The following is a 115343-nucleotide window of genomic DNA, read 5'->3' as shown; positions in this document are numbered from 1 at the left end:
GGTTGCTGGAGAAGCGCTTGGTCCCCGCACTGGCTCAATTCGAGCTGGACTACCGGGAGAGTCCCATCGTGGGCAGTGGGGGCGGGCGCCGCGGACTCGGGCGCGCGGTACCGAACGTCGAGGTGACCGGGCCGGACGGCGCGGTGGTTGCGCTGCGCTCGCTGCTCGACGCGCCAGGACACACCCTGCTGGTCGTGCTCGGTGCGCAGCCCAGTGCGCCCGACGTCCGGCTGTTGAGGCAGATTCCGGCTCGAATAGCCGCATACCGCATCGCGATACAGGTCCTGGTTCTCGCCGCCGGTGAGACCGGCCTGGAGCAGGTACTCCCCGAGGTCTACCACGTCCCACCCGGCTTCGCGCTGCGTGCGGAGCTCGCGGGCTGCGCGCTGGTGCTGATTCGCCCGGATGGCTATGTCGCCGACGCCACCTCGTCGTTGGACGTCGACGCGTTGCTGAACGGATTGCCAGGGGTGCTGAGCCCCGAGGAGAGCGGCGATCTCCTGACCCGGTGACCCACGGCAAACCACCGGAATGTCCGTGGGCGGCCGAGGCGTGACTCGGTGCGAGGGCGCCGTCACGTCTCGGCCTTTCCCACGATCGGCGTGCGGCCGGCGCCGTCGTCGGCGCACCGCTAACACGCAGGTCACCGCGTCGCAGCACCCGCCGACTACTCCCTACGACACATAGACAGCCGAGACAAGCCGCTGAGATGGTGAGCAAGCGCGCGTATCCCCGCGGGGGTACCGGTTTGTGCTCATCTACCGACTCGACCCCGAAGGGGATCACTCCATGATTGCCACATTGGTCACTCGATATCCGCGAAAGGTCCTGGTCGGCGCGTTCATCGTGTTCCTTCTGTTCGGCGTCGTCGCCGCGGGGGCGATGGACGCGTTGACGCAGAGCCGCTTCGAGTCGGCTACCGCGGAGTCCGCGGACGCGGAGCGGATGCTGGCCGAGCAGTTCGGCACCGGCACGCCCAATATCGCGGTGCTCGTCACGCCGGAGGCGGGCCGGTCGGTCGATGATGTCGATATCGCCCGTGCCGGAAGGGATTTCACCGAACTGCTGCGGGCTGAACCAGGCGTCGAGGACGTCACGTCGTTCTGGGACGCGGGATCCTCGCCCACGCTGGCGAGCGAGAACCGCGGCGAGGCATTGATCCTCGCGTGGGCGCCCGGCAGCGCCAACCACGTACGCAATGAGCTGCTGCCGGAACTCGAGAGCCGTCTTGTCGCGGCCGACGAGGCGGCCACCCAGGTCTCGGTGACCCTCGCGGGCAGCGACCAGGTGTTCCGCGCGGCGGCCGTGCAATCGCGTCAGGACTTCCTGCGCGCCGAAATGCTGATCCTGCCTTTGGTTCTCGGCCTGTTGTGGCTGGTCTTCCGACGTGTTGTGCTCGCCCTCGTCACGATCGGCATCGGCCTCTTCTCGGTCGTCGGCACGTTGGCGATCCTGCGCATCATCGCCGGCTTCACCGACGTCTCGCCGTTCGCGGCGAATATCGCGCTGACGATGGGTATCGCGCTCGGCGTCGATTACGGTCTGTTCCTGACCTACCGCTTCCGTGAAGAACTGGCCGCAGGCCGTGAGGTCGCGGACGCGGTGCGCTCGGCGTTGCGCGCCGCGGGTCACACGATCATCTTCAGCGCCGCCACCGTCGCGGCGGGACTGGCCGCGTTGTTCGTGTTTCAGTTCCCCTTCCTGTCCTCGTTCGCCTACGCGGGCATCGCCGTGGTCGCCACCGCGTTGATCGGCGTCGGAGTGATCCTGCCCGCCACCCTCACCCTGCTCGGTACCCGTGCGCTGCCGCGTAACCCGCAGCGTGCCGGTTCCACGGCGACGGGGCTGTGGGTGCGGGTGACCAGTGCGGTGATCCGCAGGCCTGCTCTCGGTGGCGCGGTCGGCCTGATCGCGCTGCTGGTGCTCGGTGCGCCCGCGCTCGGCGCTCAGTTCGGCGCACCGGACGACCGGGTCCTGCAACCGTCGCAGCCGGTCCGCACGGTCTACGACACGATCCGAGCCGAGTTCCTCACCGAGGACGCCGACGCCGTCGCCGTCGTCGCACCCGATGCGAGTCCCGATTCGATCGGCGAGTACGCGGCGCGACTGTCGCTGGTGCCGGGTGTCCTCCGCGTCGACAGCGCGCTCGGCACCTATGTGCAGGGCACGGCCACCGTCCCGGGTGACCCGACCACTCGCGCACGATTTACCGCGGAGGACGGTACGGGAACCTGGCTCTCGGTCCTGCCGACCCGAGCTCAGCTCGATGAGGGCGTCAATCACTTCGTTCGTGACATTCGAGCCACAGCAGCGCCCTCGGCGGTGATCGTGGGTGGCTCGCCCGCGATGATGGAGGACTACATCGACGGTGTCGTCGATCGCTTCCCGCTCGTCGGCCTGCTCATCGCGTTGGTGACCTTCCTGATCCTGTTCGTGATGACGGGGTCGGTGATCGCTCCGCTCAAGGCGACCGTGTTGAACATGCTCTCGCTCTCGGTCATGTTCGGTGTGCTGGTGTGGGGCTTCCAGGACGGGAATCTCGCGGGCATCCTCGACTTCACCCCGACCGGCCTGATCGAGCCGAGTATCCCGATCCTCATGTTCTGCATCGCCTACGGCCTGTCTATGGACTACGAGGTATTCCTGCTCTCCCGGATCAAGGAGGAGTACGACCGCACCGGTGATGCGAATCAATCAGTGGTGCAGGGCATTTCCCGCTCGGCTCCGTTGGTCACGGCGGCGGCGCTGATCCTGGCGATCTCCTTCGCCGTCTACGCGACCAGCGGTGTCACCTTCCTGCAACAGCTGGGCCTCGGCATGGCGTTGACCGTTCTCGTCGACGCGACGATCGTCCGAGGCATCCTGGTGCCGGCCTTCATGCGACTGGCCGGGCCGTGGAACTGGTGGGCGCCTGCGCCGCTGCGACGCCTGCACGCCCGTATCCCCGTCAGCGAACCGCTGTCGGTGACCAAGGCCGTCGACGTACAGCCGGTGGCCCGTTCTTGAGCGTCCGATAGTCACTGTCACCCGCCGTCGCCGGACGGCAATCCCAGTGCGCTGAATGTTTGCCGGCGCCCTGTCACAGGAGTCAGTAGTGAGTGCTGCAATGAGTCGTGTCCGAAAACTCGTCCTAGGCATCGCGGTGGTCGTCTCCGCCGCCGCCGTGATCACCGCGCCCGTTACCTCCGCGCAACCAGGTGCTCCCGCCGTCCCCGCGGGTGTGGTGGATATTCCTGTCGAGTTCCGGGTGGTCAACGTCAACCAGACGCAGGTCCCGTGCAGTGGCGACGGCGGGACATACACGATCGCCGGACACTTGACCGCTCCGCGCGACCAGCTCGACGGCGATGGTGCGATCACCCTGTACGAGCACGGCATCGCCGGCGGTGAATGGTACTGGCGGCTACCGGTCGCGGGGTATCACCATTCCTACGAGATGGCCGCGCGCGGCCACGCCTCGTTGACCATCGACCGCCTCGGCTACGACCGTAGTGATGCTCCGGCAGGCACGGGTATCTGCATGGGTTCGCAGGCCACCATGGCGCATCAGATCGTGCAGGCCCTGCGCAGTGGCGACTATGTCCGGGGCGACGGCGCCGTGGCGCCCAGATTCGACAAGGTGTTCCTCGCCGGGCAGTCCAACGGCGGGCAGCTCGCCGAAATCGAGGCGTACAGCTTCCACGACGTCGATTCGATCATCCTGATGGCGTGGGTCGACCGCGGATTGACCCCCGAGGTCTATCCACGATTCTTCGTGGCGGCAGGCCAGTGCGCGGCCGGCGGTTCCGCGCACGAGAAGGATCCGGGCAAGCGCGGCTACGTGTACTTCGATCAGGGGCGCGAGGAGTTCGAAACCGGAAACTTCGACGGGATAGATCCCGCCGTTCTGGCCACCGCCTTGCCCCTGCAGAACCAGCATCCGTGCGGCGACATGATGAGCCAGGGCCAGGGTCTTGCCCTCAATCTCGCCAAGGCGGGAGAAATCACCGTGCCGGTGCTCGGCATGTACGGCGAACGTGACCGCCGGGTGACGGCGGGCATGGAGGCGGGCGCCTACTTCACCTCCGCACCGGAGACCAAGGCCGTCGTCATCGCGGGCGCCGGGCACTACATCGGCCAATCCGTCGATCCCAGTAGGGTTTTCGACCCCTTGGCCGACTGGCTCGACAAGTACTCGGGCTGATGTCGAACAGTCTCGAAGCCCGAACGTCAAGGGGAGGTCCGCAGTGGTGATCCGGAAGGCCGGCGCTGCCGGGGTGGGTGTGCATCGGTGGTGGACACTGGCCACGGTCTGTGCCGCAACGTTCATGTTGATGCTCGACCTCACCGTGGTGAACGTCGCGATGCCCGCCATCCAGGTGGATCTCGACGCGACCTTCGGTGACATGCAATGGGTCATCGATGCCTACGCGCTGGGGTTGGCCGCGTTTCTCCTGTCGGCGGGGTCACTGGCAGACCGCGTAGGTCGGCGCAAACTGTTCGCGCTGGGTCTGGTCGTGTTCACCCTGGCCTCGGTGGCCTGTGGTCTGGCTACCGAACCGTCGTTGCTGATCGTTGCCCGCGGGGTCCAGGGAATCGGCGCCTCGATCCTGTACGCCGTGGGGCCGGCGCTGATCGCCGCCGAGTTCCACGGCAGGGAACGCGGTAGCGCCTTCGGAATCTTCGGCGCCATCGCCGGCGTCGCCGTTGCCGCCGGTCCCCTGATCGGTGGGGCGCTCACCGAACTCGATTGGCGCTGGGTGTTCTACATCAACCTGCCGGTGGGGCTGCTCGCGCTGCTGATCGTCCTGACCATGGTGCCCGAGAGTGCCGGGCGCGGTGACCGTCCCACCGACTACGCGGGCCTCGCCTTGCTGTCGGCGGGATTGTTCACCCTGGTCTTCGCGATCATCCGGGCACCGATCGTCGGATGGATCTCGCCGACGACGGGTGTCGCCCTGGCCGCATCGGTCGCGCTGCTGATCGGGTTCGTCGTCGTGCAGTCACGGATCAGCTACCCGATGCTGGACCTGGCGCTGCTACGCAACCGTACGTTCGACGCGCTGTCGGCCGCGACATTCACGATCAACTTCGCCGTACTGCCGGTGATCCTGTTCGGAGTGCTGTGGATGCAGGGTGTACTGGGACTGTCGGCGATCGAAACGGGCATCCGGTTCCTGCCGTTGACAGTGATGCTGCTCCTCGCGGCTACCGTCGGCGGTGTCCTCAGCGCGCGGGTGCCGACGAATCTGCTGATCGGTGCGGCCCTGGTGCTCACCGGGGCGGGTTTCCTGCTCCTGCTCGGAGTCGATGCGAACGACAGCTGGACGGCGGCGTTGGTTCCCTTCCTCGTCGCCGGCCTCGGCATGGGGCTGTTCAATCCGCCGCGGGCCAACGCATCGGTGGCCCTGGTCTCCGCCGACGACTCCGGCATGGGCTCGGGAGCCAACGAGACCTTTCAGCAGGTCGGTGCCGCTCTGGGCATCGCGGTGCTCGGTGCGGTCGCGCACGCATCGATCAACACGGCACTGTCCGAGGACCTCGGCTTGTCGGATACCGCGTTGGAGACAGCCTCGGACGCGGTGGCGGCCGGCGCGATCGGACCGTTCGTGGCCACGGTGCCGCCGGATCGCGCCGACGCTGTCGGCGCGGCCGCGGCCGAGGCGTTCCTCGGAGCGTTCGCCGATGTCGCGATGATCGGCGGAATCGCCTGCGTCGTGGTCGGCGCGGCGGCATTCGTCCTGATTCGCCGACGCGACTTCGTCCTCGACCCCACTGCTCCCGACCTCGAATCGCGGCCGAGCCAGGAAGCGCAGGAGACGCCGGTGCCTTGATCCGCCGACGAGTTGTCGCGTGACCTGGAATTCCAGGTCACGCGACATACGTCCGATGACGGTGGACAAATGCCGCCGCACCTCGCTTCGGCGCTGCCGGTGGCGAGGGCAGTGGTCGACAGCAAACTGCGAGACAACCAGATGTGCGGAGAGGCGCTCCGGCGGGCCCGTAGCCGTCGATGAACAGCAGACGGCTGCCCGCGTCGTGCGGTGCGGTCGGCGCTGGAAATGCGTAGGGTGACGAGCAACCGGGCCCGGCGGTAATGCGACGAATTCACGTCCACTCCTGGCCGGTTGCGGCGCGCCGGGCTGTTACCTGGAATAGTTGGTGCCGCACGCACAGGACCAAAGCGAAAGCGGGGATGTTGGTGACTTCGACGGAAGGTGTGAGCGGGCCGAAGCTGGCGAAGGACGCCGGTACGGCAACGCCGAGCACCCTGGAGCGTGACGTCCAGACTCTCGAGAAGGCGATCTACGAGGTCAAACGGGTCATCGTCGGTCAGGATCGGCTCGTGGAGCGGTTGCTCGTCGGCGTGCTGGCGCGTGGTCACGTGCTGCTCGAGGGTGTGCCCGGCGTCGCGAAGACCCTCGCCGTCGAGACGTTCGCCAAGGTCGTCGGCGGCTCGTTCTCCCGGGTGCAGTTCACCCCGGACCTGGTGCCCACCGACCTCATCGGTACCCGGATCTATCGCCAGGGCCGCGAGGAGTTCGACACCGAGCTCGGTCCGGTCGTCGCCAACTTCGTGCTCGCGGACGAGATCAACCGCGCGCCGGCCAAGGTGCAGTCGGCACTGCTCGAGGTGATGGCCGAGCGCAAGCTGTCGATCGGTGGCAAGACCTACCCGATGCCCGATCCGTTCCTGGTCATGGCGACCCAGAACCCGATCGAGAGCGAGGGCGTCTACCCGCTGCCCGAGGCCCAGCGTGACCGCTTCCTGTTCAAGGTCGTCGTCGACTACCCCTCGGTCGAGGAAGAGCGCGAGATCATCTACCGGATGGGCGTGACCCCGCCGGAGCCCAAGCAGATCCTGGCGCCCGAGGACATCATCCGGCTGCAGAAGCTGGCCGCCAACGTCTTCGTGCACCACGCTCTGGTCGACTACGTCGTCCGTGTGATCACCGCGACCCGCACGCCCGCCGACTTCGGCATGGCCGATGTCGCCAGCTGGATCGCCTACGGCGCCTCCCCGCGTGCCAGCCTCGGCATCATCGCCGCCGCGCGCTCGGTCGCGCTGATCCGCGGCCGTGACTACGTGGTGCCGCAGGACGTCGTCGAGGTGATCCCGGACGTGCTGCGCCACCGTTTGGTGCTGTCCTACGACGCGCTCGCCGACGAGGTCACCCCGGAGGATGTCATCAAGCGGGTCCTGCAGACCGTCGGTCTGCCGCAGGTCGCGCCGCAGGCCGTCGGCGGCCAGGCCGCCCCGCAGCAGCCCGCGGTGCCGCAGCCGCCCGCCCAGCAACAGCCCGTCCCGCAGCCGGTGAACGGGCAGCAGTCCCAGCCCGCCGGCCACGTCGCGCCCCAGTGAGTGCGCCGGAACCCGTTGTCCGCGTGCCCCTGTCGTCGCACGCGCCGCCGTCGTTCCGTGCCGGTGAACTGACCGACCCGAAGCTGTCGGCCGCGCTCAAGACGCTCGAACTGACGGTGCGGCGCCGCCTCGACGGCGTCCTGCACGGCGACCATCAGGGACTCATCCCCGGACCGGGCTCGGAACCGGGCGAGGCACGCCTGTACCAGCCGGGTGACGATGTGCGGCAGATGGATTGGTCGGTCACCGCCCGCACCACCCATCCGCACGTGCGGCAGATGATCGCCGACCGCGAACTCGAGACCTGGCTCGTCGTCGACCTGTCGTCGAGCCTGGACTTCGGTACCGGCCGGGTGCAGAAGCGCGATCTCGCCATCGCTGCGGCCGCGGCCATCACCCACCTCACCTCCGGTGGCGGCAACCGCATCGGCGCCGTGGTCGCGACGGGTCAGGATCTGGTTCGCATCCCCGCCCGCAGTGGTCGCCTGCACGCGCAGACCATGCTGCGCGGCATCGCGACCACCCCGCACGCCCGCGACGGCGTCCGCGGTGACCTGAAGGCCGGGATCGAATCGCTGCGCCGTCCGCAGCGCAAACGCGGTCTGGCCGTGGTGATCAGCGACTACCTCGGTGACGTCGACTGGCAGCGTTCCCTGCGCGCGATCTCGGCACGCCACGACCTGCTCGCGGTGGAGGTGCTCGACCCGCTCGACGTCGCCCTGCCCGACGGCGGTGACGTGGTGCTGCACGATCCGGAATCCGGACGCACCCGCGAGTTCAGCGTGACCCCCACGCTGCGTGCCGATTTCGCGGCCGCGGCCATGGCCCAGCGTGAACAGGTGCACCTGGCACTGCGCAACTGCGGCGCGCCGGTGCTGTCCTTGCAGACCGATCGGGACTGGATCGCCGACGTGGTCCGGTTCGTGTCCACCCGGCGCCACAGCTTCGGCGCCCCGAGCGGGCGGGTGCCTCGCCAGTGAGTATTTCGCATTTCACGGCCGTCGTCTGGCTCGGTTTCCTGGCGGTCGTCGCCCTGCTGGTGCTCGGCTACGTGCTGGTGCAGCGCGCCAGGCACAAGCGGATGTTGCAGTTCGGCAACATGTCCGTGCTCGAGCGGGTCGCCCCGTCGCGGCCGAGCCCGATGCGGCACGTGCCGATCGCGCTGATCCTGGTCGGCCTCGTGCTGCTGACCATCGCCGCCGCCGGTCCCACCGCCGTGCAGAAGGTGCCGCGCAACCGGGCCACCGTCGTGCTGGTGATGGACGTGTCGCTGTCGATGGAGGCCACCGATGTCGAACCGAACCGGCTGCAGGTCGCGCAGCGGGCCGGCAAGGAATTCGTCGACGGCCTGACCCCCGGCATCAACCTCGGTTTCGTCACCTTCGCGGGCACCGCGTCGGTGATGGTGTCGCCGACGACCAACCGCGAGGCCGTCAAGCACGCGATCGACAACATCAAGCTGGCCGAGCGCACCGCGACCGGCGAGGGCATTCTGACCGCCCTGCAGTCGATCGACACCCTGGCCGCCGTGCTCGGTGGCGCGGAGACCCCGCCGCCCGCGCGCGTGGTGCTGATGTCGGACGGCAAGCAGACCGTGCCCGACGACAAGGACGTGGACAACCCCCGCCACGGCTTCACCGCGGCCCGGCTGGCCAAGAACAAGAACATCCCGGTCTCGACCATCTCCTTCGGCACCGAATGGGGCACGGTCGAGATCCCGGATTCCGACGGCAAGGGTTCGCAGCGGGTGAAGGTGCCCGTCGACAACGCCTCGCTGCAGGAGATCGCCAAACTGTCCGGCGGTGAGTTCTACACCGCGTCCTCGCTGGCCGAACTGCGCGCCGTCTACGACACGCTCGAGGAACAGATCGGCTACGAGACCACCCGTGGCGACGCGAGCAGGCCGTGGCTGTTGCTCGGCATGCTGTTCATCGCCGCGGGCGTCGTGGTCAGTTTGCTCTATCGTCAACGCCTGCCCTAGCACCCCCGGCCCCGCATTTGTGAGTCGTCGCAGTGGCGCGACCCTGACGCGGGGCACACGAACCGGAACAGATAGGTTGGACCCTATGTCGAACGTCACACCCCGCTCGGTCCTGGTGACCGGTGGTAACCGCGGTATCGGTCTCGCGGTCGCCCAGCGCCTGCTCGCCGACGGCCACAAGGTCGCCGTCACGCACCGCGGATCGGGGGTGCCCGACGGCCTGTTCGGTGTGAAGTGCGATGTCACCGACAGCGAGTCGGTCGACCGTGCGTTCACCGAGGTCGAGGAGCACCAGGGCCCGGTCGAGGTGCTGGTCGCGAACGCGGGCATCACCGACGACACCCTGTTGATGCGCATGACCGAGGAGCAGTTCGAGCGCGTCATCGACGCCAACCTCACCGGCGCCTTCCGCTGTGCCAAGCGCGCCAACCGCGCCATGCTTCGCGCGCGGTGGGGCCGGATGATCTTCCTCGGCTCCGTCGTCGGTCTCGGCGGTGGCCCCGGTCAGATCAACTACGCCTCCTCCAAGGCAGGCGTGATCGGCATGGCGCGCTCCATCACTCGCGAACTGGGCTCGCGTTCGATCACCGCCAACGTGGTCGCTCCCGGTTTCATCGAGACCGACATGACCTCCGAGCTGCCCGAGGATCTGAAGGAAACCGCCAAGAAGTTCATTCCGCTGGGTCGCCTGGGCCAGGCCGAGGACGTCGCCGCGGTGGTCAGCTTCCTGGCGTCGGAAGACTCGCGCTACGTCACCGGCGCCGTCATTCCGGTCGACGGCGGCATGGGCATGGGTCACTGATCCGCTAACGGATTGCCCCGCGCCACCGACAAGGTGGCGGCAACCATACTGATTTCAGGGAGAACCGAAAACTCATGGGCGGACTGCTCGAAGGCAAGACCATCCTGGTCACCGGCATCATCACCGATTCGTCGATCGCGTTCAGCGCGGCGGCGGTCGCGCAGGAGCAGGGCGCGAAGGTGATCATCACCGGCATCCCGGAACGGCTGCGGCTGATCGACCGCATCGCCAAGCGCTTGCCGCAGGAGGTGCCGCCGGCGATCCCGCTGGACGTCACCAACGAGGAGAACCTGGGCGCGCTGGCGGACGCCCTGCGCGAGCTGGCGCCCGAGGGCATCGATGGTGTGCTGCACTCGATCGCCTTCGCGCCCAAGACCCTGATGGGTCCGGAGGCGGTGCCGTTCCTGGAGGGCCCCGGCCCCGATGTGGCGAAGTCGTTCGAGATCTCCGCGTGGAGCTACGCCTCGCTGGCCCGCGCCGTGCTGCCCGTGATGAACGAGGGCGGCTCCATCGTCGGCATGGACTTCGATCCGCGCGTGGCGATGCCGTACTACAACTGGATGGGCGTCTCCAAGGCCGCGCTGGAGTCGGTGAACCGGTACGTGGCCCGGGAAGTGGGCTACGCCAAGAAGATCCGCTCCAACCTGATCGCCGCGGGTCCGGTGAAGACCCTCGCGGCCAAGGCCATCGCCGGTACCGCCACCGACGACGCCAAGCAACTGCGTCAGCTGGACGAGTACTGGGACGGCGCGTCGCCGATCGGCTGGGACGGCGCCGACGCGCGCGCCGTCGGCAAGTCGATCGTCGCGCTGCTTTCGGACTGGCTGCCCGCCACGACCGGCTCGATCATCTACGTCGACGGCGGCGCCAGCCACAACATGTGGTTCCCCGAGGGCTTCACCGCCAACTGATGACCGACGGCCTGCTGCTGCTGTCCTTCGGCGGTCCCGAGGGCCCCGAGGACGTGATCCCCTTTCTGGAGAACGTCACTCGGGGCCGCGGGATCCCGCGCGCCCGGCTCGACGAGGTCGCTCAGCACTACCTGCATTTCGGTGGTGTCTCGCCGATCAACGCGCTGAACCGGCAGATCATCGCCGCGGTCGAGGCCGAACTGGACGCCGCCGGGCTCGACCTGCCGGTGTACTTCGGTAACCGCAACTGGCATCCGATGGTGGAGGACACCGTCGCCACGATGACCGCCGACGGTGTGCGTTCCGCCCTGGTCTTCCCGACCTCGGCGTGGGGCGGCTACTCCGGCTGTCGCCAGTACGACGAGGACATCACCCGCGCCCGCGCCGCGGTCGGGGCAGGCGCGCCCGAACTGGTGAAGCTGCGCCAGTACTTCGACCACCCACTGCTGATCGAGTCCTTCGCCGACGCGATCACCGCGGCGGTACAACAGATTCCGGCCGACCGGCGCGCGGGCGTGCGCCTGGTGTTCACCGCGCACTCCATCCCGGTCTCGGCCGACATCGCCGCGGGCCCGCCCGCCGACGGTGGCCGCCTCTACAGCAGGCAAGTCGCCGAAGCGGCCCGATTGTGTGCCGCGGCAACCGGTTTCACCGACTACGACGTGGTGTGGCAGTCCCGATCCGGCCCGCCGCAGGTGCCGTGGCTGGAACCCGACATCGTCGACCATCTGGATGTGCTGCACGGCAAGGGAATCGACGCCGTGGTGGTCTGCCCGGTCGGCTTCGTCTCCGATCATCTCGAGGTGATCTGGGACCTCGACAACGAGGCATCGGCCAGGGCCGCCGAACTCGGCATGGCCTTCGCCCGCGCCGCCACCCCCGGCACCGACCCGCGCTTCGCCCGCATGATCGTCGAGCTGATCCAGGAACGCCTCGGCGGGGGAGCAGTGCGCGAACTCGGCGAGGTCCCCGGCTACGGATGCACCGTCGACGGCGCCCTGTGCGCGCCCGGCTGCTGCGCGCCACCGTCGCGCCCGGCCCGGCCATGAACACAACCGGATAAACATTCGCCGGGCTACCGGGGTGCCGGGAGTAGGCTTTTGCGGGACTGTGCTCGACAGATCGGAGGATTCCGATGCGTTCGACGATGTCCCGCCGCGGACGGACGGCGGGTGTTCTCCTGGTCCTGACCGCGACGTCGCTGGGACTGAGCGGCTGCGGCGGCGACTCCGGCTACGAGACCGTCGGCCCGGCCCCCACCGAACCCACCATCTCGCAGGCGTCGGTGGACGAACTCTGCGGCATCCTCGACGGCCAGAAGGGCACCTGGAAGGCACTCGGCCCACCGGTCGCCCGGGTGGCGTTCACCGGCGCGATGAAACTGTGGACGGTGCAGGACCCGGCCGCGAACGCCGCGATCTCCTGGAACCGCCACATCGTCGACACCGTCACCACCCGCACATGCCCCGAAGTCCGCACCGCCACACTGAAAGTCCTCGACCAGCCCGACTTGAAGACCGCGATCGGCGGATTCTGAACCGGCGCTTGTCACTTCGGACGCCTGCTGCGCTAGCATCGCCCGCAGACCTTCGACGGAAGGTGGAGATTCGCGACGGGGGAGGCCCGATGAACCATGCCGAAATACCGGTCAGCACACTAGTGCTCGCGTCCGCGACGGACGCTGTCGACGCTCGCCGCGGGGGCGGTGGTGACGGGGTGAGTATCGGTATCGGCCTGCCCGATTGGGTCTGGATCACCATTCTCACGGTGATCGCGGTGATCATCCTGATCGTGGTCATCCGCAAGTTCAGCGGCGGCTCGAACAACGGTGCGCCCCAGCAGATGCCGCCGCAGCAGTACCAGCAGCCGCGCCCGCACCAGCCGTACCCGCCGCAGTACCAGCAGTCCCACGGATACCCGCAGCAGCCACACGGCCAGTATCCGCCGCAGTACCAGCAGGCGCCCTACCCTCAGCCGTACCCGCCGCAGCAGCCGATGCCGTATCCGCAGCCGGGGCCGTACCAGGGCCAGCCGCAGTACCAGCAGCCCTACCGGCGCTGACGGACCGGCGAGGCTAGCGGGCGGGCCCGGCGGCGGCATGCACTGCCACCAGCCGGGCTTCGCGGATCGTGTTCCACAGCGGACGCAGCAACGACTCGTGCGCACCGATCGCGGTGGCCGAGGTCGGCGAGGACGCCGGTTCGTGCTGGGCGACGGTGAGAATCGCCGCCACGTGGTCGGCGGTGTCGAGAATGCGCTTGGCGCGCAACGGAATCGAGTCGGGATAGGCGTGCCGGGAGTACGCCGCCAGCTGCGCTTCGATCTGCTCGCGCGGGTCGGCGTCGGTGTTGCCGACGGAGGTGGTGTGCAGCTGCATGAGCGCGTCGGCGGCGTCGCGGACGGCCTCGCGCATCGTGTACTCGGCCTCACCGAGGGACATGTCGGGACCGGTGACGCGCGGAATGTCGACGCTGTAGACGGTCCACTGCAGGTTCTCGTCGTCGTCCCACTGCGGGATCAGACCGGTGCCTTCCTCGCCGGGAACACCGAGCAGCAGGCCTTCCTCGGCCTCGATCGCGTCGGCCGCGAACGCGGTGCCGACCGGCAGTCCGCGCACGTCACCGGGCGCGGGCAGCACCAGGCGCAGCTGCGCGCCCGGCGGCGCCATCGCCTCCCGGATCACCTTCAGCAGCGGCATGACCCCGGTGCCGGCGCCCTCGTCGCGTGAGGTCCACGGCAGGTCGCTGCGCCCGCCGGTGACCGGATCGCCGGCGGCCAGTGTGTGCCGCGCCGCCCAGGCGTGCAGTGCCTCCAGGAGGTCGTCGGGCGCGCTGGTACCGGCCAGCCAGGAGCCGGCCCACAGCGTCAGCGTGGCACTGGGAGAGCACATAATCAACGAGCATAAAGGTTTGCCCGGCTTCGTGTGCGGGCACTGAGGACCTGTCTGACCTGCGGGTCGACTACTCGGGTTCGGTGACGAAGTCGATGAGCCGTTCGACGGCGCCGATCAGCGGCGCCTCCAGATCGCGGAACGAGCCGACCGCGTTGTAGACCCGCCGCCAGCCTTCCTGCGGCGTTCCCCAGCCCAGGCGCGCGCAGATGCCGGTCTTCCAGTCCTCGCCGCGCGGCACCGTCGGCCAGGCCTCGATGCCGACCGCGGCGGGCCGCACCGCCTGCCACACATCGATGAACGGATGTCCGGTCACCAGTACGTGCGGGCCGAGGCCGGTGGTCAGCTGGGTCTCCTTGGAACCGGTCACCAGGTGATCGACCAGCACGCCGACCCTGGCGCCGGGACCGGGCCCGAATTCGGTGAGCCGGACGCCGAGATTGTCCAGGCCCTCGAGATGCTCGACGACGACGCCCTCCACCCGCAGATCGTGCCCCCAGACCCGCTCGACGAGCGCCGCGTCGTGCACGCCCTCCACCCAGATCCGGCTGGTCCTGGCGACCCGGGCCCGCAGACCCTCGACCCGGGTGGACCCCGACGCCGACCGGGCCGGCTGCTTGGCCGCCTGCGCGGTCGGGCGCACCAGCGTGACGGGTTTGCCGTCGATGAGGAACGCCGCTTCGCGCAGCGCGAACAGCCGGACCGCGCCGCGCCCGTCCTCGAGTTTCACGAAGTCGCCGTCGTAGCTGCGGTCGAAACCGACTACCGCGCCGCAGAATCCGCTCGCCGCGTCCTCCACCACCAGGTCCCGCTCGGCAGTCACTTTCGGTACCGGTGTCTTCTTGGTCCGCTGGTGTCCGGAATAGATGTCGCCGCCGTACATGTCACGCCCACTCACCCGGCCGAGCTTAGAGGCGTGGACGCCGCACCGGCGGTAGCGGCGCGCGAAAACGGTTGGACGCCAAGATCGCGCTCGTGGGCGGCGAGCCCGCCCAGAAACCCGCATTCGGGGCTAGTCTGGGGTCGTGGCCGCAATAATCTGGCTGATCGCGGGCATCGTCCTGGCGGCGGCGGAAATGCTCACCGGGGATCTCACGCTGCTCATGCTCGGTGTCGCCGCACTCGGCACCGCGGCCGTGAGCGCTGCGGCAGGCCTACCGCTGTGGGGCGATGCGCTGGTGTTCGGCGCGGTCGCTGGGGTGCTGTTCCTGGGTGTGCGGCCGGTGCTGCGCCGCAAGTTCGGTTCCCCGCCCCCCATTCCGACGAATGTCGATGCGCTGCCGGGGAAGTCGGCGCTCGTGCTCGAACAGGTCGCCGAACATTCGGGTCAGGTCAAGCTCGGTGGTGAAGTGTGGACCGCGCGGCCGCTGGACCCGAACGATGTCTATGACGCCGGCGTGACCGTCTACGTGATGAAGATCGACGGCGCGACCGCCGTCGTCTGGAAGGGTCCTTAGCAATGGTTGCCTTGATCGTGGCCGCCGTCCTCGTCCTGCTGGTCGTGGTGGTGGTCTTCAAATCGATCGCCCTGGTCCCGCAAGCCGAGGCGGCGGTGATCGAACGGCTCGGGCGGTATTCGCGCACCGTGTCCGGTCAGCTGACATTCCTCGTCCCGTTCGCCGACCGCATCCGCGCGAAGGTGGACCTGCGTGAGCGGGTCGTGTCCTTCCCGCCGCAGCCGGTGATCACCCAGGACAACCTCACCCTGCAGATCGACTCGGTGGTGTATTTCCAGGTCACCAGCCCGCAGGCCGCCGTCTACGAGATCAGCAACTACATCGCCGCCGTCGAGCAGCTCACCGTCACCACCTTGCGCAACGTGGTCGGCGGCATGACCCTCGAGGAGACGCTGACCTCCCGCGATCAGATCAACAACCAGCTGCGCGGCGTCCTCGACGAGGCGACCGGCCGCTGGGGCCTGCGCGTGGCCCGCGTCGAGCTCAAGTCCATCGATCCGCCGCCGTCGATCCAGGAATCGATGGAGAAGCAGATGAAGGCCGACCGCGAGAAGCGGGCGATGATCCTGACCGCGGAGGGCACCCGCGAATCGCAGATCAAGACGGCCGAGGGTGCCAAGCAGGCCCAGATCCTGGCCGCCGAGGGCGGCAAGCAGTCCGCGATCCTCTCGGCCGAAGGTGAGCGCCAGAGCCGCATCCTGCGCGCCCAGGGTGAACGCGCCGCCTCGTACCTGCAGGCGCAGGGCCAGGCCAAGGCCATCGAGAAGGTGTTCGCCGCCATCAAGAACGGCAAGCCGACGCCGGAACTGCTTGCCTACCAATACATGCAGACGCTGCCGATGGTGGCCCGCGGCGACGCCAACAAGGTGTGGCTGGTGCCCAGCGACTTCGGCAAGGCACTCGAGGGCTTCGCCCAGAACTTCGCCACCAAGGGCGAGGACGGCGTCTTCCGGTACGAACCGTCCACCGAGGAGCATCCGCCGGTGAAGATCGAGGACGACTCCGACGTCGCCGACTGGTTCGAGACGGCATCCGACCCGAAGATCGAGCAGGCCGTGCGCGCCGCGGAAGCGACCGCCCGGACCCCCGTCGAGGGTTTCGAGCCGCCGCGACCGAAAACCGTTGCGCCGGTGGAGCACCCGACGCTGCCGACGCCACCGCCGATCGCCCCCGAGCAGCAGCCGCCCGCGCCCCGTCCGGACGACCCGTACGGTCGCCCCTGGCAGCCGCCGCAGCACGGCTGAGCCGAGCGGGGCGGTCGGGCCGACCGCCCCGCGAGTGTGCCGAAAGCCGCCGCCGAGGTCGGTGTGCGTGCGACAGTAGGCGGCGTGGGCAGGCGTGTGTCAGGGAACCTCCCGGCGGAAGTGACCAGCTTTGTCGGCCGCGACGACGATGTCGCGGCGGCCAGGAAACTGCTCGGCGGTACCCGGTTGCTCACGCTGACCGGGGTGGGCGGCGTCGGCAAGACCCGGTTGAGCAGGCGGGTCGGCGAGGCCGTGCAGCGGGTGTTTCCCGACGGTGTGTGGCTGGTGGAATTGGCGCACGTCAGCGATCCGAACCTGGTCACGGCGACCGTGGCACGCGAGCTCGGCCTGCGCGACGACACCAGCGCGCCGCTGGCCGTCCTCACCGACTTCCTGGCCGACCGGGACCTGCTGCTGATCCTGGACAACTGTGAGCACGTGATCGACGCGTGCGCGGCGCTCGCGGACCGGATCATCCCAGCGACGACCGGTCTGCGGATTCTCGCGACCAGCCGCGAACCGCTCGGCGTGCCGGGCGAACAGGTCCTGCCGGTCGCGCCGCTGTCGGTACCGGATCCGGCCTCCGGCGACCTCGACAGCCCCGCGGCCCGGCTGCTCGTCGACCGCGCGACCGCCGCGGACCCGGCCTTCCGCAAGACCCCGGCCAACGCGGCGACCCTGGCCGCGATCTGCCGCAGGCTCGACGGCATTCCGCTCGCGCTGGAATTGGCGGCCCTGCGGATGCGGATGTTCACCCCCGACCAGGTCCTCACCCGCCTCGACGACGCGATGGGCCTGCTCACCACCGGCCCGCGGACCGCACCGCACCGTCAGCAGACCCTGGCCTCGGCGATCCGCTGGAGCTATGACCTGTGCACGCCCGACGAGCAGCGGCTCTGGGAGCAGCTGTCGGTCTTCGCGGGCGGCTTCGACCTCGACGCCGCGGAAGCGGTCTGCCTGGTCGGTTCGCCGTCCGCGCTGCTGGCCGCGCTGACCGGGCTGGTGGAGAAGTCGGTGCTGGCCTACGGACCCGGCGCCGACGGTGCCGGACGGTACTCGATGCTCGAGCCGTTGCGTCAGTTCGCCCGCGACCTGTTGCGGGCGCGCGGCGACGAAGACGCGGTCCGCGTCGGCCATCGCGAGTACTACTACCGTTTGGCCCGACGCGGGCGCACCGACTACTGGAGTGCCACCGACGTCGACTGGTTTCGCGATGTCGCCCGCGAGCACGCCAATTTCCGTGCGGCACTGCAATTCTCACTCGCCGATCCGGCCGGCGCCCGGCGTGCGCTGGAGATCGCGACCGAGCTGTGGCCGTTCTGGGAGCACTGTCACTTTCTGCTGGAGGGCTACCGCTGGTTGTCCGAGGCACTGGCGGAAGACACCGAGCGCAGCGTCGACCGGGCCAGGGCGCTGGCGGCGAGCTCGGTGATCGCGGCAATGCTGTCCGATACCGAGACCGCGACGGATTTCGTCCGTGCCAGCGCGGAGATCGCCGCCGAATCCGGGTCGGCGCAGGTGCTGGTCGAAGCCGAGATGGCGCGGGCGGTGCTCGCCTTCGGGGCGGGCGACCTGCGCGCCGCACTCGACATCGCCGTGGCGTCGTCGGTGAGCGCGCGCGACTGCGCCCATCCGCGGGTGGAGATGGAGAGCCTGGCCTTCGCCGCCGTCTGCGCGCTGGCCCTCGACGACCCGGTCGCCGGCGCCATGGCCGAAGGCCTGCTGGCACTGACCACCGAGCACGACTCCCACCTGCTCGGTGGTCTCGCGTACTGGGCCGTCGGCACCCAGCGGTGGCGCGACGGTGATCAGGAGGGCGCGGTCGCGGCGCTGCGCCGGTCGATCGAACTGTTCCAGCTCTTCGATCGGTGCGCCTGGCTCGCCACCAGTGTGGACGGCCTGGCCTGGGCGGCGGCCGCCGACGGCGACCTGGTGCGCGCCGCCCGCCTGATGGGGGCGGCTTCGACTGTGCGCCAGGGCAGTTCGCAGCGGCTGGCGCACGCGATGACCCAGCTCATCGGTCAGCGGGTCCGCGATCGCGTCCAGGCCGCGCTGGGGGAGCAGGAGTTCGGCGCCTGTTTCGACGCGGGCGCCTCGCTCACCCTCGACGACGCCGTCGACTACGCGATGGACAGCTCGCCGCCCCCGATCGCCGCCGTCGAACCGGTCGGGCCGGGCGTGCTGACCCGCCGGGAACGCGATGTCGCCCGCCTGATCGGCCTGGGCTACGGTAACCGCCGGATCGGGCAGGAGCTGGTGATCTCGATCCGCACCGCCGAGAGCCATGTCGACCACATCCTCACCAAACTCGGCTTCACCTCCCGCACCCAGATCGCCGCCTGGGTCAACCGGAACACCCTCTGACACTGCCATTTCCGCGCGAAGGAGGGGGCGGCGATCCCGGTGGGCGGAGTCGGCCAGCCGCTGAGTGGGACCGGACAAGATCCGTAGTCGCCGCGTGATCTCCGTAGTTTCCTGGATTCCCGCACGCGGGCGGGACGGCACTGTGATGGGGGACAGCAGTGCGAAGTAGATGAGGTGAGCCATGACGGTCGACGTGCTCGTCCAGGCCGGGTCCGCGCAGCGCGGCGGTCCGGCGCCGGTATCGATGATCGAGCGGATGACGCTGATCCTGGACGCGTTCGACGGGGCAAGCCCGGTCCGCACCTTGATCGATGTCGCAGAACACACCGGGCTGCCACGCTCTAGCGTGCACCGCATCATCGATCAGATGGTCCGGCTGCGCTGGCTCGCGCACGTACCCGGTGGCTACCGACTCGGTACGCGGGCGCTCGAACTCGGCGGACTCGCCGTCGAGCACAACGAGATCCGGGACGTGGTGAGCCCGCTGCTGCACGAGGTCTGTCAGCGGACCGGCATGGTCGGGCACCTCGGCGTGCTCGACGGCCCCGAAGTGCTGTACCTGGACAAGGCGGTCGGCCGCTCCTGCGACAGCATCCCCACCCGCCTCGGTGGCCGGATGCCCGCCCACTGCACCGCTGTCGGTAAGGCGTTGCTCGCCACCCTGGAACCGAGCATCGTCGAGCTGGCCTTCCGGGAGCGGCTGCCGCAGCTGACGCCGCGCACGATCGGCCACCGTGCCGAACTGCATCGCGAACTGGACCGCGTCCGTAGTCACCAGGGGGTCGCCGTCGATCGGGAGGAGTCGGTCGCCGGAGTCGTGTGCGTGGCGGTGCCGATCCGGGGCCGCGCGCCCGGTGCGGTCGCCGCGCTGTCGCTGTCGGGCAGGCTCGGCGGTGTGCGCGCCCCCGGCACGAGCAGTCTGGCCCGGGTCCTCGTGGAAGTCGCCGACGAGGCCGCGCGGGCGGTCTTTCCCCGGTACGCGCGATGGCAGTAGCGCGGCTCAGTGGGGGAGCGGGAGCAGTTCGACGAGGGTGCCGCGGCCGGTGCCGGGTGGGAGGACGGCCAGTGCCTGGCAGCCGATGAGGCCGGCCAGGTGTGGCGTGTGCGCGGGGCCGGTGCTGCGCCAGACACCGCCGGTCTGCTGCTGCACCGGGACGATCCGCGTCGCCTCACCGGCCGCCACCCCGGCGTCGGAGAGCCTGCCCCACATGGTCGGGCCGGGCGTGCGCAGGGTGAGCGCGTCGATGACGGCGGGGCCGATGGCCAGCAGGGCCGCGACCGCGGCGAACGGATTGCCGGGCAGGCCGAGCAGGACGCGGCCGTCGGGCAGCTGTGCCACCAGCGTGGAGCCGCCCGGACGGATCGCCACCCGTTCGATCACGATGCGCGCGCCCAGATCGGCCAGCAGCGTGCGCAGGTGGTCGGCGGCGCCGCGGCCGGTCGCCCCGACCATCACCACCAGGTCGGCATGCGATTTCAGTGTCAGCCAGGAGCGCAGCAGGTCATGACTGTCGGCGAGGTGCCACAGTCCGGTGCTCTCGATATCGCAGCAGCGCAGGAACTCCGGCAGTACCGGTCCCAGCGAGTCCCTGGTCTCCCCTGGCCCGAGCGGGCCGACCGCGCGGATCTCGTCGCCGGTCATCACCACATCGGCCCGTAACGGCCCGCGCACAGTGACCGTCTCGGCTTCGGCGCTCAGGGCCGCCGAGGCCAGCGCGGCCGACACCCGGGTGCCAGCGCCCGCCAGCTCGACACCGGTGTCCCAGTGCTCGCCCTGCCGCCGGGTGTCGTCGCGCACCGGCGCGCCGGGCGCCCGCATCACCACCGGCTTGCCCGACACCGTCGTCGTCACCACGTGCTCGTCGCGCAGGGTGGCGGTGGTCCCCAGCGGCGTGGCCGCGCCGGTGGCGATGCGCACCGCCTCACCGGGCGCCAGCACCACCGAACAGCTGCGTCCGGCATACCTGACCTGCTGATGCAGACGCCACCACGGACCGGGACCAGACACCGCGTAACCGTCCATCGCCGCGCTGTCGGCACGGGGGAGCGGGGAGCCGGTGGTCAGGGCGACGGCCAGCGTGGCGCCGACCGCATCGGCCACCGGCAGCTCCCGCACGCCGATCGGCAGCAGGCGTTCGGCAATCTGGGCGCGCACCCTGGCCAGGCCGCATTCCACGGCCGGAACAACCACGCCCGCTCGTGCGCTCACCACCACGTCCAGCCTCCGACCACAGTTCACCGACAATCCTGCACATCGTCCGCATGGGCCGTTGCCTGCGATTTTCTGGGCAGTTGCCCCACGGTGACGTTGTGCTCACCAGGACGGACCGAATCCGGTGCGCATTCGGACACATCGCCGTCGCGGCGGTGATCGGAGGCGGGCACCCGGTGATCCTGGGCCGAATCCCGACTGGTCGAGGCCGGTGCGAGAACGCACGGTTCAGGGGCGGATGCCCCTGGCGTCGAGGAGCATGCCGAGGTAGCCGAGTTCCTGGCTCTGGGACTGGGCCATGGCGCGGGCAGCCTGCTTCACCGGTCCCGAGGTGATCTGAACGTCGGCGGCGCGGGCCATGGTGACGCCGCCCGAGTGGTGGCGGTACATCAATTGCAGGAACAGCGTTTCGGCCTCGGCGCCCCGCGCGGCGGCCAGGGCGTCGAGGTCGGCGGTGGTCGCCATGCCCGGCATCGCTGTCGGCGAATCATGGTGGTGCCCTGCGGATGCCGCCATCCAGACCATCGGTTGAGCGGCGGTCGGCGGCGCGTCCGCGAGCTGTGTCCAGCCGAGGAGTGTGCCGATCTCCACCCGCTGGGTGTCGGCGATCTGATCGGCCAGCCTGCGCACGGTCGGATCGGCAGCGGGGTCGAGGCGTTCGGTGAGAATCAGCGCCTGCTGATGGTGGGCGGTCATGTCCTGGGCGAAGCCGAGCTCGACAGCGGTGAGTACCGGTGCGGGCATGGTGGTTTCGGGAATCAGCAGCGGACGCAGTGCCGCGCCGAGCACCAGCAGGAACATGGCGGCGGCGCACAGCGCGGTTACGCGGATCGCACGGCTCATACTCACGACCCGACGGTGGACTGCTGATCCGCCGGCGGCGTATACACCTCGTTGTCGAGTTGCAGCACCATGAACCCGTTGTCGGAACAGGCGACGTAGAGCTGATCACCACGCCACTCCGGCGGCGAGAAACACCAGTCGGTCGACATATCACCGAACGCGATATCGCCTGCGCGGGAGGTCAATGCCTGCGCCGGATCGAACCGGCCCTCCGCCATCGCGCGCAGCGCGGCGGGCGCGCTCATGAACGGAACGCCGATGATCGAGATCAGCGCGTGCGGTGAGTTCCAGACCTCCAGATTGCGCCCGGTCCGCGCCGGCGGATTGAAGTAGGCGATCTCGCGGATGGCGTCCGGATCGCGCACGTCGAACACCCGGATCCCGGACGAGATCCAGCCGCACGCCAGCGCCGTCGGATTGTCGGGGCGATCGGCCGCGCAATAGTGCGATTCGTAGGAGAACGCCGAACCACCCATCGACGACCCGACATTGGCGTCGATATTGTCCGGCAGATTGATCTCGAGTTTGATCTTCGCGGCGATCCGCGGCGCGCTGTCGTCGGAGACATCGATGAGTTTCACACCGCCGGAACCGCCTTCGTCGACCGTGAAGAGGTGCGGCACGCCGTCGTAGGTGACCGGCACGCTGTGCTGGGTGGCCCACCCGTCGGTCCAGAACGTCCGGCCAAGGTGCGGCACCTGCGGATTCGGGTCGCGTCGCTGCACCGCGCTCACATCGAGCACGGTGAAACCGCCGAGCGCGGAGAGGTAGAGCCGGTTCCCGTCCGGGCTCACGCCGAGCCCGTGCGCCTCGATCCCGGTCAGCCCCTGCCAGACGACACGCGGCTGCGCCGGATCGGTGAGGTCGACGGCACTGAGGAAGCCGGGCACCAGTCCCGAAGCCCAGTACGTGCGGCCGTCGGGGGAGAAGCCGCCCTCGTGGGTCGTGATCGGCAGCGGCATCAGCAGATTCGACCCGGTGCCCGGGTTGAGCAGCCGCGGATGCGCGCACTCGGAGATGTCGTACACCGACAGATATCCCGCGCCGAGAGCGGCCGGGACGCCCGTTCCCACGAGCAGTTTGCGAGTGGTGTTGACCTTCAACGTCTCCCAGGTCCCCGCCAGCATCGCGGGCTCGACGAGCGTCGCCGTCAGCCGGGGGTTCGCGGGATCGGACACGTCGAGTACCTGCACGCCCTGCTGTTCGCTGAGCATGTTGCCAGGAAAGAATGTGCCGACATAGGCGCAGTGCTCGAAACTCGTGGACGTGATGCCCGCACCGCGGCCCTGATAGTTGCCCACCATCGACATATTGCAGCGGTAGCCCTGCGTGCTGCGGCCACTGTCTCGGTCACCGGCGGGTACATCGCCCTGCATTCCGGTTTCCGGCAGCGATCCCGGCCCGCAGTCCGCCCGTGGCACCGCGGTCCGCCCGACCTCGAGGAATTCCTGCACCGCACCGCTGAGCTCGGCGAACGGATCCGCCGCTGACCCGGCAGGCAACCCGATGCAGACCAGTGCGGTGACGGCCGCCAGCGCCGCATACCGCAAGACCGCCCTACCCGAACGTCCGCGCATCCGTTGCCTCCCGACCATTACCCAGCCCCCACTGACCCAGACAGCTGTCCGTTGCTGTGGATGGTAAATCGAGTGGTGTGTCCGCGCGGGTAGTTTCGCCGAACCGGCCGCTCGCCCGGCGGGTCGAATCCCCCACCCCGGTGACGGAACGCTGTACGGTTGCCTGAGTTACGACAGGTGCAGCTGGCGGGACTGTTCCGCGACCGGAAAGGACTCGGATTCCATGTCGAACCATGTCGCAGGCGGTTCCGAGGGCGCGGACACGACCGAGAAGATAGTAGCGGGTCGATCGCCGGGAAAGCCCCGGCTGGACCGATTCGTCTTCAGCGCCACCGCGATCGGCGCACTGGCCTTCGTCGCCTGGGGCGTCCTCGACGACGAGAGCCTCGCCTCGGCCGCCGGATCCGCGCAGAAGTGGGTCATCACCAACACCGGCTGGCTGTTCGTTCTGGTGGCGACGGCGTTCGTTGTCTACGTGATCTGGCTGGCGGTCAGCAGATACGGGCGGATCCCGCTCGGCGCCGACGACGAGAAACCCGAATTCCGCACCGTCTCCTGGATCGCGATGATGTTCAGCGCGGGCATGGGCATCGGGCTGATGTTCTGGGGTGTCGCGGAACCGTTGTCGCACTACGTGAGTCCGCCGCCGCACACCGCCGAGCCCGGCACCCCCGCCGCCGCCGAGGTGGCGATGGCGACCACGCTGTTCCACTGGACCCTGCACCCGTGGGCGATCTACGCCGTCGCCGGTCTGGCCATCGCGTACGGCACTTTCCGAAAAGGCCGCTCGCAGTTGATCTCCGCGGTGTTCCAGCCCCTGCTGGGCCGGCACGCCGAGGGCATCGGTGGCCGCGCCATCGACATGATGGCGATCTTCGCGACGCTGTTCGGTTCGGCCGCCTCCCTCGGCCTCGGCGCCCTGCAGATCGGCGCGGGAATGGAGTTCAACGGCTGGATCGACGGCATCGGCAAAATCGGCCTGGTGGCCATCATCTCGGGCCTGACGGTCGCCTTCGTGCTGTCGGCGGTGTCGGGGGTGGAGCGTGGCATCCAGTGGTTGTCGAACATCAATATGGTGCTGGCACTGGCGATCGCGGCGTTCGTCTTCGTCGCAGGGCCGACCCTGTTCGTGCTCAATATGGTCCCGACCTCGATCGGCGACTACGTGGAGTTGCTGCCGACGATGGCCTCGCGCACCGGCGCCGGTGACGAGGCGATGCAGGGGTGGCTGTCGAGCTGGACGATCTTCTACTGGGCCTGGTGGATCTCGTGGACGCCGTTCGTCGGCATGTTCATCGCCCGGATCAGCCGTGGCCGCACCATCCGCCAGTTCGTCACCGGCGTGCTGCTGGTGCCCAGCGCGGTGAGCCTGCTGTGGTTCGCGGTCTTCGGCGGGGCGGGCATCGCCGAGCAGGCCGAAGACGGCGCGCTCACCGAGGCCGACGGCTCCGTCGACTCGAACTTCGCCCTGTTCCACCTGCTCGACCAGTACCCGATCACCTCGGTCACCACGGTGGTGGTGATGATCCTGGTCGGCATCTTCTTCGTCTCCGGCGCCGACGCGGCCTCCATCGTGATGGGCACCCTGTCCGAACGCGGCAGCATCGAACCGTCCCGGCTGATCGTCATCTTCTGGGGCGCGGCCACCGGTGCGGTCGCCGCGATCATGCTGGTGATCGCCGACTCCGACGATCTCGGCGGCGCGCTGACCGGCCTGCAGGCGCTGACGACGGTGGTGTCGCTGCCGTTCCTGGTGGTGATGGCGGCCATGTGTGTCTCGCTGTACAAGGATCTGCGCGAGGATCCGCTCATCCTGCGTGCCGACCGCGGCATCGAGCTCGTCGAGATCGCCGTCGACAAGGGCACCGAACGCCATGAAGGCGACTTCGCGCTGGTCACCGAACCCGCCGACGACGACGTCGAGAAACAGTCCGACCCCGGCTAGCCCGCTACGACCCGCTCCAGCACCGCCGAGAGGTCGGCACAGGCCTGCCGCAGACGACCCCGCAGCGCGTCGGCCGACTCGGCGATCGCGGCCTGAGCGCGCACGTAATCGGCTCGCCCACTGGGTGTTTCGATGCGAACCGGCTCATAGCCGAACTCGCGCAGATCGTAGGGACTGGCCCGCATATCGAGTTCGCGTGCGGTGCAGGCGAGTTCGAAGCAGTCGAGCAGCAGATCCGACGAGATCAGCGGCGCGAGCTTGAACCCCCACTTGTAGAGATCCATATTGGCGTGCAGACACCCCGGCTGTTCCCGCAGCACCTGATCGGCCCGAGTCAGCGGTTCGGCATTACGGCCGACCGCCTCGGGAGCGAAGAACCGAAACGCGTCGAAGTGCGTGCAACGCAACGACATCGACTCCACCACCGCATCGGTCCCCGCATGCCCGAGCCGCAACGGCACCTGCTGATGCCGGACGTCCTCGGTGCGATAAACCATCGCCCATTCATGCAGCCCGAAACACGACAACTGCGCCGGGCGCCGCGCCGTCGCGCCCAGCAGCCGGCCCACGAACTCGATGGTGTCCCGCCGTTTCACCAGATACGCCGGATCGGCGGTGAACACCTCACCCTCCACCCGGTGATACCCGCGCGCACCGTCGTAGTCCCCCGCATCACCCAACCCGATCCCGAACCCGGGATGCCAGCGCCGCAACTGCGACGGCTTGTTGCCGTAGTAGGTGAACAGAAAGTCGATCACCGGATGCGTGGTACCCGCCGCCCGCCGCTCCAGATACGGCCCGACCAGCCGATCGAGCCGCTCCCGATGCAGCTGCGCACGCGCCTGCCACTCGACCGCGGGCAAGACCCGCAGGTCGACAGCAGGGTCCAGGTCGTAGTACGCGCTCACCAGGCCATTCTCCCGTACCGGCCCGCGGAGACCGATCCAGGGCCGGACGTTGCTTTCATGCATCGGCCACTCTGCGAGCTATTTCGCACCGGTCAGGCCGGAGGTAGATTCAATGTGCGGCGCAGGTCGAGGTGCTCGTGTAGGCCATAGCCGCTACGGCAGAAATCGCCGTCGGGAAGGGCGCCGGAGCGTATTCCGTGTGCTCATGAAATCACGTCCATACTCTCGACTTCGCTGTCCGCGAAGCGAACAGCAGCCGCGAAAATCCACACTGCGAGGTGTAATCCGATGACACCGGATGAACTCATGGAAGAGGCTTGCAGACTGGCGATAGAGTCGGTCGACAATGATTGGGGTGGACCGTTCGGCGCCGTCATCGCGAAGGACGGTGTGATCGTCGCGCGGGGGCAGAATCGGGTGCTACTCACCGGCGATGCCACCGCGCACGCCGAGATCGAATGCATCCGCAAGGCGACGCAGGTAGTCAATGCCGAAGCGCCGAGCATTGCCAAAGAACACCAGAACGAGTCGACGCTCGAATTGGTCCCGCGGCCTGCGGGATCGGCCGACAAGCTGCCGGAGCGGGCGAAAATGTTGATGGGGATGGAGATCTTCATCAGTGGCGCTCCCTGTCCCATGTGTATGAGCGCGATCTATTGGTCTCGTCTGGATGCCGTGCATTTCGCGAGCGATCTGGCGGACACCAGCGAAATCGGCTTCGACGACGCGTTTCAATACGAGGACTTTACGAGACCGCTGTCGGAGCGGCGGGTGAAAATCGAACAGTTCCGCAGGGATCTGGGCGCCGAGGCGTACAAGACCTGGGCCGAAAAACCCGATAAGCACCCGTACTGACATGTCGGCTGCGAAGGCTGGAGCGCCGAGGCCTGCCCCGGCGACGGTGGTCATCACCCAGCAGCTTCGAGCAGGCCGCGAGGCCGGGTTCCGGCGGTGGCAGACGGCGGTGAACGATGCCGCGGCGGAATTCCCGGGGTTTCTCGGTGCCGACGTCACACCCCCGGGTGACGCTCAGTCCGAGTGGTCGGTCGTGTACCGGTTCGATGACATCGTCAACCTGAAGCGCTGGCTCGGCAGCGAGACGCGGGCCGAGCTGCTCGCGAGCGGAACCGAGTTCTTCGAACGGCCCTCGACGCAGCATGTGCTGGTCGACGAGCCGGACGACGCGGGAGTGACCGTCGTCGTGTCACATCCGGTGGCGGCCGATCGGGAAACGGAGTTCATCGCCTGGCAAGACCGCATGACCGAGGTCGAGCGGACGTTCAGGGGCTTTCGCGGATCCGAGCTGCATCGGCCGGTTCCGGGTGTTCAGAACGAGTGGACGATCATCTATTCCTTCTCGTCGGCCGAGAACCTCAACCGATGGCTCGAATCGCCCCAGCGCAAGGCGCTGCTCGCGGAAGCCCCGGACTTCCGGGACTTCGAGGTGCACCGCATCGCCAACCCCTACGGGTCGTGGTTTCCGCCGAGCAAGACCGGCGAGGAAGACGGTCCCGCGTCGTGGAAGACGGCAATGTCGGTCCTGGTGGGGCTGTATCCGACGGTGGTGATCCTGACCCTGATCATCACCGAGATCTGGCCGGGCGGACAGCTGTGGATCAGCTTGCTGATCGGGAACATCCTGTCGGTCAGCCTGCTGACCTGGGTGGTGATGCCGGTCGTCACCCGCGCGCTGGGGTTCTGGATGCGATCGGGCCGCGATACTCGCACCGACTTGATCGGCCTCGCCTGGTCGGTGGGTTTTCTGACGCTCGCCGCGGTGTTCTTCTACCTGGTAACTCGGGTGTTCTGGACACTTCCGTGACGCTCGACTCCGTCAGCCGCGGTCAGGGCGTATCCAGCACACTCGCCGGAACCCCGTACGGCAGAAAACGCACCCGACGCCGATCGTCGGTGTTGTCACGATGCGCGCGCAAAGCCTCGAGCTCGTTCGGAAAGACCTGATCGACCCTGGCCTGGCCGTCGTCCTCGATGGTGTAGATCGCCCACACCCCGCTGCCGGTCTCCCCGGCCGTCGCCGGCTCGGGTTCCGGTTGACGCTGCTGTTGGACAAGCTGCCCGAGCAGCGACGTCAGGGACCCGACTCCGACCTGATCTACGCGCTCCAGGTATCCGCCGGCCTTCCCGACAAGGCCGCGGAGCTCGTTTCCCGCCTCCCGTAGTGCGCGTTCGAAATCTTCCGGATCGATGCCGAAAGGCCCGTTGGTTGCCATCGCATGTCCTCCTGAGGACGAGGTGGGGGCTACGCCCTCAGTGTCCTCGCGAAACGACGCCTTCGCCACGATGCCCTCGCCTCGACGAGCGTTGGACGGGTCATTCGGCGAAGGGAGTCTGTCCGGTGGTGCACGTGGTGTCCGGTTCGGGGATCCGCAGGTCGATGAGGTAGCGCTCCCGGAGTGTGGTGGCGCACTCGCCGGTCGGCTCGTGGCCGTAGCCGTCGGTGACCACCACCAGGCGTGCCGTGCCCATCGCCTGCGCTGCGCGGCGCGCGGAGGTCAGCGGCGTCGCCGGGTCGAAACGGTTGTTGAGCAGCAGCGCGGGTACCGGCGACTGCTGGGTCCAGGGGCCGGTGAATCGCTGTGGGTAGCCGGTCTCGGGTGCCGGCCACGCGGCGCAGGGCTGGCGCAGGTAGAGCCAGAACGGTCCGTACACGGGGGATCGCTCGGCGCTTTCCTGCGCGAATTCCGGCCATCGGTGTGATTGTCGGGTGAAGGTGTTGTCCGCACAGGAGATCGCTACGAAGGAGGCCAGGAAGTCTCCGGTCATTCCGACGGCGGCCAGGATTTCGCGCACCACGTCGGGGTGGCCTGCCGAACCGAGCTCGAGTTCGGTCAGCAAAGTGGCCAGTGCAGGCCACCCTCGGGCCGGGCTGTACAGCAGCATGGCGTGCGCTTGGACGATCTCGTTGTAGGTCACCGACACCGACTCGCTGCCTTGCCCGACCTGAATCGGCGCCACCTTCGACTGGTCGAGCACAGCGGTGTCGCGCGCCCGAAGATCCGTGGCACTCGACTTCGGCGAGCCGGCGAATGCGCAGTGTCGCGGTCCGGCGGTTGCGCACAGCCGGAGGAGTTCGGTGAGTACCTCTTCGGTGCCCTGTGCCGTATCGGCGATGTGGGAACGGGTGTCGGTCGTGTAGGCGTCGGGATCGACGATCGAGGAAAGCTGCAGGGCGCGAACACGATCGGGGAACAGTGTGCCGTAGACGATGCCCAAGTAGCTGGCGTAGGAGCTGCCTCCATAGGTCAGCTTTTCGTCACCGACCGCGCGTCGAAGCAGATCGAGATCCCGGGCAGCGTCGACGGTTGTCAGGTGGGAGATCAGTTCGCCGCTCTCGGCCGCGCAGCCGGCTGCCAATTGTCGACTGGCGTTCTCGGTGCCGTGTTGTTGCCGGTCGTCGATCGGCGGGATGGCGATATTGCGCCAGAATTCGTTCTGGACAGCCGAATTCGGGAAGCAGCGGACGGGGGCGCTTCGCCCGACTCCACGCTGGTCGAAGGTGATCACGTCGAACTGCCGACTCAGCTCGCCGGGGAACAGTTCGCCGTCGGCGGCCCAATCGATTCCGGAACCACCCGGTCCACCCGCCGCGGTGAACAAGGTACCGATCCGGCGCGTCGGGTCTGATGCGCGTTGCCGGAGAATCGCGAGTGCGATGGTCGGTCCGTCGGGGCGGGCGTAGTCCAATGGCACAGGCACGCTTGCGCATTCGTATCGCCGCAGGGCTTCCTCCGCACATGGCGTCCACGAGACTCGAGGTGTGGGCACGGCATCGGCCTGCGCGACCAGTTCCGCGACGCTCTTGCCCGCGCCGGCCGCAACCTGGTCGATCGAGGTGCAGCCGCCGGCGACGAGAGTCAGCGCGGCGATGACACCGCAGACGATCGATGTCGGAGTTGGCATGCGAACAATGGTCATGCCGGGCGCGCCGGGTGTCGTCCCCCATTCGGGGGACAGCAACCCTGAGATCGCGTGGCCGCCCAGTGGCACAGGGCACGTCGTTGTCCTGTCACAAGAGCGCGGGCACCGGCGTCTTGTGTGCGTCGACCACATCCACCCAGCAGGGAGAGCGAGACATGAACGCACACAAGAAGGTTGCACTGGTTTCCGGGGCGAACAAGGGAATCGGCCGTGCGGCCGCCGAACAACTGGCAGCTCTGGGCATCACGGTGCTGGTCGGCGCTCGGGATTCGCGGTCAGGGCGGTATTCGAGACCAACGTCTTCGGCGTGATCGCGGTGACCGATGCGATGCTGCCGCTACTGCGCCGCTCCTACCGCCGGATTCTTCGGTGAAGACGGTCCGCTGCCCTGGTAACCGGCCGCGCTCGACGAACGCAACTGCTGTCAGGATTCGCGGGCGGCGATCGCGGCTTGGATTCGGCGTAGGGTGCGCAGGCCCTTCTTCGCGGCGACGCTCACCATGCCGTCGAAGACTGTCGAGCCGCGGTCGCCGGCCATCAGCCGTTCCAGCGTCGGCACGGCACGATCGTCGCCGGTCGAACCGAGAGCGACTGCCGCCCAGTATCGCCGGTCCGGGTCGTCGCTGGTGGCCGCTTCGCACAGCCTCGGGATGATGTCCGGGGTGAAGGTGGCCAGCGCGCTGGCGATATAGCCGATGCGGTAGTACCGGCGGTTCTCGAATTCGTCCCAGAGTGCGGCCAGGGCGGCGTCGCCACCGATGCGGCCGAGGGCCTCGGCGGCACGTTCGCGCAGACCGGTGATCGGGTCGCGCAGCAGGGGCGTGAGCGCCGGGACGGCCGATTCGTCGCCGAGGATGCCGAGTGCGATCACCGTTTGCTCGCGGGCCATCTGTTGTGGGTGGTCGAGCAGGGCGATCAAGCCGGGAACCGCGTCGCGGAAGCCGAGCGCCGCGCAGCCCATCGCGGCCCAGGCTTGGCAGTTGTACCGGGTGTCGGCCAGTGACGCGAGCAGCGGTGCCCGCAGGCTGTCGTCGCCGAAGACCGCGACCCGGTTCAGCGCCCGGCTGTACAGCGAGCGGTGGTAGTCGGGATAGTCGCGGACGAGCGCGCACAGCGCTTCCTTGGCCGATGCGTCGCCGTCGGTAGCCCGCGCGAGCAGGAGTCGCAGATTTTCCTCGCGGGTCTCGAGGTCACCGTCTTCGAGGAGTCGCGCGTCAGCTGGGTTCACCGCGCAACGGTACCTGGGGCTATGCGCTCGTCTCCGGCGGCCACGTCCGGCGCAGCGTCAGCGGCTCGAGACTCGTGCCACCGCTCTGACCGGAGCTCCGTCCGCCCCGCTGAGCCGGAGCGGGAACAAGGAAACCTCGATCGACGCGCCTGCTGACTGGGCGACCAGCAGTTGGTCGAGGTTGATGAGGTTCTCGGCGATCACCGCGTGCGCCCCGCACAGGATCCGGTGCGCGGGCAGGTCGAGATCATCGGCGTCGGACGGGTCGATGCTGGGCGCATCGATGCCGATGGTCCGAATCCCCGCGTCCACCACCATCTGTGCGGCATCCGCGCCAAGGTATGGGTGGGCGAGATAGTCGTCGGTACCCCAGCGGGCGGACCATCCGGTGGCGATCAGCACGACCGAACCCGGGACGAGATCGATGTCGAACATGTCGACCCCGATCACACCGCGCGCCGCGACCGCCCGCGCGTCCACGACCTGCGCGGGCCCGGTGAAGCGCTCGAGGGGTAGCTCGTCGAGTGTCGGCAGACTGTCGTCGAGATGGGCGGGTGCGTCGACATGGGTCCCTGTCTGCGATCCGAGGTGAAGGCCGAGCACGTTCACCCCGTCGGTCGCGACGCGAAGTGCCGGTTCCAGCCGGACTTCCGGATCGCCCGGGAACACCGGCATACCGGTGTGGATCGGCAGGGTCAGGTCGATCAGGGTCATGTGGCGGGCTCGGGCGACGGTGGGGTCGCCACGGCCTCGCCACTGTCCGGCTCGTCTACCTCCGGGGGCGGTCCGGTGGCCGCGTCGATCTGCTCGCCGATATAGCGGATGACCACCGCGATCATCGCGACGACCGGCACCGCGAGGAACGCGCCGGTGATGCCGTAGAGCGAGCCGCCCGCGGTGACGGCGAGCAGCACGATGACGGCGTGCAGTTCCATGCTGCGGCTCTGCAGGACCGGTTGCAGCACATTGCCTTCCAGCTGCTGCACCGCGATGACGACGCCGAGCACGATCAGCGCCGTGGTGAAGCCGTTGCCGACCAGCGCGACGAGGACGGCGAGCGCACCGGCGACGAAAGCGCCGACCATCGGGATGAATCCACCGATGAAGGTGATCACCGTCAGCACCAGCGCCAGCGGAACATCGAGGATGAACAGCGCCGCGCCGATGCAGACGGCGTCGACCAGGCTGACGATCGCCTGGGTGCGGATGAATCCGCCCAGGGTCGCCCAGACCCGTTCCAGGACGGCCTCGACGTGGCGGCCGCTGCGGGTGCCGAACACCGTGTGCATCCAGGGCAGCAGACGGGTGCCGTCCTTGAGGAAGAAGAACACCAGCACCACCACCAGGAACACGGTGATCAGGACCGATGTCGCGGTACTCACACCGGTGAACACGCCGCTGGCGATCTGCGCGCCACTGGACTGCAGCCGCGCGACGATCGCCTCGACCGCGGAGTCGAGTTGCTCGTCGCGGAGGCGCAAGGGCGGTCCCTGGATCCAGTCGCGGACCTGGTTGACGCCCGCGGTGGCCTTGTCGGCGAGTTCGGGTGCCTGATCGGCCACCGACGGCACGATCAGCGCGATGACCCCGGACAGCAGCGCGAGGAATCCCACCAGGGTGATCGTCGCGGCCAGCGCGGGCGCCAGCTTGTGCTGGGTCAGCCAGCGGGTAGGCGGCCACAGGATCGTGGTCACCACGATCGCCAGCGCGACCGGCAGCAGCACCACCCACAGCCGGGCGGTGACCGAACCGAGTACCCAGGCGCCCGCCGCGATCGCGACGATGCACAGTGACCATTTGGCCACCCACAGGATCCCGCTTCCGATCACGTCCCCGCGATCACGCCACGACTTTCCGTTCGGTTGTGCCCCACTGGGTTCTTTCACCGGCCCGCTCACGCAGCCAGTCTGGCACGCTTCCCGGAAATGTCGCGCGACGTCGGCTAGTCGCGGTCGGTACCGGCGGTCGAACTGTGCACGGTGTCACCGCCGACCATGTCGTCGTTCAGGTCCACCTTCGCGAAGGGTTCACGGAGGTGACGCAGGACGCGCAGGCAGGTGTCGATATCGGCCGCGGTGAGGTCGCCACGGACATCGCGGAGCCTGGCGTGTTCGCGGGCGCTCGTCGTTGCCATCGCCGCTCGCCCCTGTTCCGTCAAGGTGATCAGCGGTGAACGTCGATGCCGGGGGTTGCTGAGGGTGGCGACGAGGTCGGCGGCCATGGCGTCGTTGACCATCCGCTGGACGAACCGCTACACCGGAGGTCCGGGCGCCCCGCTGGTGCTGCTCCATGCCGCCTTTCTCGGCTCGGCGATGTTCGATGCTCAGCTGTTTGGTCCGCGCCGAGGGCATCGTGTGATCGCTCCCGACGCGCGGGGACACGGCGAACCCGCCAACGCGACAATGCCTTTCCGGCACACCGACGATCTGGCGGCCTTGCTGCGGCATATCGATGCGGGTCCCGCGGTGCCGGTGGGCGTGTCGATGGGAGCCATGAGACGGAGCAGCTGGAGACCTACAACAGGCTCGTCGAGGAGTTCGTTCGCGAGCTCGGCTGATCCGGGGACCGGACCTGCCTACTGGTCGTCGGCGGCGATGCGTTCGACGCGGCGCGCGGTGGCGAGCAGTTCGTCGATGTAGCGCCGGCGCGCCTCGGCGGTGACTTCGGTACGGAGCGGGCCGATCTGGACTTCGAAGAGGGCGCGGCCGTCGGCGGCGAGGACCGGGGCGCTCAGATAGCCGAGCGACAGCGACGCCGAAGAGTTCAGGTCGGCTTCGGTATGGGCGCTGCCGGTGATGTCGCCGAGCAGACTCAGGACACGCCCCCGAAGTTCGTCGGCGGCGGGTCGGCCGGACAGCAGATCGACCACATCGGCGAGGACACGCAGCGCGGTGAGTGCGCCGGGGCGCAGGCTCCAGGCGCAGCAGCCGGTGGTGCGAATCGTCGCCAGGACCTCACGGAACTCGGTGCGGCGTGCGGGATCACCGCGATCGAGCCAACTGTTCTGGGTGGCGACCGGAGCGTGGGCGATGAGGGTCGCGCCCGCGGGCGGGAGCAGCGGGATACGGGTTCCGTTCTCGATGCCGGCGGGGATGAGGCCGTGTCCGCCGACGACCGTCACGAAGACGAGGTCGTCCCCGCTCAGCGCGGTGAGGGCGGCGCCGCAGCCGACCCGGGTGGCCAGCTGCTCGAGTTCCGCACCGATCGCTTCACTCTCGGTGACCGCCGCGGGCGCGAGGAGCCCGACCCGGGCGAGGCCGGGACCCAGCTGGTAGGTCAGGTCGGTGTGTCGCCGGACCCACCCGTGCCGGTCGAGGGTGGACAGGATGGCTCCCACCGTCGACCGGCTCAGTGCGAGTGATTGCGCGATCTCGGCCGCCGAGAGCGCGGTGCCGCGGGCCGCGAGCAGCTCGACCACGGCGACGACCCGGCTGGTCGGCGGTGAATCATCCTGGGGGCGAGACGAATCGGATCGCATGCGTCGCTCAGCGCGGTGCGATGCGGAACAGCCCGCTCATCGTGCCCTGATAGAGGGTGCGGTCGGGGGAGATGGTGCCGACCATCTGGAGTGTGTTGTGCAGTGCGGTGGCCCCGATCAGCTTCTCCGCTTCGATGCGCCCGGAGACGGCATCGATCACGGTGTAGCGGAAGTTGTCGGTCAATCCGACGCTGCCGGTGGGGATGACGGTGTGCCGGGTGACGGTGTAGATCTTGCCGTCGGCCACCGACAGGCGTGGCACCGCCGCGGACAGCGCCTTGTTCGTCCAGACCACCCGGCATCCGGCGCCGGTGACGTCGACCCGCACCATGCCGCCGGTGAACTGGGCGTTCGCCGGTTCGCTCGGTCCCGCGCCCTCGGGAACGGCGGGGTACGGGTATCCGTAGGTGCCTGCGACGAACAGGCTGTTGCCCGCGCCGATGGGGGAGTTCTCGGTGCCGTCGACCGTCGGCACCGAACAGATCCGGTTGCCGGTCGCGGTGTCGAAGACCAGCAGATTCTCCTTCGGCACCGCGTTGTCGGTGATCGCCAGATATTCGGTGCCGCTGCCGGGTCCGAAGAAGGTGGGGGTGGCGCCGGTGCCCCAGGACAGCTGACCGGGTTTGCGCGCCGGGCCGCGATCGTAGGCCTGGCGCCACACCACGCGCGGGTTGCCGGAGCTGTCGACGTCGACCAGGTACAACGCGTGCGTGGTGGCGACGGCGACGCCTTCCGGCGCGGTGGAGATGCTGTTGGCGACCTTCTCGCCGGGACCGAGCACGATCGAGCGGGCCACGCCGATCGCCGGGTCGGAGAAGCCGGCCACGGCATTGTCGGTCGCGAACCACACCCGGCCGTCGAAATCGGGCATGACCGAGCTGACGGCGTCGCAGTCCCCGCCGCCGCAGTGGCCGGTGACCGCCTGGGCGATATCGGTGGCCGAGTCGATGAAGACGGTCCAGTCGCCACCGTCTCGGCGGTGACCGATGCGCAGCAGTTTGCCGCTGCCGTCGACGGTGACCATGCGGTCGCTGCTGTCGAGGTAGGCGTACACGCCACCGAGGAGGCTGCCCTTGCTCAAATCGAGGGAGGCGAGCGGCTGACCGTTGGCGGGATCGAGCAGGAACACCGTCGGCGCGCGGTCGATGATCTTCGTGCACAGGGCCTGCGGCATCCCGTCGGCGCCCTGGAGAATGGTCGGGCAGGCCGCCGCGAGCTCGCGGAAGTCGCTGTCGACACTCCCCGTGCCTGGCCCGGCGAACGGTGTGGCGTCGGAGGATTCGGCGTCACCGTGCATGGTCGCGGTCCCCGGCGGGCCGAGATGGGGATTCGCGGGTGGTAGCGAACCAAAGCCTGCCGTGGCGGTGCCGGTGCTGAAGATCAGCAACGCGGTCATGCTGAGTGCGGCGGTCGCGGCGGCGCGACCCATTCTCTCGAACACGGGCGACTCCCTGGGATGTAGTGCAGGCGTGGCACCCAACCCGGGAACTCCACCTACCAACGAATATTCGAAAGCCAATATTCGAATATTCGTATGGCGGTACAGGCTAGGAGATCGTCACTACCTTGGCAAGACCCTGTGGGCCGGCCGAGGAGAAACAGTCAACGGCCGAAGTCGATTCCGCACCGCGCGCGAAGTCCGGGCCCGGCGGTGTGACGCAGGAAATCGCAATCGGCCAGCCGATCGGCGGACCCGAGATCGATGGTCAGGCTGACGGATTCGGCGATCCGGTAGGGGCGACTCGCCAGAACGGAACCGAGCACGCGCCGCAGACGCGAAACCTCCGCCCGCACCGCGACCGCGTGATCCGGGTCGCCGTAGAGCGCCTCGCTCATCTGGCCGACTGTCATGCCGCGACGACCCGACAGGTGCAGCAGCAGCAAGATCTCGGCGTGGCGAGCCGACAGCGCACTGCACCAACCGGATTCGCCGCCGAGAGCTCGCAGAGTCGGTGGGCCGGACAGGTCGAGTTCGACACGGGTGACGCGCGAACGCGTGTCCGGCCGGAGAAGCCAGCCGTCGGCGAGCTGCTCGGTGGTACACATGCCGAGCCCTGCCACGCTGATCGCTCGACCGGCGGAGGGCACGGCGACCCGGCGACCGGCGGCCACACCCATCGCGTGCGCGACCCAGCCGTGCTCGTCGACGACCACAGCCGGACCGGTCAGCGTCGCGAGCGCGGGCCCGGCCGCCGAACGAAGTCGTTCGAGCCGGTTCTCGTGATGACGCCACAGTTGCGATTCCGCGAGCCGGACTCCGGTGGCCACCAGTGCGGTGATGGCGGGGTGCAGCGCCAGTGCGGGACCGCTGATGTCGACGATTCCCAGCAGGTCACCGGTGCGTGGGTCGTGGATCGGCGCCGCGGTGCAGAACCAGGGATGCTGGAACTGCTCGAAGTGCTCGCCGGAGAACAGCTGGACCGGGCTGGCTTCGGTCAGCGCGGTGCCGATCGCGTTCGTGCCGACCGCGTCCTCGGTCCAGCGCGCGCCCTCGCGGAAGCCGAGCGAATCCGCCCGGTGCCGGACCTTCGCCGCACCGTATCGCCAGAGGACGACGCCCTCGGCATCGGCGATCACGAGCATCAGCGGGGAGGCGGTGTCGGTGAGACCGGAGACCGCCTGGGTCAGGTCCTCGATCACCGCGCTGAGCGAGGATTCGCGGCGCCGGCGTTCGACATCGTCGACGGCGAGCATCGATCGCGCCCTCGGCTGGTCCGGGACCAACCCCGCTGCCATCACCCGTGACCACGACCGGGCAACGAGCGGCCGCGGACGCAGCGGCGAACGGCCACCGGCGATCACGGCATCGTGCATGCGAATCAGCTGACGTGCGTAGCCGGAGAGGTCGGTGCCGGGTTCGATCGCGCTGAAATCGCCCACCATCCGCCCTTCATCCGTTGTGTCCCTGGCGCGGCGCGCGTTGCAACGCACTGCAACGATTGTGCCACCCCTGGTCCGTGGCGTGTGCTCTAGGTCACAGATTGTGGAGGAGGATTCGATGACCCAGACACTCGATCCCGTCGTGGACGGATCGGACGCGGTCGGACCGCAGCAGCGCGTGGACGCCTGGCTGACGGCATTCGAAGCGGCGCTGGCCGCCCGCGACGTCGACACCGCGGCGAGCATGTTCGCCACCGACAGCTTCTGGCGCGACCTGATCGCGTTCACCTGGAACATCAAGACCGTCGAAGGCAGGGCCGGCGTGGCCGACATGCTCCGGGCCCAGCTGGCAGCCGCCGACCCGTCGGGATTCCACACCACCGAGCCGCCGACCGAGGCCGACGGCGTCATCAGCGCGTGGATCGGCTTCGAGACCGGCGCGGGCCGCGGCACCGGGCACCTGCGGCTCACCGAGGACGGCGCGTGGACATTGCTGACCGCGATGCAGGAACTCAAAGGCTTCGAGGAGAGCAAAGGCGTTCGGCGGCCCCAGGGTTCGCGCCACGGCGCCGACCGTGCTCGGGTGACCTGGTCCGAGCAGCGTGAACGCGAGCAGAGTGAGCTCGGTTACGCCCGCCAGCCGTATGTGCTCATCGTGGGTGGGGGACAGGGCGGCATCGCTCTCGGTGCGCGGATGCGGCAGCTCGGTGTGCCCGCGCTCGTCGTCGACAAGCACGACCGGCCCGGTGACCAGTGGCGCAAGCGGTACAAGTCGCTGTGTCTGCACGACCCGGTCTGGTACGACCACCTGCCGTATCTGCCGTTCCCGGACAACTGGCCGGTGTTCGCGCCCAAGGACAAGATCGGCGACTGGCTCGAGATGTACACGAAGGTGATGGAGGTGCCGTACTGGTCCAAGACCACCTGCACCTCGGCGAGCTTCGACGAGGGCAGCGGCGCCTGGACCGTCGAGGTCGAACGCGACGGTGAGCCGGTGGTGCTGCGGCCGGAGCACCTGGTGCTCGCGACCGGCATGTCCGGCAAACCGAATGTCCCGAATTTCCCTGGCATGGACCGTTTCCGGGGCGATCAGCATCACTCCAGCCAGCACCCGGGACCGGACCGGTACGCGGGCAAACGCGCGGTGGTGATCGGGGCGAACAACTCCGCCCACGACATCTGCGCGGCACTGTGGGAAGCGGGCGCGCAGGTGACCATGGTGCAGCGGTCCTCCACACACATCGTCAAATCGGATTCGCTGATGGAACTCGGACTCGGTGACCTGTACTCCGAGCGGGCCCTGGCGGCCGGAATGACCACGCAGAAGGCCGATCTCACCTTCGCCTCCCTGCCGTACCGGATCATGCACGAGTTCCAGATCCCGGTCTACGACGCCATTCGCGCACGCGACGCCGACTTCTACGCGCGCCTCGAGCGTGCCGGATTCGACCTCGACTGGGGCGACGACGGATCCGGACTGTTCATGAAGTACCTGCGCCGCGGCTCCGGCTACTACATCGATGTCGGCGCCGCCGAACTCGTCGCCGACGGTGACATCGCGCTGGCCCACGGGCAGGTGCGCGAACTCACCGAGGACAGCGTGATTCTCGCCGACGGGACCGAGCTGCCCGCCGACCTCGTCGTCTACGCGACCGGATACGGCTCGATGAACGGCTGGGCCGCCGACCTCATCGGCCAGGATGTCGCCGACACCGTGGGCAAATGCTGGGGTTACGGCTCCGGCACCACCAAAGATCCCGGACCGTGGGAGGGCGAGCTGCGCAATATGTGGAAGCCGACCCAGCAGCGGGGACTGTGGTTCCACGGCGGCAACCTGCACCAATCCCGCCACTATTCGCTGTATCTGGCACTGCAGCTGAAGGCCCGCTTCGAGGGGATCCCGACCCCGGTCTACGGGAAACAGGAGGTGCACCACCTGAGCTGACCTCAGGCCACGCGGTCCGGGAAGGCGACGCCCCTTCGATCGGGTCGAAGGGGCGTCGCCCGACTCCGTGCAGGTCTCGTTACTCGGCAGCGTCCCGCAACAGCTGGCGCGAGATGGCGTACTTGTGCACTTCGGTCGGCCCGTCGTAGAGCCTGAACGCGCGCATGTCGGTGAAGATCGCCGCGACCGGCGTCTCGTCGCTGATCCCGATGCCGCCGAGGACCTGCACGCATCGGTCGGCCACCTTGAACAGCTCCTCGGAGACCATCGCCTTGACCATCGATGACTCGTGTCGCGCCTTGGCGCCCTTGTCCAGGTGCCAGCACGCCCACCAGATCATCAGCCGGCATTGCTGCAGCGCGATCTCGTTCTCGGCCAGCAGGAAGCCGACGCCCTGATGCCGGCCGATCGGCTTGCCGAACGACGTCCGGGTTTTCGCATGCTCGATGGCGATCGACTGGGCGCGGGATGCGGCGCCGAGCCAGCGCATGCAGTGGGTGAGGCGCGCCGGCGCCAGTCGCAGCTGCGCATAGCGGAAGGCCTGGCCGACCGAGCCGAGGACCGACGATTCCGGCAGGGTCAGGTCTTCGAACCGGACGACGCAGTGTCCCTCGACGTAGTTGCGGTCCATCGTGTTCATGACCCGTTCGATGACGATGCCGGGCGTGTCCCCGTGACAGAGGAACAGCGTCGCGCCTTCGCCGGGAACATCGGCCATGATGATCCACGTGTCGGCGCCGACGGCGCCGGTGATCAGCCACTTGCGTCCGTTGATCACGAAGGTGCCGCCGTCGCGAACCGCGGTCGTCGACAACTGGCTGGGATCGGAACCCGCGCCGTCGGGCTCGGTCATGGCGAACACCGAACGCGTGGTGCCCGCTACGACAGGGTCCAGGTACTCGGCGGCCTGATCGGCGTCGGCGACCTTCGACAGCAGGAACATGTTGCCCTCGTCCGGCGCGGCGCAGTTCATGGCGACCGGACCCAGCGTCGACCAACCGGCGGCTTCGAAGATCACTGCCTGCTCGAGGTGCGACATGCCCTCGGGTCGCTGCTGGACCGACAGCAGGCCTGCCGCTTTCGCCTTCGCTATCAGCTCGCGGCGAAGTTCGTCGGTCGGGCCGTGCGCGGTGACGCGGGAGTCCTTCTCGTACGGCACGATTTCCGTGTCGACGAACTTTCGTACCCGGTCACGCAGTTCGGCAACATCGGCAGGGATCTCGAAGTCGATCATCACTCTCCACTCATCAGGGTTTGCGCGCGTTCGAACAGGCGCAGCGTCGTGTGGTGTAGTCGCTCACCGATACTCATCGGCGCGTTGCCCGCGAGTGCCCGCGCGTAGCTCCCCTCGAGCACGATGCCGAGTTTGAAGCAGGCCAGGACGGTGTACCAATCGATCGCCGAGACATCGCGATTCGACTGCTCGGCATAGCGGGCTACCAGCTCGCGGGAGGTGAGCAGCCCGCCGGCCCGGGTCAATCGGCCCGCGAACTCGTGGGGCGATCCCGGCAACTGCCAGGTCGCCAGCAGCCAGCCGAGGTCGAGCAGTGGGTCACCGATCGTGCACATCTCCCAGTCGACGACGGCCACCACATCGGGCGTCGAGTAGGAGAACATCACGTTGGACGCGTGGTAGTCGCCGTGCATCACTCCCGGGGAAAACGAGGTGGGGCGGTGTTCGTCGAGCCATCGCGCGACCTCGGTGACCGGGCCGATCGCGGGGCCCGGATACGCGGGGAAGGCAGCGTAGGAGTCGAGTTCGCTCAGCCATCGGGGCACCTGACGTTCGAGGAACCCGTCCGGCCGGCCGAGATCCCCGAGCCCTACCGCGGTGTGGTCGACGGCGCCGAGCCGGGCCAGTGCGTCGATCAGGCTGTGGCACATGTCTTGTCGGACGGCGACGTCGCGCTCGTGGAGTGCGGGAAGTTCGACGCCGGCGTTGAAACCGGCTATCGGTTCCATGAGATAGAAGACCGCGCCGCCCAGCACCGATTCGTCGCCGCACGCGGCGATGAGGTCGGCGTGCGGCACATCCGAGGTCGCGAGGGCGTTCAGGATCTTGAATTCGCGCCGGATGACGTCGTTGCTCCGCGGACGGAGATGGCGCGGACCACGACGCAGAATGTAGTCGCGCCCTGCACGTTCGAAGCGGACCATGACGTTCTGGGTTCCGCCGGTCACCGGTTCGACAGACAGCAACGGGCCCGAACCGAGACCGTGGGCATCCATCCAGGTCGCCAGCGCTGTCAGATCTGCTGGTGAGAGAACGGCATCGGCGTCGATCTCGTCTGTCTCGGACATGCTCTCCTCGAACTGGGGTCAGGCCTCGCTGTTTCCGTCCGTTCAGCGACAGGCGAGAATGAGCGTTAACATAGCCGTGCTGTTGACAGTCTGTCAACGACTCCTGAGAGGCGATTGAGCTCTGTGTCTGTTCCTATTTTCAGGCACTGCCGTGGCGGCGAGGAGGCAGATCAAACTTTCACTTCCCTGGTGAATCGGATCGCCTCGGCGAGGATGGCGGTGTCGGACGACCGGGTCAGGCGGACCTGTTCACCACGGCGAGGGCGAGCTCGGTGCAGAGCGTGGCCACTTCGGTGGTCGACTGGCCGGGATCGCGCAGCCAGGTATCGACGAGCTGGTTGACCCCGCCGACGACGAAAAGCGCTTCCCTGCGCCGGATCTCCGGATTCGCCGGGTCGTCGAGGAACTCCGCGCTGTACTGCACCACGAGATCGGTGACGATGCCGACGGCGCGGGCGCGGAGTTCCTCGAGTCCGGCGACACCGTGCGCGTCGCTGGTGAGGATGCGGTGGACGCTCGGGTCGTCGGCGATCGCGTCGAGGTAGGTCGTCAGTGCCCGCAGCAGCTTGCGCCTGAGTCCACCCGGCTCGGCCTGACTGGCCTCGACCATGGTCGTGAACAGCTCCTCGTGCACCTGCTCGGCGACAGCGAGGATCAGCGCGTCCCTGGTGGCGAAGTGCTCGTAGAAGTAGCGCGGCGTCAAGCTCGACGCGGCGCACACGCGGCGCACGGTGACGTCGGACAGGCCTGCCTCGCCCCAGATCCGCCGACCCGCGGCGAGGAGCTTGTCGCGGCGTTCGTCGCGTCGATTCGCCGCGCTGATTCCCCGGTAGGACCGGACCACCTCTGCGCGCGCCATTGACAGGACTTTAGCAGCCGACCTACTTTGGATATCATTCGTTATCCAGTTTGCGTCGCTCAACGAGGAGTGTCGATGGCCACCGTTCCCACCCGTCATCCCGATCGGCCCCACCGCGCCCCGGCAGTCGTCGGCGGCTTCGCGGCGATGCTGGGGGTCGGGGCCCCCGACCCGGTGCAATGGCAGCGGCTCGGCGAGGGCCTGCTCGCCGGCGACGACCCGATGGACCGGCTGGTCGACTGGATGGTCACCGCGGGCACGAAGCGGATGCGCCCGCTGTTCGATCGAGCGCTCACCCACGGCATCGCCGAGGTTCCGGAGGCGCCCGAACCGCTGCGCGAGTTCTTCGCCGCGGTCGAGACCGTTCCGGCCTGGGTCGATCACGACAAACTCGTGCGCGGGGCCAAGGTCATGCTCACCGCCGGATCCGACGGCATGTACATCGCGCGCGATGTCGCCATGCTGGGCGGCTACCAGTTCTCCGGCTTCAACAAGACGCTGTTGCGCACGGGAGCACTGGAAAAGGGCTCCAATCAGCGATGGGCCGAGACGATGCAGTGGGCGATGGACGTCCTGTCCGAGGATGGCTTGTCCCCGCTGGGTCTGGGGTACCAGTCCACGATCCGGGTGCGGCTCATCCACGCCTTCGTCCGCAGGCACGTGGCGGCCATGCCGGACTGGCAGGCCGACGACTGGGGCCTGCCCATCAACCAGACCGACATGGCGGCCACCCTGGTCGGCGCCTTCATCGCACCGGCGATCGGCGGGATGGGGCTCGGCCTGCTGCTCACCCCCGCCGAAACCGACGCGATCGCGCACCTGGTCCGCTACGTCGGCTGGCTGCTCGGTGTCGAGGACCAGTGGCTGCCGCGCTCCTTCCGTGACGGCGTGCGCGTGCTGGTGCACACGCTGTCCGCCCTGGCCGACCCCGACGAGTCGACCCGTCAACTCGCGGTGCCGATGTCACGAGATCCGTTGTCGTGGAACTACGACCGGCTGCCCACGATCCGGCGTCGCCTCGCCTACGCCCAGCATCTGTCGGTGACGGGGACCTTCCTCGGCCGCCACACCATGCGTGCGCTCGGGCTGCCGACGGTGATCGTGCCGTGGTACCCGGCGCTGCGGATCCCCACCAACGTGGTGCGCTCGGCCACCCGCCTGCTTCCCGGCGGGCTCGACCGCGCGGCGACTCGCGGTGCGCGCGAACAGGATCGGTTCATGCGCACGCTGGTCAGCGCCGGACCGACCGTCGGCGCGGCCGCCGCGCGACTCACCCACGCGGCCTAGGTCGGTCCCTGGGGGGCTATCTCCAGGCGGTCAGTGGGTGATGACCGGTACGAGGTAGGCGCGGGCGAAGGCGTCGAGTTCTTCGTCGGTGTGGAGCGGGAGCAGGCCGGACGGCGCCAGGATCATCGAGTGCACGATGCGGCACAGGACTTCGGCGCGGGCCAGCAGGTCCGGTGGCTCGGCCAGCATTCCGGCGGCGATCGCTTCGCGGAGCATGGACTCGGTGGTCAGGATCGACGTGGCGATGGTCGGCGCGCTGTCGGTGGTGAGGTGCGGCATCACGCGGTCGGGCTCGAGCACCAGGAGGCGCTGGACGAGCGGGTGCGCGCGCCACCGGCCGACGACGGTCACGAGGATGTCCGCGACGAGGTCGTCGAGGTTGTCGTGCTTGCTCGGCAGGCTCTGCAGGTCGGTCAGTACCCGGGCGATTTCGCGGGCGAACACGGCGGTGACCACGTCGTCGCGGGAGCCGACCCGGCGATACACGGTGGCCCGGTCGACGCCGGCCTGACGGGCGATGTCTTCGATCGTCGTCTTCTTGACGCCCACCTGCTCGAACTGGATCAGCGCCGCATCGAGGATGCGCGCCGCCGCGGAATCGTCGGTTTCCGGTGTGTTCGTCGAGGTGACGGGCGGGGCGGTCATGTGGACCACGGTATCAACCACCGGGCCGATGCAACAGATCTGCACAATTTGTCGCTGCAACATTGCAATCATTTGTGTTGCATCGTACGGTTGAGGCATGGCTCACTCCTCTGACGCAACGAGGCGTCATCACCGCGAGGAAGCGCACGCGATCCATGCGAGGGACGTGCACTTCGACTTCGGTGATGTGCCGATGCACTACATCCCCGGCGAGGTCTTCGCGACCCACGTCATCAATGTCATGCACCTGGTGCTGCCGGAAGGCGAGCGCGCGATGGCACAGGCGCTCGCCGAGGCGCTGCCCTATATCGACGACCAGCGGCTGCGCGAGGAGGTGCAGGGTTTCGTCGGTCAGGAGACGATGCACGCCAGCAGTCACGCCGGTGCGCGCGATCATCTGCAGTCCATCGGCCTCGACGTCGATTCGATGATCAAGACCTTCGCCTGGTTCGTCGATCGCATCCTCGGTGACCACGGCCTGACCGGCCGGGCCAAGGAGGAATGGCTCAAGGAGCGGCTGGCGCTGTTCGCCGGGATGGAGCACTACACCGCCGTCATCGGCGAGTGGCTGCTCGAGAACGACAAGTTCGAAGACCTGGGCATGGATCCGACCATGCTCGATCTGATCCGCTGGCACGGCGCCGAGGAAGTCGAGCACCGCAGCGTGGTCTACGACGCCTACATGTATGTCGACGGCAGCTATGCGCGCAAAGCGCGCACGGCGGTGGCCGCCAGTGCGACGCTGCTGGCCACCTTCCTGGTGTCGTCGGCCTACCTGTACGCCAAAGACCCTGCCCCGCGGAAGGGTCCGTTCTGGCCGGTGCAGCTGGCTCGGGCGACCGCCCGTGGCATCGTGCCGAACTTCGGCTTGTTCATCAGCGAGATCCCGCGCTACCTGCGGCCTGGCTTCCATCCCTCACAGCTGGGGCCGATGGATCGCGCGTTGCGCTACCTCGCGCATTCGCCCGCGGCACGTGCGGCCGAGCAGTGACGGCGGCGATGGTGGAGCAATACACCCCGCCGGCCGCGCTGCGTGCGCTGGGCGCCGTGGCCGACGGCTACCGGCACCTGTTCGTGGAGGGTCGCGCCGCCGGCTTGATCTCGCGGCCGAATCCGGTGCGGCACAGCGGTTTCGAGATTCCGCTGACGATCACCCGGATCGATCCGGTCGCAGTGGATGTTGTTGCTCTGACGCTGACCTCGCCGACCCGTGCACCCCTGCCACCGTGGCGGCCCGGCTCGCACCTCGACATCGTGCTGCCCTCCGGCAAACAGCGCCAGTACTCGCTGTGCGGTGACCCTGAGGACCGCCGCCGCTACCGGATCGCGGTCCGCCGCATCGCCGACGGTGAGGGCGGATCGCTCGAAGTCCACGACCGGTTGGCAGTGGGCGACGACCTTCGAATTCGCGGACCGCGCAACGCATTCGACTTCATCGCCGCGCCGTCGTATCTGTTCATCGCGGCCGGGATCGGGATCACGCCGATCCTGCCCATGGTCCGGGCCGCAGTCCGCGCGCAGGCGCGCTGGAAATTGATCTACCTGGGCCGCTCGCGGGAAACCATGCCGTTCCTCGACGAACTGGTCACCCTCGGCGGCGGCTGGGTCGACCTTCGCCCGGACGACGAGTTCGGTACCCCCGATGTGGGCGCACTGCTCGGCAGAGCCGAACCGGGTGCGGCGATCTATGTCTGCGGTCCGCCGCCTGTGCTCGACGCCGCGCAACGCCATGCTTTCGCCGTGAACCCGACGGGTTCGCTGCACACCGAGCGCTTCTCGGCGCCGCCGGTGGTCGACGGCAGGGAGTTCGATGTGACCCTGGCCCGTTCGGGGACCACGGTTCGCGTCGGGGCGGACGAAACCGCGCTGGCCGCCATCACCCGGGTGCAGCCGGACGTCGTGTACTCGTGCCGACAGGGCTTCTGCGGCACCTGCAAGGTCGGGGTCCTGGCCGGTCGAGTGGATCACCGCGACCGCAAGCTCCTCGATGCCGAGCGTGGCAGCCACATGCTGACCTGCGTGTCGCGCGCAGCAGGCGAATCCCTCGTACTCGATCTCTGAGTAGGGCACGAACGAGAAAGGTCGTCCATGGGACGCACAACAATTCCTTCGGCACCTGTGCACACGCGGACCGAGTCGACATTCGACGTCATCTCGCCGGCGACCGGCGCCGTGGTCGGCAGCTATCCGGTCTTCGCCGCGGCCGAGGTCGAGGCATCCGTCGCCGACGCGCGCCGGGCAGCGGACTGGTGGGCGGGGCTGGGATTCACCGAGCGGGCCCGGCGGCTGGATGCCTGGCGGGGCGAAATCGTCAGCGGGCGAGCCGAGCTCGCCCGGATCATTCATCAAGAGATGGGCAAGCCGCTCTCGGACGCCCGGCTCGAAATCGCCATGGCGCTCGAACATCTGGCCTGGGCGGCCGACAACGCGCGGCAGGTACTCGGCCCGCGTTCGGTCCGGCCCGGGTTGCTCGCCGTGAACCAGGAATGCACGCTCGAATACCGCCCGTTCGGAGTGGTCGGCGTGATCGGACCGTGGAACTACCCGGTGTTCACGCCGCTGGGTTCGGTGTCGTTCGCCCTGGCCGCGGGCAACGCCGTGGTGTTCAAACCGAGCGAGTTCACGCCGGGCGTAGGGCTGTGGCTGGCGCAGCGGTTCGCCGAGGTCGTTCCGGAACAGCCGGTGTTCCAGGTGATCACGGGTCCGGGGGAGACCGGGGCCGCCCTGTGCCGGTCCGGTGTCGGCAAGATCGGGTTCACCGGGTCCACCGCCACCGGCAAGCGGGTCATGGCCGCGTGCGCGGAGACGCTGACGCCGGTGCTGATGGAACTCGGCGGCAAAGATGCGTTGATCGTCGATGCCGACGCGGACCTGGACGCGGCCGCCGATGCCGCGGTGTGGGGCGGGATGTCGAACGCGGGCCAGACCTGCCTCGGCGTGGAGCGGGTGTACGTCCACACCGACGTCTACGACGAGTTCCTGACGAAACTCGTCGCCCATGCGCGGAATCTGCGTGCGGGTACCGGCGCGGCCAAGATCGGGCCGATCACCATGCCCAAGCAGATCGCGATCATCCGCCACCACATCGAGGACGCGCTCGCGCGCGGCGCGCGGGCACTGCTTGGCGGTGCCGACGCGATCGACGGACAGTTCGTGCAGCCCACCATCCTGGTCGATGTCCCCGAGGAAGCCGCCGCCGTCACCGAGGAGACCTTCGGCCCGACCCTCACCGTCGCCCGGGTGCGGGACATGGACGAGGCGATCGAGCGGGTGAACGCCGGGTCCTACGGTCTGGGCAGCACCGTCTTCTCGCGCCACAACGGCAGGCAGATCGCCGACCGGATCCGCGCGGGCGGCACGTCCATCAATGCCTATGTCGCCCATGCCACCATCACGAGCCTGCCGCTGGGCGGGGTCGGTGACTCCGGCTTCGGCCGTGTCCACGGTGCGGACGGTCTCAAGGAATTCACCTACGCCAAGGCGACCACGCGCCAGCGCTTTTCGCTGCCACTGGCGCTGACCACGTTCACTCGCAGCAAGACCACCGACGCCCTCGTGGATCGCCTGGTCACACAGCTGCACGGAAGGAACCGGTAACCATGACCGAACACCGTCACATCGTCGTGATCGGTGCCGGATTCGGCGGCATCGGACTCGCGATCAAATTGCGCGAGGCCGGTTTCGACGATCTCGTCATCCTCGAACGCGCCGCGGATCTGGGCGGGACCTGGCAGGCCAACACGTACCCGGGGTGCGCGTGCGACGTGCCCTCGCAGCTCTACAGCTACTCGTTCGCGCCCAATCCGGAGTGGTCACGGACTTACGGCAAGCAGTCCGAGATCCTGGCCTATATCCGTTCGGTGGCGACGAAATTCGATGTCGTCCGGCATATCCGGCTGAATACGGAATTGCTCGAGGCCCGCTGGGACGAGCGACGCTCGCTGTGGCACATCGAGACCTCGCAGGGTGCGCTCACCGCGGACTACCTGATCTCGGCCGCCGGAGTCTTCGCCGAAGCGAAGTACCCCACACTGCCCGGCCTTGACACGTTCGCGGGCAAGACATTCCACTCCCTGCACTGGGACCACGAACACGATCTCACCGGTGAACGGGTGGCGGTGATCGGCACCGGAGCCTCGGCGGTGCAGTTCGTGCCGGAGATCCAGCCGAAGGTGGCCGCGCTCACCGTCTTCCAGCGTTCCGCGCCGTGGATCATCCCGCGCATGGATCGGCCGACACTGGGGGCGGAGCGTTTGCTGTTGCGCAAGCTTCCCTTGGCGGGCAAGGCTGTTCGCGGCGCGTGGTACGCGGCGATCGAGGGTTTCGGCCTGGTCGGGTTCGTCGACAACCGCTTCCGGCACCCCTACGAGCTGCTGGGACGCTGGCAGCTGCGCCGCCAGGTGCGCGATCCCGAGCTGCGCAGGACGCTGACGCCGGACTACATGATCGGCTGCAAACGGGCGATCTTCTCCGACGCCTACCTGCCCGCCCTCGACCAGGACAACGTCGAGGTGGTGACCGACGGCATCGCCGAGGTTCGCCCGCATTCCGTCGTCACCCGAGCCGGAGCCGAGATCCCGGTCGACACGATCATCTACGGCACCGGGTTCGACCCGGCGCCGTCGGTCTACGACCGCATCGTCGGCAGCGAGGCGTCCGTGGGCGACCTCATGCGCAAGCACCGCCGGACCTACCTGGGCACCGCGGTGGCCGGGTTCCCCAACTTCTTCCTCACCCTGGGGCCGTTCGGCGCGGCAGGCAACCAGTCGGCGGTCTTCATGATCGAATCCCAGGTCGCCTACATCGTCGACGCGCTGAAGACCCTGCGCGACAAGGGCGCTCACCGGGTGGAGGTCCGGCAGCAGACCCAGGACGAGTTCATCGAGGAGATGCACCGGCGCAGCGCGTCCACGGTGTGGCTCACCGGTGGTTGCGAGAGTTACTACACGACGCCGGACGGGCAGAACGCCGGTCTCTATCCGAACTGGAGTTTCGAGTACCGGAAGCGCACCAGTGCGTTCGACGCCGAGTCCTACGAGGTGAGTGCCTGATGGACCTCACCTCGCTCAATCCTGTCGGCCTGTTCGCCCGGCGGTCCTACGACGTGCGCGACAAGGTGGTCCTGATCACCGGCGCAGGACAGGGGATCGGGCGCGAGCTGGCCGGGATTCTCTATTCCCGTGGCGCTTTCGTGGTCGTCGTCGACGTCGACGCGATCGCCGCGGAAGCCGCCGCCGCGGGTCTCGGGTCACGTGCGCTGGCGATCGCGGCCGACGTCCGGGACCGCGCGGCGATGGTGGCCGCCACCGATCTCGCCATGGACACTTTCGGTCACCTCGACGTCGTGGTCGCCAATGCCGGGGTCACGCCGAAACCCGCGACCGTGCGCACGATGGACCCGCGCGATTTCGACCGGGTGATGGCGATCAACCTCGACGGTTGTTTCAACACCGTGCATCCGGCTCTGGACCACATCGTCGCGGCGCGTGGTCACGTGGTGGTCGTGTCGTCGTGCGCGTCGTTCGCGCCGGGTATGGCCGGGTCGCCGTACATGATGAGCAAGGCCGCCGTCGAGCAGTTCGGGCGCGCGCTGCGCGTGGAACTCGCCGCGGCGGGGGCGAGCGCGGGGGTGGCCTACTTCGGTGTCGTCGAGACCGAGATGACCCACGCCATGCTCGACCAGGACGACCTCGGCCGGGAACTGGACCAGATGCTGCCCTGGCCGCTGAACGTCCGGATCACCGCCGCGCACGCCGCGACCGTGATCGCCGACGGCATCGGGCGGCGCGCGGCCCGGACCATCGCCCCCAGCGGGTGGGAGCCGTACGCGCTGCTGCGCGGCGCGGTCAACGTGGTCCTGGACGCACAGCTCGCCGGCAGCGCGAAGGTCAAGGACCTGCTCGAGCGGGTCGAGCAACGGACCCTCGGGTGACGCCGAGCGCGCGGGGTTCGTTGCGGACCAGGGCCGCCCGGCTGGTGGCGGAGCGGACGGTGCGGCCGTTGGCGGCCGCGATCCCGGTCAACACCACGACACTGTCGATGGCCCGCCTTGCCATCGATGCCGCGATGCGGGTCGTCGGGCCGAGCTTGATCGGGACGGTGGTGGATCGAGTCGACGACGGCACGGTCCACGGTGAGTTCGTCACCGGCCCCAAAGCCACCCGTGCCGATGCGGTGATCCTGTACGTGCACGGCGGCGGGTTCGTCGCCGGGTCGGTCGCGGCGTATCGCGGTGTGGCATCCCGGCTTTCGACGACGACCCGCACCAGCGTGTTCGTCGTCGACTATCGCCTGGCGCCGGAACATCCGAGCCCGTGCGCCCAGCTGGACGTGGCGCGCGCGTACCGGTGGCTGCTGCGGCGCGGATACTCGCCGGACCGGATCGTGGTCGCGGGCGATTCGGCCGGTGGATTCCTCGCCGCCGACCTCGCTTTCGCCAACGCCCGCATGCGAATTCCCGGGCCGGGCGGGCTGGTGCTGTTCTCGCCGATGGCCGACCTCGGGCTGCGGATCGCCCACACCGGGAACCGAAACCGCGACGGGGTGATCTCCTACACGCTCTCGGCCAAAGCAGTCGCCCACTTCACGAGCGAACACCTCGAACTCCGGCCGGAGCACGGCACGGAGTTGCCGCCCACCCTGATCCAGACCGGTAGCGCGGAGTATTTCGCCGCCGACGCTGTCGAACTGGCGCAACGCCTGCGCCAGGCGGGCGCGGTGTGCGAACTGCAGGTGTGGCCGGATCAGATGCACGTATTCCAGGTCATGCCCGCGCTCGCGCCCGAGGCCCGGTTCGCCTTCGGCGCCGCGGGCCGATTCATCACTTCTCTCCTCGATACCGAAGCCGCCACCGCGGTCTGAACACGGAAGACACACCACACTATGTCGACGCCTCGCTTCGAAACCCTTTGTGCCGCATTCCAGTACAATGCCTCCATCGATCCCGACGCGGTCGCACTGCGCACCCCGGGTGACGCCCACACCCTGACCTGGCGCGAATACGCCGCCGGCGTGCGAGACGCCGCGGCCGGACTCGCGGCACTCGGCGTGCGCCGCGGCGACACCGTCGCGTTGATGATGAGCAACCGCGTCGAGTTCTACCCCCTCGAAGTGGGTGCCCAGCATGTCGGCGCGACGTCGTTCTCCGTCTACAACACTCTCTCCGCCGAACAGCTCGCGCACGTCCTGGGCAATGCCGGTGCGCGCGTGGTGATCTGCGAGGCGCAGTATGTACCGCGGCTGCGCGACAGCGGAGTGCCGCTGGATCACATCGTCTGTATCGACGACACCGTCGAGGGCACGGTGCCGGTGGCCGAGATGATCGCCGGTGGCGCACCCGATTTCGATTTCGACGCCTCCTGGCGTGCGGTCGAGCCGGGCGATGTGGCGACCCTGATCTACACCTCGGGCACCACCGGAAACCCCAAGGGCGTCGAGACGACGCATGCGAACCTGATGTTCCAGGCCTATGGCCTCGGCGATGTGCTCGGCTTCGAGTTCGGCGATTCGATCACCTCGTTCATGCCGAGTGCGCACATCGCCGACCGGCTCACCGCGCTCTACCTGCAGGAAGTGTTCGGCACGCAGGTCACCGCGGTGCCGGACCCGAAGCTGATCGCCGCCGCGCTGGCGGACCTGCGCCCGACCATCTGGGGCGCGGTGCCGCGGGTGTGGGAAAAGCTGAAGGCCGCCATCGAATTCGTCGTCGCGAACGAACCCGACGACACGCGCAGGCAGGGCATGCAGTGGGCGTTGTCGGTGGGCGCCAAGCGCAGCGAATACCAGCTGGCCGGTCAGCCGATCCCCGACGACGTGGCCGCCGAATGGGCCAAGGCCGACGAACTGGTGCTGTCGACACTGCGGGCCAAGCTCGGCTTCGATCGCCTGCGCTTCGCGCTGTCGGGCGCCGCGCCGATCCCGCCGCAGACGCTCGGTTTCTTCGCCGGGCTCGGCGTGCCGATCTCCGAGATCTGGGGCATGTCGGAACTGTCGTGCATCTGTAGCGTCAGCCATCCGAACGACACCCGGCTCGGCACGGTCGGGCGACTGCTGGCCGGCATGGAGTCGCGGATCGCCGAGGACGGTGAACTGCTGGTCAGGGGCCCGCTGGTGATGAAGGGCTACCGCGGCGAGCCGGAGAAGACCGCCGAAGCCGTCGACGCCGACGGCTGGTTGAGCACCGGCGACGTGGTGACCGTCGACGACGACGGCTACCTGCGAGTGGTCGACCGCAAGAAAGAACTCATCATCAACGCGGCGGGCAAGAACATGTCGCCGACGACGATCGAGCACGCCATCAAGGCGGCGACCCCGCTGATCGGTGCCATGGCCACGATCGGCGACGCACTGCCCTACAACACCGCCCTGATCGTGCTCGACGCCGAAAGCGCCGAACCGTATGCGGCACAGCACAATCTCCCCGATGCCTCGGCCGCCGCGCTGGCCACGAATCCCGAGGTGCTCGAGCAGATCGCCGCGGGCATCGCCGCGGGCAACGCGAAACTCTCGCGGGTCGAACAGGTCAAGCGATTCCGGATCCTGCCGGTGTTCTGGGAAGCCGGCGGCGACGAGGTGACGCTGACCATGAAGCTCAAGCGAAAGGTGATCGCCGAGAAGTACGCGGCCGAGATCGCCGAACTGTACGCCGAGAACCCTGCCGACTACGTCCAGGAACCCGCGTGATCGGAGTGGTGGCGAGCTAGTCGTCGGCAGAAGGCGACTGGGTGGTCGAGGCGATGCTGGACGCGGTCGCTACGCGTTCCAGCGCTGCGAGATCCTCCTTGATGATGCCGAACAACAAGTAGGCGACTACGAAACAGATGATGCCGCCGACGCACAGTATGCGGACCGCCCAGACAATGGAATCGATCGCGGTCCCGGGCAGGAAGGTGATACCGGTGACGCCCACCAGTGGTATCGCGGCCGCGACCGTGAGGTAGAAGCCGGTGCGCGCGGCGAGCCGGCGCAGGTGTTCGACATCGGCGGCGTCGGATCGTCCGTGCACCAGGAAAACGGGGTACAGGTTCCGCACCACATACCAGGTGATCGCGAAGTTGGGATACGCCACGGCGATCGCGCCGCACACGACCACCGACAGAAGGAAATGGGCATAGGTGCCACCTGGAACCCCGCCGGCAATCAGATTGAGCAGCAACGGAAAAATGACGCCACCCAGAGCCCAGAACGCGAAAGCTATCCCGGCCACCCGGTTGCCGAGGCGTAGCGCATCGATCCGTGCTCGAGTGAGAGTCTCATCGGAGAATTTGCGTCCGAGACGTAAACCCAGGAGTACCAGAATGAGGCGGCGCGCCACGTAGAGAATCATCACTGTGGCCACCGCAATGGCGAGTGGATACAGAATCGCGGCGACATAGTTGAACGAATACTGGGCCTCGGTCGTGAGCGTACTGACGATGAGCGTTTTGTTGTAGTAGTAGTTGTACCCGGCCGCCACGATATTCGGCACTCCGATCGCGATCACCAGGATCGGGATCGGCCACAGTGGACCGGTCGGTCGGTGGCTGCGCTGTGGCGGGTCGACCAGATCCCGGGCACGCGGGTCGAGGCACAGCTCGAATTGCTGAGCCAGCTCCGCGCCATGGGCCCACCGATCCTCCCGTTTCGGCGACATACATGTCAGCAGTACTCGGCGCAGCGAGGCCGGGCAGTCGGCGGGGAGGTCGTCCAGGAATTCTTGCGCGATCGGACGGCGACGCAGTTCCAGGAGCTGTTCGACGGCTGCCTGCGAATCTTTCGCGTCGATCTGGGGAAAGGGTCGCCGCCCGGTCAGCAGTTCCCACAACATGACGCCGAGGGCGTAGATGTCGCTACGCGTATCCAGGTCGTCGACCGTGCCGGGCAGCGCCGGGTGGCTCGCCTCGAGGTGCTCCGGAGACATGTAGGCGAGGGATCCGCCGAAGTACGCCACCGGATTGCTGCCCGCGAGGTGATCGCTGAAGCTGATGTTGAAATCGGCCAGCTTCGGCACACCGTCGGCGGAGAGCAGCACATTGGCCGGTTTGATGTCGCGGTGCAGCACACCCCGGCGCTCGGCATAGTCCACCGCCTCGGCGAGTCGGCGGCCCAGCCAGGCCACCGTCTCCGGCCACGACAGGGCGGCGATCTCCTCACGCACCCGGGCGCCCGAGGTACGGATCTCGCCCTTGTCCGCCAGCGCGTCGTCGACGGTGTCGAGCAGTAGTTGTCCGCCGCGTTGTTCCGGGGCGGTCTCGCGGACCCGGTCCAGCACCGACGCCAGCGTTCCGCCCGGCAGGTACTGCATGTACAGCAGCTTCATCGCGTGGTCGGGGAGCAGACGCTGGTCATAGACCCGAACGATGTACTCGTGTTCCAACCGGGCGAGGGTCTGGGGTTCGGTGCCGTGGTCGGCGGAGATCTTCACCGCGACCAGTCGCTGCATCGAGCGTTGCCGCGCCAGGAATACCCTGGCGAACGCGCCGTGGCCCAGCTCGAGCAGCAAGTCGAAGTCGTCGATCCGGTCTCCGGTTTCGAGCTCCTCACCGGCGACCGACGCGATCGACCGCGGATCGACAGCAGCCGTGGCATCCTCTGCCGGTTCGGTCATCGCACACCCCTCCGAGGCGAACTCCGAGGCATGATCAATCTTATCGCGGCGTACGCCGACACAGCGGTGGCCCCCCACCGCCGGAGTGTCGAGATCCAGGGTCAGAATCCGGCGTCGGGGCGCGGGATGTCGCCGCGCCAGGCGCCGGTTTCGAGGCCCTCGCTCTCGATGAAGTGCTTGAACCGGTTCATGTCACCGTTCACGCGGTGCTTCAGCACGCCGAGCTTGTCGGCGGCGGTTTCGATGAACCCTTCCGGGTCGACCTCCATCTGCGCGGTGATCCGGGTGTGGGTGTCGTCGAGGCGGTGAAAGGTGATGACTCCGGCGTGCTCGGGTCCACTGTCGGATTTCCACGCGACGCGCTCGTCCGGGTGCTGCTCGGTGATGGTGGCGTCGAACTCCCGCGTCGACGGGCCGACGTGGATGCGCCAGTGCGTGTGCCGGTCGTCGAGCTGGCGAACCTGCTCGACTCCCTCCATGAACTGCGGAAACGTCTCGAACTGGGTCCACTGGTTGTAGGCCGTCCGGATCGGGACATCCACATCGACAGTTGCGGCTACCGTGCTCACTGGTACTCCTTCCCCAGCCCGACTGCGTCGCCGCCACGGGCTGGATTCGGTTTCTCGTACAGTGCGGCCCATACCCGGCGCCGCACAGCGCAAACGAGAGCGCGGTACTCACTCGGCGGGACCGTGCATTGGTAGCGTGGCGGACGGGCGTGTGAGCACAAGGATGGACAGAAACTGGTAGCGGGCCGAAAAGCTCAGCTGCATTGGTCGATGTGGAATCGGTGTCCCCCGGCGAGAGGCATCTTCGATGCGCGCGCAGATCAGTTTGACCATCGACGGACAGAACCGGACGGTCACCGTCGACACCCGAGCCACGCTGCTGGACGTCCTGCGCGAGCAGCTGGGCGTGACGACCCCGAAGAAGGGGTGTGATCACGGGCAGTGCGGGTCGTGCACGGTCCTGCTGGACGGGCGCCGGGCCACCCTCTGCCTGGCGCTGGCCGTGGCCAACGACGGGGCGACGATCGTCACCGCCGACGGGCTCACCGACGGTGACGAGCTACATCCGATCCAACAGGCGTTTCTCGCCCACGACGGCTTCCAGTGCGGGTACTGCACGCCGGGCCAGATCTGCTCGGCGGTCGGCATGCTCGACGAGATGAAGTCGGGCGCACCGAGTCTGGTGACCGCCGATGCGACCGCCGGGATCGAACTGAGTACCGAGGAGATCCGGGAGCGGATGAGCGGAAACCTGTGCCGCTGCGGGGCCTATCCGAACATCGTCGCGGCGATCCTGGAGGCCGGGCGATGAGGGAGTTCGCCTACGAGCGCGCCGACGACGCGGCCGGGGCCGTCGCCGCGGTTCTCGCCCAGCCCGATGCGGTATTCCTCGGTGCGGGAACCAATCTCGTGGATCATCTCAAGCTCGGGATCATCGCTCCCGGCCGGCTGGTCGACGTCAGCAGGCTGCCGTTCGACGAGGTGACCGAGCGTCCGGAAGGCGGCGTGCGCATCGGCGCGGCCGTGCGCAATGCCGATCTGGCCGCCCACCCGATCATCCGGGCGCGCTATCCGATGCTGTCGTCGGCACTGCTGGCCGGCGCGTCGGCACAGCTGCGCAACCTGGCCACCACCGGCGGCAATCTGCTGCAACGCACCCGGTGTCCCTACTTCCAGGATCCGTCGACGCCGTGCAACAAACGGGAACCGGGCAGCGGTTGCTCGGCGATCGGCGGCTTCGATCGCGACCATGCCATCTTCGGCGCGTCCAGCGCGTGCATCGCCACCCATCCGTCGGACATGGCGGTGGCGCTGGTCGCGTTGGACGCGGTGGTGCGGGTGCTCGGCGCGAACGGCGAACGCGAAATCCCCGTCGTCGACCTGCATCGGCTGCCCGGTGACGAACCCGAGCGCGACACCGTGCTCGAACACGGCGACCTGATCACCGCTGTCGATGTGCCGGCGCTGGACTGGGCCACCAGGTCCACCTACCGCAAGGTGCGCGATCGCGCGTCCTTCGCGTTCGCACTGGTGTCGGTGGCGGCGGCGCTCGATATCGCCGACGGTGTCGTGCGCGACGCGCGGATCGCCTTCGGCGGTGTCGCGCACAAACCGTGGCGGGCCCGCGCCGCCGAGGACGCGCTGCGCGGCACCGCCGCCACGGAGCAGAACTTCGCCGCCGCCGCGGACACCGAGCTCGCCGCCGCACGACCGCAGCGCCAGAACGCGTTCAAGATCCCGTTGGCGCGCACTGTCCTCGTCGCGACACTGCGCGAACTGACCGAGCAGGAGGCGCGATGAGCTTCTCGATCAGCCCACGGGCGATGGGCACTTCGCCTACCCGGATCGACGGCCCGGCGAAGCTGCGCGGTCGCGCGCCCTACGCGATGGAACACCCACAGCAGGACCCGCTGCACGGCTATCCGATCCAGGCGACCATCATCCGTGGCCGCGTACGGGAGATCGATACGAGCGCGGCCGAGCGGATCGACGGCGTCGTCGCCGTGCTCACCCGGCACAATGCCGCGCGGTTGGCCAGCGACGACGACAACGAACTGTTCATCCTGCAGAACGACGACGTGGCCTTCCGGGGTCAGCTGATCGGCGCGGTCGTCGCGACCAGCCCCGAGGTGGCCCGTGCAGCGGCAGCTCAGGTCAGGGTGACCTATGACGAGAGCCCCGCCGATGTCACCCTGACCGCGGACCGGGACGACCTCTACGCGCCCGACGACGTCAGCGGCGGCTTCGCCACCGACACGTCCATCGGTGATGTGGACAGCGCGCTCGCCATCGCACCGGTGACGATCGACCACACCTATACGACCTCGATGGTCCACAACAATGCGATGGAGCCACACGCCACCGTCGCGCAGTGGACCGGCGACACGCTGGTCCTGTTCGACTCCACCCAGGGCCCGCATGTGGTTCGGTCCACGATCGCGTCGTTGTTCGGGCTGGCCCCCGAGCAGGTCCAGGTCATCGCGCCCTACGTCGGCGGCGGCTTCGGGTCCAAGGGCGAACCGCACGCCAATATCGTGCTCGCGGCGATGGCGGCGAAACTGGCCGACGGCCGTCCGGTGAAACTGCCGTTGACCAGACAACAGTTGTTCTCGCTCACGGGCTACCGCACGCCTACCATCCAGCGGGTGCGGCTCGGTGCGCATCGGGACGGCACCCTGACCGCGATCGCCCACGATGTCATCGAACAGACCTCCACGGTCAAAGAATTCGCCGAGCAGTCCGCCGTCGCCTCCCGGATGATGTATTCGGCCACCAACCGTTCGACCTCCCATCGCCTCGCGGCATTGGACGTGCCCGTCACGTCGTGGATGCGCGCGCCGGGACACTGTCCGGGCATGTATGCCGCCGAGACGGCGATCGACGAGCTCGCGGTCGCCCTCGGCATGGACCCGATCGCGTTGCGCGTCCACAACGAACCCGAGGTCGACCCGGAGTCGGGGCGGCCGTTCTCCAGCCGCGGTCTGGTCGAGTGCCTCCGCACGGGGGCCGAGCGCTTCGGCTGGGCGGATCGCGATCCGGCGCCGCGATCGCGGCGCGCGGGTCGATGGTTGGTCGGGTCCGGGGTTGCGGCGGCGACCTATCCGGCCGATGTGGCCGGAGGCAACAGTGCCCGGGTGCGATGGACCGGCGAGCGGTACGAAGTCGCCATCGACGCCGTGGACATCGGCACCGGTACCTGGACGACCCTCGGTCAGATCGCCGCCGATGCCCTCGGTGTCGACCAGCACCGGATCGATCTGCGTATCGGCGATTCCCGCCTGCCCGCAGGCACGGTCGCGGGTGGCTCGAGCGGCATGGCATCCTGGGGTTCTGCCGTGGTGGCGGCAGCGAAAGCCTTCCGGGATCGACACGGGACCGACCCTGCCGACGGTGCCGAGATCACCGTGGAGGCTCCCAAAGATCCTGCGCGCAAGGACTATTCGACGCACGCCTTCGGCGCGCACTTCGTCGAGGTCCGGGTGGACATCGACACCGCCGAGATCCGGGTGCCGCGCGTGGTCAGTGTGTTCGCGGCAGGCCGCATCATCAATCCACTGACGGCGCGTTCGCAATTCGTCGGCGGCGTCACCATGGGCGTGTCGATGGCACTGCTCGAAGAGAGCCAATTCGACGAGCGGTTCGGTCAGGTGGTCAACCACGACCTCGCCGGGTACCACATCCCGGTCAACGCCGACATCGGCGACATCGACGTCAGCTGGATCGACGAACACGATCCCCACGTCAACCCCATGGGCTCCAAGGGAATAGGCGAGATCGGCATCGTCGGCTCGGCCGCGGCGGTGGGCAACGCGATCTACCACGCCACCGGCGTGCGCATCCGTGACCTGCCGATCCGTCTCGAAGACCTGCTCGGGGTGATGTGACACGGCGGCCCTGATCAGGCGCCGGGCCCGGCCTGTTCGGCTATCTTGAGTCCGATGTGCACGCCCGAGATCGTTCGTCTCGCCCACGACGGTGCGCCACGACCCAGCCGGCGAGCCCTGCTGGGCCTGGCGGGGCTCACCGCACTGGCCGCGGTGGCGCCCGCACCTGCCGTCGCCGCGCCCCGCTCGGGTGGCGTCGTCGATCTCACGCACACGTTGACACCCGAGCTGCCGGTCTGGCCGGGTAATCCGCCGATGGTCAAGGTCCCGGTGGCCTGGCACGCCTCGGGCGGGTTCGGCCAGTTCGCGCTCGGGTACTGGGAACACACCGGCACCCACGTCGACGCTCCGGCACACCGAATCCCCGGCGCCACCACCACCGATGCCCTCGCAGTCGACGACCTCGTCGCATCGCTCGTCGTCATCGACATCAGTGCCAAGGCCGCCATCGACACCGACGCGATGGTGACTGTCGCCGACATCGACAGGTGGCGCTCGCAGCACGGGGATATCCCGGAGCGCGCCTTCGTCGCGATGTATTCCGGCTGGGAAGACCGCATCCCCCGACCGTCGACCTTCCTCAATCTCGACGAGCGAGGGAGGCCGCACGCGCCGGGCTTCTCAGCCGAAGCCGCGGAATACCTTGTCACGCACTGCGGAATCGTCGGCGTGGGCGTCGACACACTCAGCTTGGATTCCGGTGCCGACCCCGAATTCGGCGCGCACACAGCCATCCTCGGCGCCGGTCACTACGGCGTGGAAATGCTCGCCAACCTCGCCGCCGTACCGGTGACGGGTGCGACCGTCGTCGTCGGCGCTCCGAAACACGCGGGCGGTACCGGCGGGCCATGCCGGGTACTCGCCCTCACCTGATCACCGATCGAAGCCGCGGAAAACACCGTCGTCGTCGACACTGCCGGCGTAGTCCTCGAAGTCCATGTTGGAGAGGAAGAAGTTGACCTCGACCTCGGCCATCGCGATCGGCGCGATGCGGAACACCCTGTCGCCGTCGCCTCGGACATCCTCGTCGCTGGTATCGACCGCCAGCAGTGGGTGCTCGGGGTCGGTCATCGTGGTGGTGTCGGCGAGGAACACATAGGTCTGGCCATCGACCAGATCAGCCAGGTCGGCGGGGGTCAGCCCGTCGAAGGTCACATCGTCGACGGGTGTCAGCCCGGTCATCATGTCTTCGTCGTAGGACGCGATGACCTCGGAGAGAACGTGGGCCCAGGCCGTGTCGTCGGTGAAGTCCGTACGCACCAGAAGCGATTCGCCCTCGGGCAGAGTTCGTGCCATACGCCCGATTGTGCACTACGGGTGACTGTCACCAGTCCGGTCGGCCGATCGAAAGGCTGTGCTGGAAGACATTTCTGGGGTCAGCGGCCTGTTTGATCCGGAGTAGTCGCGGGTAGTTGTCGCCGTAATAGAAGGCGTGCCACGGGAGGCCGGAGGTGTTCCAGGCGGCATCGGCCAGATCGGGGTCGGGGTAGTTGATGTAACTGCCGCCATAGGTTTCGTTCGGTACCGGAACGCCGCCGGTGTCGGCGTGGACGTCGCGGTACATCTCGCGGGACCAGCGCAGGTACCGGTCGTCGTCGAAGGGGAAGCGCCAGGACGCGTGGATCAGCATCTTCATGAACGAATTTCGCGCGGGCATGGCTGTCGCGTCGGCCGCGACGGCATTGATCGCGCCGCCGAACGGGAGGAATTCGAGCTGGGATTCGCCGAGGAAGCGGAGGTCGGTGACGTAGCGGTAGAAGATTCGGAGTTGGTCGGGGGAGTAGGACTTGCGCAGGTAGGCGGCCTTGACTTTGACTCGCGTGGTGTTCACGCCCTTCGCGTAGTACACCTGGTTCACGGTGTCCGGGTAGGACAGTTGGGTGACCGGGGTGAGGAAGGGCGGGGGAAATACGCCGTCGCTCACGGTGGCGACGAAATCGTCGAAATGGCTTCGCGCATCGGGCTTTTCGGAATCGAACAGGATCAGCATCTCGGCCGCGCCGGTGCCGGTCGTCCTGATCATCAGTGGCGCGTAGAGACCGGCGAATGCATTGCCGGGTGCGCTGTGGCGTTCGAAGAAGCCGAGGTAGTTGCCGAGGAAGCGGACGAACGAATCCTCCGTCGTGATGGGCAGGATCAGCCGCGCGTTCAGCATGGCGCCCGGCGGTTTCGGCAGCGCGTTCGCCGGGTCGGAGCCGTCGGACTCGGGGGAGCGGAGCAGGAACCGGGTCACCACACCGAAATTTCCGCCACCTCCGCCCGTATGCGCCCACCACAGGTCGCGGCCGGGTCCATTCTTGGTCGCGGCAACGACTTTCGCGCCACCGTCGTCGTCGACCGTGACGACCTCCACCCCGGCCAGATGGTCGGCGACGAGCCCGAATCGGCGTGACAGCGGACCGTAGCCACCACCGCAGAGATGACCGCCCATACCGACCCCGAGGCAGATCCCGCCCGGCACCGTGACGCCCCACCGGTGCAGGGCGTCGTACACCGTGCCGATATCGGCGCCCGCGTCGACCGAGAAGGCGCGGTGGTGCTCGTCCCAATACACCGCGTTCAGCCGGCCGAGGTCGATGATCGATCGGGTCTGCGCGTTGTCGACGAAGTCGTCGAAGCAGTGTCCGCCCGAACGGGCCGCGATCCTCGAATCCTCGGCGACCGACCTGGCGACAGCGCTGCGCACCTCCTCGGCAGTGGTGGGTACGTAGATTTTTGCCGGTTGGGCCTGGAATCGCCGGTTGTAGCCGCGCGCGGCGAGCGACGCGAACTCGCCCGCACCGAGAACAGGAGCTTGCGCGTGGCCGACCGGCATTCCGAGCGCGGCCAGCGAACCGCCTACCGCGGCCGCGGTGATCAACTGTCGACGCGAGAGCGACATCGGATTCCTTCCGACCGGCGCCATTCGAGGCGATCTGCTCGGACACTAGCGGAACCGCCGCCCAGCGGCGAGAAACACCGTCGACGCGTGTCCGCGACCTGCGCGCGTGACGGTCGCGGGACGATTGACCGCACCGGTCGAGCTGTCGCTGGACTCGGGGGACCGGCTGGTGATCAGCGGCGCCAACGGGACGGGCGAATCACCCTGCTGAGCGGGTCAGGCGGCGGGGATTGCTGCCGTCGCTGTTCATCACCCAGATCTCGGAGCGCAATCCGTTCGGGGCGTCCTCGGTGAACCGGGTGACCAGCAGTTGGGTGCCGTCGGCGGAGAACTCGGGGTCCCACCCGTCGTCGGTGAGTGTCACGGCGCCGGTGCCGTCGGGGTCGACCAGCTGGAGTGGCATGCCGCCGACCGCGACTCGCAAGGACACGCCCTGCGTGCGGGACGCGGGTCGGCGTTTCGTGGGTCGTAGGCTTGTCCCATGGCATCCGATACCGACCCGTCGATCGACATCAAGCCGCGCTCCCGCGATGTCACGGACGGACTCGAGAAAACCGCTGCCCGTGGCATGCTGCGCGCTGTCGGCATGGGCGACGAGGACTGGGCCAAACCGCAGATCGGTGTCGCGTCCAGCTGGAACGAGATCACCCCCTGCAACCTCTCGCTCGACCGCCTGGCCGACGCGGTGAAGGAGGGCGTCCACACGGCGGGTGGTTATCCGCTCGAGTTCGGCACGATCTCGGTGTCCGACGGCATCTCGATGGGCCACGAGGGCATGCACTTCTCGCTGGTCAGTCGCGAGATCATCGCCGACTCCGTCGAGACCGTCATGATGGCCGAGCGCCTCGACGGGTCGGTGCTGCTCGCCGGGTGCGACAAGAGCCTGCCCGGCATGCTGATGGCGGCCGCACGGCTGGACCTGGCCAGCGTCTTCCTCTATGCGGGCTCGACGCTGCCGGGCAATGTCGACGGCAAGGACGTCACCATCATCGACGCGTTCGAGGCTGTCGGTGCCTGCATCAAGGGTCTGATCACCCGGGACGAGGTCGACCGCATCGAGCGGGCGATCTGTCCCGGCGAAGGCGCCTGTGGCGGGATGTACACGGCCAACACCATGGCCTCGGCCGCCGAGGCGCTCGGCATGAGCCTGCCGGGATCGGCCGCCCCGCCCGCGCCCGACCGGCGCCGCGACGACTACGCCCGCAAGTCCGGTGAGGCCGTCGTCGAGTTGCTGCGCCGGGGCATCACCGCGCGCGACATCCTGACCTTGGAGGCGTTCGAAAACGCCATCACGGTCGTCATGGCACTGGGTGGGTCCACCAATGCCGTGCTGCATCTGCTGGCCATCGCCCGCGAGGCCGGGGTCGACCTCACCCTCGCCGACTTCAACCGGGTCGGCGACAAGGTGCCGCACCTGGGCGACCTCAAACCGTTCGGCCGCTACGTCATGAACGACGTCGACCGGGTCGGTGGCATTGCCGTGGTGATGAAGGCACTGCTCGACGCGGGCCTCATGCACGGCGACGTCATGACCGTCACCGGCAAGACCATGGCCGAGAACCTCGCGCACCTCGAGCTGGGCCTTGACGGCGAGGTCATCCGGCGGCTCGATCGCCCGATCCACAAATCGGGCGGGCTCACCATCCTGCATGGCTCACTGGCACCCGAAGGCGCGGTGGTGAAGAGCGCGGGGTTCGACTCCGACGTCTTCCGCGGGACGGCGCGGGTGTTCGACGGGGAGCGCGCCGCGATGGACGCGCTCGAGAACGGCACGATCGTCGCCGGTGACGTGGTCGTCATCCGCAACGAGGGACCCAAGGGCGGCCCCGGCATGCGCGAGATGCTCGCCATCACCGGCGCGATCAAGGGGGCAGGCCTCGGCAAGGATGTCCTGCTGCTCACCGACGGCCGATTCTCCGGCGGCACAACCGGATTGTGCGTCGGCCATGTCGCACCCGAAGCCGTGGACGGCGGCCCGATCGCCTTCGTCCGAGACGGGGATCCGATCGTCCTCGACGTCGCCAACCGCATCCTCGACGTCGAGATCGACGAGAACGAACTCGCCGGACGCAAGGTCGGCTGGGAGCCGCTGCCGCCCAGGTACACCTCCGGGGTGCTGGCCAAGTACCGCAAGCTCGTCAGCTCGGCCGCGCACGGAGCGGTCACCGGGTAACACCTCGGCGACCGCCGCGCAGCGCTTACTCGGTGAGGCGATGGGTTCCGTCGCGCACGGTGCCGACGAACTCCTCGATCAGGTCCTCCATCGCCACCACACCGACGGTGTTGCCCCGGCTGTCCACCACCCGGCCCAGATGACTGTTGGTGCGGCGCAGCCGGGCGAGTGCCTCGTAGAGGGTGGTGCCCGTGCTCACCGTCGGCAGCGGCCGGATATCGGTGCGCGGGATCTGCGTCTCCGGGCCCGCCGTGTCGTCGGCGACCTTGTCCAGGACGTCCTTGACGTGCAGGTAGCCGACCAGCGACCCGTCGGTGGCGCGCACCGGATACCGGGAGAAGCCGGTCTCGCCGACCGCGGCCTCGATGTCGCCGAGCGTTGTTCCGTTGCCGCGCAACGGCACCGAGCGCGCCTGCGCCAACGGCACCATCACATCGCCGACGATCCGCTCCGAGGTGCCGAGCGCCTGGGTGAGCCTGCGGTGTTCCTCCTCGTCGAGCAGTCCCTCCGAGCGTGACTCGCCGATCATCTCGGCCAGTTCCACCGTCGACACCGTCGCGTCGAGCTCGTCCTTCGGCTCGACCCGCATCGCCCGCAGCGAGACGTTGGCGAGGAAGTTGTAGAGCGCGATGAGCGGGCGCGCGATCCGCAACCAGACCAGATGGATCGGCACCAGCAGCAGTGCCGAGCGTTCCGGACCGGCCAGCGCGATGTTCTTCGGCACCATCTCGCCGAGCAGGATGTGCAGGATCACCACGATCGTGAGCGCGAGGGTGAACGCCACCGGATGCAGCAGCTGATCGGGCAGGCCCGCGAGTTCGAACGGCCGCTCGAGCAGATGCGCCACCGCGGGCTCGCCGACCCGGCCGAGCAGGATCGAGCAGATGGTGATGCCCAGCTGGGCCGCCGCCAGCATGATCGACAGGTTCTCGCCCGCCTCGATGACGGTTTGCGCCTTCTTCTTGCCTTGGGCGACAAGGGCTTCCAGCCGGTCGCGGCGGGCGGAGATCAGCGCGAACTCGGCGGCCACGAAGAACGCGTTGCCCGCCAGCAGCACGAAGGTCAGCACGATGCCGAACAGGTCACCCATGATTGTGCTCCCGTGCCGCCAGGTACGCCGCGTCGACGGGGATCAACCGCACCCGGTCGATGCGCCGCCCGTCCATCCGTTCCACCCTGGCGATCCAGCCGCCGCCGGAACCGCGGGACTCGGGCAGCACCACCTCGTCGCCGGTGGCCGGAATCCGGCCGAGCTGGGTCAGCACCAAACCGCCCAATGTCTCGTATTCACCTTCCGGCGCTTCGTATCCGGTCGCCCGCGACACCTCGTCGATGCGCATCAGACCCGAGCAGTCCCAGCCGTCGGAGACCCGGCGCACATCGCGTTCCTCCTCGTCGTGCTCGTCGCGCACGTCGCCGAGGATCTCCTCGATGAGGTCCTCCATGGTCACCAGGCCCGCGGTGCCGCCGTACTCGTCGACGACGAGCGCCACCTGCATGCCGTCGGCGCGGACCCGCTCCATGACATCGTCGCCGTCGAGGCTCGCCGGCACGATCGGCACGGCGACGGCCAGCCTGCTCAACGGGATCTTCTTGCGCAGGTGCACCGGATGGACGAACGCCTGCTTGACGTGCACGACGCCGAGCGTGTTGTCGAGATCGCCGTCGATGACCGGGAACCGGGAGTATCCGGTGCGGGCAGAGGCGGCGATCAGGTCGGCGATGGTGTCGTCGCGATCGAGCGACTCGACCTTCACGCGCGGTGTCATCAGATCCTCGGCACTGCGCTCACCGAACTCCAGCGAGCGGTCCATCACCAGCGCGGTGCGCTGATCCATGGCGCCGCGCAGGGCCGAGGTGCGCACCAGCGAACCGAGCTCCTGCGGTGAGCGGGCCGAGCGCAGTTCCTCGGCGGGCTCGATGCCCAGCCTGCGGACGATCCAGTTGGCGGAGCCGTTGAGGAAACGGATCAGCCACTTGAACATGACCGAGAACCCGATCATCGGGCCCGCGGTGAGCCGGGCCGTCGCCATCGGCTTGGCGATGGCGATGTTCTTGGGCACCAGCTCGCCGTAGATCATCGACAGCGAGGTCGCCAGCACCAGGGCCAGGACGAGGGCGACACCGTGCGCGGCGCTCGGGCTCAGCCCGGCCGCGTCCAGCAGCGGGTCGAGCAGCCGGGCCAGCACGGGTTCGGCGATGAAGCCGGTGACGAGCGTGGTGATGGTGATGCCGAGCTGGGCGCCCGAGAGCTGGAACGACAGGGTGTGATGGGCCTGCTTGACCAGCCGGGACCGGACGTCACCGGCGCGGGCAGCCGCTTCGACGGTGCTGCGCTCCAGCGCGGTGAGGGAGAATTCGGCCGCGACGAACAGTGCGGTGCCGAGCGTGAGTGCCACGAAGCCGATCAGGCTGAGCACGGTCAGAACGGTGGACATCCTCAGCACCACCCGGGCGGTGCGGTGGGGAAATCGAGAGATCGAACGGACGCTGCGAAAAGGAGGACGCCGGGTTGGTCACCCGGCTCCGTAGAGGAACCCTCCTGTGTGGCGCCCTTGGACGCGGGTGACAACTGGATCCTTTCGCGGTGGGGAAGAAAGCGCTGCCGAGATCGGCAACTCCATAGTAATCGGTCCCCTCCGATGATGCGTCAGCGGCGCGGTCAGCTCACCTGCGCTCGCCCGCGTGCGCGTCGAGCACGATCAGACCGGTCCGCGTCCGGCGGCCACGCGACCCGCCACCGGGCGGACGTCGCGGTGGGCGATGAGCCACTCGCCTTCGTACTGTTCGAACTCGTCGCGGACGAGGCCGATGACGGTCCAGTCGGCGGGGCGATGGTGGTCGGTCGCCGAGGACCAGTGCCACACGGTCGCGTAGGCGGTGAGCAGCGGTCGGGCGCCGGTCCATTCGATGGAACTCTGCCCGATGACGTGGGCGACCAGGCTCCGCCGCGCCTTCGGCACCCGGCACATGTGCGCGGTGAACGCGTCGCGGCCGTCGAAGCGCTGGACCGGGCCGGGCATGATCCGGTATTCGATCAGCGCGTCCGGGGTGAAGCACTCGACGAACCGCTCGTGCTCGTTGGTGTCGGCGACCCGGAAGAAGTGGTGGAAGGTGCGGTAGATCGCTCGCTCGGCTTCGATGGTCGCGAGCAGGCCGTCGGGTGCAGTCATGTCGTGTGCCGCCACTCCTGCACGGTAAGGAAACTCCGGGACAAATCAACGGGTAAACCTCAGCGTGAACGAATTCCGGTCGAGGAGGCCCGAAAACGACTGTGGCCGACCGGAACACGAGTTCCGGTCGGCCACAGTCAGGCGGCGATCACCAACCGCTGGGCAGGGGACGGCCCTCGGCGAAACCGGCCGCGGACTGCACACCCAGGATGGCGCGCTCGTGGAATTCCGGCAGCGTGCGGGCGCCCGCGTAGGTGCAGGAGCTGCGCACACCCGAGCAGATGTGGTCGATGAGGTCTTCGACGCCGGGGCGCTCGGGGTCCAGACGCATGCGCGAGCTGGAGATGCCCTCCTCGAACAGGGCCTTGCGCGCCCGGTCGAAGCCGCTGTCGGCGGCGGTGCGCGCGGCGACGGCGCGCTTGGAGGCCATGCCGAAGCTTTCCTTGTACGCGTTGCCGTCGCGGTCGACGCGCAGGTCGCCGGGGGATTCGTAGGTGCCTGCGAACCACGAGCCGATCATCACGTTCGACGCGCCCGCCGCGAGCGCCAGAGCGACGTCGCGCGGGTGCCGCACGCCGCCGTCGGCCCAGACATGCACGCCGAGTTCCCTGGCCGCCGTGGCACATTCGGCCACCGCGGAGAACTGCGGGCGGCCGACGCCGGTCATCATGCGGGTGGTGCACATGGCGCCGGGGCCGACACCGACCTTGATGATCGTGGCGCCGGCCTCGGCCAGATCGCGGGTGCCTTCGGCCGAGACCACATTGCCCGCGACCAGCGGCAGCCCGAGGCCGAGATCAGCGACGGTACGCAATGATTCGAGCATTTTGGTCTGGTGGCCGTGCGCCGTGTCGAGGACGAGCACGTCGGCGCCCGCCTCGGCCAGCGCCTTCGCCTTGGCGGCCACGTCACCGTTGATGCCGACGGCGGCGGCGACGCGCAGCTGACCCTTGGCGTCGACCGCGGGGGTGTAGATGCCCGCGCGGATCGCGCCGGTGCGGGTCATCACGCCGGCCAGGGTGCCGTCGGTGTTGGTCAGCACGGCGAGCTGGGCGTGCGCCTCGGCGAGCCGGTCGAAGATCTCGCGTGGGGACAGATCGACGGCGGCCTGGACGAAATCGGTGACCGCGACCTCGCGTAGTCGGGCGAACCGGTCGACATCGGCGCAGGCGGCCTCGGTGACCACACCGACCGGCTTGCCGTCCTCGACGACGACCACAGCGCCGTGCGCGCGCTTGTGCATCAGCGCCATCGCGTCGGACACCGACCGGTCGGGGTCGAGGGTGACGGGGGTGTCGGCGGTGAGCGAGCGGCTCTTCACGAACGCGATGGTGTCGGCGGCCGCCGGGATCGGCAGATCCTGGGGCAGGACGACGATGCCGCCGCGGCGGGCGACGGTCTCGGCCATCCGCTTGCCCGCGACGGCGGTCATGTTCGCGACCACGAGGGGGATGGTGGTGCCGGACCCGTCGACGCTGGCCAGGTCCACATCGAACCGGGACGCGACATCCGTCCGGTTCGGGACGAGGAAGATGTCGTCGTAGGTCAGGTCATACGGCGGCTGGGGTCCCGGAAGAAATCGCACTTGGCCGATGATAGCCCCGTGAGGGTCGCCGTGGGCAAGACCTCAGCGCGCGGGCTCACGGGCATCAGGCAGCGGCGCCGTCTGTGTCCGGCACAGCGCGACCGTGGCCACACACATCACCACGACACTGGCGGCGACCACGATCAGACCGGCGCCGTCGGTGCGTAGGTGCTCGTCTAAGGCGGTGAGACCGAGGAACGCGGCGGCCAGCGGTTCGGCGACGGCCGCGGCGGGCAGCGATGCGGCCAGCGGTCCGGCTTGGTAGGCCCGTTGTTGCAGGTAGAAGCCGAGCAGGCCGGCCGCTACCAGCGCCCAGGTCTGCCAGCCGGTGAGCACGGCGCCCAGTCCGTCGCCGAACAGGGTGACGACGCGGTCGGTGAGCGCGGCGGCCAGGCCGAACAGCGCGCCACCGGCGAGACCGAGGGCCAGCGCCCGCCCCGACGGGTTGGGGACGAGGAACCCGGCCAGGGTCGCGAGGGCGACGATGCTCAGCAGAATCGCCAAGGGCACCAGCCACTCTCGTAGCGGCGCGGTCTCCTCGCCGGCGGTCGGGTCACCGACGATCAGGAACGTCACCAGGGCGGCGACGAGGACCAAGGCCGTCGCGGCGGCTCGCCCGGTGATCCGCTGATGGTTCAACCGCGCCGACAGCGGCAGCGCGAAGACCAGCGAGCTCACCAGAATCGGCTGCACGACCAGCACCGCGCCGAAGCTGAGGGCGAGCACCTGCATGCCGTACCCGCCGACGTCACCGACGATCGCGGCCCACCACCGCTTGCTCCGGAGCAGGGACCGCATCAGCGCCGATCCCTCCGGGACGGCCGCTGCTGCCCGTTGCTGCGCTACCGACGCCACCGCGAACAGGAGCGCGGCGACGAGGGCGCACACGATCGCGGCGATCGGACGGTTCGTCACGAGGTCAGTGTGGCGGATCTGTGGGCGGTGGGAACCCTCCGGCGTCGGTGAGTCGCCGTCGGTGTCCGCTCAGGAACGCTGAACTGCGCCGCAATGCCCTGATCGATCGGACCGAGCGACCCGGGCCACCTGCGTGGCGGCCGCTCGTCGACGGGCGCGCACGGTCCCCGATCAGCCGTCCAGGAAAGAGGGGCGTGGCCGAACCGTAATCGGTTCGGCCACGCGCTGATTCAGTTTGCCGAGCGGTTGCGGCGGGCTGCCGGAGCCGCCGGACGCGCGGCGCGACGACGCGAATTCGTCGGCGTGTCGCCGCTGCGGGCGTGTCCGCCCGCGCCCGCGGGCTTGCGGCTCCGCGACTCACCGGCCGGACGCTCCCGGCGCGGTGCGCCCGCGCCACGGCTGTGGCCCTGGGCGGCCTCGGAAGCCGGTGCGCCACCGGACCTGCCACGCCTGGGACGGCCACCGTTCGCCGACTTCGGCGCGTTGACCTGGGTCGGGGCAGGGGCGGCCAGCGCGATTCCGCTCGGCTTGCGGGCGCCGGTGATCTCCACCAGCTTCCGGTCGCCGGGGCGGACCTCGACGCCGTCGGTCTGCACGCCCGCCTTGCGGGTCATCGCGGCGACGTCCTTGCGCTCCTCGTCGGTGACGAGGGTGACGACGACACCGTCCTCACCGGCGCGGGCGGTGCGGCCCGCGCGGTGCAGGTAGGCCTTGTGCTCGGCGGGCGGGTCGAAGTGCACGACCAGCGAGACACCGTCGATGTGGATACCGCGCGCGGCGACATCGGTGGTGACCAGCACCGGCACCGACCCGTCGGCGAAGGCGGCCAGGGTGCGCACGCGGTTGTTCTGCGCCTTGCCACCGTGCAGCGAACCGGCGTCGACACCGGCGCCGCGCAGCTGCTTGGCCAGGCGGTCGGCGCCGTGCTTGGTGCGCACGAACATGATGGTCAGGCCGTCGCGGGCGGCGATCTCGGTGGCCACGGTGCGCTTGATGTTCTTGTCGCGCACGTAGAGCAGGTGGTGGGTCATGGTGGTCACCGAGGCCTCGGCGGGCGCCGTCGAGTGGGTGACCGGGTTGTTCAGGTAGCGCTTGACCAGCTTGTCGACGTCACCGTCGAGGGTGGCCGAGAACAGCAGGCGCTGACCGTCTTTCGGGGTGCGGTCGAGCAGGCGGGTGACCTGGGGCAGGAAGCCCATGTCGGCCATGTGGTCGGCCTCGTCGAGCGCGGTGATCATCACGTCGGACAGATCCGCGGCCCGCTGCTTGATCAGGTCGTCGAGGCGGCCGGGGGTGGCGATGAGCAGGTCGACGCCGCGCGCGAGCCGGTCGGCCTGGCGCTTGATCGGCGCACCGCCGACTACGGAGGCCACGCGCAGGCCCAGCGAGAGCGCGGCCTCGTCGAGGGCGCGTTCGATCTGGGTCGCGAGTTCACGGGTGGGGACGAGCACCAGGCCACGCGGGCGGCCGGGCTTGGCGGACGCGCCGGTGAGGCGGGTCAGCATCGGCAGGCCGAAGGCGAGGGTCTTGCCGGAGCCGGTCGGGCCGCGGCCGAGCACGTCACGCCCGGCGAGCGCGTCGCCGATGGTGGCGGCCTGGATGGGGAAGGGCTTCTCGATGCCGGCATTGCGCAGGGTCTGCACCAGTGCGACGGGCAGACCGAGTTCTGCGAAGGTGGCGTCGGGACGCGGAGAGGTAGACAAAATGGCCTTTCGTTGGGCTGCGCATCGCGCTGGAAGATGACCGGCGCCGATGACCCGGATACGCACGTGGCGTGCACGGGGTGCGGCCCAGCAGGAAGGACCGATCTCCCAGGATAGGCGGGATTGCGGTCGCGTGGGTAAACATGCTGGTCAGACGACCGTTTGTACTGGTGATTGTGCGACCGCAGACACTGAGTCGAGCAGTGCTGCGGCGGAACGGCTACCCGGTCGGAGAAAAGGTGGCGAATCGCCAGGTCAGCCGTGGAAGAGCCGGTTCAGCTCCTGCAGCCACGGCACCGCGACGGCCAGCGTCGGCACGACCAGGATCGCGGCCGAGCCGAGGTAGGCGGCGGTGGCGACTCTCACGTCGCCGGAGTGTCCGGCCAGCCGCTGGATGCGGATCAGCGTGCTCGGACCGCCCGCGGCGAGCGCGCCCTGCGGCGCGGTCGACTTCGCGCAGGCGACCAGCGCGCGGGCCAGCGGCTTGGGGCCGGTGACCTTCACCGCGGAGTCGTCGGCGAGCAGTTCGATGAGCAGCTTCACCGAGCCGAGCGCGGCCTTGCTGCGGACCACCCGCGGGAAGGCCTCGTGCACGGCGGTGAACGCCTCGAGCACCAGGTCGTGGCGGGCCCGCAGATGCGAGCGCTCGTGGCTGACGATGGCGGTGACCTCGGCGTCGTCGAGGCTGGTCAGGGTGCCTTCGCTGAGCACGACGCGCTGGCGCAGCCCGGGCAGGCAGTAGGCGATGGGCTCGGTCGAGGCGAGCACGCGGATGTCGGCGGCGCGCCGGACCGGGCCGCTCTGATCGAGCAGATCGACCAGCATGCGATGCCGGGACCTGCGGCGGCGGGTGTGCACGCCGACGCGCACGATGGAGAACATGAGCCGGGCGCCGATCATCAGGGTCAGCGCGAACACGGTGACATACACCGTCCACAGCGGCAGACCGAGCGCGTCGATCTCCTTGGTGGGGGAGGTGGTCGGCCTACCGTCGGGGCCGGGGACGAGCAGCAGGCTGGCGATGGCCAGCCCGGATCCGAAGGCGCTGAGCACGGCGGCCAGCGCGATCGCCTGCCACAACACCAGTGCCGCGCGCGGGGACCGATGCACCCAGGTCGCGCGACTGAGCAGCGCTGGTACCGGCCCTGCGAGAAGCAAGGCGAGACCGGCGAAGACTGCCGCGGTTGCGTTCATCGACTCTGCTCACTGCGTTGTGGGACCAGGGGCGCTCACGTCGTTGTGAGAGCCGCCAGGGAGTCTAGCTGCTCTTCTCGTCGGATTCGAGCTTGGCGAGTGCCTCCCGCAGCGCATCGGCCTCGTCCTTGCCCACCTGTTCGACGAAGTGCACGAGGGCGGCGGCGCGGCTGCCCGCCGCGTCTGCCTGCTGCAATGCGTCGAACATCAGGCTCGCGACCAGCTCGTCGCGGCTGTGCACGGGCGCGTATCGGTGCGCGCGATCGTCGCGTCGCTGCACCACCAGATTCTTCTTCGCCAGCCGCTGCAGCACCGTCATCACTGTCGTGTACGCGAGCTCACGCCGCGCGGCCAGTGCTTCGTGGACCTGCCGCACCGTCTGCGGTTCGTCGGCCGACCACAACTGGTCCATGACCGCTTTTTCGAGTTCGCCGAGTCCTGCCATCCCACAATTTTACGGAATCAACGACAAAGATGCGTACTACAGAATGTCGTAACGGGGTGTTTGCTGGTGTGTTATTCGTCATACCCGGCGGCGCCGCGCACGTGCCTGGTGCCGATCGGGACGATCATCGGCCGCCCCGAGACCGGATCGGTGAGCACGGTGGCCTCGAGCCCGAACACCTCGGCGAGCAGCTCGGCGGTGACGATCTCGGCCGGCTTGCCCTGCGCCACGATCCGGCCAGCGCACATCACCACGAGCTCGTCGCTGTAGCGGATGGCGAGGTTGAGATCGTGCAGGACCATCACCACGGTCCGCCCGAATTCGGCGTGCAGCCGGTCGACGAGGTCGAGGACCTCGAGCGAGTGCGCGAGGTCGAGATAGGTGGTCGGCTCGTCGAGCAGCAGGATGTCGGTGCCCTGGGCCAGGGCCATGGAGATCCAGGCGCGCTGGCGCTGGCCGCCGGAGAGTTCGTCGAGGGTGCGCTCGGCCAGGTCGGCGATGCCGGTCTGGGCCAGGGCGGCGGCGACCTCGGTCTCGTCGTCGGCCGACCACTGCCGCAGCCAGGACTGGTGCGGGTGCCGTCCGCGGGCGACGAGGTCGGCGACGGTGAGGCCCTCGGGAGCGACCGGGGTCTGCGGCAGCATGCCGATCACCCTGGCGACGTCCTTGGTCTTCATCGACGAGATCGCCTTGCCGTCGAGCACCACCTGCCCGTCGCGCGGGCGCAGCAGCCTGCCCAGCGATTTGAGCAGCGTCGACTTGCCGCAGCCGTTGGGCCCGATGACGGTGGTGACCACGCCGGGGGCGATGTCGAGGCTCAGCTCGTCGACGATCACCCGCTCGCCGTAGCCGAGGGAGACGCTGTCGGCGGCGAGGCGACGGTCGGGGCTGGTCATGAGAGCGTGGCCTTCCGATTCATGCGGACGAGCAGGTAGAGCAGGAACGGTCCGCCGAGCGCGGCGGTCACGATGCCGACGGGCAGGTCGACGGGAAGCAGTGTGCGCGAGACGATATCGGCCCCGGCGACCAGCCCGGCGCCGGTGAGCGCGGAGGCGATCAGCGGTTCACCGGGCGTGCGCAGCGCCATCCTGGCGATCTGCGGCGCCGCGAGCGCGACGAAGCCGACCGGCCCGACGGCCGCGGTCGCCACCGAGGCCGCCACCACCGAGGCTCCGATGAGCAGCGCCTGCTGCGCCTGGATCCGCACGCCGAGCACCCGCGTCGACTCCTCGCCAAGGCGCAGCGCGGCCAGTGTCCGCGCCGACACCAGCGACACCACCGTGACCACGGCCAGCGCGATCGCGGCGGGCACGACCCTGGCCATGTCGGCGGCGTTGAGCGACCCGTTGAGCCAGATCTGCGCCCTGGCGGCGTCGGTCAGGCTGGCGCGGGTGAGCAGCCAGCTGATCACCGACATCAGCACCGCGTTGACGCCGATGCCGATGAGCACGAGCCGGAACCCGGTGACCCCGCGTTCCCCGGCCCTGCCGCGTCCCCAGGCGAGCAGATAGATGACGACAGCGGTGAGCAGCCCGCCGGTCAGGGCGGCCAGCGGCGCGCCGATCGTGGCGATCAGGCCGGTGGTCGCGCCACCGCTGCCGACCAGCACCGCGACCGCGCCGACACTGGCGCCGGTGGTGATACCGAGAACATCCGGCCCGGCCAGGGGGTTGTGCAGGATCGACTGCATCAATGCGCCGGCCAGCCCGAGCGCCGCCCCGACCACCACGGCGGTGATGGCCCGCGGCAGCCGCGATTCGATGATGATGAACCGCTGCGATCTGGTGCCGCCGCCACCGAGCACATCGAGTACCCGGCCCAGCGGAATGGTGGTGTCGCCGACGGCGATGTCGAGGCAGAACAGCGCGAAGACCGCTACCGCCAGCGCGAGGACGACGCCGAGCATCACCGGTCGCAGCACCAGCGACACCGGCCCGACGCGCAGCGCCGGACGCACCTTCCGCAGCTCGGCGCCGACCTGGTCGTCCTGCTTGTCGGTCTCGATCGTGCTCACAGCGTCACCAGCTTCTTGCGGCGCACCAGCGCGATGAAGAACGGCGCGCCGATCGCCGCCAGCATCACCCCGACCTGGAGTTCGCCCGGCCGGGCGACCACCCGTCCGGCGATATCGGCGACGACCAGCAGCAGGCCGCCGAGCAGTCCGGAGTAGGGGATCAGCCAGCGGTTGTCCGGTCCGGTGATGGTGCGCGCGATATGCGGCACCACCAGCCCGAGGAACGCGATCGGCCCGACCGCCGCGGTCGCCGCGCCGCTGAGCAGCACCACCGCGAACAACCCGAAGGCCCGCGCCCGGCCGACATCGACACCGAGCCCGCGCGCCACATCGTCGCCGAGGCTCAGCAGATTCAGCCCGGGCGCCGCCGCGACGGCCATCGCCATGCCGATGACGAGGAACGGCAGCACCTGCCAGAACACTCCGGCCTCGCGCCCGTTCACGGTGCCGACCACCCAGAATCGGTAGGTGTCCAGGGCGGCGTTGTCCAGCACGACGACCGCGTTGGTCATCGCCTGCAGGAACGCGGTGACCGCCGCGCCGGCCAGGACCAGGCTCAACGGACTGGCCTTGCCGCCGCCGATCGAGGACACTCCGAACACGATCACGCCCGCGATCGCCGAGCCGGCGAAGGCGAACCAGATGTATTGGCTCGGCGCGGTGAAGCCGAACAGGAAGATACTGAGCGCGGCCAGAAACCCCGCTCCCGCATTGAGTCCCAACAAACCGGCATCAGCGAGCGGATTCCGGGTATACCCCTGGATGAGCGCGCCCGCGATCCCCAGCGCCATCCCGGCGACCAGGGCCAACGCGGTGCGCGGCAGACGCAGCTCACGCACGATTTCCTCGGCGGTGGAGCGGGCCGGGCATCGGAACGGGCCGCCCTCGCAGCCGAGAGCGTGTGTGACGGCGTCGAACACCGTGGCCGGTGCGAGCGAGCGGGTGCCGATGGCAATGCTCGCCACCACCGCGACGGTGAGCAGCAAGACGAGCAGCAGAAGCCCGGTCAGACGACGACGTCTGACGGTGCCAGGGTGGATCACGGCGACGAACTTCTCCTGCCTCGAAACCGGACACAACTTGTGAAGTCTGGTAAGCCTAACCTATGTTCCGAGACATCATCGTCACGGGAACCAACGTTCGAGGAGGTTCGATGTCCGAGCCCGTCACCACCGCCCCGTCCCGCACCACCGCCGCGTTCGACCGCGCCTGCGCCCGGTTGCAATCGCTGCAACCCGAACATCCGCGGGTCTATGCCGTGGCGGCGATGGCCGGTCAGGGCAAACGGCGATGGTGGCACGTGCCGAACGGGCTGTCCGAGGGTCGCGTCGAGCTGATGTACCGCCGCCACGCCGCCGAGATGATCAATGACGACATCGCCGCCGAGGTGGTGGCGACCGCGCTCATCCACGCCGTGGTCGGCCGGGTCACCGCGCTGTTCGTGATGTCGGCCCAGGCGTGGGATCCGGGCCGGGACAACCTGTGGATCCATCACGACAACGACGGCGGCATCGACTGGGCGGGCCTGTCCGACACCACGATTCGCATCGTCGACGGTGATCCCGAGGTCGACGAGCGCGACGCGGTCGCGCTGCCGTGTGAGGCCGCGATGGCGGTCTGGCTCGCCCAGCGCTGCGCGTCCTCGCTGATTCCGCTGCAGTCGGTCCTCACCCGCTGCTCCGGCCTGCCCGCGCGCCGATTCTGGTCCCTGGTCGGTGAATCCGTCGTCGGCGCCGCCACCTACGTACCGGATCTGGCCCGCGCCGACAGCGCCGCGGGTGCGCGCCGTGGTCAGCTGCTGCTCGGTGCGCTCGAGGACCGTGGCCTGCCGGTGCGGCGCACCAGCTGCCTGCAGCGTTAGTGCTCAGCCGGAATATCCTGGGCGAGTAGCGCGGTGGCGAGTTCGCGGAACGAGCGCAGCAGCAGCTCGCCGTAGTGCTCGGGGTCCGGCATCATCGCGGCATTCGTCGTGACCGCGATGACGATCTCGTCGCCCTGCGAGGTGATCAGGTGACGCAGGCCGTCGCCGTCGAGAATCGGCAGCGAGCCGACCGCGCGGCGAATCGGCCTGCCGCAGAAGGCGAGTGAGTCGGCGACCGGCGGCACATTGCTGATCGTGGTGTTGCACAACGGCACCGTCGCCGAGTCGTCGAAACGTCGTTGCGCGCGTGCCCATCCCGCCGCGCGGAGCAGGAGCGCGGGCGCGGTCTCGACCCTGCGGTCGCCGCGCAGCACCACCGGGTCGGCGTGGCGCTGTTTGGCTCGGCTCGCCGAGTGCTCGACCGCGGCCAGCCGGTCGAGCGGATCGGCGATGTCGGTGTGCAGGTCGACGACCATCTGGGTGAGCTGATTCGCCGAATCCCATTCGGCGACACCGCGCATCGACATGGGCACCATCGCGGCCAGTGACCCCGCGGGCACCTCGTCGTGCTCGGCGAGGTAGGCGGCCAGCGCACCGGAAATCGTGGTCAGCATGAGGTCGTTGACCGTGACCCGCTGTGGGGCGGCGGCTTTGGCCGCGAGGACTTCCGGCAGCGGAATCGGCAGCAGGTGAAAGGTCAGCTCCGCGTGGATGTCCCGATTGAATCGGGTCGCCGGTCGCAGCGCGACAGGTTCGTGCACTGTGCCCGCCTCGACGAGGGCACGCAACTCCTCCTGCGCCGCGCGCGACCGCCGCAGTCCGGCGACGAAGCGCGCGGGCTGGGTGACGAGCGCGGCCGCCGTGCGCACCGCGGCCGGTAGTGTCCGAGGCTCGTCGAGCCGGACGGCCGGCGCGGGTGCGCCACCGAACAACCGGTGCTCCAGCGCGCGGGTCGCCACACCGTCGCCGACGCTGTGGTGGAACTTCAGCACCACGATCGTGGTTTCGCCGCCCATCGCCGGGACGCCTTCGACGCGATCCAGCACGTGGATCTCCCACGGCGGCCGGGTCAGATCCATTCGGGTGGAGGTGATCTCGGCGATGCGCGCGCGTGCGTCGTCCCAGGTTCCTGGGCGGTCCAGCACCACATGCTCACGCACCGACAGTGCTGGATCGGGCACCCAGTACGGCAGGTCGAGATCCATCGGCACGCGCTGCAGCCGCCGGTGGAACAGCGCCGCGTGCCCGATGCCTGCCCGCACCCAGTCCAGCACCTGCTCGCGCGTGAGCGGCGGGTGCCCCGGCGCGTCGGCGAAATACACCGCGACGATGTTCGACAGGTGCCGGTCGGTCTCGTCGTAGACGAAGACCGCGTCGCGCGGGCGCAGCTGTTCGGTGCCCACCCGGAATTCGGCGCTCACAGGCCGAGCGCCGTCGCCATCATCGGCCAGGACGTGTGCAGGTCGTCTTCCCAGTAGCCCCAGGAGTGGGTCCCGGTCGGGCGGACGTTGACGGTGACGTTCGTGCGGCCCAGTTCGCGTGCGCGCTGGCCCATGCTCGCGGTGCAGTACGCGGCCGCGGCTTCGATGCCGCCGCCGACGAGCATCTGATTCATCAGGATCGAGTGGGGGTTCTTGCCGTTGATGTGCACCCGCGGATTGGTGAGCGTGTCGTGCGCGCCCGGCAATCCGGTGCCGCTGGAGATGTAGATGGGGATGTCGGGCAGCCGGTGCGCCTGCACATACGGGTCGTGCTCGCGCCAGGCCGCGTCGGTGGCCGGCCCCCACATGTTCTCCACGTTGCCGCCGCCCATCCGCACGACGAGCGAGACGAACGCCCGCCCGATCGGGTCGCTGGTCATCGCGCAGCCGCTGTAGGAGGCGACGCTGCGATACAGGTCCGGTGCCTGGATGGCCAGGTCGAGCACCGATGTCCCCGCCATCGAGATGCCTGCCAGCGCGTTGACCCCGGTGGTGGCGAAGGCGGCGTCGATCACCGGCGGGAGCTCCCGGGTGAGGAACGTCGTCCACATGTTGTGGCCGTTGTTCTCGAGGTTCTTGGCCAAGCCCGCGTCGGGCTGTTGCCAGTCGGTGTAATAGCTGAACGCGCCCTCCATCGGGATGACGACGTTGACGTGCTTGCCCGCGAAGAACCCGGCCGCGTCCGTCTGCCCTGGCCAGTTCGCCGAATCCTCGCCGCCGCCTGCGCCGTTCAGCAGGTACAGCGTCGGCGCGGGAACGGTCGTGTCCGCCGGACGCAGCACCCGCAGCGCGATCGTGCGGTCCATCGACGGCGAGTAGACGCTGATGTCGGTGACCTGCCCCGACCGGGTCTGGCTCACCAGTCGCGCACCGGGTTCGGCTCCCGCGTGCGCGCCCTCGGCGAAGACGGGCGTCGTGGCCACTGCCGCGGCGCAGACGGCCACCATGATTGCGCGGAGGAGGTGATTGTTCATCGTGATACGAGCCTGCTGACTTCTCTCGGGGGCGAAATGGGAATGGGGGCGGGCCGTTGAACGGCCCGCCCCTTCTTCGTCGGCGACGAGTTACTTACCCGGTGTGGGAGTTCCGCCGCTCACCGTGATCAGTGCCTGAATGAACGGCAGGGCGGCCTCGCTGAGGCTACCGGCACCGGTCTGCAACAATTCGTAGAGAGAACCCATTGTTTTACTCCTGGATATGCTGGTGAATCAGCCCGACGAATCGGGCGTTGTGGGAGAGTGCGCGATTTACGGGAAGAACGCTTCCACCGATCCGAGGAAGACGGCGAGGAGGCCGTCGCCCTCGGCCGCAGAACCGAGGCCCGCGATCGCCGCCTGGATAATCTCGGTCAGTGAACCCATGGTCGATCTCCTGTCCTGATGTGATGCCGGTAACGTAGCGCCACTTTCATTGTGTGGCAACCCGGTGTTTCACATGCTGCGATTCGTTCGTTTTTTCTTTCCTGATGGAAGCTGCTCGCCGATTGCCATGGCACGCAGCCGCACTGCGGGTGACCTGTGGCTATCGCTACTGTCTGGGACGACACGGCGATGACCTGCGGTGAACCTGTTCGTTGCCGGCTGGTGCGACAGACCCTGGTTTTGGGGGGGTCGCGACGACTCGACCGCCCTCCTTCTTTGGGCCTGGCGGTGTTCCTATATCATGTTGCATAGCTATCAATGATGCGCAACAACCGCTCGGCTAGCCTGTGGAAATAGGTCCGGTGGCGGACCGTGAATGTGCCTCTTCCTTTACGGGAAGAAAGCCTCGACCGAGCCCAGGAATACGGCGAGTAGGCCATCGCCCTCGGCTGCGGAACCTATTCCCGCAATGGCGGCCATCATCAACTCGGTCAATGAACCCATGGTGAATCTCCTTGCATGATTGGTAAGCATCCCGCCGGAAAAGAGGGGAACCCGCGGCCGGGATGTGGGTAACGTAGCTCCGCTCATTTCCTCCGGCAAGGAAATCGCCCGATTCGCCGAATTCGACAACAGATCCTTCCCGGTGGAAGTACCGGCCGGTGTTGGTACCCGTCACAGCGGATCGCGCCGTGACCTGTACGGACGTCCAGTCCTGTCAGATCCACCAGTGAACGACCGCGTTCGCCGTAGGCGCTGTCAATCCCCCTGGAGCGGGTCACGCCAGATGCGCGCCGGAATTCCACCGATCAGATCGCGGCGCCGCAGCACCTGGATGCGCCACGGAGACAGGCGGAGGACCTGGAAGGCGGGATCGTCCGGGCCCCGCCAGAACTGGCCGGGGTCGTAGCCCGCGCCGGGCGGGCTACCGTGCCGGTACAGGTTCCACACGTGCGCGCGTTCGTCCGGTTCGTCGGTCCACTCGGCCACGGTGTCGACGGCGACGGTGTTCTGCGCCGGACTCCAATAGGAGAACGTCACATGCGGATTGCCCGCGATATGGGCGGCTTTCACCGGGGTGCGGTAGGTCCCGAGCCAGCCGATCGGCTGCTCGGTGTCGGTCTCCCAGACCGGAATCAGCACACGCGACCTGGGCCGTCCCTTGGCGTCGACGGTGGTCATGGTGGCGTAGTTGATCGAGCCGACGATGGTGTCGAAGTCGGGCTTGATGTCGGCGAAGGTGTGGACCTGGGCGCGGGTTCGGTTGCTCACTGCTGCTCCTCGATGGTGATGACGAGGTTGGTGGTGCCGCCTTCGAGGTAGCCGTCGCGGCCGTCGGTGGCGAGGTAGCGGCGGATGTGGTCGGTCACGGTGTAATTCATGGGTCCACCGTGACCGGGTGGACTTCGGATGGACTCAGGGTCGACTCGAGGCCGCCGGTCGGCTCGGCGCCTGCGCCGGATGTGGGCCGCGGGCTGCGCCGGGTTCAGGGTCGAGTCGAAGCCTTGGCGTCGTGCAGCGTGTGGGGGTCGGCACCGCAACCGTCGGCGAAACCGGCCGCGAACGGTCCGGCGCCGATGTCGCCGACGATGCGCGCCTCGATGCGTGCGACATCCCCGCGTTCGGCGTCGGGCAGCGGTGCGCCCGCCGACCGGCGCAGTGTGTCGGCGGCACCGAGCAACCGGGCGGCGGACGCGGAATCCCCGGCGAGCGACCGTGATCCGGCGAGACCTTCGAGCGCGAGTGCGTGGGCGCGTGGATCGCCGGTGCGCAGCGCGGAGTCCAGCCCGCGCAGCTGCAGCCGTTCGGCTTCGTCCGCGTCACCGGCCAGCTCGGCGGTGAAGCCCAGTTCGACGAGGATCAGCGCGGCGCCGAAATGCGATCCGGCGCGCAGGTGCCAGTCCAGCCACGCGCCGAGGTGCTCACGGGCCGCGCGCAGATCGCCGCGGCGCCGGGCGACGAGGCCGAGCCCGAGTACGGCGGATTCCTCCCCGACGAGATGCCCCTGGTCCACCGCGACCTGACGGGCCCGTTCGTGCAATTCGGCGCTGTGCTCGAACTCGCCGCGCAGCAACGCGATCCGGCCCAGTGAGGTGAGCCGCTCACCGACCTCGGTCCACAGCCCGAGCTCCTCGGCGGTCGTCAGTGCCGCCCGATGGTGTTCGCGGGCGGTGCCGTGATCCCCGGTGACCTCGGCGTGGCTGCCGAGCAGGTAGCCGGCGATGCCCAGCCCCCAGCGATCGCCGATCCTGGCGAACAGTGCGCGGCTGTGCTCGGCGTGTTCGCGCAGGCCGGTCAGGTCGCCGCGTCCGAAGGCGTCACGGGCCAGCGAGGCCGAGGCAGCGGCGACACCCCACTCGTCGCCCGCATCGGCGAAGGCGGTGCGCAGGTCGGCGGCGCTGTCCATGCGATGGTGTGCGGAGAATCCGGTGTGCGCGTGCGCGAGATACCAGCGGGCGCGCAGTTCGTCCGGCGTCGGCCTGGCGCCGACGGCGGGCAGTGACTCGACGGCCTGGCCGCGACCCAGCTCGAGCGCGCTGCGCCACAGGAGGGCGATCCGGCGCGCGGTCGAGCCGGTCTCACCGGGCAGTGCCAGCGCGATGCCGATCGACCGGATGCCCTCGGCCAGCCGTCCGCGCATCACCCAGTACCAGGCCAGCGCGTTGACCAGGCGCAGCGCGTCGGCGGATCGGCCCGCGGCCCTGGCGGTTTCGAGTGCGCGGCGCAGATCGGCCGACTCGGCGTCGAGCCGGGCCAGCCATCTGCGCTGATCGGCGGTGCGCAGCTGCTGGTCGGCGCGTTCGGCCAGGTCGAGGTAGTACGCGAGATGGCGCAGCCGGGTGTCGAATTCCTCGCCACTGTCACGCAATCGGTCGACGCCGTACGCCGCGACCGATTTCAGCAGCCGGTAGCGCGGCCGGGCCTCGGCGGCGGGCGTGATGATCAGGGACCGGTCGACCAGGCGGGCGAGGAGTTCCGCGACGTCGGACGGGTCCACATCGCCGCCCGCGCACACCGCCTCGGCCGACCCCAGCGTGCCGCCGTCGGCGTGCGCCGAAAGGCGCCGCAGCACAGCGCGTTCGGGATCGTCCAGGAGTTCCCAGCTCCAGTCGATCACCGCGCGCAGCGTGCGCTGCCGGTCCGGTGCGTCCCGGTACCCGGCCGAGAGCAGCGTGAACCGGTCTTCGATCCGTTCGGCCAGGGTGTGCACGCCCAGCGCGCGGACCCGGGTCGCCGCCAGTTCCAGTGCGAGCGGCACACCGTCGAGGTGGGCGACGATGGCGGCGACCGCGGCGGCATTGTCGTCGGTGACGGCGAAATCCGGTGCGGCGGAGCGGGCGCGATCGGCGAAAAGTCGTGCAGCAGAGGACTGTTCCACCTCGGCGGTGGTGGCGTCGGCGGCGGGCACCGCCAGCGGTGCCACCGGCCAGAGGTGCTCGCCCGCGATCGACAGGGGCACCTGACTGGTCACCAGTACCCGCAGTTCGGGTGCGGCGCCGAGCAGCCGCGAGACCAGCGCGGCGGCCGCTTCGGCGACATGCTCGCCGTTGTCCAGGACGAGCAGCACCTGTTTGGCGCGCACCGCCTCGGCGAGCCTGGCCAGCTGAGTGCCGTTGTCGGGCACCGGGAACGGACTCGACCCGGCGGAATCGTCGCGAACCTCCAACGCCGCGGCCACCACCTCGGTGAGGGCGGTCAGCGCACTGTCCTGCTCGGCGCCGAGGCACAGACCGGCCAGCTCGACGAACAGGACACCGTCGCGCGCTCGATGGGTGGCCGCGGCGGCCAGCGCCAGCCGGGTCTTCCCGACCCCGCCCGGTCCGGTGAGCGTCACCAGCCGTTCGGCGCGGAGCAGCGCATCGATCCCGGCGAGGTCGTCTTCGCGTCCGACCAGCGTCGTCGGCGGAACCGGCACGGTGGGCCGCGGCGTCACCGGCACGACGGGCGTGGGGCGCACCGGGGCGCCCAGGGCCGGATCCTGTTCCAGCACAGCGCGATGCAGGGCAGCCAGCTCGGGACTCGGATCGAGACCGAGTTCCTCGGCCAGATGCTCACGCAGTCGTCGATAGGAGTCGAGGGCCTCGCCATGGCGGCCTGAGCGGTACAGCGCCAGCATGTGGGCCGCGCGCAACCTTTCCCGCAGGGGATGCCGTTCGGTGAGTGCGCCGAGTTCGTCGGCGACCTGATCGTGTTCGCCGAGCGCGATCCTGGCCTGCGCGAGTTCCTCGACGGCGGTCAGCCGCTGTTCCTCGAGCCGCACCACCGGAATTCGCGCGAAGTCGTGATCGGCCAGGTCGGCCAGTGCGGGACCGCGCCACAGCGCCAGCGCCTCGGTGAGCAGCGGTGCGCGGGTGGCGATGTCCTCGGTGGCGCGCGCCTGGCGCAGCAGTTCCTGGAACACCTGTGAATCCACCGCGTCGGCGGCGACGTCGAGCAGATAGCCGGGGGAGCGCGACACCAGCAGATCGCGACCGCCCGTTTCGGCGTCACCGAGGACGCGCCGCAACTGGGAGGCGCGGGTCTGCAGCGAACCCGCCGGATTGGCCGGCATCGCCGCCCCGCCCCACAGCTCCTCGACGAGCCGGTCGGCGGGCACGATTCGGCCCGGTTCGGCCAGCAGCGCACCGAGCAGCACCCGGACCTTGAGCTCGGGAACCCGGACGGGTTGCCCGTCGTCGGTCCACACCGCCAACGGCCCAAGCACCCCGAAACGCATGTCACCCACCCTAAACGGGGGCGGGGACACGGTGCGCTCGAGGCGATCCTGAGTCGATCCGAAGGGTTTCCGAAGGGCAGGTCGGCACGGTGGGTCTCGTTCGAATCCTCCTCGAAGGGAAACCTCCTGATGTCCGCGTTCACCGATGTCCCCGAGCGGGCCGGAGCCCGCCAATGGCTGGGGCTGGCCGTCCTGCTCCTGCCGACGGTGCTGCTGTTCCTCAGCATGACCGTTCTGTTCCTGGCCACCCCGTACATCGCCGCCGACCTGTCGCCGAGCAGCGGTCAGCTGCTGTGGATCAACGACATCTACGGGTTCGTGATGGCGGGCTTCCTCGTGACCATGGGCACCCTGGGTGACCGGCTCGGCCGCCGCAGACTGCTGCTGGCCGGTGCGGCACTGTTCGGCGTGGCCTCGGTCGTTGCCGCGTTCGCGCCGAGCCCGGACCTGCTCATCGCCTCGCGTGCGCTGATGGGTCTCGGCGCGTCCGCCGTCATGCCTGCCACCTTGTCGCTGATCACGACGATGTTCCGCGACGACCGGCAGCGCGCCACCGCCATCGGCCTGTGGGCGGCGTCGGTGTCGGCGGGTGTGGCACTGGGCCCGCTGCTCGGCGGGCTGATGCTGGCCTCGCTGTGGTGGGGCGCGTCCATGCTGATCGGCGTGCCGGTGATGCTGCTCGTCGTGCTCGCGGTGCCGGTTCTCGTGCCCGAATACCGTGCGCCGGAGGCCGGTCGCCTCGATCCGGTCAGTGTCGCGCTGTCGCTGGCCGCTCTGCTGCCGTTCGTGTACGGCGTGAAGAAGCTCGCCGAGACCGGACTCGCCGCCGAATCGGTGCTCACCCTGCTGGCGGGCGTGCTGTTCGCGGTGGTCTTCGTCCGCAGGCAGCTGCGTCTGGCCGACCCGCTGCTCGACGTGCGGCTGTTCGCGAACCGGACCTTCAGCGGCTCGCTCGGCGTCTACATGCTCGCCGCCATCGCACTCGGCGGGGTCTACCTGCTGTTCACGCAGTACTTGCAGCTGGTCGCCGCTCAGTCTCCGCTGCAAGCCGGCCTGTGGATCCTGCCCGCCGCGATCGGCCTGGTCATCGTCTCGACGGTCACCCCCGCCATCGCCCGCCGGGTGCGCCCCGCCTACCTGATCGCCGCGGGGCTTGCGGTCTCGACCGTCGGCTACCTGGTGCTCACCCAGGTCGACAGCGTCGCGGGCCTGCCGCTGCTCATCGTCGGGTTCTACGTCCTGTACCCGGGCATCGCGCCCGCCATGGCGCTGATCCCCGGCCTGGTCATCGGCGCGGCTCCCGCGGAGAAGGCGGGCGCGGCGTCGGCGGTGAACAGCACCGCCAGCGACCTCGGCGTGGCACTGGGTGTCGCGCTGCTCGGCAGCGTGGGTGCGGCGGTGTACCGCGGCGGCATGGCGGATGCCGAGGGCGCGGCCGCGGAAACCCTGCCCGGAGCGCTGAGTTCGGCCGAGTCGCTGCCCGCCGAGGTCGCCGAGGTCGCCGAGGCCGTCGTGGCCGCGGCGCGTGAGGCCTTCACGAACGGACTCAATGCCGCGGCCTGGACCGCCGCCGTGCTGTCGGCCGCGGGTGCGGTACTGGCGGTCGCGCTCCTGCGCCGGATCCCGGCTGGTGCGACTTCGGTGCCGGATTCCGAAGCTGCGGTAGATATTCCGGGTGACGGCGTTGCCGAGCACGCCACCGCCGCAGTCTGATCACGACTGCCTGTCGTCACTACCCTCGACCACGCGATCCGGCCCGCCTTTCGCTGTGCCGCGATCATCGACGTGTCACGTGGGCGTCGGCCCGAGGCAGGCTCCGCCTAGCGGTCCGGTGCCGTGCGTCCGGTGACGACCAGCAGCAGCTCCGCCGCCGTACCGGACAGCGGAGTGCCGGTGCCCGCGGTCCAGCCCGTGTCGGTCGCGGTGAGGGCGTATCCGGCGAGGCGCTTGCGGGCGTGGAACGGGGTGCCCATCGTCCACACTCGTTCCAGCGACCACTGCGCGGCCGACGTCGGCATGACCCGGTCGATGCCGAGCGGGATCGCGATGTCCTGACCGTGCACCAGCAGGTCCATCAGGCGGTCGATCGGCGTCGTCCCGATCGGCGTGATCCGGGAGTCGACGGTGGCGCGCAAGGCGTCCAGCAGTTCGGCGGTCGACGTCCGGTCGGCGAGCCGGACAGCGGTGTCGTGGATCAGGCGATCGAGATTCCCGCGGGCCCGGATCACGTTCACGACGAGCGAGCCGATCGTGACCCGCGTGGCCAGCACGAGATGCGCGACCACATCCCGCACCCGCCAGCCGTCGCACAGCGAGGCAGTATCCCAGGCCGGTTCGGGCAGGTCGCGAAGCATAGCGACGAGGCTCGCGCGTTCCGTGGCGACCGCCTGCCAGATCGTCTCGGCGGTGGTGTGCTGTTCAGTCATGTGGGTACCGTAGGAACTCCACCGAGGTGGAGGTGCCAGCGATTGTGACCGACAGCACACGTCTGACGATCGGCGAACTCGCCACGCGCACAGGCGTCGCGGTCCGCACCATCCGGTTCTATTGCGACGAGGGCCTTCTCGATGTCCAGCGCACCTCGGCCGGCCATCGGGTGTTCGACCCGTCGGCCGCCGAACGACTGATGCTGCTGCGCCGCCTGCGTTCGTTCGGCATCGGCCTGGTCGCGATCGGTGACGTGCTGGCCGGTGCCCGGTCGATCGAAGAGGTGATCGCGGCCGAACGCGCCGCCCTCGATCACGAACTGGACGCGCTGAGCCGCCGCCGATCGCTGCTCCGCGCCGTCGAGCACTGCGCGCCCGACAGCCTGAATCTGCTTGCCGCCGTGACAGATCCACAGGCGGCCCGCGACGCGCTCGGCCGCTTCTGGCGCCGTCAGCTCACCCCGCTGCCCACCGCGGTGATCGACGACTTCATCGACATGAATGTTCCCGAACCCGCCGCCGACGCCCGCCCGGAACACCTCATCGCCTACGCGGAACTCGTTGCCACCGTGACGGATCCGGCGCTCAGCGCAGCCATGTTCGACACCATCCGCCATCGTGGCACCCCCGGCATCCGCGACGAACGCCGCCTGCTCGCCGAGGTGGCCGATGCCTGTCTGTCGGCGGCGCCGCTGGTCGCCGCGGGCCGCGCACCCACGCCCGGCGCCGAACTCGACCACTATGTCGACGCCCACGCCACCGCGCGCGGTCTCGCCGACACCCCCGCCTTCCGGCGGCAACTCCTGGCGGATGCCGAAGGCGCCGACCAGCTCCGGCGATATTGGCGGCTCACCGCGACCCTCACCGGCGAGATGGTGACCTCCGGCGCGGCGCACCTGTGGCTGTTCGACGCGCTCGCCGCCTCGACCCCATGAGAAAGGGGAGGCCGGCGATCCGGCCTCCCCTCGCTCACCGCGACGAACTCACGGCACAACTTCGACGATGTCGCCCGGCTCCAGCCACTCGTAGTGCGCCTTGGCGCCTTCGGGTGTCAGCCGGATGCAGCCGTGGGACTGCTCCTCGGTGGGTCCGATGTGGTAGGCGATGTCACCGTTGAAGAACACCGCGTACTCCATCGGCGCGTTGTGCAGGGTGCTCCAGTGGAACGGCTTCTTGAACGCGACCTTGAAGACGCCGGGCGGGGTCTCGTACCCGGGCCTGCCGTGCGACATCGGACTCGGCCCGAAGGTCACCTTGCCGTTGTCCATCAGCCAGGCGTTGTTGGTGGACAGCTGCAGGCACGCCCGCGCCTTCTCACTGCACGGCGCGACGACCGGTTCCGGCGGGGGAGCCGGAATGATGGCCGGAACACCGGGAACATCGGGACCGCCGGGCCACAGTGGTTCGGCCTGCACCGGCGCCGCGACGGCCGCGCCGGCCACCGCCGCGCACATCGCCGCCTGCACAGCCCAGCGGGGGATACGACTACTACTCACGAAATCTTGCCTCTCTCGCCGCGCCCACCCCTGGCCGTCGTGCGCCCAGAACATGAGCTTTCAACATCGACACAAGCCTCGGAAAACATAGAGGTATCAGAGATCATGAAGTATTGCGATCGTGTTGAGCAAGCCCGCGACGCCGCTGTCGGCGTGGCACTTGACCACTTAGGTAAGCCTGACCTATGCTCATCTCGGCGTATGGATGAGCCGGTGGTCCCGAGGGCTGCGGTCGACCCCCTCATTCCTGCCGCGGCGGGCTCCGTCCCAGTGACGGGGTCCGCCGCTTCGTCTCCCGGGGTGCGGGGCGCCGAACGCGATGGTGTAGACCGGAACGTATGACCGACAACACCCTGTCCCTGGCCGAGATCACCCCGGAGCTGATGACCAAGGCCAGCGAAGGCACCTTCACCGATCTCATCGGATTGCGCTTCACGGAGGTCAGCCCCGACCGGGTGCGCGGCGAATGGGAGGTGCGCCCGCAGCTGCACCAGCCTGCGGGCATCCAGAACGGCGGCGTCTACTGCACCGTCATCGAAACCCTGGCCAGCGTCGGTGCCGGTGTCTGGTTCGGTGAGCGCGGCTCCGTCGTCGGTGTCAACAACAACACCGACTTCCTGCGCGCGGTCCGCGAGGGCATCCTCACCGGCGAGGCCACCCCCATTCATCGCGGCCGCAGCCAGCAGCTATGGGTCGTGGTGATCACCGACGCCGAGGGTCGCGCCGTCGCCCGCGGCCAGGTCCGCCTGCAGAACCTCGCCGCCTGACTCAGTCTTCGGTGGTGATCCGCCACCCGTCGCGGCCGAGGACGTCGACGACCAGTGCCCCGATATTCCAGGCGTCGTCCTCGCCGCGATGGTGGCGGCCTTCCAGCGGCAGCCCCGCGATCCGCAGCGCGCCGGCCATCCCTGGCCGTTTGCGCAACCCGTACGACTCGGCGAACACCTGCTTGGCATTGGTGTGCCGCCGCCCGAACGGATACCGTACCCCCGTCGCCGCACACTGGACCCGGAACTGCTTGCGGTCGTAGTCACCCCAGCTCGCCCACGCCCGCGACCCCGCCGCGAACTCGGTAGCCAGCAGCCGGCAGGCCTGGTCGAACTCCACCCCACCGTCGACCTGCTCCTGCGTCAGCCCGGTCAGCTCCGTACAGAACTCGCTCACCGCGGAACGGGCAGGCCGCACAAGAATCCCGTGCCTGCTCACCCGTGTCCGCGCCGCGAGATCGACCACGGTCAGCCCGATCTCGATGATCTCACTGCTCTGCCCCACGGGCACCGCCCCGGCCCAGCACGTCGCCTCCACATCGACCACATTGAGCAGCCCGGTCCGTTCCTCCATGAACGGCGACGCTAGAGCGCCGATCCCCGCCCATGCCACCGAATTTCGTGCTCGCCTACCGCGGCGATCGGCGCACGGTCGTTTTCATGGCGTGCGGTGCATCGACTACGCGGTACCGGATCGACCTGGTGTCGCCGGACGCATTCGTGTGCTGAGGTGCCATCCGGATCGGTAAACCGAACGGTCGGAGCTCGGGTCGGCTGGACAGGCGGGCGGTCGGCGGGCATGCCAGAATGTCGGACACCTGTCCGCGATCCGTGAGGAGACCCGATGCGCCTGTCGCCGCACGAGCAGGAACGGTTGCTGCTGAGCTATGCGGCCGAACTGGCCCGCCGCAGGCAGGCGCGGGGACTCAAGCTCAATCATCCCGAGGCGGTCGCGTTGATCACCGATCATGTGCTCGAGGGGGCGCGGGACGGGCGGACCGTGGCCGAGTTGATGTCGTCGGGGCGGTCGGTGCTGAGCCGGGACGACGTGATGGAGGGCGTGCCGGAGATGATCCACGACGTGCAGGTCGAGGCGACCTTTCCCGACGGGACCAAGCTGGTCACCGTGCACCACCCGATCGGATAGGCGAGGCCATGATTCCCGGTGAATACCTTTGTGCCGAGGGCACGATCGAGCTGAACGCGGGCGCGGTCCGCATCGAACTCGAGGTCGTCAACACCGGCGACCGGCCGGTGCAGGTGGGCAGCCACGTGCATTTCCCGCAGGCCAACGCGGCACTCGACTTCGACCGCGCGGCCGCGCACGGCCACCGCCTCGACATCCCCGCGGGCACCGCCGTTCGGTTCGAACCCGGCCTGCCGCAGCGTGTTTCGCTCGTCCCGCTCGGCGGCACCCGCGAGGTGTACGGGATCAGCGCCAACCCGCCGGGGCGCCTCGATGCGTGACCACACGACCCCTTCGGGAGAGATTCGATGACCGCACTGAGCCGCGCCCGCTACGCCGAACTGTTCGGGCCCACCACCGGCGACCGTCTCCGGCTCGCCGACACCGACCTGATCATCGAGATCACCGAAGACCGCAGCGGCGGACCGGGACTCGCCGGTGACGAAGCCGTGTTCGGTGGCGGCAAGGTGCTGCGCGAATCGATGGGTCAGTCGCGGGCCACCCGCGCCGACGGCGCACCCGACACCGTCATCACCGGCGTCGTGATCATCGACTACTGGGGCATCATCAAGGCCGATGTCGGCATCCGCGACGGCCGAATCTGCGGCATCGGCAAAGCGGGCAACCCCGACACCATGTCGGGCGTGCACCCGGCCCTCGTCGTCGGCCCGTCGACGGAGATCATCGCGGGCAACGGCCGCATCCTCACCGCGGGCGCCATCGACTGTCACGTGCACTTCATCTGCCCGCAGTTGATGGACGAGGCGCTCGGCGGCGGCATCACCACGCTCATCGGCGGCGGCACCGGCCCGGCCGAGGGCTCCAAGGCCACCACCGTCACCCCCGGTTCCTGGCATCTGGCGCGGATGCTGGAATCCCTCGATCACTGGCCGATGAACATCGTGCTGCTCGGCAAGGGCAACACGGTCAGCCAGGAATCCATGTGGGAGCAGTTGCGCGCAGGCGCTTCGGGTTTCAAGCTGCACGAGGATTGGGGTTCCACACCCGCCGCGATCGACGCGTGCCTCACCGTGGCCGACGCGGCGGGCGTGCAGGTGGCCCTGCACTCGGACACGCTGAACGAGGCCGGGTTCGTCGAGGACACCGTCGCCGCCATCGCCGGTCGCGGCATCCACGCCTATCACACCGAGGGCGCCGGCGGCGGGCACGCACCCGACATCATCACCGTCGCTTCGCATCTCAACGTGCTGCCCAGCTCCACCAACCCCACCCGGCCGCACACGATCAACACCCTCGACGAGCACCTCGACATGCTCATGGTCTGTCACCACCTGAGCCCGTCGATCCCCGAGGACCTGGCCTTCGCCGAATCGCGGATCCGCCCGTCCACCATCGCCGCCGAAGACCTGCTGCACGACCTGGGCGCCATCTCCATGATCGGCTCCGACTCCCAGGCCATGGGCCGCATCGGCGAGGTGGTCCTGCGCACCTGGCAAACCGCGCACGTGATGAAACGCCGCCGCGGCGCCCTGCCCGGTGACGGCGCGGCCGACAACGCCCGCGTGCGGCGCTATATCGCCAAATACACCATCTGCCCGGCGGTGTCGCACGGCCTCGACGCCGAGATCGGCTCGGTGGAGGTCGGCAAAATGGCCGACCTGGTGCTGTGGGAGCCCGCGTTCTTCGGTGTCCGCCCGCACGCGGTCCTCAAGGGCGGCATGATCGCCTGGGCCGCGATGGGTGACGCCAACGCGTCCATCCCCACCCCGCAGCCCGTGCTGCCGCGCCCCATGTTCGGCGCCGCGGCCCCCGCCGCCGCGGCCACGTCATTGCACTTCGTCTCCGAGCAGGCCATCGACGACGGCCTCGCGAACCGGCTGGATGTGCGCCGAAAGCTGGTGCCGGTCAAGAACGTTCGCAAGGTCACCAAGGCCGACATGCCGCTCAACGACGCCATGCCGCACATCGAGGTCGACCCCGACACCTTCACCGTCCGCGTCGACGGCGAGGTGTGGGCCGAGCAACCGGCCACCGAACTGCCGATGGCCCAGCGCTACTTCCTGTTCTGACGACGAAACCCGCCGACCACGGTGTCGGCGGGGTTTCGCGTGCGGCGCTCAGTCGAACGAGCAGCCGCCGACCGGCTTGTCCGCAAGCCGGTCGAGCAGGTAGGTCACCGCGTTGTCGGGACCGAAGCCGTCGATCAGTTCCGGACCGAAGTGGTTCGGAATGGTCGTGCCGGGCAGGATCGGCGGCAGCTCGTTGGTGCGGAAGGTGACCGTGGCGCCCTGACCGCACCAGTCCTCGGCCAGGCGGCGGGCCTGCCCGTAGGGAACGGTGTCGTCGTTGCGGCCGCTGGTGATGAGGACCGGGGTGGCCGGCTTCGAGCTGCCGATGCGCAGTTCCGCCAGCACCGGCGCCGCTTCGGGAATCTCGGCGAGATGCTCGGTGAGCGAACGCCCGTCGACCGTCAGCGAATTCGTCTTCAGGAACGGGTGATAGGTGATCAGGTCGGCGACGCACGATTCGCTCAGCGTCGCGAGCATGGCGCGGCCTTCGGGGCTGATCACCCGGTCCACCGCCTGGTGGAGTTCGGGGTAGCGGGCGAGCATGCCGTTGACCGCGAACCCGATCGCGCCGCCGATCAGCGCGCCGTCGATGCGTTCCAGGATCGCCGAGAGGTCGGCGACCGGACCGCCGGCCCAGGTGCCCTTCAGGTTCAGCTCCGGCGCGTACTCGGGCTGCATCTCCGCGGCCGCCGCGGTGGCGCCACCGCCCTGCGAGTAACCCCACAGGACCAGGGGAGTCTCGGGTCCGACACCGCCGAGCGCATTGGCGGCGCGCGCGCCGTCGAGGATCGCGTGGCCGCTTTCGAACCGGTTGGCGTAGGTGTGGATTCCCGGCGTGCCGAGCCCGATGTAGTCGGTGATCAGCACCCGCGCGCCGAGCGCGGTCCACACGGCCGAGGACGGCAGCTCCTGATTCGCCGACAAACCGAGGGGATCGGCGGTCACCGAGACGCCCGTGGAGAACGCCACCGACATCGCGCACCGGTCCGCCTGACCCGAGGTTCCGGGCCCGATGACCACGGTCGGCCGCGGCCCGGCGCCCTGCCAGGGATTCTTCGGTTCGATGTAGGTGCCGCTCACCGCGACGGGGGAGCCGTCCTGCAGCCGCGAGGTGTACATGACGTGCTGGGCCTGCGTCGGCCAGCCCGCCGCGGTCGGCGGCGTCGCGAGAATCGTCATCGGCTGCGTCTTCACGATCGCACCCGGCGTCTCCGGAATCGCCGCGGGCGGTGTGTAGAAGGCGTTCATCGGCTCCGCGGCCGCCGGCAAGGCGCCTGCTCCGTGACCCGCTACTGCCGCCAGACACGCCACCGCCGTCAGCGCCGCCCGGCGCGCCAGCGATCGTGATTGCCGCATATCACTCCCATCGATGCCACCTCCGCGCCGTCGCGGACGTGTTCTGAGCCGCAGCGGAGGTAGATCATGACCCAGGTCACGGCGCAGCGGCGTACCGGACGGTAACACGGTTACCGAACGCGGGAAAGACCGGGTCGGCTCTCGGCCGCAACGGGCGGGCACCCCCGCGACAATCGGGAGGTCGGCACCGCGAAACAGCGGCCCGATGGTGGCAGACTGACGCCCATGATGGACAACGACTGGGCAAGTGTCGACCGCTATCTCGTGGACGCGCTCATCGGGGACGACGGCGCTCCGGCGCTCGCCGCCAACGCCGACGCGGGCCTGCCCGCGATCGATGTCTCCCCGCCGCAGGGCAAGTTCCTGCATCTGCTCGCCCGCAGCGCCGGTGCGCGGCGCGTGCTCGAGATCGGCACGCTCGGCGGATACAGCACCGAATGGCTGGCGCGTGCGGTCGGGGACGAAGGCACCGTGGTGACCCTCGAATTCGAGCCGCGCCACGCCAAGGTCGCCAGGGAGAACCTGGACCGGGCAGGCGTCGGTGCGCGCGTGGACATCCGGGTCGGGGCGGCGCTGGACACCCTGCCGGAGGTCGCCGAGGACGCGGCCGCACCGTTCGACCTGGTCTTCATCGACGCCGACAAGGTCAACAACGCCAACTACGTGCAGTGGGCGCTGCGGCTGACCCGTCCGGGGTCGGTGATCATCGTCGACAATGTCGTGCGCGGCGGCGCGGTGGCCGACGAGCACTCCGAGGATCCGAACGTGCGCGCGAGCCGCGAACTCGTCGAGTTGCTGGCCGCCGAGCCGAGCCTGGACGCGACGGTCCTCCAGACGGTCGGCGCCAAGGGCTGGGACGGATTCGCCTACGCGGTCGTCAACGGGCCCACTTCCTGAAGTCGGCCGGGTGACGGCCGAGGCGGTAGAGTGGGGAGTTCCGCTGACCGGGGATCGACGGCGCGCCGCATCGGCCACGCCGCACCCGGGACGGGTTCACCCACCGGCAACGCGCGCGGCGACTACTGGGCGATCGGTATTCATCACCGGTTATCCGCCCTCGATAGCGTGGTGGTACTCGGAAGGAGCCCGGCGTCATGGAATTCCGACACCTCATTTCGTTCATCACCATCGCCGAAGAGTTGCATTTCGGTCGCGCAGCGCAGCGCCTTCACCTGACCCAGCCAAGTCTCAGTGCCCAGCTACAGAAGCTGGAGAAGTCACTCGGCGTCCAACTGGTCGCCCGCAACTCCCATGAGGTGCGGCTGACCCCGGCGGGGCGGGAGTTCGAACTCCAGGCCCGCCAGATCGTCGCCCAGCTCGACCGCGCCGCCCAGGCGGCCAAGGCGACCGCCGAAGGTCGCGCGGGCAGTCTGAACATCGGATACAACCTGCCGGCCAGCAGACACGTGCTGCCGGAGGCGCTCACCAGAATGACCGAGCGACATCCCGACATCGTCGTCTCGTTGTGGGAGAAGCGGACCGGGCCACAGCTGGCCGGCCTCGCCGACGGCTCACTCGATCTGGCCCTTGTCTACGGTCACCCCAGCACCGCGGACTTCCGGTATCGCCGTCTGCTGCACCGGGTTCCGCTGGTCGCCGTCGTCGGGAGACGACATCGGTGGGCGGACCGGCCAGGTGTGCCGTTCGCCGAGCTACAGAACCAGGACTGTGTGTTGTTCGCGCGGGAACAGTGTCCCGCGATGTACGACACGATCCTGCGCTCGGCGGCCGAGACCAGGATCTCGCTCAATGTCACGCATTCGGCCGACGACCCCGGCGCCACCGCGCATATGGTCTCGGTTCGCCCGCTCGTCGGGTTCGCCTCGCTCCCGCGGGCGATTTCGATGGGAATGGGTGTGCCGGGCAGTAGTTCGGTGGCGGTGAAATTGTTCGATCCGGTGCCGACACTGGATTTGCACGCGGTGTGGCGTGCCGACGAACCGAATCCCGCCGTGTCGCTGTTCCTGGAATGCATCGAATCGGCACAGATAGATGATGTCCGGGCATTGTCGGCCTGAAGCCGTCGATAGGACATGACTGTCGCGCGGTAGGAACAGCGATGGCGGCGGCGACGGGAATGGTTGCCGCCGTGAAGAATTCAATTCGTGAACACAGTGTCTGTCACCGCGAACGGATTCGTTCCATCCGATACCTCCAGTCTGTACGCGATAGTTTCCGAAGCGGCGCGGCGTGACCCGGCGCGTCATTCCCTGTGCGCCGCCGACGGAACCCAGCTGACCACCGGCGAACTCGACACCCGGGTCCGCGCGCTCGCCTCGGCACTGCTCGACCGATCGGTCGCCGCGGGTGATCGCGTGGCCGTGCTCGGCCGCACGAGCCTGGAATGGGCACTGCTCGACTGTGCGGCGCTGGCCGTCGGCGCGGTGATCGTGCCGGTGTACCCGACCTCCTCGCCCGCGCAGATCGAACACATCCTGCGCGACAGCGGCAGCGGCTTCTTCGCGGCCGAAACCGCCGACGACGCGGCTCGTCTGGTCGCGGCGGGCGCGGCCGAGGGTGCGGTGTGGTCCTTCGACGACCTCGCCGCATGGTCGACGGGCCAGGAGCACCCCGAGCTCGACGCGCGGATCGCGGCGGTGCGGGCCGGCGATCTGGCGATGATCGTCTACACCAGCGGCACCACCGGTCTGGCCAAGGGCTGCATGATCAGCCACCGCAACATGTACGTCACGGCTGCGAACACCTCCCGGCAGACCGGCGATCTGTTCGACGGCACCACGGTGCTGGCGCTACCGCTCTCGCACGTGTTCGGCCAGACGATCCTGTTCGCCTGCCTCTACGGTGGCAGCCGCACCCACCTGCTGCCCGGCGTTCCCGACCTGGTGCCCGCGCTGGCCCGGTTACGTCCCACCTTCCTGGCGCTGATTCCCTACGCGCTGGAGAAGATTCGCAAGCACACGCGCGCGCTGCTCACCGGGGAGCAGGAGGCGGAGGCGGTCGAGCGCGGCCTCACGCTGCTGGCCGAGGGCGTGTCGCCCACCGCGGGCCACGACGCCGTGTCCGCCGCGTTCGGCGGTCGGCTGCGCTACGTGATCTCCGGCGGCGCGTCCCTCGACGACACCACGGCGGGCTTCTACGCCGGCTTCGGCGTGGTGATCCTGAACTGCTACGGCCTCACCGAGGCGGCCACCGCGGTCACCGTGAGCGCGCCGGCCACCAACCGGCTCGGCACCGTCGGCCGCCCGATCCCCGGCACCGAGGTCGGCATCGGCGCCGACGGTGAAGTGCTGGTTCGCGGCCCGCACGTCTCGCCGGGCTACTGGGGCGCGGCCGCCGACCAGCGGCCCGTCGACGACGAGGGCTGGCTGCACACCGGTGACATCGGCGAACTCGACGACGGCCACCTGCGGATCACCGGGCGCAAGAAGGAGATCCTGGTGACCTCCGGTGGCAAGAACGTCGCGCCGACGCCGCTCGAGGACCGGGTCCGGCTGCATCCACTGGTCAGCAACTGCATGGTGGTCGGTGACGGGCGCCCGTTCGTGACCGCGCTGATCACCCTCGACGCCGACCGCGCGGCGAAGTGGCGCATCGACCATCCCGACGACGACCCGGCCACCGAGATCCAGGCCGCCGTCGACGACGCCAATTCGCTGGTGTCGCGGCCGGAATCCATTCGCGCATTCCGTGTCGTCGACGGCGATTTCACCGTCGACGCCGGGCTGCTCACGTCGTCCCTGAAATTGCGCAGGGCCGCGATCGCCGACACCTATTCCGCGGAAATAGATCAGCTGTACGTGTCGCGCGGGTAACGCGGCGCGAAATTCCACCCACGGTCTCGCCGACGATAGCCGGGACCGATCGGCCGATGAATTGCGGTGGCCCGCCGTGGTTTCCGCAATACACCGGCGACAGACTCGAAATCGGAATTCGACCACCGAAAGTGATCACATCATGTATGACGTCATCGTCGTCGGAACCCGGGTCGCGGGTTCGCCTCTGGCCATGCTGCTGGCCCGTCAGGGTTACCGGGTGCTCGCCGTGGATCGCGCGACCTTTCCCAGCGACACCCCGTCCACGCACTACATCCACCAGGCCGGCCTCGGCTTTCTGAAGTCCTGGGGTCTGCTCGACGCCGTGGTGGCCACCGGCTGCCCGCCGATCCGCCACCTCAACTTCACCTACACCGACATCGAGATCCCCGGCATGGCCGATCCGTCGGCCGACGGCATCGACGCCGTGTACTGCCCGCGCCGCACCGTGCTCGACAAGATCCTGGTCGACGCGGCGGGGGAGTCCGGCGCTGAGGTCATCGAGGGCTTCACCGTCACCGGCCTGCTGCGCGACGGCGACCGGGTCGCCGGTATCCGCGGCCGCGTCGGCGAGGGCCCCGAGCAGGAGTTCCGCGCGAAAATGGTTGTCGGCGCGGACGGTTCGAACTCGGTCGTCGCCAAGGAGGTCGGTGCGGCCACCTACGAGGGCTCGGCCGCGGCCTGCTTCATCTACTACTCGTACTACGAGGGCGTCGACTGGGGCATGCACCACCGCACCGGTTTCGGTGAGCAGCAGTTCGCCTCCTGGCCCACCAACGACGGCCTTGCCCTGGTCGCGGTCATGCGCAAGCGCGACCGGTTCCGCGACTTCCGCACCGATCCCGATGCCGGCGTGCAGGAGATCGTCGACCAGATCGACCCGGAAATCGGTGCGCGCCTGCGGGATACCGGCAAGCGCGTCGAGCCGTTCCGGCCGATGCTGTACCCGGACAACTACCGCCGCCAGTCCTTCGGTCCCGGCTGGGCCCTGGTCGGCGACGCCGGCTACCACAAGGACCCGTTCACCGGCTGGGGCATCACCGACGCCTTCAAGTACAGCCAGCTGCTGGCCGATCTGGTGCACGAAAGCCTCTCGGGCGCGCGTCCGTTCGAGGAGACCATGCCGGAGTACCAGCGCGAGCGCGACGCGCAGAGCGCCAGCACCTACGAGCTGACCCAGTCCATCTCCGAGCTCACGCTGACTCCGTACTACGACTCGGTGTTCCGCGCGGCGAGCCTGAGCCCGCATTACTCCAAGAAGTTCTTCGGACTGATCGCGGGCCTGTATCCGCCGGACAAGTTCTTCGGTGAGGCCGAGCTGAGCGCGCTCTACGAAGAGGTGAACTTCCCCGTCGCCGACCGGCACGTGGTGAATACCGCGGCGGTCTCGGCGTGAACGGTCAGCGCCCGGAGGCGGTAGCGCAGCGTCACCACGCAGGGCGCCCGGGCACGCCGCAGGAGGTGGCAGCGTGATCGCGGCCGGCCTGACGGCGCTCGGAGACAGCTTCGTGGAGGGCCGTGGCGACCCCGCCGCGGCGGGTGGCTACCGGGGCTGGGTCTCGCGCCTGGGCGGTCAGCTGGGGTTGCGGCCCACCACGATTCGCAACTTCGGCACCCACGGCGCCACGACCGGCGATGTCGTCGCGAGCCAGCTCGCGGACGCGACCTCGTCGGCCCGGGCCGGCCTCTACGGTGTGGTTGTCGGCGTGAACGACCTGGTCAGCGCGTACGACGCGGATCGTTTCGCCGACAACCTGCACACCATCTTCTCGACCCTGCGGGCCAGGGAAGCCACCGTGTTCACCGCGAGCTACCCCGACATCCCCGCCCGCCTGCCCGTGCCGGACGGTTTCCGCGCCCTGCTGCGTGAGCGTTTCGCCACCGCCAACGACGTCCTTGCCCGGGTCACCGACGACACCGGCACCCTGCTGCTCGATATCGCCGCCCGGCCCGAATGGGCCAGGCCTGAGGTGTGGACCGCCGACGGTCTGCATCCGAGTCCGGTAGGCCACCGCCTGTTCGCCGCCACCGCGGCCGAACTGATCGCCTCGGCCACCGCCACCACCGTCGCCGCCTGAGAGGAACCTTCCGTGACAGACGAACGACGCCTGGCACGCGACCCGATCGCCATCGTCGGGATGTCGGGTCTGCTGCCCAAGGCACACACCCACCGCGAGTACTGGCAGAACATCATCGACGGCGTCGACTGCACCTCCGAGGTGCCCGCGTCGCGCTGGAGCCTGAACGACTACTACGACGCCGATCGCTCGGTGCCGGACAAGACCTATTCGCGCCGTGGGGCATTCCTGCCCGACGTCGAGTTCGATCCGCTGGAGTTCGGCCTGCCGCCGAACCAGCTCGAGGTCACCAGCACCATGCAGACCCTGAGCCTCGGGGTCGCCCGTGACCTGCTCGCCGATGCCGGCGCGACCGGCTCGGAATGGTACGACCCGGCGCGCACCGGCGTGGTGCTCGGTACCACCGGCCCGGTGCCGCTGATGCATCCGCTGGCCGCGCGTCTGTCCACCCCGGTGCTCGAGGAGGCGGCCCGCTCGGTCGGCCTGTCCGACGGTGATGTCAAGGAGATCTCGCGCCGCTTCGTCGCCGCGTTCGCGCCGTGGGAGGAGAACTCCTTCCCCGGTCTGCTCGCCAATGTGGTGGCGGGCCGCGTCGCCAACCGGCTCGGGCTCGGCGGCATCAACTGCACCGTCGACGCGGCGTGCGCGGCCTCGCTGGCCGCCATCCGCACCGCGATCGCCGAACTGCAGGACGGCCGCGCCGACATGATGATCACCGGTGGCGTCGACACCGAGAACTCGATCTTCATCTACCTGTGCTTCAGCAAGGTCGGCGCGCTCTCGCCGACCGGCCGGATCAGCCCGTTCTCCGCCGAAGCCGACGGCACCCTGCTGGGTGAGGGCATCACGATGCTGGCGCTGCGCAGGCTGGCCGACGCCCGGCGCGACGGCAACCGCATCTACGCGGTCATCCGTGGGCTCGGCTCCTCCAGTGACGGCCGCTCCAAGAGCATCTACGCGCCGCGCGCCGAGGGACAGCGCGTCGCCTTGGATCGCGCCTACGCCGACGCCGAGTGCTCGCCCGCCGATGTCGAGCTGATCGAGGCGCACGCCACCGGCACCGCGGTCGGCGACAAGACCGAACTGACCGCACTGAAAGGCCTGCTGGCCGAGGCGAGTTCGGAGACCGGGTTTGCCGCGCTGGGCAGTGTGAAGTCGCAGATCGGGCACACCAAGGGCGCCGCGGGCACCGCGGGCGTGATGAAACTCGCGTTCGCCCTGCACCAGAAGATCCTGCCGTCGACGATCAATGTCGACGCGCCCAACAACGAGATCGACGCCACGCGGACACCGTTCTACGTCAACACCAGGACCCGGCCGTGGGTGCGCGACCCGCAGCGCCCTGTGCGCCGCGCGGCCGCGTCGGCAATGGGCTTCGGCGGCACCAACTTCCACCTCGTGCTCGAGGAAGCCGACGGGGAGCGCGGGCCGGTGCTGCATCGGGTGCCCCGCGCCCATCTGTGGCACGCGCCGGACGTGGCGGGCCTGATCGACGTGGTCCGCAGCACGCCGGGCACCGACGGCGGCGACATTCCCGCCGATCATGCCCGCATCGGCTTCGTCTCCGTCGACGCCGACACCGCCGCCGATCTGCGCGCGCTGGCCGTCGACGAGATGGTGCGCAATCCCGAAGCGGCACAGTGGGATCACCCTGAAGGCGTCTACTTCCGCGCCGCGGCGCTGCCGGAGGCGAAGGTCGGTGTGCTGTTCGCCGGCCAGGGCAGCCAGTACGTGGACATGGGTCTGGATGCGGCGCTGAACAACCCGCCGGTCGGCGCGGCCTTCGACGCCGCCAACGCCGCGTTCGCCGGCGCCGGGCAGCGGCTGGGCGCGGTCGTCTTCCCGCCCCCCGCGTTCACCGAGCAGGCCCGCGCCGAGCAGGAATCCGCCCTGCGCCGTACCGAATTCGCGCAGCCCGCGATCGGCGCGCTCGCGGTCGGACAGTTCCGGGTGCTCACCGAGTTCGGCCTGCGCGCGCACGGCTACCTCGGCCACAGCTTCGGCGAGCTGACCGCCCTGTGGGCGTCGGGTGCGCTGAGCACCGAGGACTTCTTCGCCCTCGCCCGGGCTCGCGGGGAGGCCATGACGGTGGCCGACGATGTGGAGGCGGGCTCGATGGTGGCCGTCAACGCGCCGCGCGAGGACGTCGCCGAGGCGCTGGCCGATCTCGACGACGTGTGGATCTGCAATCACAACGCCCCCGACCAGATCGTCGTCGGCGGCGGACCGGAGGGCATCGCCGCCTTCACCGCGCGCAGCACCGGAAAAGGCTGGGCCACCCGCGATCTGCCCGTGGCAGCGGCTTTCCACACCCCCTATGTCGCGCACGCGGTGACCGAATTCGGCGCCGCCGTCGACGAGGTCGACATCACCGAGCCCGACGCACCGGTCTACGCCGATACCGCGGGAGCGTCCTACGGCGCCGATGTCGCGGCCAACCGGGCCACGCTCACGGCCCAGCTGAGCAAGCCGGTGGAATTCGTCGACGCGCTGCGGGCCATGCACGCCGACGGATGCACCGTCTTCGTCGAATGCGGTCCCAAGCAGGTGCTCACCTCACTGGTGCGGCGCACCCTCGGCGACGACGTGATCGCCTTCGCCACCGACTCCGGCCCCATCGGCAACGGTGACGTGGCGCTCAAGCGCGCCGCGGTGCGCCTGGCCGTCCTCGGTGTCGAGATCGCGGGAATCAACCGTTATGCCGCGCCCGAACCCCACCAGGCCGTCCCGGCCGCGAACCGGATGACGGTGACCCTGTCGGCGCCGGAATACGTGCCCGACAGTCGCCGTACCGCCTACACCGAAGCGCTGGCCGGCGACTACCGCGTCCAGCTCGCCGCGCCCGCGGCGGCCGTCGAACCCGCAGCCGTCGTCGCCGCGGTCCCCGCATCAACAGCCGCGCCGCACTCGTTCGCGGCGCCCCAACCGGTGGTAGCCCCGCCCGTGGAGGAACAGCTCGTGACCATCCCCGCCCCCGGCTCGTCCGAGTACCGGACGAGCGACTCGCTCGACACCGCTCTGGTGCAGCACCTCGACACCCACCGGCAGTACCTGGACGGCCAGCTCGACCTGGCCCGTGGCCTGGCGGGTGCGCTGAGCAGCGGCAGGCTCGACGAGAACACCCTGCGCGCCATCGAAGCGGTGAAGGACCACGGCATCGCGATCAGCGAAAGCCACTCGCGGGCAAGCGATGTGCTCGCTCAGCTGGCCGAGCTCGAGGGCGGCGCACCGGTGACCGGCACCCGCACCCGCACCGTGACCGCTACCCGGCAGGCCCCGCGGGCGATCACCGCCGCGCCCGCCGTGCCCGCGATCGCCGCACCGGCGCCTGCGCCGGAGCCCGCGCCCACCAACGGGCAGGCCACCCCGGTCGCTCCCGCGGCGAATGGTGCTGCCCCCGTGGCAGTTCCGGCGACCGCTCAGCCCGCTGTCGCGGCCCCGCAGGCCGCTCCGGCGGAGCAGGCTGCCACCGCACCGCAGGCAGTCACTTCCGGCGCGGCGGCCGACGGCGCGGTCACCGGCGATGCGATCCGCGCCGCGCTGCGGGAGGTCGTGGCCGACAAGACCGGCTACCCGGTCGAGATGGTCGACCCGACCATGGACCTGGAAGCCGACCTCGGCGTCGACTCGATCAAGCGCGTGCAGGTCATCGGCGCACTGCAGGAACGCTTCCCGTCGCTACCCAGCCTGGGTCCCGAGCAGCTGGGCACCCTGCGCACGCTGGACCAGATCGCGGACCTGCTCGCCGAGGCGGACAGTGCCACCGCCGCACCTGCCACCGCTGCCACCGTCGCAGCCGCACCCACCACCGCCGAGGCCGCCCCGGCCGACGGCGCCGCGACCGCCGACACCCTGCGCCAGGCGCTGCGGGAAGTAGTCGCCGACAAAACCGGCTACCCGGTCGAGATGGTCGATCCGACAATGGATCTGGAAGCGGATCTCGGCGTGGACTCGATCAAGCGGGTCCAGGTGATCGGCGCACTGCAGGAACGGTTCCCGAACCTGCCCAGTCTCGGACCCGAGCAGCTCGGCACCCTGCGATCACTGGATCAGATCGTGGCCGAGCTGGCCGGGGGTGATGTCCACCCAAAAGCTGAGGCCGCGGCCGAAACGCCGCGGCACGTCGTCGAACTCGTCGAGCTCGCGCCGATCGACCTGGCGGTCGATCCGTATCGCCTGGCCGGCCGCGCGCTGGTGGTCTGCCTCGATCCCTCGGCCGAGACCGATGCCGAGGCGATCGAGGAGACCCTGCGCGAACGCAGCTGGACGGTGCAGCGGCTAGGTCCGGCCGAGGCCGTGTCCGGCTCCGCGGACATGTGTGTGGTCGTGGCGGGTGTCGCGTCGGAATGGGACCAGGCCGAGCGCATCCTGACCGAGGCGATCCTGCTCACCGGCCGGGTGGTGCCCGCCCTGCGCGGCGCGACCGACCGCGCCGGCTTCGTCACCGTCACCCGGCTCGACGGGCACCTGGGTCTGCTCGGTGACGCCGATCCGGTGCCTGCCCTGCTCGGCGGCCTCGGTGGCCTGGTGAAGACCCTGGCCGCCGAGGAGCCGGCACTGTTCTGCCGTGCCCTCGACATCGCCCCGGCGGCGACGCCGGGGCGGGTGGCGCAGATCGTGCTCGAAGAGCTGTGCGATGCGGCCGTCGACACCGTCGAGGTCGGCATCGACGGATCGGGACAGCGGCGCACCCCGGTGCCCAGCAGGCACGGCGACGCCGTCACCACCGAGACCGTCAGCGCGGGAACGACCCTCGCACCGACCGTGCTGACCGAGGACGACGTGCTGCTGGTGACCGGCGGCGCCAGGGGCGTCACCGCCACCTGCGTGCTCGCCCTCGCCGAACACAGCCCGGCACGATTCGTCCTGCTCGGACGAACCCAGCTCACCGACGAACCGGACTGGGCAGTCGGCATCGCCGACAGCGAGCTCAAGCCGGCGGCGGTGCGCGCACTGGCCGGGACCGGGGTGAAGCCGAAGGACATCGACCGGGCGTGCGGCGAGATCCGCGCGGTCCGCGAAATCCGTTCCACCCTCGCCACTCTCGGCGATCGTGCCGACTATCTGGCCGTCGACGCCACCGACGCGGACGCGCTCGCCGAGGCGATCGCACCGTGGTGCGAGACCATCACCGGTGTCGTGCACGGCGCGGGTGTGCTGGCCGACTCGCTGATCCCGGACAAGACCGCGGACTCGGTCGGGCGGGTTCTCCGCCCCAAGCTCGGCGGTCTGGCCGCCGTCCTGGCCGCGGTGGCGCAGCCCAAGGACCTGGTGCTGTTCACCTCGGTGGCCGGGCTGTTCGGCAACACCGGGCAGGCCGACTACGCCGCCGCGAACGAGGCCCTGTGCCGGTTCGCGGTGAGCTGGCGGCGCAGGCACCCCGGTCATCGGGTCACCGCACTGGACTGGGGCGCCTGGGACGGCGGCATGGTGACGGCCGAACTGCGCGAGCACTTCCGGGACCGCGGCATTCCGCTGCTGGCCCCCGCCGCGGGCGCTGCCGCGTTCACGACGCAGTTCACCGAGCACCGCCGACCGGAACCGGTGCTGCTGGTGGGCGCCGCGACCGCACTGTCGACGGGCGAACGTCCCGCCGCCCGGGTGCGCGCCCGGCGCGATGTCACCGGCCTGGTCGACGAACCCGTGATCGCCGCGCACCGGATCGGCGAGCACATCGTGCTGCCCGCCACCTTCGGTCTGGGCGCGATGATCAATCTCGCGGAGCGAACCCGTCCGGGCCGCACCGTGATCGGGGTTCGCGACTATCAGGTGCTCAAGGGGCTCGTCTTCGATCACCCGGTCACCGCGCTGGAGATCGAGCTCGAACCCGTCGCCGACATCGACGGACAGACCGCGCTGCGCGCCACCGTGTTCGGTGACAAGGCGGCGCATTTCCGGGCGACCCTGTTGCTCGCCGGCGGCCCCGAGGAGGCAGGCACGCGGTCGATCGTGGCCGGTCCGGGAACCGGCGCCGAGCGGATCTACACCGACGCCATCCAGTTCCACGGACCCGCGTTGCAGGGCCTGCGCACCATCCGGTCCGAGAGCGACAGCGCGATCGTCCTGGAGTGCTTCCTGCCCACCGGCCCGGTCGCCGACGGCGCCTACGCGGGCCTGCTGCACGATCCGGTCGCCGCCGACCTGATCCTGCAGGGTCCGCCGGTCCTCGGCCACCGCCTGCTCGGCGCGGCCTGCCTGCCCCTGGGTGTGGGCCGCATCGACTACCACCACCCGCTGCCGACCAGCGAACCGTTCGTCGTGGTGGTCGACAACCCGCGCGCCGGGCGGCTCGAAGCCCGCATCGACGCGACCGCACTGGCCACCGACGGCACAGTGCTGCAGCACTTCTCGGACGTCACCGTCCTCACGACGCCCGATCTGACGGAGAAGTTCCAGACCTCGGTGAGGGAGTGGACCCGATGACAGTCCTCGAATTCGACGGCATCGCCTTCGACCCGGTCGGTGCGGCCCCCGTACGGACCCCGACGCAGGCCGAGCCGTCCACAACGTCCACCGCACAGGCGCCGGAGCCTGCGCCCACCACCAAGGTTGCGCTGTACTCCGCTGCAGCAGTAATGGATTCGATGCCGAGCCCGATCGCCGAACTGCGCACCGGAGTGGTCACCGCGCACCGCGCCGCCCTCACCGCACAGGTCGCCATGCAGCGCGCTCTGTGGGCACGGGCGACTGGTCCGTCGACGACCGCATACGACGCTGCCCCAGGTCGCGTCACCGGGATCGCGGCGCGGGAAGGCGCGTTCAAGCCCTTGGCGCGAACCGGCCGCACCCATCTCGACCGGGCGGCGCTGACGCTGCTGGCCGAGGGCGCGGTCACGGAGGTCTTCGGGCCCGCCTATCGGCGCGACGGGGTCGAGGTGGCGGTCCGCCTGGCCGCCGGAGAACCGTTGGTGCTCACCGAGATCGAGCTGATCGAGCTCTACGGCGGCACTGGTGACGGCCGCGTGGTCGCTCGCTACGAGGGCACTCCCGGTGCGGCCGCCCGGCAGGCAGCCGAGGTCTTCGCGCTGTTCACCGGCATGCACCTGTGCCTGTCGGGCAGCACGCTGACCGGCGCAACCGCGGCCTCCCCGGTCGTGACCGGTTCCGCCGCTGCCGCCACCGGGGCGGCCGAGGGCGCCCTGGAGCTCGTCGTCACCGGCCTGGATCTCGTTCCCCGCCCGCATGTCACCGGCACCGTGAGCTTCGCCGGCGGTGAGCCGAGCGTGGGCGTCGAGGTCACGGTCACCGAACCGGCCGGCTCGGGCGTCGGCCCCGGCCGAGCGGTACCGAGCTTGCTGCTCAACGAGTTCCACATGACCCACCTGGCCCGCGGCGACCAGGCGATCGCGATGGGCCCGGAGTTCGCGGAGTACACCGGCGTCCGCGCGACGCGCCTGCCCACCGGTGGTCTGCTCCTGGTCGACCGCGTCCGCGACTTCGACGGTGCGCGCGGCGCGCTCGACGCCGCTTCCTACACCACCGAATACGACTCGCCCGCCGATTCCTGGTACTACGCCGACACGGCGAACGAATCCATGCCGCACTTCGTGTACATGGAGACCTCGCTGCAGGCGGCGCTGCTCATGGGCTACTACGCCGGACCGACCCTGACCCAGCCCGGCACCACCCTGAGCCTGCGCAACCTGGGTGGCACGGCCACGGTGCTGAAACAGGTCGACCTGCGTGACCGCACGATCGAGCAGTCCTCGCGCATGCTGTCGACGACGATCCTGCCTGGATCCTCGCTGCAGACCTTCGACTACACCCTCCGCGTCGACGGCGAACCGTTCTACACCGGCGAAACCATGTTCGGCTACTTCAGCGACGAGGCACTGGCCAACCAGACCGGCCTCGACGCAGGCCGACCCGCCCCCTCCTGGCTGGCCGAGAACCCGCAGGCACCGGTCCGCTCGATCGACGTGGCGGCCCGCCGCGCCGACCCGGCCGCACCACTGTGCGCGCGCCGCACCCTCACCCTCATCGACCGGGTCGATGTGGTCGACGGCGGCGGGAAACACGGTGCGGGATACCTGCATTCGCTGCGCGCCATCGACCCCGACGACTGGTTCTTCACCCGGCACTTCCACCTCGACCCGGTCATCCCCGGCTCGCTCGGCGTCGAATCGGTGATCCACGCAGTGCAGGAATGGCTCGTCGACGGCGGCCACACGGCAGGCATGACCGATCCGGTGTTCCGCATCCCGGCGGACATCCCGTTCAGCTGGCGCTACCGCGGCCAGTTCCTGCCCACCGACGGCACCGTCGAACTCGAGGCGCACATCAAGGAGCTGCGCCGCGGCCCGCACGGCGTGATCGCGGTGGTCGACGGCTCACTGTGGAAACCGGGCCTGCGGATCTACGAAGTGACCGACCTGGCCGTCGAACTCGTCGATCGGGCGGCGCGATGACCACGATGCGCACCGCCGCGGTGGCGAGCACCGCCGAGGAGATCACCGCACTGCTGCTCGACCTGGACGCCCCGGTCTGGATCGTCCGCACGAACGGTCGCGTCGGCGCCACCACCGACGAGACGGTGGCGGCGAGCGCCCAGGTGCTGGCGGCCGTCGCGCCACTGCCGCCGGAACGCCTCGGCGACAGCGCTTTCCGCGCGGCACACGGTGTCAGGGCCGCCTACGCCGCCGGCGCGATGGCCAACGGCATCGCCTCACCCGCACTGGTGAAAGCCATGGCGCGCAACGGCTATCTGGCTGCCTATGGTGCGGCGGGCGTCGCGCCGGCCGCGGTCGACGCGGCATTGGGGGAGCTGGCCGGGGAACTGGGCGCACAGCCGTTCGCCTGCAACCTCATCCACAGCCCCAGCGAACCCGCGCTGGAACGCGCCATCATCGATGCCTGCCTGCGCCACGACGTGCGCTGTGTGGAGGCCTCGGCCTTCATGGACCTCACCGCCGAGGTGGTGCGCTACCGGGCCGCCGGACTCGCGGTCGACCGGCAGGGCGGCATCGAACGACGACACCGGGTGATCGCCAAGGTCTCCCGGGTCGAAGTGGCCGACCTGTTCCTGCGCCCCGCACCGGTCCGGCTGCTGCGCGAGCTGGTCGCGGCGGGCCGGATCACCCAGGAGCAGGCCCGCCTCGCCGAGCAGGTACCGATGGCCGACGACATCACCGCAGAAGCGGACTCGGGCGGGCACACCGACCGCAGGCCGCTGACCGTCCTGCTGCCCGAACTGATCGCGGCCCGCGACCGCCTGGCTGCCACGGTCACCGGCGCGGGTCAGGTCCGTATCGGCGCCGCGGGCGGCCTCGGCACCCCCGACGCCGTCGCGGCGGCGTTCGGACTCGGCGCCGCCTATGTGGTGACGGGATCGGTCAACCAGTCGGCCATCGAAGCCGCGCAGTGCACCGCCACCAAGAACCTGCTGGCCCGTGCCGAATTCGCCGACTGCACCATGTCGCCGTCCTCGGACATGTTCGAACTCGGCGTCCAGGTGCAGGTCCTGCGCCGGGGCACCCTGTTCGCCGCGCGCGCCCAGCGCCTCTACGAGACCTACCGCGCCTACGACGGGCTCGACGCCCTGCCCGCGACGCTGCGCGCCGAGCTCGAGTCCACGCTGTTCCGCAGGCCACTCGACGAGGTGTGGCAGGAGTGCGTCCGGTACTTCACCGAACGCGACCCGGCCCAGCTCACCGGCGCCGAACAGGACCCGAAAGCCAAGATGGCGTTGGTGTTCCGCTGGTATCTCGGACTGTCCTCGGGCTGGAGCATCCGCGGCGAAGCGGACCGGGTCGCCGATTACCAGATCTGGTGCGGGCCCGCGATGGGCGCCTTCAACACCTGGGCGGCGGGCACCTACCTGGCCGCAGCGGAGAACCGTGCCGTCGCCGACATCGCGGGGCAGCTGATGTTCGGCGCCGCCTACCTCACCCGCGTCGCCCAGCTGCGGACCGCCGGCGTCCGGCTGCCCGCGGCATGCGCCCGCTACGTCCCACGCCCGCTGGAGGACCGATGACCATCGTCGAGACCGGAACCGCCACCACCGGCACCGCCTGGATGCTGTGCCCGGCATGCCAGACGGTGATCTACGTCAAACGCTACGACCGCGCCGACCGGGTCTGCCCGGAATGCGACGACCACGGCATGCTCACCGCCGATCAGCGCATCGACCAGCTCCTCGACGAGGATTCGGCCAAGCCGATCGCCACCGCCGCGACGCTCACCGACCCGCTCGGATTCACCGACACCCGCGCCTACACCGAGCGGGCAGCGCAGGCACGCGAGGCGACCGGCATGCCCGAGGCGATCCGCTGCGTGCGCGGCACCCTCGACGGCACTCCGATCGTGCTGGCCGTCATGGACTTCCGCTTCCTCGGCGGCAGTCTCGGCAGCGCCGTCGGCGAAGCGGTCACCGCCGCGGCCGAGGCGGCACTCGCCGACCGCGCGCCGCTGGTGATCGTCACCGCCTCCGGTGGCGCGCGGATGCAGGAGGGCATCCTCGCGCTGATGCAGATGGCCAAGACCAGCCGCGCGCTGCGCCGCCTCGACGACGCGGGCGTGCTGACCATCTCGATCATCACCGACCCGACCTACGGCGGCGTGGCCGCCTCCTTCGCCACCTCCACCGACATCATCGTCGCCGAACCCGGTGCGCGCCTCGGCTTCGCGGGTCCGCGGGTGATCCAGCAGACCATCGGCCAGACCCTGCCCGCCGGCTTCCAGACCGCCGAGTTCCTGCTGGAACACGGCATCGTCGACATGATCTGCCACCGCTCGGCGCTGCGTGCCCGGCTGTCGCGACTCGTGGCGATGACGACCCGCCCGCTGCGCCGCACCGAGCCCGGCGACGCGGACGCGGTCATCACCGACCCGGCCGCGCTCACCATCGGCGAATCATGGGATCGCGTGCGCGCCGCGCGCCGACTCGCCAGGCCGACCACCCTGGACTATCTGGCCGCCGCGTTCGACGATTTCGTCGAACTGCACGGCGACCGCATGTCGGCGGACTGCCCCGCCATGATCGCCGGCCTGGCCCGGCTCGACGGACTGCCGGTCGTGGTGATCGGCACCCAGAAGGGCCACACCGGCGCCGAACTGACCGAACGCAACTACGGCATGCCGACGCCCGCGGGTTATCGCAAGGCGGTGCGGGTGCTGCGGCTGGCCGCCAAACTCGGCCGCCCGGTCGTCGCGCTGGTCGATACGGCGGGCGCCTATCCCGGCATCGAAGCCGAGGAACAGGGCCAGGCGGTCGCCATCGCCGAATCGCTGAAACTGCTTGCCGGACTGCCTGTTCCGGTGGTCACCGTGATCACCGGCGAAGGCGGCAGCGGGGGAGCGCTCGCGTTGGCACTGGCCGACCGGGTCCTGGTGTGCGAGAACGCCGTCTACTCGGTGATCAGTCCGGAAGGGTGCGCCGCCATCCTGTGGAAGGACCCGGCCGCCGCGCCGCGCGCTGCCGCCGCTCTGCGGGTCGACGCGGCCGCGCTGCTCGAACTCGGCATCGCCGACGCGGTCGTCCCCGAACCGGCGGGCGGCGCCGACCGCGACCCCGTCGGCGCGGCCGCACTGCTGCGGCGAGCCGTCCGCCAGGCGGTGCACGAACTGCGTGCCTGGCCGACCGCCGACCTGCTCGGCCAGCGCCACAGTCGATTTCGGGCCTACGGTCTGACCCGGCCGGAGAACCGATGACCGACTTCCTGATCCGCAACCCGTGGACGGTGCTGCGGCAGGGCCTGCATCGCACGGCACGGACCGACACCGACCCTTCGACTCGCCCGCACCGAGAGCCAGGAGACCCGATGACCGAGTCAGCGACCAGCGAATCCACCCAGCGGGCCGTGAGTGCCACCGACGCCGATCACAGCCTCGCGGTGCTCACCCGGCATGCGATGTCCGTGCGCGCCACCGCGTCCGCCCCGACCTCGGTGACCGTCGCCAACGGCCCCGTGCTGCTCCGCATCACCTGGGACGACCGACCCGCCTCGGCGCCCGCCGTCGGCCACGAACCCACCGCGGTCGAGGCCGGGCGGCTCGCGCCGGTCACCCCGGCCGCCGCCCCGGCACCCGCGGACCGCACCGATGGCGCGCCCGCCGCGAACACCTTCACCCTGACCGCGGAGACCGTCGGCGTGTTCTACCGGTCGCCGGAACCCGGTGCCGCGCCGTTCGTTTCGGTCGGCGACCCGGTCCGCGCGGGTCAGCAGGTGGGCATCATCGAGGCGATGAAGCTGATGATCCCGGTCACCGCGACCAAGGAGGGCGTCGTCGCCGAACTGCTGGTCGACAACGGTGACGCGGTGGAGCACGGCCAGCCGCTGATCGTGTTCGAGGCGCTGCGGTGACCCGCCCCCTGCGCAAGGTCCTGGTCGCCAATCGCGGCGAGATCGCGGTGCGGGTGATCCGCACCTGCCGCGAACTCGGCATCGCGACCGTGGCCGTGCACTCCGCCGCCGACCGCGAATCGGCGGCGGTGCGGCTGGCCGACGAACGGGTGCAGATCGGTCCGGCCCCGGCCAAGCGCAGCTACCTGTCGATCCCCGCGATCATCGAGGCGGCGCGCGCCACCGGCGCCGACGCCATCCACCCTGGTTACGGATTCCTGTCCGAGGACCCGGATTTCGCCGAGGTCTGCGAGGCCGAGGGTTTCGTCTTCGTCGGCGCTCCCGCCGCGGTGATGGCCCGGCTGGGCGACAAGTCGACCGCACGGGCGCTGATGGCCGACGCGGGCCTGCCACTGCTGCCGGGTAGCCGCGACGCGATCGACGACGCCGACGCGGCGCGGGCGCTGGCCGAGGAGATCGGCTACCCGGTGATCATCAAGGCCGTCGCCGGTGGCGGCGGACGCGGCATGCGGGTGGTCCGCGACGGCGACGATCTCGGCGCCGCCTGGCAGCACACGAAGGCCACGGCCGCCGCGGTCTTCGGCGACGGCAGGCTCTATTTGGAGCGCTACCTGGAATCGGCCAGGCACGTGGAAGTGCAGATCCTGGCCGACACCCACGGCATGGTCGTGCACCTGGGCCTGCGCGACTGCTCGCTGCAGCGCAGGCACCAGAAGCTGGTCGAGGAATCGCCCGCCCCCGGCCTGTCCGGCGAACTCGCCGAACGGATCGGCGCCGCGGCCGTACGTGGCTGTGAGGCGGCCGGATACGTCGGCGCGGGCACGGTGGAGTTCCTGCTCGCCCCCGACGGCCAGTTCTACTTCATGGAGGTCAACTGCCGGCTGCAGGTCGAACACCCGGTCACCGAGATGGTCACCGGCGTCGACCTGGTCGCCGAGCAGCTGCGCATCGCAGCAGGCGAACCACTGCGCCTCGGCACCGACATCCGCCCCGACGGCGTGGCCATCGAATGCCGCATCAATGCCGAAGACCCCGAACGCGAATTCGCCCCCGCCCCAGGCACACTCGCCGACTGCGTCCTACCCGCAGGCCCGTTCGTCCGTGTCGACACCCACATCGCGGCGGGTTACGCCGTTCCCCCGCATTACGATTCGCTGCTCGCCAAGGTCATCGTCTGGGCCCCCGACCGTATGGCCGCCATCGCCCGCATGCGCCGCGCCCTGGCCGAGACCACGATCACCGGCACCGGGGTCGCCACCACCACCGACTTCCTGCACGACATCCTCGACCACCCTCGTTTCCGCGCCGCCACCCACGACACCGCCCTCATCGGCACCCACACGGCCCCGGCCACCGCCGCCGCTCGCTGACGTCCCCGGAATTGTCCGGGGCGTCCCTATTCCCACCTCCGCGGTCGGGGGCGAAGCCGGCTGCCGCGCCCCCGACGACGACCGAACAGGTGATCAGTACCGGTACGCGTAGATGAAGCCGGACCGATCGGAATCGTCCGCGGGGACGGTGGTCGTGGCTCTCGTCGTGACCGCCGTCGCCGTCGCCGCACTGGGTACCCCGATGCTGCTCCTGGTCGCCGCCGGATACGTGGGCGTCTACCTCGCGCTCGGAGCCCCGGAACCGTTGCTGGACACGCTGACTCACCGCGCCGCGACCGCCCGGGAACGCGCCACCGTCATGTCGGTCCAGTCGCTCGGCCTGCGAATCTGCGGCAGCGCCGGTGCGTTGGCGGCGGGAATGCTCGCGGCGAACACCTCCGCTGCCTACGTGTGGGCACTGGTCGTCGCGGTGCTCGCTGTCGGTGCGCTCGTTGCCGCCGGACTTTCCAGCGGCGATCGGGCGGCCGGCGAGGCATCGGCGACGACCGAAGCACACCACGGCCTGGTGCTCGAACACGTGTGACGACGACGCCGAGGTATGGCTGCGTCGGTTCAGTGCGCGGGCGCTGCGGAGAAGGTCTCCAGGGTCAGCCCCCGAACGCCGGTGGTGATCTCGGTGGCCTCGGCCAGATCCAGCCGGAGCTCCCAGTCGGGCGTGGGTGCCGGGCCGTCGTGGTGGGTGATGCCGTCGGGGGTGATCACGTAGTGCAGCACGGTGTCACCGATGTGGACGGTCACCGTGCCCTCGGGCAGTGCGGTCGCGATCGCGCGGCCCAGGGGGAGCGCCAGCCAGTGGGCGCGGACGGCGTCGGTCGGCTTGCGGTCGCCGAGAAGCGGTGTGCCCCAGGCAGCCAGCGCATCGAGGACGGGGCGCAGCGTTCGGCCGGTGTCGGTCAGTTCGTAGCTCGAGCGCATGCCGTTGCGGCGGTGGATGATGACGCCGTCGCGTTCGAGGCCCTTGAGGCGGGTGGCGAGCATGTCGGTGCTGATGCCGGGGAGGTCGGCGAACAGGTCGCTGT

At 69.2% G+C, this 115343-nt stretch carries 96 protein-coding genes and 1 pseudogene (2 of these 97 running past the window's edge); 53 read left to right on the top strand and 44 right to left on the bottom strand.

Translation table 11 applies throughout. The features are described 5' to 3' along the window. From IEY60_RS02765 to IEY60_RS02710, 12 genes are all read left to right on the top strand, one after another. Positions 1-512, top strand: the 3' end of a protein-coding gene (locus IEY60_RS02765; RefSeq protein WP_189023434.1) for an FAD-dependent monooxygenase. 1114 nt of this gene lie to the left of the window's left edge; the window shows 512 of its 1626 coding nt (coding positions 1115-1626); its start codon lies beyond the left edge, outside the window; its stop codon occupies positions 510-512. A gap of 277 nt (positions 513-789) precedes the next feature. Next, positions 790-3006: an MMPL family transporter gene (locus IEY60_RS02760; RefSeq protein WP_189023432.1), complete on the top strand. Its 2217-nt coding sequence runs from the start codon at positions 790-792 to the stop codon at positions 3004-3006. Positions 3007-3106: 100 nt separating this feature from the next. Continuing rightward, a complete protein-coding gene (locus IEY60_RS02755) occupies positions 3107-4183 on the top strand; it encodes an alpha/beta hydrolase (RefSeq protein WP_189023429.1) in 1077 nt (358 codons plus the stop codon). Positions 4184-4226: 43 nt separating this feature from the next. After that, positions 4227-5813, top strand: a complete 1587-nt coding sequence (locus IEY60_RS02750) for an MFS transporter (protein WP_189023427.1) — start codon at positions 4227-4229, stop codon at positions 5811-5813. 362 nt (positions 5814-6175) lie between these two features. Next, a complete protein-coding gene (moxR1, locus tag IEY60_RS02745; RefSeq protein ID WP_189023425.1) occupies positions 6176-7342 on the top strand; it encodes a chaperone MoxR1 in 1167 nt (388 codons plus the stop codon). A gap of 23 nt (positions 7343-7365) precedes the next feature. After that, entirely contained in the window at positions 7366-8322 is a 957-nt protein-coding gene (locus tag IEY60_RS02740; RefSeq protein WP_189023423.1) for a DUF58 domain-containing protein, read from the top strand. Next, complete coding sequence (locus tag IEY60_RS02735) at positions 8319-9323, top strand: VWA domain-containing protein (RefSeq protein WP_189023421.1); 1005 nt, start codon at positions 8319-8321, stop codon at positions 9321-9323. Before IEY60_RS02740 ends, IEY60_RS02735 begins: the two co-directional genes overlap by 4 nt. Before the next feature lie 85 nt (positions 9324-9408). Next, the gene (fabG1, locus tag IEY60_RS02730; protein ID WP_189023419.1) at positions 9409-10125 is read left to right on the top strand and encodes a 3-oxoacyl-ACP reductase FabG1; all 717 of its coding nucleotides are present in this window, start codon (positions 9409-9411) and stop codon (positions 10123-10125) included. Between the two features lie 74 nt (positions 10126-10199). Beyond that, a complete protein-coding gene (gene inhA / locus IEY60_RS02725; protein WP_189023417.1) occupies positions 10200-11036 on the top strand; it encodes an NADH-dependent enoyl-ACP reductase InhA in 837 nt (278 codons plus the stop codon). After that, positions 11036-12085 (top strand): ferrochelatase, encoded by a 1050-nt coding sequence (locus IEY60_RS02720; RefSeq protein WP_189023415.1) that lies wholly within the window; start codon positions 11036-11038, stop codon positions 12083-12085. Before inhA ends, IEY60_RS02720 begins: the two co-directional genes overlap by 1 nt. Positions 12086-12171: 86 nt before the next feature. After that, positions 12172-12573, top strand: coding sequence for a hypothetical protein (locus tag IEY60_RS02715; RefSeq protein ID WP_189023414.1), 402 nt, complete (start codon positions 12172-12174; stop codon positions 12571-12573). 179 nt (positions 12574-12752) lie between these two features. After that, positions 12753-13097: a hypothetical protein gene (locus IEY60_RS02710; protein ID WP_189023413.1), complete on the top strand. Its 345-nt coding sequence runs from the start codon at positions 12753-12755 to the stop codon at positions 13095-13097. A gap of 13 nt (positions 13098-13110) precedes the next feature. Here IEY60_RS02710 and IEY60_RS02705 read toward each other — a convergent pair whose 3' ends face one another. Both IEY60_RS02705 and IEY60_RS02700 read right to left on the bottom strand, forming a co-directional pair. After that, positions 13111-13926 carry an Rv1486c family protein gene (locus IEY60_RS02705; RefSeq protein WP_189023412.1) on the bottom strand — a complete coding sequence of 272 codons (816 nt, stop codon included), beginning with the start codon at positions 13924-13926 and terminating at the stop codon, positions 13111-13113. Positions 13927-13996: 70 nt separating this feature from the next. After that, positions 13997-14809 (bottom strand): DUF3097 domain-containing protein, encoded by an 813-nt coding sequence (locus tag IEY60_RS02700; RefSeq protein WP_189024822.1) that lies wholly within the window; start codon positions 14807-14809, stop codon positions 13997-13999. Positions 14810-14951: 142 nt separating this feature from the next. Between IEY60_RS02700 and IEY60_RS02695 the strand changes: the two genes are divergently transcribed. The 4 genes from IEY60_RS02695 to IEY60_RS02680 all read left to right on the top strand — a co-directional run bounded on the left by IEY60_RS02695 (position 14952) and on the right by IEY60_RS02680 (position 19985). After that, the gene (locus IEY60_RS02695) at positions 14952-15383 is read left to right on the top strand and encodes an NfeD family protein (RefSeq protein ID WP_189023411.1); all 432 of its coding nucleotides are present in this window, start codon (positions 14952-14954) and stop codon (positions 15381-15383) included. A gap of 2 nt (positions 15384-15385) precedes the next feature. Continuing rightward, positions 15386-16627, top strand: coding sequence for an SPFH domain-containing protein (locus IEY60_RS02690; protein ID WP_189023410.1), 1242 nt, complete (start codon positions 15386-15388; stop codon positions 16625-16627). Positions 16628-16747: 120 nt separating this feature from the next. Then, a complete protein-coding gene (locus IEY60_RS02685; protein WP_189023409.1) occupies positions 16748-18991 on the top strand; it encodes an ATP-binding protein in 2244 nt (747 codons plus the stop codon). Positions 18992-19172: 181 nt separating this feature from the next. Beyond that, positions 19173-19985, top strand: coding sequence for an IclR family transcriptional regulator (locus IEY60_RS02680; RefSeq protein WP_189023408.1), 813 nt, complete (start codon positions 19173-19175; stop codon positions 19983-19985). Positions 19986-19991: 6 nt separating this feature from the next. Here the strand turns inward: IEY60_RS02680 and IEY60_RS02675 are convergent, their stop codons facing one another. The 3 genes from IEY60_RS02675 to IEY60_RS02665 all read right to left on the bottom strand — a co-directional run bounded on the left by IEY60_RS02675 (position 19992) and on the right by IEY60_RS02665 (position 23623). After that, positions 19992-21230, bottom strand: a complete 1239-nt coding sequence (locus IEY60_RS02675; protein WP_229739493.1) for a molybdopterin-binding protein — start codon at positions 21228-21230, stop codon at positions 19992-19994. 201 nt (positions 21231-21431) lie between these two features. Next, on the bottom strand, positions 21432-22046 hold the full coding sequence (locus tag IEY60_RS02670) for a DUF305 domain-containing protein (protein WP_189024817.1): 615 nt from the start codon (positions 22044-22046) through the stop codon (positions 21432-21434). Positions 22047-22048: 2 nt separating this feature from the next. Beyond that, the gene (locus IEY60_RS02665) at positions 22049-23623 is read right to left on the bottom strand and encodes an LVIVD repeat-containing protein (RefSeq protein WP_189023406.1); all 1575 of its coding nucleotides are present in this window, start codon (positions 23621-23623) and stop codon (positions 22049-22051) included. 223 nt (positions 23624-23846) lie between these two features. On the opposite strand from IEY60_RS02665, the gene IEY60_RS02660 reads away from it, so the two are divergent. Continuing rightward, a complete protein-coding gene (locus IEY60_RS02660; RefSeq protein WP_189023404.1) occupies positions 23847-25568 on the top strand; it encodes a BCCT family transporter in 1722 nt (573 codons plus the stop codon). Here the strand turns inward: IEY60_RS02660 and IEY60_RS02655 are convergent. Next, a complete protein-coding gene (locus IEY60_RS02655; RefSeq protein ID WP_189024815.1) occupies positions 25565-26440 on the bottom strand; it encodes a 3-methyladenine DNA glycosylase in 876 nt (291 codons plus the stop codon). The genes IEY60_RS02660 and IEY60_RS02655 overlap by 4 nt on opposite strands. 324 nt (positions 26441-26764) lie before the next feature. On the opposite strand from IEY60_RS02655, the gene IEY60_RS02650 reads away from it, so the two are divergent. Further along, positions 26765-27331 (top strand): nucleoside deaminase, encoded by a 567-nt coding sequence (locus IEY60_RS02650; protein ID WP_189023402.1) that lies wholly within the window; start codon positions 26765-26767, stop codon positions 27329-27331. Position 27332: 1 nt separating this feature from the next. Beyond that, positions 27333-28298, top strand: a complete 966-nt coding sequence (locus tag IEY60_RS02645; protein WP_189023400.1) for an antibiotic biosynthesis monooxygenase — start codon at positions 27333-27335, stop codon at positions 28296-28298. Between the two features lie 22 nt (positions 28299-28320). On the opposite strand, the gene IEY60_RS02640 is transcribed toward IEY60_RS02645, so the two are convergent. From IEY60_RS02640 to IEY60_RS02615, 6 genes are all read right to left on the bottom strand, one after another. After that, the gene (locus IEY60_RS02640) at positions 28321-28707 is read right to left on the bottom strand and encodes an Rv0313 family protein (RefSeq protein WP_189024813.1); all 387 of its coding nucleotides are present in this window, start codon (positions 28705-28707) and stop codon (positions 28321-28323) included. Between the two features lie 100 nt (positions 28708-28807). Further along, positions 28808-30397 (bottom strand): alpha/beta hydrolase, encoded by a 1590-nt coding sequence (locus tag IEY60_RS02635; RefSeq protein WP_229739491.1) that lies wholly within the window; start codon positions 30395-30397, stop codon positions 28808-28810. A 442-nt stretch (positions 30398-30839) separates the two neighbouring features. Next, positions 30840-31643, bottom strand: a complete 804-nt coding sequence (locus IEY60_RS02630) for a HEAT repeat domain-containing protein (protein ID WP_189023396.1) — start codon at positions 31641-31643, stop codon at positions 30840-30842. 57 nt (positions 31644-31700) lie between these two features. Further along, complete coding sequence (locus tag IEY60_RS02625; protein WP_189023393.1) at positions 31701-32357, bottom strand: cyclase family protein; 657 nt, start codon at positions 32355-32357, stop codon at positions 31701-31703. Then, on the bottom strand, positions 32354-33472 hold the full coding sequence (locus IEY60_RS02620) for an AI-2E family transporter (RefSeq protein ID WP_373291659.1): 1119 nt from the start codon (positions 33470-33472) through the stop codon (positions 32354-32356). The genes IEY60_RS02625 and IEY60_RS02620 overlap by 4 nt, the downstream gene beginning before the upstream one ends. A gap of 113 nt (positions 33473-33585) precedes the next feature. After that, on the bottom strand, positions 33586-33879 hold the full coding sequence (locus IEY60_RS02615; protein WP_189023388.1) for a winged helix DNA-binding protein: 294 nt from the start codon (positions 33877-33879) through the stop codon (positions 33586-33588). Between IEY60_RS02615 and IEY60_RS36445 the strand changes: the two genes are divergently transcribed. After that, a complete protein-coding gene (locus tag IEY60_RS36445) occupies positions 33863-34282 on the top strand; it encodes an alpha/beta fold hydrolase (protein ID WP_189023386.1) in 420 nt (139 codons plus the stop codon). The two genes, IEY60_RS02615 and IEY60_RS36445, sit on opposite strands and share 17 nt — an antisense overlap. On the opposite strand, the gene IEY60_RS02605 is transcribed toward IEY60_RS36445, so the two are convergent. The 3 genes from IEY60_RS02605 to IEY60_RS02595 form a co-directional block, all read right to left on the bottom strand. After that, positions 34219-35121 carry a helix-turn-helix domain-containing protein gene (locus IEY60_RS02605; RefSeq protein ID WP_189023384.1) on the bottom strand — a complete coding sequence of 301 codons (903 nt, stop codon included), beginning with the start codon at positions 35119-35121 and terminating at the stop codon, positions 34219-34221. The two genes, IEY60_RS36445 and IEY60_RS02605, sit on opposite strands and share 64 nt — an antisense overlap. A 7-nt stretch (positions 35122-35128) precedes the next feature. Continuing rightward, a complete protein-coding gene (locus tag IEY60_RS02600; RefSeq protein WP_229739490.1) occupies positions 35129-36562 on the bottom strand; it encodes a hypothetical protein in 1434 nt (477 codons plus the stop codon). 161 nt (positions 36563-36723) lie between these two features. Continuing rightward, entirely contained in the window at positions 36724-38001 is a 1278-nt protein-coding gene (locus IEY60_RS02595; RefSeq protein WP_189024809.1) for a sigma-54-dependent transcriptional regulator family protein, read from the bottom strand. Positions 38002-38119: 118 nt separating this feature from the next. Between IEY60_RS02595 and IEY60_RS02590 the strand changes: the two genes are divergently transcribed. Continuing rightward, the gene (locus tag IEY60_RS02590; RefSeq protein ID WP_189023382.1) at positions 38120-39946 is read left to right on the top strand and encodes an NAD(P)/FAD-dependent oxidoreductase; all 1827 of its coding nucleotides are present in this window, start codon (positions 38120-38122) and stop codon (positions 39944-39946) included. 79 nt (positions 39947-40025) lie between these two features. Here IEY60_RS02590 and IEY60_RS02585 read toward each other — a convergent pair whose 3' ends face one another. From IEY60_RS02585 to IEY60_RS02575, 3 genes are all read right to left on the bottom strand, one after another. Beyond that, positions 40026-41180: an acyl-CoA dehydrogenase family protein gene (locus IEY60_RS02585; RefSeq protein WP_189023380.1), complete on the bottom strand. Its 1155-nt coding sequence runs from the start codon at positions 41178-41180 to the stop codon at positions 40026-40028. Beyond that, positions 41180-42247: a phosphotransferase family protein gene (locus IEY60_RS02580; protein WP_189023377.1), complete on the bottom strand. Its 1068-nt coding sequence runs from the start codon at positions 42245-42247 to the stop codon at positions 41180-41182. The genes IEY60_RS02585 and IEY60_RS02580 overlap by 1 nt, the downstream gene beginning before the upstream one ends. A gap of 235 nt (positions 42248-42482) precedes the next feature. Next, positions 42483-43106, bottom strand: coding sequence for a TetR/AcrR family transcriptional regulator (locus IEY60_RS02575; RefSeq protein WP_189023376.1), 624 nt, complete (start codon positions 43104-43106; stop codon positions 42483-42485). Positions 43107-43181: 75 nt separating this feature from the next. On the opposite strand from IEY60_RS02575, the gene IEY60_RS02570 reads away from it, so the two are divergent. Further along, positions 43182-44393, top strand: coding sequence for an oxygenase MpaB family protein (locus IEY60_RS02570; RefSeq protein ID WP_189023375.1), 1212 nt, complete (start codon positions 43182-43184; stop codon positions 44391-44393). 30 nt (positions 44394-44423) lie between these two features. Here the strand turns inward: IEY60_RS02570 and IEY60_RS02565 are convergent, their stop codons facing one another. After that, a complete protein-coding gene (locus tag IEY60_RS02565; RefSeq protein WP_189023374.1) occupies positions 44424-45038 on the bottom strand; it encodes a TetR/AcrR family transcriptional regulator in 615 nt (204 codons plus the stop codon). A 97-nt stretch (positions 45039-45135) separates the two neighbouring features. Between IEY60_RS02565 and IEY60_RS02560 the strand changes: the two genes are divergently transcribed. Genes IEY60_RS02560 through fadD11 form a run of 7 tightly spaced genes read left to right on the top strand, consistent with a single transcriptional unit; the run spans position 45136 to position 53720 of the window. Beyond that, positions 45136-46029, top strand: a complete 894-nt coding sequence (locus IEY60_RS02560) for a metal-dependent hydrolase (RefSeq protein ID WP_189023373.1) — start codon at positions 45136-45138, stop codon at positions 46027-46029. 8 nt (positions 46030-46037) lie between these two features. Next, positions 46038-47099 carry a PDR/VanB family oxidoreductase gene (locus IEY60_RS02555; protein ID WP_189023372.1) on the top strand — a complete coding sequence of 354 codons (1062 nt, stop codon included), beginning with the start codon at positions 46038-46040 and terminating at the stop codon, positions 47097-47099. Positions 47100-47126: 27 nt separating this feature from the next. Next, positions 47127-48635 carry an aldehyde dehydrogenase family protein gene (locus IEY60_RS02550; RefSeq protein WP_189023371.1) on the top strand — a complete coding sequence of 503 codons (1509 nt, stop codon included), beginning with the start codon at positions 47127-47129 and terminating at the stop codon, positions 48633-48635. A 2-nt stretch (positions 48636-48637) separates the two neighbouring features. Then, the gene (locus IEY60_RS02545; RefSeq protein ID WP_189023370.1) at positions 48638-50089 is read left to right on the top strand and encodes a flavin-containing monooxygenase; all 1452 of its coding nucleotides are present in this window, start codon (positions 48638-48640) and stop codon (positions 50087-50089) included. Continuing rightward, positions 50089-50970, top strand: a complete 882-nt coding sequence (locus IEY60_RS02540) for a short-chain dehydrogenase/reductase (protein WP_189023369.1) — start codon at positions 50089-50091, stop codon at positions 50968-50970. Before IEY60_RS02545 ends, IEY60_RS02540 begins: the two co-directional genes overlap by 1 nt. Further along, a complete protein-coding gene (locus tag IEY60_RS02535) occupies positions 50967-51899 on the top strand; it encodes an alpha/beta hydrolase (RefSeq protein WP_189023367.1) in 933 nt (310 codons plus the stop codon). The genes IEY60_RS02540 and IEY60_RS02535 overlap by 4 nt, the downstream gene beginning before the upstream one ends. 21 nt (positions 51900-51920) lie before the next feature. Beyond that, the gene (gene fadD11, locus IEY60_RS02530) at positions 51921-53720 is read left to right on the top strand and encodes a fatty acid--CoA ligase FadD11 (RefSeq protein ID WP_189023365.1); all 1800 of its coding nucleotides are present in this window, start codon (positions 51921-51923) and stop codon (positions 53718-53720) included. Between the two features lie 16 nt (positions 53721-53736). Here fadD11 and IEY60_RS02525 read toward each other — a convergent pair whose 3' ends face one another. After that, entirely contained in the window at positions 53737-55623 is a 1887-nt protein-coding gene (locus IEY60_RS02525) for a serine/threonine-protein kinase (protein ID WP_189023363.1), read from the bottom strand. 101 nt (positions 55624-55724) lie between these two features. Then, entirely contained in the window at positions 55725-56192 is a 468-nt protein-coding gene (locus IEY60_RS02520) for an SRPBCC family protein (RefSeq protein ID WP_189023361.1), read from the bottom strand. A 247-nt stretch (positions 56193-56439) separates the two neighbouring features. Here IEY60_RS02520 and IEY60_RS02515 point away from each other — a divergent pair, with 247 nt between their 5' ends. From IEY60_RS02515 to IEY60_RS02500, 4 genes are read left to right on the top strand one after another with little or no spacing between them, the layout of a single operon-like run. Further along, positions 56440-56943 (top strand): 2Fe-2S iron-sulfur cluster-binding protein, encoded by a 504-nt coding sequence (locus IEY60_RS02515; RefSeq protein ID WP_189023359.1) that lies wholly within the window; start codon positions 56440-56442, stop codon positions 56941-56943. Beyond that, positions 56940-57932, top strand: coding sequence for an FAD binding domain-containing protein (locus IEY60_RS02510; protein WP_189023357.1), 993 nt, complete (start codon positions 56940-56942; stop codon positions 57930-57932). Before IEY60_RS02515 ends, IEY60_RS02510 begins: the two co-directional genes overlap by 4 nt. Continuing rightward, positions 57929-60016, top strand: coding sequence for a xanthine dehydrogenase family protein molybdopterin-binding subunit (locus IEY60_RS02505; RefSeq protein ID WP_189023355.1), 2088 nt, complete (start codon positions 57929-57931; stop codon positions 60014-60016). The genes IEY60_RS02510 and IEY60_RS02505 overlap by 4 nt, the downstream gene beginning before the upstream one ends. 54 nt (positions 60017-60070) lie before the next feature. Beyond that, positions 60071-60889: a cyclase family protein gene (locus tag IEY60_RS02500; RefSeq protein ID WP_189023353.1), complete on the top strand. Its 819-nt coding sequence runs from the start codon at positions 60071-60073 to the stop codon at positions 60887-60889. Here the strand turns inward: IEY60_RS02500 and IEY60_RS02495 are convergent, their stop codons facing one another. The 3 genes from IEY60_RS02495 to IEY60_RS02485 form a co-directional block, all read right to left on the bottom strand. Next, positions 60890-61312 (bottom strand): DUF6924 domain-containing protein, encoded by a 423-nt coding sequence (locus IEY60_RS02495; protein ID WP_189023350.1) that lies wholly within the window; start codon positions 61310-61312, stop codon positions 60890-60892. A gap of 28 nt (positions 61313-61340) precedes the next feature. After that, a complete protein-coding gene (locus IEY60_RS02490; protein WP_189023348.1) occupies positions 61341-62897 on the bottom strand; it encodes an FAD-binding oxidoreductase in 1557 nt (518 codons plus the stop codon). Positions 62898-63096: 199 nt separating this feature from the next. Next, positions 63097-63327 carry a TolB family protein gene (locus IEY60_RS02485; RefSeq protein WP_189023346.1) on the bottom strand — a complete coding sequence of 77 codons (231 nt, stop codon included), beginning with the start codon at positions 63325-63327 and terminating at the stop codon, positions 63097-63099. 51 nt (positions 63328-63378) lie between these two features. Between IEY60_RS02485 and ilvD the strand changes: the two genes are divergently transcribed. Continuing rightward, positions 63379-65070, top strand: coding sequence for a dihydroxy-acid dehydratase (gene ilvD / locus IEY60_RS02480; protein WP_189023344.1), 1692 nt, complete (start codon positions 63379-63381; stop codon positions 65068-65070). A gap of 25 nt (positions 65071-65095) precedes the next feature. On the opposite strand, the gene IEY60_RS02475 is transcribed toward ilvD, so the two are convergent. The 11 genes from IEY60_RS02475 to IEY60_RS02425 all read right to left on the bottom strand — a co-directional run bounded on the left by IEY60_RS02475 (position 65096) and on the right by IEY60_RS02425 (position 77178). Then, positions 65096-66160 carry a hemolysin family protein gene (locus IEY60_RS02475; RefSeq protein ID WP_189023342.1) on the bottom strand — a complete coding sequence of 355 codons (1065 nt, stop codon included), beginning with the start codon at positions 66158-66160 and terminating at the stop codon, positions 65096-65098. Next, complete coding sequence (locus IEY60_RS02470) at positions 66153-67508, bottom strand: hemolysin family protein (RefSeq protein ID WP_189023340.1); 1356 nt, start codon at positions 67506-67508, stop codon at positions 66153-66155. The genes IEY60_RS02475 and IEY60_RS02470 overlap by 8 nt, the downstream gene beginning before the upstream one ends. 264 nt (positions 67509-67772) lie before the next feature. Next, positions 67773-68243, bottom strand: coding sequence for a nuclear transport factor 2 family protein (locus IEY60_RS02465; protein WP_189023338.1), 471 nt, complete (start codon positions 68241-68243; stop codon positions 67773-67775). A 148-nt stretch (positions 68244-68391) separates the two neighbouring features. Beyond that, positions 68392-69828 (bottom strand): GuaB1 family IMP dehydrogenase-related protein, encoded by a 1437-nt coding sequence (locus IEY60_RS02460; RefSeq protein WP_189023336.1) that lies wholly within the window; start codon positions 69826-69828, stop codon positions 68392-68394. 42 nt (positions 69829-69870) lie between these two features. Continuing rightward, the gene (locus IEY60_RS02455; protein WP_189023334.1) at positions 69871-70743 is read right to left on the bottom strand and encodes a DMT family transporter; all 873 of its coding nucleotides are present in this window, start codon (positions 70741-70743) and stop codon (positions 69871-69873) included. A 230-nt stretch (positions 70744-70973) separates the two neighbouring features. After that, positions 70974-72446, bottom strand: a complete 1473-nt coding sequence (locus tag IEY60_RS02450; protein WP_189023333.1) for a DEAD/DEAH box helicase — start codon at positions 72444-72446, stop codon at positions 70974-70976. A gap of 255 nt (positions 72447-72701) precedes the next feature. Next, on the bottom strand, positions 72702-73640 hold the full coding sequence (locus IEY60_RS02445; protein ID WP_189023331.1) for a M56 family metallopeptidase: 939 nt from the start codon (positions 73638-73640) through the stop codon (positions 72702-72704). Positions 73641-73704: 64 nt separating this feature from the next. Beyond that, positions 73705-74085, bottom strand: coding sequence for a BlaI/MecI/CopY family transcriptional regulator (locus IEY60_RS02440; RefSeq protein ID WP_189023328.1), 381 nt, complete (start codon positions 74083-74085; stop codon positions 73705-73707). A gap of 71 nt (positions 74086-74156) precedes the next feature. Then, a complete protein-coding gene (locus IEY60_RS02435) occupies positions 74157-74981 on the bottom strand; it encodes an ABC transporter ATP-binding protein (protein WP_189023326.1) in 825 nt (274 codons plus the stop codon). Beyond that, on the bottom strand, positions 74978-76099 hold the full coding sequence (locus tag IEY60_RS02430; protein WP_189023324.1) for a FecCD family ABC transporter permease: 1122 nt from the start codon (positions 76097-76099) through the stop codon (positions 74978-74980). Before IEY60_RS02430 ends, IEY60_RS02435 begins: the two co-directional genes overlap by 4 nt. Beyond that, entirely contained in the window at positions 76096-77178 is a 1083-nt protein-coding gene (locus IEY60_RS02425; protein WP_229739488.1) for a FecCD family ABC transporter permease, read from the bottom strand. The genes IEY60_RS02430 and IEY60_RS02425 overlap by 4 nt, the downstream gene beginning before the upstream one ends. A 74-nt stretch (positions 77179-77252) precedes the next feature. Here IEY60_RS02425 and IEY60_RS02420 point away from each other — a divergent pair, with 74 nt between their 5' ends. Then, positions 77253-77960 carry a hypothetical protein gene (locus IEY60_RS02420; RefSeq protein ID WP_189023322.1) on the top strand — a complete coding sequence of 236 codons (708 nt, stop codon included), beginning with the start codon at positions 77253-77255 and terminating at the stop codon, positions 77958-77960. On the opposite strand, the gene IEY60_RS02415 is transcribed toward IEY60_RS02420, so the two are convergent. From IEY60_RS02415 to IEY60_RS02400, 4 genes are all read right to left on the bottom strand, one after another. After that, positions 77957-79381, bottom strand: a complete 1425-nt coding sequence (locus IEY60_RS02415) for a wax ester/triacylglycerol synthase family O-acyltransferase (protein ID WP_189023320.1) — start codon at positions 79379-79381, stop codon at positions 77957-77959. The two genes, IEY60_RS02420 and IEY60_RS02415, sit on opposite strands and share 4 nt — an antisense overlap. Beyond that, on the bottom strand, positions 79378-80415 hold the full coding sequence (locus IEY60_RS02410; RefSeq protein ID WP_229739487.1) for an alpha/beta hydrolase: 1038 nt from the start codon (positions 80413-80415) through the stop codon (positions 79378-79380). The genes IEY60_RS02415 and IEY60_RS02410 overlap by 4 nt, the downstream gene beginning before the upstream one ends. A 1146-nt stretch (positions 80416-81561) precedes the next feature. Next, positions 81562-82074: a pyridoxamine 5'-phosphate oxidase family protein gene (locus tag IEY60_RS02405; RefSeq protein WP_189023318.1), complete on the bottom strand. Its 513-nt coding sequence runs from the start codon at positions 82072-82074 to the stop codon at positions 81562-81564. Positions 82075-82288: 214 nt separating this feature from the next. Then, positions 82289-85519: an AfsR/SARP family transcriptional regulator gene (locus IEY60_RS02400; RefSeq protein WP_194497704.1), complete on the bottom strand. Its 3231-nt coding sequence runs from the start codon at positions 85517-85519 to the stop codon at positions 82289-82291. 129 nt (positions 85520-85648) lie between these two features. Here IEY60_RS02400 and IEY60_RS02395 point away from each other — a divergent pair. After that, positions 85649-87157 (top strand): annotated as a pseudogene (locus IEY60_RS02395) (MFS transporter); the annotation flags it as partial. A 182-nt stretch (positions 87158-87339) separates the two neighbouring features. Here the strand turns inward: IEY60_RS02395 and IEY60_RS02390 are convergent. Continuing rightward, positions 87340-87945: a maleylpyruvate isomerase family mycothiol-dependent enzyme gene (locus tag IEY60_RS02390; RefSeq protein ID WP_189023312.1), complete on the bottom strand. Its 606-nt coding sequence runs from the start codon at positions 87943-87945 to the stop codon at positions 87340-87342. 44 nt (positions 87946-87989) lie between these two features. Between IEY60_RS02390 and IEY60_RS02385 the strand changes: the two genes are divergently transcribed. Continuing rightward, complete coding sequence (locus IEY60_RS02385) at positions 87990-88880, top strand: MerR family transcriptional regulator (RefSeq protein WP_189023310.1); 891 nt, start codon at positions 87990-87992, stop codon at positions 88878-88880. A 48-nt stretch (positions 88881-88928) separates the two neighbouring features. On the opposite strand, the gene IEY60_RS02380 is transcribed toward IEY60_RS02385, so the two are convergent. Beyond that, the gene (locus IEY60_RS02380) at positions 88929-89441 is read right to left on the bottom strand and encodes a L,D-transpeptidase (RefSeq protein ID WP_229739486.1); all 513 of its coding nucleotides are present in this window, start codon (positions 89439-89441) and stop codon (positions 88929-88931) included. A gap of 383 nt (positions 89442-89824) precedes the next feature. On the opposite strand from IEY60_RS02380, the gene IEY60_RS02375 reads away from it, so the two are divergent. Beyond that, on the top strand, positions 89825-90208 hold the full coding sequence (locus IEY60_RS02375; RefSeq protein WP_189024795.1) for a PaaI family thioesterase: 384 nt from the start codon (positions 89825-89827) through the stop codon (positions 90206-90208). 1 nt (position 90209) lies between these two features. Here the strand turns inward: IEY60_RS02375 and IEY60_RS02370 are convergent, their stop codons facing one another. Next, the gene (locus IEY60_RS02370) at positions 90210-90782 is read right to left on the bottom strand and encodes a 3'-5' exonuclease (protein ID WP_189023308.1); all 573 of its coding nucleotides are present in this window, start codon (positions 90780-90782) and stop codon (positions 90210-90212) included. Positions 90783-91052: 270 nt separating this feature from the next. On the opposite strand from IEY60_RS02370, the gene IEY60_RS02365 reads away from it, so the two are divergent. Genes IEY60_RS02365 through IEY60_RS02355 form a run of 3 tightly spaced genes read left to right on the top strand, consistent with a single transcriptional unit; the run spans position 91053 to position 93424 of the window. Next, positions 91053-91355: an urease subunit gamma gene (locus IEY60_RS02365; protein WP_189023306.1), complete on the top strand. Its 303-nt coding sequence runs from the start codon at positions 91053-91055 to the stop codon at positions 91353-91355. A gap of 8 nt (positions 91356-91363) precedes the next feature. Beyond that, the gene (locus IEY60_RS02360) at positions 91364-91675 is read left to right on the top strand and encodes an urease subunit beta (RefSeq protein ID WP_189023304.1); all 312 of its coding nucleotides are present in this window, start codon (positions 91364-91366) and stop codon (positions 91673-91675) included. Between the two features lie 27 nt (positions 91676-91702). Further along, the gene (locus IEY60_RS02355) at positions 91703-93424 is read left to right on the top strand and encodes an urease subunit alpha (RefSeq protein ID WP_189023294.1); all 1722 of its coding nucleotides are present in this window, start codon (positions 91703-91705) and stop codon (positions 93422-93424) included. Between the two features lie 48 nt (positions 93425-93472). Here the strand turns inward: IEY60_RS02355 and IEY60_RS02350 are convergent, their stop codons facing one another. Then, a complete protein-coding gene (locus IEY60_RS02350; RefSeq protein WP_189023292.1) occupies positions 93473-94780 on the bottom strand; it encodes a lipase family protein in 1308 nt (435 codons plus the stop codon). A 225-nt stretch (positions 94781-95005) separates the two neighbouring features. Between IEY60_RS02350 and IEY60_RS02345 the strand changes: the two genes are divergently transcribed. The 12 genes from IEY60_RS02345 to IEY60_RS02290 all read left to right on the top strand — a co-directional run bounded on the left by IEY60_RS02345 (position 95006) and on the right by IEY60_RS02290 (position 114847). After that, positions 95006-95677, top strand: a complete 672-nt coding sequence (locus tag IEY60_RS02345) for an O-methyltransferase (RefSeq protein WP_189023290.1) — start codon at positions 95006-95008, stop codon at positions 95675-95677. A gap of 197 nt (positions 95678-95874) precedes the next feature. Further along, positions 95875-96798, top strand: coding sequence for a LysR family transcriptional regulator (locus IEY60_RS02340; protein WP_189023288.1), 924 nt, complete (start codon positions 95875-95877; stop codon positions 96796-96798). 96 nt (positions 96799-96894) lie between these two features. Next, positions 96895-98553: an AMP-dependent synthetase/ligase gene (locus IEY60_RS02335; protein WP_189024793.1), complete on the top strand. Its 1659-nt coding sequence runs from the start codon at positions 96895-96897 to the stop codon at positions 98551-98553. A 142-nt stretch (positions 98554-98695) separates the two neighbouring features. Further along, the gene (locus IEY60_RS02330; RefSeq protein WP_189023286.1) at positions 98696-99949 is read left to right on the top strand and encodes an NAD(P)/FAD-dependent oxidoreductase; all 1254 of its coding nucleotides are present in this window, start codon (positions 98696-98698) and stop codon (positions 99947-99949) included. Positions 99950-100022: 73 nt separating this feature from the next. After that, positions 100023-100631, top strand: coding sequence for an SGNH/GDSL hydrolase family protein (locus tag IEY60_RS02325; RefSeq protein ID WP_189023284.1), 609 nt, complete (start codon positions 100023-100025; stop codon positions 100629-100631). A 12-nt stretch (positions 100632-100643) separates the two neighbouring features. Further along, a complete protein-coding gene (locus IEY60_RS02320) occupies positions 100644-107054 on the top strand; it encodes a type I polyketide synthase (RefSeq protein ID WP_189023282.1) in 6411 nt (2136 codons plus the stop codon). Further along, a complete protein-coding gene (locus IEY60_RS02315) occupies positions 107051-109039 on the top strand; it encodes a beta-hydroxydecanoyl-ACP dehydratase (RefSeq protein ID WP_189023280.1) in 1989 nt (662 codons plus the stop codon). The genes IEY60_RS02320 and IEY60_RS02315 overlap by 4 nt, the downstream gene beginning before the upstream one ends. Further along, positions 109036-110604 (top strand): PfaD family polyunsaturated fatty acid/polyketide biosynthesis protein, encoded by a 1569-nt coding sequence (locus tag IEY60_RS02310; protein WP_189023278.1) that lies wholly within the window; start codon positions 109036-109038, stop codon positions 110602-110604. Before IEY60_RS02315 ends, IEY60_RS02310 begins: the two co-directional genes overlap by 4 nt. Next, positions 110601-112280, top strand: coding sequence for an acetyl-CoA carboxylase, carboxyltransferase subunit beta (gene accD, locus IEY60_RS02305; RefSeq protein ID WP_189023276.1), 1680 nt, complete (start codon positions 110601-110603; stop codon positions 112278-112280). Before IEY60_RS02310 ends, accD begins: the two co-directional genes overlap by 4 nt. A gap of 110 nt (positions 112281-112390) precedes the next feature. After that, positions 112391-112933: an acetyl-CoA carboxylase biotin carboxyl carrier protein gene (locus IEY60_RS02300; protein ID WP_189023275.1), complete on the top strand. Its 543-nt coding sequence runs from the start codon at positions 112391-112393 to the stop codon at positions 112931-112933. Further along, complete coding sequence (locus IEY60_RS02295; RefSeq protein WP_189023273.1) at positions 112930-114303, top strand: acetyl-CoA carboxylase biotin carboxylase subunit; 1374 nt, start codon at positions 112930-112932, stop codon at positions 114301-114303. The genes IEY60_RS02300 and IEY60_RS02295 overlap by 4 nt, the downstream gene beginning before the upstream one ends. A gap of 154 nt (positions 114304-114457) precedes the next feature. Then, a complete protein-coding gene (locus tag IEY60_RS02290) occupies positions 114458-114847 on the top strand; it encodes a hypothetical protein (RefSeq protein WP_189023271.1) in 390 nt (129 codons plus the stop codon). A 29-nt stretch (positions 114848-114876) separates the two neighbouring features. On the opposite strand, the gene IEY60_RS02285 is transcribed toward IEY60_RS02290, so the two are convergent. Continuing rightward, positions 114877-115343, bottom strand: the 3' portion of a protein-coding gene (locus IEY60_RS02285) for a winged helix-turn-helix transcriptional regulator (protein WP_189023269.1). 112 nt of this gene lie beyond the right edge of the window; 467 of the gene's 579 nt are visible here — the last part of the coding sequence; the start codon falls outside the window, past its right edge; the stop codon is at positions 114877-114879.

Source organism: Nocardia rhizosphaerihabitans (assembly GCF_014646295.1).
Taxonomy (GTDB): domain Bacteria; phylum Actinomycetota; class Actinomycetes; order Mycobacteriales; family Mycobacteriaceae; genus Nocardia; species Nocardia rhizosphaerihabitans.
Note: the sequence above shows the minus strand (reverse complement) of the source record. Positions and strands in the feature narration are given on the sequence as shown.

Bases quoted from the DNA above. Each gene is read 5' to 3' on its own strand.
- IEY60_RS02760 (WP_189023432.1), top strand. From the start codon at position 790: ATGATTGCCACATTGGTCACTCGATATCCGCGAAAGGTCCTGGTCGGC.
- IEY60_RS02755 (WP_189023429.1), top strand. From the start codon at position 3,107: ATGAGTCGTGTCCGAAAACTCGTCCTAGGCATCGCGGTGGTCGTCTCC.
- moxR1 (WP_189023425.1), top strand. From the start codon at position 6,176: ATGTTGGTGACTTCGACGGAAGGTGTGAGCGGGCCGAAGCTGGCGAAG.
- fabG1 (WP_189023419.1), top strand. From the start codon at position 9,409: ATGTCGAACGTCACACCCCGCTCGGTCCTGGTGACCGGTGGTAACCGC.
- inhA (WP_189023417.1), top strand. From the start codon at position 10,200: ATGGGCGGACTGCTCGAAGGCAAGACCATCCTGGTCACCGGCATCATC.
- IEY60_RS02720 (WP_189023415.1), top strand. From the start codon at position 11,036: ATGACCGACGGCCTGCTGCTGCTGTCCTTCGGCGGTCCCGAGGGCCCC.
- IEY60_RS02715 (WP_189023414.1), top strand. From the start codon at position 12,172: ATGCGTTCGACGATGTCCCGCCGCGGACGGACGGCGGGTGTTCTCCTG.
- IEY60_RS02705 (WP_189023412.1), bottom strand. From the start codon at position 13,926: ATGTGCTCTCCCAGTGCCACGCTGACGCTGTGGGCCGGCTCCTGGCTG.
- IEY60_RS02700 (WP_189024822.1), bottom strand. From the start codon at position 14,809: ATGTACGGCGGCGACATCTATTCCGGACACCAGCGGACCAAGAAGACA.
- IEY60_RS02690 (WP_189023410.1), top strand. From the start codon at position 15,386: ATGGTTGCCTTGATCGTGGCCGCCGTCCTCGTCCTGCTGGTCGTGGTG.
- IEY60_RS02680 (WP_189023408.1), top strand. From the start codon at position 19,173: ATGACGGTCGACGTGCTCGTCCAGGCCGGGTCCGCGCAGCGCGGCGGT.
- IEY60_RS02670 (WP_189024817.1), bottom strand. From the start codon at position 22,046: ATGAGCCGTGCGATCCGCGTAACCGCGCTGTGCGCCGCCGCCATGTTC.
- IEY60_RS02665 (WP_189023406.1), bottom strand. From the start codon at position 23,623: ATGCGCGGACGTTCGGGTAGGGCGGTCTTGCGGTATGCGGCGCTGGCG.
- IEY60_RS02660 (WP_189023404.1), top strand. From the start codon at position 23,847: ATGTCGAACCATGTCGCAGGCGGTTCCGAGGGCGCGGACACGACCGAG.
- IEY60_RS02650 (WP_189023402.1), top strand. From the start codon at position 26,765: ATGACACCGGATGAACTCATGGAAGAGGCTTGCAGACTGGCGATAGAG.
- IEY60_RS02645 (WP_189023400.1), top strand. From the start codon at position 27,333: ATGTCGGCTGCGAAGGCTGGAGCGCCGAGGCCTGCCCCGGCGACGGTG.
- IEY60_RS02640 (WP_189024813.1), bottom strand. From the start codon at position 28,707: ATGGCAACCAACGGGCCTTTCGGCATCGATCCGGAAGATTTCGAACGC.
- IEY60_RS02635 (WP_229739491.1), bottom strand. From the start codon at position 30,397: ATGCCAACTCCGACATCGATCGTCTGCGGTGTCATCGCCGCGCTGACT.
- IEY60_RS02625 (WP_189023393.1), bottom strand. From the start codon at position 32,357: ATGACCCTGATCGACCTGACCCTGCCGATCCACACCGGTATGCCGGTG.
- IEY60_RS36445 (WP_189023386.1), top strand. From the start codon at position 33,863: ATGGCGTCGTTGACCATCCGCTGGACGAACCGCTACACCGGAGGTCCG.
- IEY60_RS02615 (WP_189023388.1), bottom strand. From the start codon at position 33,879: ATGGTCAACGACGCCATGGCCGCCGACCTCGTCGCCACCCTCAGCAAC.
- IEY60_RS02605 (WP_189023384.1), bottom strand. From the start codon at position 35,121: ATGCGATCCGATTCGTCTCGCCCCCAGGATGATTCACCGCCGACCAGC.
- IEY60_RS02590 (WP_189023382.1), top strand. From the start codon at position 38,120: ATGACCCAGACACTCGATCCCGTCGTGGACGGATCGGACGCGGTCGGA.
- IEY60_RS02585 (WP_189023380.1), bottom strand. From the start codon at position 41,180: ATGATCGACTTCGAGATCCCTGCCGATGTTGCCGAACTGCGTGACCGG.
- IEY60_RS02580 (WP_189023377.1), bottom strand. From the start codon at position 42,247: ATGTCCGAGACAGACGAGATCGACGCCGATGCCGTTCTCTCACCAGCA.
- IEY60_RS02575 (WP_189023376.1), bottom strand. From the start codon at position 43,106: ATGGCGCGCGCAGAGGTGGTCCGGTCCTACCGGGGAATCAGCGCGGCG.
- IEY60_RS02570 (WP_189023375.1), top strand. From the start codon at position 43,182: ATGGCCACCGTTCCCACCCGTCATCCCGATCGGCCCCACCGCGCCCCG.
- IEY60_RS02565 (WP_189023374.1), bottom strand. From the start codon at position 45,038: ATGACCGCCCCGCCCGTCACCTCGACGAACACACCGGAAACCGACGAT.
- IEY60_RS02560 (WP_189023373.1), top strand. From the start codon at position 45,136: ATGGCTCACTCCTCTGACGCAACGAGGCGTCATCACCGCGAGGAAGCG.
- IEY60_RS02555 (WP_189023372.1), top strand. From the start codon at position 46,038: ATGGTGGAGCAATACACCCCGCCGGCCGCGCTGCGTGCGCTGGGCGCC.
- IEY60_RS02550 (WP_189023371.1), top strand. From the start codon at position 47,127: ATGGGACGCACAACAATTCCTTCGGCACCTGTGCACACGCGGACCGAG.
- IEY60_RS02545 (WP_189023370.1), top strand. From the start codon at position 48,638: ATGACCGAACACCGTCACATCGTCGTGATCGGTGCCGGATTCGGCGGC.
- IEY60_RS02540 (WP_189023369.1), top strand. From the start codon at position 50,089: ATGGACCTCACCTCGCTCAATCCTGTCGGCCTGTTCGCCCGGCGGTCC.
- fadD11 (WP_189023365.1), top strand. From the start codon at position 51,921: ATGTCGACGCCTCGCTTCGAAACCCTTTGTGCCGCATTCCAGTACAAT.
- IEY60_RS02525 (WP_189023363.1), bottom strand. From the start codon at position 55,623: ATGACCGAACCGGCAGAGGATGCCACGGCTGCTGTCGATCCGCGGTCG.
- IEY60_RS02515 (WP_189023359.1), top strand. From the start codon at position 56,440: ATGCGCGCGCAGATCAGTTTGACCATCGACGGACAGAACCGGACGGTC.
- IEY60_RS02510 (WP_189023357.1), top strand. From the start codon at position 56,940: ATGAGGGAGTTCGCCTACGAGCGCGCCGACGACGCGGCCGGGGCCGTC.
- IEY60_RS02505 (WP_189023355.1), top strand. From the start codon at position 57,929: ATGAGCTTCTCGATCAGCCCACGGGCGATGGGCACTTCGCCTACCCGG.
- IEY60_RS02500 (WP_189023353.1), top strand. From the start codon at position 60,071: ATGTGCACGCCCGAGATCGTTCGTCTCGCCCACGACGGTGCGCCACGA.
- IEY60_RS02495 (WP_189023350.1), bottom strand. From the start codon at position 61,312: ATGGCACGAACTCTGCCCGAGGGCGAATCGCTTCTGGTGCGTACGGAC.
- IEY60_RS02490 (WP_189023348.1), bottom strand. From the start codon at position 62,897: ATGTCGCTCTCGCGTCGACAGTTGATCACCGCGGCCGCGGTAGGCGGT.
- ilvD (WP_189023344.1), top strand. From the start codon at position 63,379: ATGGCATCCGATACCGACCCGTCGATCGACATCAAGCCGCGCTCCCGC.
- IEY60_RS02475 (WP_189023342.1), bottom strand. From the start codon at position 66,160: ATGGGTGACCTGTTCGGCATCGTGCTGACCTTCGTGCTGCTGGCGGGC.
- IEY60_RS02470 (WP_189023340.1), bottom strand. From the start codon at position 67,508: ATGTCCACCGTTCTGACCGTGCTCAGCCTGATCGGCTTCGTGGCACTC.
- IEY60_RS02465 (WP_189023338.1), bottom strand. From the start codon at position 68,243: ATGACTGCACCCGACGGCCTGCTCGCGACCATCGAAGCCGAGCGAGCG.
- IEY60_RS02445 (WP_189023331.1), bottom strand. From the start codon at position 73,640: ATGAACGCAACCGCGGCAGTCTTCGCCGGTCTCGCCTTGCTTCTCGCA.
- IEY60_RS02440 (WP_189023328.1), bottom strand. From the start codon at position 74,085: ATGGCAGGACTCGGCGAACTCGAAAAAGCGGTCATGGACCAGTTGTGG.
- IEY60_RS02435 (WP_189023326.1), bottom strand. From the start codon at position 74,981: ATGACCAGCCCCGACCGTCGCCTCGCCGCCGACAGCGTCTCCCTCGGC.
- IEY60_RS02420 (WP_189023322.1), top strand. From the start codon at position 77,253: ATGTCCGAGCCCGTCACCACCGCCCCGTCCCGCACCACCGCCGCGTTC.
- IEY60_RS02410 (WP_229739487.1), bottom strand. From the start codon at position 80,415: ATGAACAATCACCTCCTCCGCGCAATCATGGTGGCCGTCTGCGCCGCG.
- IEY60_RS02400 (WP_194497704.1), bottom strand. From the start codon at position 85,519: ATGCGTTTCGGGGTGCTTGGGCCGTTGGCGGTGTGGACCGACGACGGG.
- IEY60_RS02390 (WP_189023312.1), bottom strand. From the start codon at position 87,945: ATGACTGAACAGCACACCACCGCCGAGACGATCTGGCAGGCGGTCGCC.
- IEY60_RS02375 (WP_189024795.1), top strand. From the start codon at position 89,825: ATGACCAAGGCCAGCGAAGGCACCTTCACCGATCTCATCGGATTGCGC.
- IEY60_RS02370 (WP_189023308.1), bottom strand. From the start codon at position 90,782: ATGGAGGAACGGACCGGGCTGCTCAATGTGGTCGATGTGGAGGCGACG.
- IEY60_RS02365 (WP_189023306.1), top strand. From the start codon at position 91,053: ATGCGCCTGTCGCCGCACGAGCAGGAACGGTTGCTGCTGAGCTATGCG.
- IEY60_RS02360 (WP_189023304.1), top strand. From the start codon at position 91,364: ATGATTCCCGGTGAATACCTTTGTGCCGAGGGCACGATCGAGCTGAAC.
- IEY60_RS02355 (WP_189023294.1), top strand. From the start codon at position 91,703: ATGACCGCACTGAGCCGCGCCCGCTACGCCGAACTGTTCGGGCCCACC.
- IEY60_RS02350 (WP_189023292.1), bottom strand. From the start codon at position 94,780: ATGCGGCAATCACGATCGCTGGCGCGCCGGGCGGCGCTGACGGCGGTG.
- IEY60_RS02345 (WP_189023290.1), top strand. From the start codon at position 95,006: ATGATGGACAACGACTGGGCAAGTGTCGACCGCTATCTCGTGGACGCG.
- IEY60_RS02340 (WP_189023288.1), top strand. From the start codon at position 95,875: ATGGAATTCCGACACCTCATTTCGTTCATCACCATCGCCGAAGAGTTG.
- IEY60_RS02330 (WP_189023286.1), top strand. From the start codon at position 98,696: ATGTATGACGTCATCGTCGTCGGAACCCGGGTCGCGGGTTCGCCTCTG.
- IEY60_RS02315 (WP_189023280.1), top strand. From the start codon at position 107,051: ATGACAGTCCTCGAATTCGACGGCATCGCCTTCGACCCGGTCGGTGCG.
- IEY60_RS02310 (WP_189023278.1), top strand. From the start codon at position 109,036: ATGACCACGATGCGCACCGCCGCGGTGGCGAGCACCGCCGAGGAGATC.
- accD (WP_189023276.1), top strand. From the start codon at position 110,601: ATGACCATCGTCGAGACCGGAACCGCCACCACCGGCACCGCCTGGATG.
- IEY60_RS02300 (WP_189023275.1), top strand. From the start codon at position 112,391: ATGACCGAGTCAGCGACCAGCGAATCCACCCAGCGGGCCGTGAGTGCC.